At 60.7% G+C, this 115,343-nt stretch carries 105 protein-coding genes and 2 tRNA genes (2 of these 107 cut by a window edge); 64 read left to right on the top strand and 43 right to left on the bottom strand.

The window, feature by feature from the left end; translation table 11 throughout:
• Positions 1–802 carry the 3' portion of a nitrogen regulation protein NR(I) gene (gene ntrC / locus FPT15_RS08135; protein ID WP_003218003.1) on the top strand. 635 nt of this gene lie to the left of the window's left edge, so the window shows 802 of its 1,437 coding nt (coding positions 636–1,437); its start codon lies off the left edge, out of view; its stop codon occupies positions 800–802.
• 640 nt (positions 803–1,442) lie between these two features.
• On the opposite strand, the gene FPT15_RS08125 is transcribed toward ntrC, so the two are convergent.
• The gene (locus FPT15_RS08125; RefSeq protein WP_145159897.1) at positions 1,443–1,883 is read right to left on the bottom strand and encodes a hypothetical protein; all 441 of its coding nucleotides are present in this window, start codon (positions 1,881–1,883) and stop codon (positions 1,443–1,445) included.
• On the opposite strand from FPT15_RS08125, the gene FPT15_RS08120 reads away from it, so the two are divergent.
• Positions 1,882–2,337, top strand: a complete 456-nt coding sequence (locus FPT15_RS08120) for a tRNA (cytidine(34)-2'-O)-methyltransferase (RefSeq protein ID WP_003171120.1) — start codon at positions 1,882–1,884, stop codon at positions 2,335–2,337. The two genes, FPT15_RS08125 and FPT15_RS08120, sit on opposite strands and share 2 nt — an antisense overlap.
• Positions 2,338–2,491: 154 nt before the next feature.
• Here the strand turns inward: FPT15_RS08120 and secB are convergent, their stop codons facing one another.
• Genes secB through FPT15_RS08105 form a run of 3 tightly spaced genes read right to left on the bottom strand, consistent with a single transcriptional unit; the run spans position 2,492 to position 3,683 of the window.
• Positions 2,492–2,971, bottom strand: coding sequence for a protein-export chaperone SecB (gene secB, locus FPT15_RS08115; protein ID WP_106577478.1), 480 nt, complete (start codon positions 2,969–2,971; stop codon positions 2,492–2,494).
• Positions 2,972–3,013: 42 nt separating this feature from the next.
• Positions 3,014–3,268: a glutaredoxin 3 gene (gene grxC, locus FPT15_RS08110; protein ID WP_053253893.1), complete on the bottom strand. Its 255-nt coding sequence runs from the start codon at positions 3,266–3,268 to the stop codon at positions 3,014–3,016.
• A 1-nt stretch (position 3,269) separates the two neighbouring features.
• A complete protein-coding gene (locus tag FPT15_RS08105; RefSeq protein ID WP_145159895.1) occupies positions 3,270–3,683 on the bottom strand; it encodes a rhodanese-like domain-containing protein in 414 nt (137 codons plus the stop codon).
• Positions 3,684–3,834: 151 nt separating this feature from the next.
• On the opposite strand from FPT15_RS08105, the gene gpmI reads away from it, so the two are divergent.
• The 4 genes from gpmI (at position 3,835) to FPT15_RS08085 (ending at position 9,049) form a co-directional block, all read left to right on the top strand.
• Positions 3,835–5,361 carry a 2,3-bisphosphoglycerate-independent phosphoglycerate mutase gene (gene gpmI / locus FPT15_RS08100; protein ID WP_145159893.1) on the top strand — a complete coding sequence of 509 codons (1,527 nt, stop codon included), beginning with the start codon at positions 3,835–3,837 and terminating at the stop codon, positions 5,359–5,361.
• 258 nt (positions 5,362–5,619) lie between these two features.
• On the top strand, positions 5,620–6,915 hold the full coding sequence (locus tag FPT15_RS08095) for a murein hydrolase activator EnvC (protein ID WP_145159891.1): 1,296 nt from the start codon (positions 5,620–5,622) through the stop codon (positions 6,913–6,915).
• A gap of 30 nt (positions 6,916–6,945) precedes the next feature.
• Positions 6,946–8,274 (top strand): S41 family peptidase, encoded by a 1,329-nt coding sequence (locus FPT15_RS08090; protein WP_145159889.1) that lies wholly within the window; start codon positions 6,946–6,948, stop codon positions 8,272–8,274.
• A 1-nt stretch (position 8,275) separates the two neighbouring features.
• A complete protein-coding gene (locus FPT15_RS08085) occupies positions 8,276–9,049 on the top strand; it encodes a divergent polysaccharide deacetylase family protein (protein ID WP_145159887.1) in 774 nt (257 codons plus the stop codon).
• Between the two features lie 219 nt (positions 9,050–9,268).
• Here FPT15_RS08085 and FPT15_RS08075 read toward each other — a convergent pair whose 3' ends face one another.
• From FPT15_RS08075 to hisB, 6 genes are all read right to left on the bottom strand, one after another.
• On the bottom strand, positions 9,269–10,024 hold the full coding sequence (locus FPT15_RS08075) for an ABC transporter substrate-binding protein (protein ID WP_145159885.1): 756 nt from the start codon (positions 10,022–10,024) through the stop codon (positions 9,269–9,271).
• Between the two features lie 66 nt (positions 10,025–10,090).
• A complete protein-coding gene (gene hisF, locus FPT15_RS08070; RefSeq protein WP_003171107.1) occupies positions 10,091–10,861 on the bottom strand; it encodes an imidazole glycerol phosphate synthase subunit HisF in 771 nt (256 codons plus the stop codon).
• Between the two features lie 9 nt (positions 10,862–10,870).
• Positions 10,871–11,608, bottom strand: a complete 738-nt coding sequence (hisA, locus tag FPT15_RS08065) for a 1-(5-phosphoribosyl)-5-[(5-phosphoribosylamino)methylideneamino]imidazole-4-carboxamide isomerase (RefSeq protein WP_145159883.1) — start codon at positions 11,606–11,608, stop codon at positions 10,871–10,873.
• A 39-nt stretch (positions 11,609–11,647) separates the two neighbouring features.
• Entirely contained in the window at positions 11,648–11,905 is a 258-nt protein-coding gene (locus FPT15_RS08060; protein ID WP_145159881.1) for a DUF2164 domain-containing protein, read from the bottom strand.
• Complete coding sequence (hisH, locus tag FPT15_RS08055) at positions 11,906–12,544, bottom strand: imidazole glycerol phosphate synthase subunit HisH (RefSeq protein WP_145159878.1); 639 nt, start codon at positions 12,542–12,544, stop codon at positions 11,906–11,908.
• On the bottom strand, positions 12,544–13,137 hold the full coding sequence (gene hisB / locus FPT15_RS08050; RefSeq protein WP_003218037.1) for an imidazoleglycerol-phosphate dehydratase HisB: 594 nt from the start codon (positions 13,135–13,137) through the stop codon (positions 12,544–12,546). The genes hisH and hisB overlap by 1 nt, the downstream gene beginning before the upstream one ends.
• 220 nt (positions 13,138–13,357) lie before the next feature.
• Here hisB and FPT15_RS08045 point away from each other — a divergent pair, with 220 nt between their 5' ends.
• Complete coding sequence (locus FPT15_RS08045; RefSeq protein ID WP_145159876.1) at positions 13,358–14,614, top strand: MASE1 domain-containing protein; 1,257 nt, start codon at positions 13,358–13,360, stop codon at positions 14,612–14,614.
• 38 nt (positions 14,615–14,652) lie between these two features.
• On the top strand, positions 14,653–15,990 hold the full coding sequence (locus tag FPT15_RS08040) for an HdeD family acid-resistance protein (protein ID WP_145159874.1): 1,338 nt from the start codon (positions 14,653–14,655) through the stop codon (positions 15,988–15,990).
• Positions 15,991–16,050: 60 nt separating this feature from the next.
• Here the strand turns inward: FPT15_RS08040 and FPT15_RS08035 are convergent, their stop codons facing one another.
• Positions 16,051–17,712, bottom strand: coding sequence for an OFA family MFS transporter (locus tag FPT15_RS08035; protein WP_145159872.1), 1,662 nt, complete (start codon positions 17,710–17,712; stop codon positions 16,051–16,053).
• Between the two features lie 326 nt (positions 17,713–18,038).
• Here FPT15_RS08035 and FPT15_RS08030 point away from each other — a divergent pair, with 326 nt between their 5' ends.
• The 4 genes from FPT15_RS08030 (at position 18,039) to FPT15_RS08015 (ending at position 21,767) form a co-directional block, all read left to right on the top strand.
• A complete protein-coding gene (locus tag FPT15_RS08030; RefSeq protein ID WP_145159870.1) occupies positions 18,039–20,255 on the top strand; it encodes an AsmA family protein in 2,217 nt (738 codons plus the stop codon).
• A complete protein-coding gene (gene mutY / locus FPT15_RS08025) occupies positions 20,252–21,319 on the top strand; it encodes an A/G-specific adenine glycosylase (protein ID WP_106577464.1) in 1,068 nt (355 codons plus the stop codon). Before FPT15_RS08030 ends, mutY begins: the two co-directional genes overlap by 4 nt.
• On the top strand, positions 21,316–21,588 hold the full coding sequence (locus FPT15_RS08020) for an oxidative damage protection protein (protein ID WP_106577463.1): 273 nt from the start codon (positions 21,316–21,318) through the stop codon (positions 21,586–21,588). The genes mutY and FPT15_RS08020 overlap by 4 nt, the downstream gene beginning before the upstream one ends.
• Positions 21,589–21,691: 103 nt before the next feature.
• Positions 21,692–21,767 (top strand) — tRNA-Phe (locus FPT15_RS08015).
• Between the two features lie 146 nt (positions 21,768–21,913).
• Here the strand turns inward: FPT15_RS08015 and FPT15_RS08010 are convergent.
• Positions 21,914–23,521, bottom strand: a complete 1,608-nt coding sequence (locus FPT15_RS08010; protein ID WP_145159868.1) for a glycosyltransferase family 39 protein — start codon at positions 23,519–23,521, stop codon at positions 21,914–21,916.
• 88 nt (positions 23,522–23,609) lie between these two features.
• Positions 23,610–24,575: an arsenic resistance protein gene (locus FPT15_RS08005; protein WP_145159866.1), complete on the bottom strand. Its 966-nt coding sequence runs from the start codon at positions 24,573–24,575 to the stop codon at positions 23,610–23,612.
• Positions 24,576–24,745: 170 nt separating this feature from the next.
• On the opposite strand from FPT15_RS08005, the gene FPT15_RS08000 reads away from it, so the two are divergent.
• Together FPT15_RS08000 and FPT15_RS07995 are read left to right on the top strand one after the other, a co-directional pair.
• Positions 24,746–25,654 carry an alpha/beta fold hydrolase gene (locus FPT15_RS08000; protein WP_145159864.1) on the top strand — a complete coding sequence of 303 codons (909 nt, stop codon included), beginning with the start codon at positions 24,746–24,748 and terminating at the stop codon, positions 25,652–25,654.
• A gap of 72 nt (positions 25,655–25,726) precedes the next feature.
• The gene (locus FPT15_RS07995) at positions 25,727–26,140 is read left to right on the top strand and encodes a hypothetical protein (RefSeq protein ID WP_145159861.1); all 414 of its coding nucleotides are present in this window, start codon (positions 25,727–25,729) and stop codon (positions 26,138–26,140) included.
• Positions 26,141–26,280: 140 nt separating this feature from the next.
• Here the strand turns inward: FPT15_RS07995 and gabP are convergent, their stop codons facing one another.
• Positions 26,281–27,672 (bottom strand): GABA permease, encoded by a 1,392-nt coding sequence (gene gabP, locus FPT15_RS07990; protein ID WP_145159859.1) that lies wholly within the window; start codon positions 27,670–27,672, stop codon positions 26,281–26,283.
• Positions 27,673–28,226: 554 nt separating this feature from the next.
• Between gabP and FPT15_RS07985 the strand changes: the two genes are divergently transcribed.
• From FPT15_RS07985 to FPT15_RS07965, 5 genes are all read left to right on the top strand, one after another.
• Complete coding sequence (locus tag FPT15_RS07985) at positions 28,227–29,000, top strand: ABC transporter ATP-binding protein (RefSeq protein WP_106577457.1); 774 nt, start codon at positions 28,227–28,229, stop codon at positions 28,998–29,000.
• Between the two features lie 13 nt (positions 29,001–29,013).
• Positions 29,014–29,766, top strand: coding sequence for an ABC transporter substrate-binding protein (locus FPT15_RS07980; RefSeq protein ID WP_003187758.1), 753 nt, complete (start codon positions 29,014–29,016; stop codon positions 29,764–29,766).
• 73 nt (positions 29,767–29,839) lie between these two features.
• Entirely contained in the window at positions 29,840–30,532 is a 693-nt protein-coding gene (locus tag FPT15_RS07975) for an ABC transporter permease (RefSeq protein WP_119738133.1), read from the top strand.
• Positions 30,532–31,221, top strand: a complete 690-nt coding sequence (locus tag FPT15_RS07970; RefSeq protein ID WP_145159857.1) for an ABC transporter permease — start codon at positions 30,532–30,534, stop codon at positions 31,219–31,221. The genes FPT15_RS07975 and FPT15_RS07970 overlap by 1 nt, the downstream gene beginning before the upstream one ends.
• Positions 31,202–32,389 (top strand): methyltransferase, encoded by a 1,188-nt coding sequence (locus FPT15_RS07965; RefSeq protein WP_145159855.1) that lies wholly within the window; start codon positions 31,202–31,204, stop codon positions 32,387–32,389. The genes FPT15_RS07970 and FPT15_RS07965 overlap by 20 nt, the downstream gene beginning before the upstream one ends.
• A 239-nt stretch (positions 32,390–32,628) precedes the next feature.
• Here FPT15_RS07965 and bcsQ (FPT15_RS07960) read toward each other — a convergent pair whose 3' ends face one another.
• Positions 32,629–33,534 (bottom strand): cellulose biosynthesis protein BcsQ, encoded by a 906-nt coding sequence (bcsQ, locus tag FPT15_RS07960; protein ID WP_145159853.1) that lies wholly within the window; start codon positions 33,532–33,534, stop codon positions 32,629–32,631.
• 185 nt (positions 33,535–33,719) lie between these two features.
• The gene (bcsQ, locus tag FPT15_RS07955) at positions 33,720–34,586 is read right to left on the bottom strand and encodes a cellulose biosynthesis protein BcsQ (RefSeq protein ID WP_372241448.1); all 867 of its coding nucleotides are present in this window, start codon (positions 34,584–34,586) and stop codon (positions 33,720–33,722) included.
• Positions 34,587–35,002: 416 nt separating this feature from the next.
• Here bcsQ (FPT15_RS07955) and FPT15_RS07950 point away from each other — a divergent pair, with 416 nt between their 5' ends.
• From FPT15_RS07950 to FPT15_RS07940, 3 genes are all read left to right on the top strand, one after another.
• Complete coding sequence (locus FPT15_RS07950) at positions 35,003–35,203, top strand: hypothetical protein (protein WP_372241447.1); 201 nt, start codon at positions 35,003–35,005, stop codon at positions 35,201–35,203.
• Between the two features lie 159 nt (positions 35,204–35,362).
• A tRNA-Thr gene (locus tag FPT15_RS07945) sits at positions 35,363–35,438 on the top strand.
• Positions 35,439–35,631: 193 nt separating this feature from the next.
• The gene (locus FPT15_RS07940) at positions 35,632–36,195 is read left to right on the top strand and encodes an acyltransferase (protein WP_145159849.1); all 564 of its coding nucleotides are present in this window, start codon (positions 35,632–35,634) and stop codon (positions 36,193–36,195) included.
• A gap of 222 nt (positions 36,196–36,417) precedes the next feature.
• Here FPT15_RS07940 and FPT15_RS29990 read toward each other — a convergent pair whose 3' ends face one another.
• Complete coding sequence (locus FPT15_RS29990) at positions 36,418–36,540, bottom strand: hypothetical protein (RefSeq protein WP_256676394.1); 123 nt, start codon at positions 36,538–36,540, stop codon at positions 36,418–36,420.
• 202 nt (positions 36,541–36,742) lie between these two features.
• Here FPT15_RS29990 and FPT15_RS07935 point away from each other — a divergent pair, with 202 nt between their 5' ends.
• On the top strand, positions 36,743–38,872 hold the full coding sequence (locus FPT15_RS07935; RefSeq protein WP_145159847.1) for a M48 family metallopeptidase: 2,130 nt from the start codon (positions 36,743–36,745) through the stop codon (positions 38,870–38,872).
• A 73-nt stretch (positions 38,873–38,945) separates the two neighbouring features.
• Here FPT15_RS07935 and FPT15_RS07930 read toward each other — a convergent pair whose 3' ends face one another.
• Positions 38,946–40,262, bottom strand: a complete 1,317-nt coding sequence (locus FPT15_RS07930; RefSeq protein WP_106577437.1) for an OprD family porin — start codon at positions 40,260–40,262, stop codon at positions 38,946–38,948.
• Positions 40,263–40,672: 410 nt separating this feature from the next.
• On the opposite strand from FPT15_RS07930, the gene FPT15_RS07925 reads away from it, so the two are divergent.
• Positions 40,673–42,760: a TonB-dependent siderophore receptor gene (locus FPT15_RS07925; protein WP_145159845.1), complete on the top strand. Its 2,088-nt coding sequence runs from the start codon at positions 40,673–40,675 to the stop codon at positions 42,758–42,760.
• An 83-nt stretch (positions 42,761–42,843) separates the two neighbouring features.
• Here FPT15_RS07925 and FPT15_RS07920 read toward each other — a convergent pair whose 3' ends face one another.
• From FPT15_RS07920 to FPT15_RS07910, 3 genes are all read right to left on the bottom strand, one after another.
• Positions 42,844–43,056, bottom strand: a complete 213-nt coding sequence (locus FPT15_RS07920; RefSeq protein WP_145159843.1) for a hypothetical protein — start codon at positions 43,054–43,056, stop codon at positions 42,844–42,846.
• 234 nt (positions 43,057–43,290) lie between these two features.
• Positions 43,291–44,397 carry an agmatine deiminase gene (gene aguA / locus FPT15_RS07915; RefSeq protein WP_145159841.1) on the bottom strand — a complete coding sequence of 369 codons (1,107 nt, stop codon included), beginning with the start codon at positions 44,395–44,397 and terminating at the stop codon, positions 43,291–43,293.
• Positions 44,398–44,517: 120 nt separating this feature from the next.
• Complete coding sequence (locus FPT15_RS07910) at positions 44,518–47,421, bottom strand: aminotransferase (protein WP_145159839.1); 2,904 nt, start codon at positions 47,419–47,421, stop codon at positions 44,518–44,520.
• Positions 47,422–47,572: 151 nt separating this feature from the next.
• Between FPT15_RS07910 and rfbB the strand changes: the two genes are divergently transcribed.
• The 4 genes from rfbB (at position 47,573) to FPT15_RS07890 (ending at position 52,389) form a co-directional block, all read left to right on the top strand.
• Positions 47,573–48,655, top strand: coding sequence for a dTDP-glucose 4,6-dehydratase (gene rfbB, locus FPT15_RS07905; protein ID WP_145159837.1), 1,083 nt, complete (start codon positions 47,573–47,575; stop codon positions 48,653–48,655).
• A gap of 61 nt (positions 48,656–48,716) precedes the next feature.
• Complete coding sequence (locus tag FPT15_RS07900; protein ID WP_145159835.1) at positions 48,717–50,525, top strand: ATP-binding protein; 1,809 nt, start codon at positions 48,717–48,719, stop codon at positions 50,523–50,525.
• On the top strand, positions 50,522–51,907 hold the full coding sequence (locus FPT15_RS07895) for a sigma-54 dependent transcriptional regulator (protein ID WP_145159833.1): 1,386 nt from the start codon (positions 50,522–50,524) through the stop codon (positions 51,905–51,907). The genes FPT15_RS07900 and FPT15_RS07895 overlap by 4 nt, the downstream gene beginning before the upstream one ends.
• A gap of 26 nt (positions 51,908–51,933) precedes the next feature.
• The gene (locus tag FPT15_RS07890) at positions 51,934–52,389 is read left to right on the top strand and encodes a YiiD C-terminal domain-containing protein (protein ID WP_145159832.1); all 456 of its coding nucleotides are present in this window, start codon (positions 51,934–51,936) and stop codon (positions 52,387–52,389) included.
• A gap of 348 nt (positions 52,390–52,737) precedes the next feature.
• Here FPT15_RS07890 and cysQ read toward each other — a convergent pair whose 3' ends face one another.
• Together cysQ and nudE are read right to left on the bottom strand one after the other, a co-directional pair.
• Positions 52,738–53,574, bottom strand: coding sequence for a 3'(2'),5'-bisphosphate nucleotidase CysQ (cysQ, locus tag FPT15_RS07885; protein ID WP_145159830.1), 837 nt, complete (start codon positions 53,572–53,574; stop codon positions 52,738–52,740).
• Positions 53,571–54,137 (bottom strand): ADP compounds hydrolase NudE, encoded by a 567-nt coding sequence (gene nudE, locus FPT15_RS07880; protein ID WP_106577427.1) that lies wholly within the window; start codon positions 54,135–54,137, stop codon positions 53,571–53,573. The genes cysQ and nudE overlap by 4 nt, the downstream gene beginning before the upstream one ends.
• An 87-nt stretch (positions 54,138–54,224) precedes the next feature.
• On the opposite strand from nudE, the gene yrfG reads away from it, so the two are divergent.
• Positions 54,225–54,887, top strand: a complete 663-nt coding sequence (gene yrfG, locus FPT15_RS07875) for a GMP/IMP nucleotidase (RefSeq protein ID WP_145159828.1) — start codon at positions 54,225–54,227, stop codon at positions 54,885–54,887.
• Between the two features lie 139 nt (positions 54,888–55,026).
• Here yrfG and lysM read toward each other — a convergent pair whose 3' ends face one another.
• Positions 55,027–55,467 (bottom strand): peptidoglycan-binding protein LysM, encoded by a 441-nt coding sequence (gene lysM, locus FPT15_RS07870; RefSeq protein ID WP_145159826.1) that lies wholly within the window; start codon positions 55,465–55,467, stop codon positions 55,027–55,029.
• 131 nt (positions 55,468–55,598) lie between these two features.
• Here lysM and FPT15_RS07865 point away from each other — a divergent pair, with 131 nt between their 5' ends.
• The 4 genes from FPT15_RS07865 (at position 55,599) to FPT15_RS07850 (ending at position 60,620) form a co-directional block, all read left to right on the top strand.
• Positions 55,599–56,486: a LysR family transcriptional regulator gene (locus tag FPT15_RS07865; RefSeq protein WP_145159824.1), complete on the top strand. Its 888-nt coding sequence runs from the start codon at positions 55,599–55,601 to the stop codon at positions 56,484–56,486.
• A 97-nt stretch (positions 56,487–56,583) separates the two neighbouring features.
• Positions 56,584–57,423: a formate dehydrogenase accessory sulfurtransferase FdhD gene (gene fdhD, locus FPT15_RS07860; RefSeq protein WP_119738173.1), complete on the top strand. Its 840-nt coding sequence runs from the start codon at positions 56,584–56,586 to the stop codon at positions 57,421–57,423.
• A complete protein-coding gene (locus FPT15_RS07855; RefSeq protein ID WP_145159822.1) occupies positions 57,420–59,768 on the top strand; it encodes an FdhF/YdeP family oxidoreductase in 2,349 nt (782 codons plus the stop codon). The genes fdhD and FPT15_RS07855 overlap by 4 nt, the downstream gene beginning before the upstream one ends.
• A 372-nt stretch (positions 59,769–60,140) precedes the next feature.
• Positions 60,141–60,620, top strand: a complete 480-nt coding sequence (locus tag FPT15_RS07850; protein WP_145159820.1) for a glycine zipper domain-containing protein — start codon at positions 60,141–60,143, stop codon at positions 60,618–60,620.
• 148 nt (positions 60,621–60,768) lie between these two features.
• Here the strand turns inward: FPT15_RS07850 and FPT15_RS07845 are convergent, their stop codons facing one another.
• Both FPT15_RS07845 and FPT15_RS07840 read right to left on the bottom strand, forming a co-directional pair.
• On the bottom strand, positions 60,769–61,200 hold the full coding sequence (locus tag FPT15_RS07845; protein ID WP_145159818.1) for a thioesterase family protein: 432 nt from the start codon (positions 61,198–61,200) through the stop codon (positions 60,769–60,771).
• A gap of 21 nt (positions 61,201–61,221) precedes the next feature.
• Positions 61,222–63,159, bottom strand: coding sequence for an ATP-dependent DNA helicase RecQ (locus FPT15_RS07840; RefSeq protein ID WP_145159816.1), 1,938 nt, complete (start codon positions 63,157–63,159; stop codon positions 61,222–61,224).
• Positions 63,160–63,419: 260 nt separating this feature from the next.
• On the opposite strand from FPT15_RS07840, the gene FPT15_RS07835 reads away from it, so the two are divergent.
• The 6 genes from FPT15_RS07835 (at position 63,420) to FPT15_RS07810 (ending at position 67,205) form a co-directional block, all read left to right on the top strand.
• Positions 63,420–63,590: a YhfG family protein gene (locus FPT15_RS07835; RefSeq protein ID WP_096236773.1), complete on the top strand. Its 171-nt coding sequence runs from the start codon at positions 63,420–63,422 to the stop codon at positions 63,588–63,590.
• Positions 63,590–64,183 (top strand): putative adenosine monophosphate-protein transferase Fic, encoded by a 594-nt coding sequence (locus tag FPT15_RS07830; RefSeq protein ID WP_145159814.1) that lies wholly within the window; start codon positions 63,590–63,592, stop codon positions 64,181–64,183. The genes FPT15_RS07835 and FPT15_RS07830 overlap by 1 nt, the downstream gene beginning before the upstream one ends.
• Positions 64,184–64,464: 281 nt before the next feature.
• Positions 64,465–64,788, top strand: a complete 324-nt coding sequence (locus tag FPT15_RS07825) for a hypothetical protein (RefSeq protein ID WP_145159812.1) — start codon at positions 64,465–64,467, stop codon at positions 64,786–64,788.
• A gap of 288 nt (positions 64,789–65,076) precedes the next feature.
• On the top strand, positions 65,077–65,547 hold the full coding sequence (locus FPT15_RS07820; protein WP_145159810.1) for a hypothetical protein: 471 nt from the start codon (positions 65,077–65,079) through the stop codon (positions 65,545–65,547).
• Positions 65,548–65,824: 277 nt separating this feature from the next.
• Entirely contained in the window at positions 65,825–66,181 is a 357-nt protein-coding gene (locus FPT15_RS07815; protein ID WP_145159808.1) for a DUF1493 family protein, read from the top strand.
• 160 nt (positions 66,182–66,341) lie between these two features.
• Positions 66,342–67,205 carry a DMT family transporter gene (locus tag FPT15_RS07810; protein ID WP_256676393.1) on the top strand — a complete coding sequence of 288 codons (864 nt, stop codon included), beginning with the start codon at positions 66,342–66,344 and terminating at the stop codon, positions 67,203–67,205.
• 54 nt (positions 67,206–67,259) lie between these two features.
• Here the strand turns inward: FPT15_RS07810 and FPT15_RS07805 are convergent, their stop codons facing one another.
• Together FPT15_RS07805 and hslO are read right to left on the bottom strand one after the other, a co-directional pair.
• Entirely contained in the window at positions 67,260–68,801 is a 1,542-nt protein-coding gene (locus FPT15_RS07805; RefSeq protein WP_145159806.1) for a phosphoenolpyruvate carboxykinase, read from the bottom strand.
• 179 nt (positions 68,802–68,980) lie between these two features.
• Positions 68,981–69,883: an Hsp33 family molecular chaperone HslO gene (gene hslO, locus FPT15_RS07800; protein ID WP_145159804.1), complete on the bottom strand. Its 903-nt coding sequence runs from the start codon at positions 69,881–69,883 to the stop codon at positions 68,981–68,983.
• A gap of 125 nt (positions 69,884–70,008) precedes the next feature.
• Between hslO and FPT15_RS07795 the strand changes: the two genes are divergently transcribed.
• Positions 70,009–70,812 carry a phosphatase PAP2 family protein gene (locus FPT15_RS07795; protein WP_119738193.1) on the top strand — a complete coding sequence of 268 codons (804 nt, stop codon included), beginning with the start codon at positions 70,009–70,011 and terminating at the stop codon, positions 70,810–70,812.
• 134 nt (positions 70,813–70,946) lie between these two features.
• On the opposite strand, the gene FPT15_RS07790 is transcribed toward FPT15_RS07795, so the two are convergent.
• Complete coding sequence (locus tag FPT15_RS07790; protein ID WP_053255749.1) at positions 70,947–71,354, bottom strand: RNA-binding S4 domain-containing protein; 408 nt, start codon at positions 71,352–71,354, stop codon at positions 70,947–70,949.
• Positions 71,355–71,470: 116 nt separating this feature from the next.
• Here FPT15_RS07790 and FPT15_RS07785 point away from each other — a divergent pair, with 116 nt between their 5' ends.
• The 3 genes from FPT15_RS07785 to rimK are packed head-to-tail and all read left to right on the top strand — an operon-like array spanning position 71,471 to position 73,648.
• Positions 71,471–72,250 carry an EAL domain-containing protein gene (locus FPT15_RS07785; protein WP_145159802.1) on the top strand — a complete coding sequence of 260 codons (780 nt, stop codon included), beginning with the start codon at positions 71,471–71,473 and terminating at the stop codon, positions 72,248–72,250.
• A gap of 31 nt (positions 72,251–72,281) precedes the next feature.
• Entirely contained in the window at positions 72,282–72,746 is a 465-nt protein-coding gene (locus tag FPT15_RS07780; RefSeq protein WP_370004704.1) for an ATP-dependent zinc protease, read from the top strand.
• Positions 72,743–73,648 (top strand): 30S ribosomal protein S6--L-glutamate ligase, encoded by a 906-nt coding sequence (gene rimK / locus FPT15_RS07775; RefSeq protein ID WP_025855543.1) that lies wholly within the window; start codon positions 72,743–72,745, stop codon positions 73,646–73,648. Before FPT15_RS07780 ends, rimK begins: the two co-directional genes overlap by 4 nt.
• Positions 73,649–73,791: 143 nt before the next feature.
• Here the strand turns inward: rimK and FPT15_RS07770 are convergent, their stop codons facing one another.
• A complete protein-coding gene (locus tag FPT15_RS07770; RefSeq protein ID WP_145159800.1) occupies positions 73,792–75,105 on the bottom strand; it encodes an ATP-binding protein in 1,314 nt (437 codons plus the stop codon).
• A gap of 116 nt (positions 75,106–75,221) precedes the next feature.
• Positions 75,222–75,962: a two-component system response regulator OmpR gene (gene ompR / locus FPT15_RS07765; protein WP_053255745.1), complete on the bottom strand. Its 741-nt coding sequence runs from the start codon at positions 75,960–75,962 to the stop codon at positions 75,222–75,224.
• Between the two features lie 356 nt (positions 75,963–76,318).
• Here ompR and FPT15_RS07760 point away from each other — a divergent pair, with 356 nt between their 5' ends.
• The 7 genes from FPT15_RS07760 to tauD all read left to right on the top strand — a co-directional run bounded on the left by FPT15_RS07760 (position 76,319) and on the right by tauD (position 84,528).
• Positions 76,319–78,643, top strand: coding sequence for a Tex family protein (locus tag FPT15_RS07760; protein WP_119738198.1), 2,325 nt, complete (start codon positions 76,319–76,321; stop codon positions 78,641–78,643).
• Entirely contained in the window at positions 78,643–79,026 is a 384-nt protein-coding gene (locus tag FPT15_RS07755) for a PaaI family thioesterase (RefSeq protein WP_145159798.1), read from the top strand. The genes FPT15_RS07760 and FPT15_RS07755 overlap by 1 nt, the downstream gene beginning before the upstream one ends.
• Positions 79,027–79,240: 214 nt before the next feature.
• A complete protein-coding gene (gshA, locus tag FPT15_RS07750; RefSeq protein WP_145159796.1) occupies positions 79,241–80,824 on the top strand; it encodes a glutamate--cysteine ligase in 1,584 nt (527 codons plus the stop codon).
• 247 nt (positions 80,825–81,071) lie between these two features.
• Positions 81,072–82,049, top strand: coding sequence for a taurine ABC transporter substrate-binding protein (gene tauA / locus FPT15_RS07745; protein ID WP_145159794.1), 978 nt, complete (start codon positions 81,072–81,074; stop codon positions 82,047–82,049).
• A gap of 18 nt (positions 82,050–82,067) precedes the next feature.
• Positions 82,068–82,847, top strand: a complete 780-nt coding sequence (tauB, locus tag FPT15_RS07740; RefSeq protein WP_145159792.1) for a taurine ABC transporter ATP-binding subunit — start codon at positions 82,068–82,070, stop codon at positions 82,845–82,847.
• A complete protein-coding gene (gene tauC, locus FPT15_RS07735; protein ID WP_145159790.1) occupies positions 82,844–83,680 on the top strand; it encodes a taurine ABC transporter permease TauC in 837 nt (278 codons plus the stop codon). Before tauB ends, tauC begins: the two co-directional genes overlap by 4 nt.
• Before the next feature lie 11 nt (positions 83,681–83,691).
• Complete coding sequence (gene tauD / locus FPT15_RS07730; protein ID WP_145159788.1) at positions 83,692–84,528, top strand: taurine dioxygenase; 837 nt, start codon at positions 83,692–83,694, stop codon at positions 84,526–84,528.
• 404 nt (positions 84,529–84,932) lie between these two features.
• Here the strand turns inward: tauD and mgrA are convergent, their stop codons facing one another.
• From mgrA to epsC, 4 genes are all read right to left on the bottom strand, one after another.
• Positions 84,933–85,970 (bottom strand): L-glyceraldehyde 3-phosphate reductase, encoded by a 1,038-nt coding sequence (gene mgrA, locus FPT15_RS07725; RefSeq protein ID WP_145159786.1) that lies wholly within the window; start codon positions 85,968–85,970, stop codon positions 84,933–84,935.
• 108 nt (positions 85,971–86,078) lie between these two features.
• Complete coding sequence (locus FPT15_RS07720) at positions 86,079–87,428, bottom strand: OprD family outer membrane porin (RefSeq protein ID WP_145159784.1); 1,350 nt, start codon at positions 87,426–87,428, stop codon at positions 86,079–86,081.
• Positions 87,429–87,596: 168 nt separating this feature from the next.
• A complete protein-coding gene (gene betT, locus FPT15_RS07715) occupies positions 87,597–89,558 on the bottom strand; it encodes a choline transporter BetT (RefSeq protein ID WP_178119672.1) in 1,962 nt (653 codons plus the stop codon).
• Positions 89,559–89,974: 416 nt separating this feature from the next.
• A complete protein-coding gene (epsC, locus tag FPT15_RS07710) occupies positions 89,975–90,901 on the bottom strand; it encodes a serine O-acetyltransferase EpsC (protein ID WP_145159780.1) in 927 nt (308 codons plus the stop codon).
• Between the two features lie 166 nt (positions 90,902–91,067).
• Here epsC and FPT15_RS07705 point away from each other — a divergent pair, with 166 nt between their 5' ends.
• The 12 genes from FPT15_RS07705 to FPT15_RS07650 all read left to right on the top strand — a co-directional run bounded on the left by FPT15_RS07705 (position 91,068) and on the right by FPT15_RS07650 (position 103,088).
• On the top strand, positions 91,068–92,063 hold the full coding sequence (locus tag FPT15_RS07705; RefSeq protein WP_145159778.1) for a D-cysteine desulfhydrase: 996 nt from the start codon (positions 91,068–91,070) through the stop codon (positions 92,061–92,063).
• A 279-nt stretch (positions 92,064–92,342) separates the two neighbouring features.
• A complete protein-coding gene (gene tcyJ, locus FPT15_RS07700; RefSeq protein WP_145159776.1) occupies positions 92,343–93,137 on the top strand; it encodes a cystine ABC transporter substrate-binding protein in 795 nt (264 codons plus the stop codon).
• A complete protein-coding gene (gene tcyL / locus FPT15_RS07695) occupies positions 93,137–93,802 on the top strand; it encodes a cystine ABC transporter permease (RefSeq protein WP_106577395.1) in 666 nt (221 codons plus the stop codon). Before tcyJ ends, tcyL begins: the two co-directional genes overlap by 1 nt.
• Before the next feature lie 3 nt (positions 93,803–93,805).
• On the top strand, positions 93,806–94,552 hold the full coding sequence (gene tcyN, locus FPT15_RS07690; RefSeq protein ID WP_145159774.1) for an L-cystine ABC transporter ATP-binding protein TcyN: 747 nt from the start codon (positions 93,806–93,808) through the stop codon (positions 94,550–94,552).
• A gap of 381 nt (positions 94,553–94,933) precedes the next feature.
• Positions 94,934–95,719 carry a hypothetical protein gene (locus FPT15_RS07685; protein WP_145159772.1) on the top strand — a complete coding sequence of 262 codons (786 nt, stop codon included), beginning with the start codon at positions 94,934–94,936 and terminating at the stop codon, positions 95,717–95,719.
• A gap of 187 nt (positions 95,720–95,906) precedes the next feature.
• Positions 95,907–97,148 carry an SfnB family sulfur acquisition oxidoreductase gene (locus FPT15_RS07680; protein WP_145159769.1) on the top strand — a complete coding sequence of 414 codons (1,242 nt, stop codon included), beginning with the start codon at positions 95,907–95,909 and terminating at the stop codon, positions 97,146–97,148.
• Positions 97,149–97,172: 24 nt separating this feature from the next.
• Positions 97,173–98,366 carry an SfnB family sulfur acquisition oxidoreductase gene (locus FPT15_RS07675; RefSeq protein ID WP_145159768.1) on the top strand — a complete coding sequence of 398 codons (1,194 nt, stop codon included), beginning with the start codon at positions 97,173–97,175 and terminating at the stop codon, positions 98,364–98,366.
• Entirely contained in the window at positions 98,366–99,718 is a 1,353-nt protein-coding gene (locus tag FPT15_RS07670; RefSeq protein ID WP_145159766.1) for an LLM class flavin-dependent oxidoreductase, read from the top strand. Before FPT15_RS07675 ends, FPT15_RS07670 begins: the two co-directional genes overlap by 1 nt.
• 142 nt (positions 99,719–99,860) lie before the next feature.
• The gene (locus tag FPT15_RS07665; protein ID WP_145159764.1) at positions 99,861–100,676 is read left to right on the top strand and encodes a MetQ/NlpA family ABC transporter substrate-binding protein; all 816 of its coding nucleotides are present in this window, start codon (positions 99,861–99,863) and stop codon (positions 100,674–100,676) included.
• Positions 100,673–101,788: a methionine ABC transporter ATP-binding protein gene (locus FPT15_RS07660; RefSeq protein ID WP_145159762.1), complete on the top strand. Its 1,116-nt coding sequence runs from the start codon at positions 100,673–100,675 to the stop codon at positions 101,786–101,788. The genes FPT15_RS07665 and FPT15_RS07660 overlap by 4 nt, the downstream gene beginning before the upstream one ends.
• On the top strand, positions 101,778–102,422 hold the full coding sequence (locus FPT15_RS07655) for a methionine ABC transporter permease (RefSeq protein WP_145159760.1): 645 nt from the start codon (positions 101,778–101,780) through the stop codon (positions 102,420–102,422). Before FPT15_RS07660 ends, FPT15_RS07655 begins: the two co-directional genes overlap by 11 nt.
• A 39-nt stretch (positions 102,423–102,461) precedes the next feature.
• Positions 102,462–103,088 (top strand): bifunctional 2-polyprenyl-6-hydroxyphenol methylase/3-demethylubiquinol 3-O-methyltransferase UbiG, encoded by a 627-nt coding sequence (locus tag FPT15_RS07650; protein ID WP_145159758.1) that lies wholly within the window; start codon positions 102,462–102,464, stop codon positions 103,086–103,088.
• A gap of 108 nt (positions 103,089–103,196) precedes the next feature.
• Here FPT15_RS07650 and FPT15_RS07645 read toward each other — a convergent pair whose 3' ends face one another.
• The 4 genes from FPT15_RS07645 to FPT15_RS07630 form a co-directional block, all read right to left on the bottom strand.
• A complete protein-coding gene (locus tag FPT15_RS07645; protein ID WP_145159756.1) occupies positions 103,197–105,392 on the bottom strand; it encodes a glycoside hydrolase in 2,196 nt (731 codons plus the stop codon).
• A 116-nt stretch (positions 105,393–105,508) separates the two neighbouring features.
• Entirely contained in the window at positions 105,509–108,562 is a 3,054-nt protein-coding gene (locus tag FPT15_RS07640; RefSeq protein WP_145159754.1) for an efflux RND transporter permease subunit, read from the bottom strand.
• Positions 108,559–109,629, bottom strand: a complete 1,071-nt coding sequence (locus tag FPT15_RS07635) for an efflux RND transporter periplasmic adaptor subunit (RefSeq protein WP_145159752.1) — start codon at positions 109,627–109,629, stop codon at positions 108,559–108,561. Before FPT15_RS07635 ends, FPT15_RS07640 begins: the two co-directional genes overlap by 4 nt.
• Positions 109,626–110,708 (bottom strand): efflux RND transporter periplasmic adaptor subunit, encoded by a 1,083-nt coding sequence (locus FPT15_RS07630; RefSeq protein ID WP_145159750.1) that lies wholly within the window; start codon positions 110,706–110,708, stop codon positions 109,626–109,628. The genes FPT15_RS07635 and FPT15_RS07630 overlap by 4 nt, the downstream gene beginning before the upstream one ends.
• 122 nt (positions 110,709–110,830) lie before the next feature.
• Here FPT15_RS07630 and FPT15_RS07625 point away from each other — a divergent pair, with 122 nt between their 5' ends.
• Positions 110,831–111,991, top strand: a complete 1,161-nt coding sequence (locus FPT15_RS07625; RefSeq protein ID WP_145159748.1) for an AAA family ATPase — start codon at positions 110,831–110,833, stop codon at positions 111,989–111,991.
• A 118-nt stretch (positions 111,992–112,109) separates the two neighbouring features.
• Here the strand turns inward: FPT15_RS07625 and FPT15_RS07620 are convergent, their stop codons facing one another.
• The 4 genes from FPT15_RS07620 to FPT15_RS07605 are packed head-to-tail and all read right to left on the bottom strand — an operon-like array spanning position 112,110 to position 115,039.
• Positions 112,110–112,964 carry a transporter substrate-binding domain-containing protein gene (locus tag FPT15_RS07620; RefSeq protein ID WP_145159746.1) on the bottom strand — a complete coding sequence of 285 codons (855 nt, stop codon included), beginning with the start codon at positions 112,962–112,964 and terminating at the stop codon, positions 112,110–112,112.
• Positions 112,961–113,737 carry an amino acid ABC transporter ATP-binding protein gene (locus FPT15_RS07615; protein WP_145159744.1) on the bottom strand — a complete coding sequence of 259 codons (777 nt, stop codon included), beginning with the start codon at positions 113,735–113,737 and terminating at the stop codon, positions 112,961–112,963. The genes FPT15_RS07620 and FPT15_RS07615 overlap by 4 nt, the downstream gene beginning before the upstream one ends.
• Entirely contained in the window at positions 113,734–114,393 is a 660-nt protein-coding gene (locus FPT15_RS07610; RefSeq protein ID WP_032884905.1) for an amino acid ABC transporter permease, read from the bottom strand. Before FPT15_RS07610 ends, FPT15_RS07615 begins: the two co-directional genes overlap by 4 nt.
• Complete coding sequence (locus tag FPT15_RS07605) at positions 114,374–115,039, bottom strand: amino acid ABC transporter permease (RefSeq protein WP_064450163.1); 666 nt, start codon at positions 115,037–115,039, stop codon at positions 114,374–114,376. Before FPT15_RS07605 ends, FPT15_RS07610 begins: the two co-directional genes overlap by 20 nt.
• Positions 115,040–115,249: 210 nt before the next feature.
• Here FPT15_RS07605 and FPT15_RS29985 point away from each other — a divergent pair, with 210 nt between their 5' ends.
• Positions 115,250–115,343 carry the 5' portion of a hypothetical protein gene (locus tag FPT15_RS29985; protein WP_256676391.1) on the top strand. Its footprint extends 35 nt past the window's final position, so the window shows 94 of its 129 coding nt (coding positions 1–94); it begins with the start codon at positions 115,250–115,252; the stop codon falls past the right edge of the window.

Below are 115,343 nucleotides of genomic sequence, written 5' to 3'. Positions count from 1 at the left end.
CCATGAAAAAGGCGCGTTTACCGGCGCGGCCAACCTGCGTCGCGGGCGCTTTGAACAGGCGGACGGCGGCACGTTGTTTCTGGATGAAATCGGCGACATGCCGGCCGACACCCAAACCCGCTTGCTGCGCGTATTGGCTGACGGTGAGTTCTATCGCGTGGGCGGGCACACGCCGGTCAAGGTCGATGTGCGCATCATTGCAGCGACCCACCAGAACCTCGAAACCCTGGTGCACGCGGGCAAATTCCGTGAGGACTTGTTCCACCGTCTGAACGTGATCCGTATCCACATCCCACGCATGTCGGATCGCCGCGAAGACATTCCGACCCTGGCTCGTCACTTCCTCAGCCGCGCCGCTCAAGAGCTGGCCGTCGAGCCGAAGTTGCTCAAAAGCGAGACCGAGGAGTACCTCAAGAATCTGCCGTGGCCGGGCAACGTGCGGCAGTTGGAGAACACCTGCCGCTGGATCACCGTCATGGCCTCCGGCCGTGAAGTGCATATCAGCGACCTGCCGCCGGAGCTGCTCAGCCTGCCGCAGGACTCGGCACCGGTGACCAACTGGGAACAGGCGCTGCGCCAGTGGGCCGATCAGGCCTTGGCACGCGGCCAGTCGAACCTGCTCGACAGCGCCGTACCGGCGTTCGAACGGATCATGATCGAAACCGCCTTGAAGCACACCGCCGGCCGCCGCCGCGACGCCGCCGTGCTGCTGGGCTGGGGCCGCAATACCTTGACGCGCAAGATCAAGGAGCTGGGGATGAAGGTCGATGGCGGCGATGATGATGAGGGTGATGAAGGCTGATCACAGCCTTCTCATCCACTGAATATCAAATGTGGGAGGGGGCTTGCCCCCGATTGCGGTGTATCAGCCACATACTCGCTGGCTGACACACTGCTATCGGGGGCAAGCCCCCTCCTACATTTTGATCGCCTGCTGGTTTGGATCGCCACAAGGTTGCGTGACCGTGCACCGCTTCAATGCACCATGAACCGGCATCGGGCACGGATTCAACGCCTGAAACCTCAGCGTCGCTGAAAAAATCTTGAACATCGAAAACGCCAAAGCCCCGTATTTCGGGGCTTTGCGCTTTCTGGCAATTTTTTTCGGCACACATTGCAAGTTCTGGCACGCGCCCTGCAATAACCCTTGTACTACCCAGTTTCGGGGACCTTGGTACAGGCAGGCCGAGAATCCCCTCTTTACACCCGGGGTGCTTGATGCGGATCGCGTCGCGCCCCACACCCGTTTCGGGAACCTCGGTACAGGCAGGCCGGGGATTCCCTCTTTAACACCGAAGCCTTTGGCTTCACCCCGTTTTGGGAGCCCTGGTACAGGCAGGCCGGGAACTCCCTTCTTTACACCCGGGGCTTATGTGGCACAGCGCCCGTAGCCCCAGCCCGTTTTGGGAACCTTGGTACAGGCAGGCCGGGGATTCCCTCTTTTATTCCTCGCGCAGATGGATCTGCAACCGCCAACGGCCATCGGCCTTCTCCCCTTTCCACTCCCCGCGCAACGGCCGAGCCGCCACCAGGTTCAGCAGCAAGCCGCCATCGGTCTTGCGGATGCGCCAGTTCACATCCTTGTCGTTGACCTTGAGTTGCCCGCTGGCGGCCTTGCCCTGCGCGTCGAACAGCAGCGCCACGGTGCCGTCGATATGTTCGCCGTGCAGCTTGGGTTCGCTGTTGAACCACACCACCAGGCCGTCCGTCGCGGTCTCGACCTGTTGCAGCTCGACCGGGTCCGGCGTTGTGAGGCGGCCGATCATCAGGCCGATCATCAAACCGACAATCGCCAATGAGCCCAAAACCCTGGGCAATAGCTTCGGTCTTGGGTCGTCTTCGGGGGTAGAATGCAGCGCATCTTTGCCTTCGGAGCCGTGCATGTTTCACGTCATCCTTTTTCAACCAGAAATTCCGCCGAATACCGGCAACGTTATCAGGCTGTGCGCCAACAGTGGCTGCCACCTGCATTTGATCGAGCCTCTGGGCTTCGACATGGACGACAAGCGCCTGCGCCGCGCCGGGCTGGACTACCACGAGTACGCCACGCTCAAGCGCCATGCGGACCTGGCCAGCTGCCTGGAAAGCCTGGGCCACCCGCGGCTGTTCGCGTTCACCACCAAGGGTTCGCGGCCATTTCATGACGCCAGCTTTGCAGAAGGCGACGCTTTCCTGTTCGGCCCGGAAAGCCGTGGCCTGCCGGCAGAGGTGCTCGACGCCCTGCCCGACGGCCATCGCCTGCGCTTGCCGATGCGTGAGGGCTGCCGCAGCTTGAACCTGTCCAACACCGTGGCCGTCGCCGTCTACGAAGGCTGGCGCCAGCTCGGTTTCAAGTAATACACATAGCAAATGTGGGAGGGAGCTTGTGTGGGAGCTGGGCTTGCCCGCGATGCAGGCACCTCGGTGTATCAGTGATACCCAGGTGACGCTATCGCAGGCAAGCCAGCTCCCACACAAGCCCCCTCCCACATTGGTTACTGCGTCGGGCCCATTACTGAACGGTCGACGAACCTTCTGTTTGCATGCGCTGCAGCTCTTGCGCGTACAGGGCATCGAAGTTCACCGGAGCCAGCATCAGCGCCGGGAACGAGCCACGGGTGACCAGGCTGTCCAGGGTCTCACGGGCATACGGGAACAAGATGTTCGGGCAGAACGCGCCCAGGGTGTGGCTCATCGAAGCCTCGTCCAGGCCCTGGATCAGGAAGATACCGGCCTGTTGCACTTCAGCGATGAAGGCCACTTCTTCGCCGTTCTTGACGGTGACCGACAGGGTCAGCACGACTTCATGGAAGTCGCCTTCGAGTGCCTTTTGACGGGTGTTCAGGTCCAGCGCAACGCTTGGGGTCCACTCCTGACGGAAGATGGCCGGGCTTTTCGGCGCTTCGAACGACAGGTCACGCACGTAGATCCGCTGCAGCGAGAATTGTGGGCCTTGGTCTTGCGCTGCTTCGGTGTTCTGTTGGTCAGTCATCGCAGATCCTTCTTGATCTTGGGGTCTTTTAGGGGTTAGGAGTCAGACGAGCAGCAGCGCATCAAGCTTACCGGCGCGCTCCAGGGCGAACAGGTCATCGCAACCACCGACATGCTTGTCGCCGATCCAGATCTGCGGCACGGACGTGCGTCCCGCTTTCTTGGTCATCTCGGCGCGCACCTGGGGCTTGCCATCGACCTTGATCTCTTCGAAGGCAACGCCCTTTTTCTCCAGCAAAGCCTTGGCTCGCATGCAGTAAGGGCAATAATCGCTGGAATAAACGACAACCTGGCTCATATCACTTCACCAGCGGCAGGTTATCGGCCTTCCAGCTGCCGATACCGCCGGACAGTTTGGCGGCGGTGAAACCGGTCTTGAGCATCTCGCGGGCGTGGGTGCCGGCGTGCTGGCCTTGGGCGTCGACCAGAATGATGGTCTTGCCTTTGTATTTTTCCAGCTCGGGCAAGCGTGCGATCAGCTTGTCCTGCGGAATGTTCAGGGCGCCGACGATATGGCCGGCGGCAAAATCCTTGGCCGGGCGAATATCCACAACAACGGCCTCATCCTTGTTGACCAGCGCGGTCAGCTCCGACGTGCTCAGGCTGCGGCCACCGCGGCTCATTTCATGAGCGATCAGCAGCGCCAGCAGGATGACGAAGGCACCCGCGAGCAGGTAGTGGGCAGTGGCAAATGCAATCAGGTGATCAACCATCAAGGAGGTTCCAGGGCGTTAAAATGGCGGTAAGTATACACAGCCGTCAGGGGGGGCCAACCCCCGTAAAGCGGTGACGTGGTCGGAACTTCGCTTTAAACTGCCACTCCCTTTTAGATTGCCTTCCTTTATTACCGCCGCGAGAGGATCTATGACTACCACGCCTAAACCTTTGGTCCTGATAATTCTCGATGGCTTCGGACACAGTGAAAGCCACCACGACAACGCCGTGTACTCGGCCAGGAAGCCGGTACTCGACCGCCTGAGCGCCACAGTACCCAACGGATTGATCTCCGGTTCCGGTATGGACGTAGGCCTGCCGGACGGCCAGATGGGCAACTCGGAAGTCGGCCACATGAACCTCGGCGCCGGACGAGTGGTATACCAAGACTTCACACGCGTGACCAAATCGATCCGTGACGGCGAGTTCTTCGAGAACCCGGCCATTTGCGCGGCGGTGGATAAAGCAGTTGCGGCCGGCAAGGCCGTGCACTTCATGGGCCTGCTGTCCGACGGCGGTGTACACAGCCACCAGGACCACCTGGTCGCCATGGCCGAGCTGGCCTTCAAGCGCGGCGCCGACAAAATTTACCTGCACGCTTTCCTCGACGGCCGCGACACCCCGCCAAAAAGCGCCCAGTCGTCCATTGAACTGCTCGACGCCACCTTCGCCGCCCTCGGCAAAGGCCGCATCGCCAGCCTGGTCGGCCGTTACTTTGCCATGGACCGCGATAACCGCTGGGACCGCGTGGCACAGGCCTACAACCTGATCGTCGACGGCCAGGCCGAATTCAACGCGGCCACCGCCCAGGAAGGCTTGCAAGCCGCCTATGCGCGTGGCGAGAGCGACGAATTCGTCAAAGCCACCACCATCGGCGAGCCAGTGAAAGTCGAAGACGGCGACGCCGTGGTGTTCATGAACTTCCGCGCCGACCGTGCCCGTGAGCTGAGCCATGTATTCGTCGATGCCGGCTTCAAGGACTTCGAGCGCGCACGCCAGCCAAAGGCCGAGTTTGTGATGCTCACCCAATACGCCGCCAACATCCCGGCCCCGTCGGCCTTCGCGCCAGGCAGCCTGGAAAACGTGCTGGGCGATTACCTGGCCAAGAACGGCAAGACCCAGCTGCGCATCGCCGAAACCGAAAAATACGCTCACGTCACCTTCTTCTTCTCCGGCGGGCGTGAAGAACCGTTCCCGGGCGAAGAACGCATCCTTATTCCGTCGCCAAAAGTCGCCACTTATGACCTGCAGCCGGAAATGAGCGCGCCGGAAGTGACCGACAAGATCGTCGATGCCATCGAGCACCAGCGTTACGACGTGATCGTGGTCAACTACGCCAACGGCGACATGGTTGGCCACAGCGGCAACCTGGAAGCGGCCGTAAAAGCCGTGGAATGCCTGGACCTGTGCGTCGGCCGCATCGTCGACGCCCTGGACAAAGTCGGCGGCGAAGCGCTGATCACCGCTGACCACGGCAACTGCGAGCAGATGTCGGATGAATCCACCGGCCAGGCCCACACCGCGCACACCACCGAGCCAGTGCCGTTCATCTATGTTGGCAAGCGCGACTTCAAAGTTCGGCACGGCGGCGTGCTGGCGGACGTGGCGCCGACCATGTTGATGCTGATGGGGCTGGAGAAGCCGAAAGAGATGACCGGCACGTCGATTCTGGTTTGATCCCCAGCATCACCGCAAAACAGTGTGGGAGGGGGCCTGCCCCCGATTACGGTGGGTCAGCTGACACAGAGGTGGCTGATACACCGCTATCGGGGGCAAGCCCCCTCCCACATTGGATCTCCTGTGTTTGGTAGATATCTTTTCGCCATACCAACGCCACTCGGCACCTATCTTGCCTTCCAGCCCGAATTGGGCGTTTTTTTTGCGGCGCTTGGCGGGCATACTAGGCCGTCCCTTTCCCTGGTGTCGCCCGCCTCTATGCTTCGCGCCTTGATTACCCTCGCTCTAGTCTGCCTGCTCCAACCGGCATTTGCCGATGAGCGCGCACAAACCCAACAACAGTTGGACGCTACGCGTCAGGACATTACCGAGTTGAAGAAACTGCTCGGCAAGCTCCAGGAAGAGAAATCCGGGGTGCAGAAAGACCTGCGCGGTACCGAAACCGAAATGGGCAAGCTCGAGAAGCAGGTCCAGGAGCTACAAAAAGAATTAAAGAAGAGCGAGTCGGAACTGGAGCGACTCGACGCTGAGAAAAAAAAACTCCAGAGCGCACGCGTTGAACAGCAACGCCTGATTGCGATCCAGGCCCGCGCCGCGTACCAGAGCGGCCGCCAGGAATACCTCAAGCTGCTGCTCAACCAGCAGAACCCGGAAAAATTCGCGCGCACCCTCACCTATTACGACTACCTGAGCAAGGCACGCCTGGCGCAGTTGAAGGGTTTTAACGAAACCCTGCGCCAGTTGGCCAACGTCGAGCAGGAAATCGCCGACCAGCAATCGCAACTGCTCGACCAGAAAACCGCCCTCGACACCCAGCGCGACCAGCTGGACAAGGTCCGCAAAGAGCGCCAGCTAGCCCTGGCCAAGCTCAACGACGATGTGAAGGCCCGCGACGCCAAACTGCAGGCCCGCGAGCAAGACCAGGCTGACCTGGGCAAAGTGCTCAAAACCATCGAGGAAACCCTGGCTCGCCAGGCACGTGAGGCCGAAGAAGCGCGGCAGAAAGCGCTGATCGCCCAGCAGGAAGCGGAAAAAAAGCGTCAGCGTGAAGCCGAACTGGCCGCCACCACCGACGCTCCGGCCCCACGCAAACCGGCGCGCGCAGCGCCTGGCCCGCTGGTTTCCAGCGCCGGCGAGTCGTTCGGCGGACCTTTTGCTTCAGCGCGTGGAAAACTTCCATGGCCTGTTGATGGTCGACTACTGGCACGCTTCGGTGAAACCCGAGGTGACGATACCCGCGCCAAATGGGACGGGGTCATGATCAGCGCCGCCGCCGGCAGCCAGGTTCATGCCGTTCACGGTGGGCGCGTGGTGTTTGCCGATTGGCTGCGCGGCGCCGGTTTGTTGGTGATTCTTGACCACGGTAATGGCTATTTGAGCCTTTACGGCCACAATCAGACTTTACTCAAGTCGGCAGGTGATGTTGTAAAAGCCGGTGAATCCATCTCCACTGTCGGTAACAGTGGTGGCCAGGACACTCCGGCGCTGTACTTCGCTATTCGTCAGCAGGGCCGCCCGAGCGACCCTGCACAATGGTGCCGTTCCCAAGGATAGGGCCGCATCTACATTAGGAGTTCGTTCGACATGCTGCATTTGTCCCGCCTCACTTCGCTGGCCCTGACGATCGCCCTGGTGATCGGCGCGCCTCTGGCTTTTGCCGACCAGGCCGCTGGGGCTGCACCCGCCGCCACGACCGCGACCACGGCTGCGACCACCAAGGCCCCGCTGCCGCTGGACGAGTTGCGCACCTTTGCCGAGGTCATGGACCGGATCAAGGCAGCCTATGTCGAACCCGTAGACGATAAAACCCTGCTGGAAAATGCCATTAAAGGCATGCTCAGCAACCTCGACCCGCACTCCGCTTACCTGGGCCCGGAAGATTTTGCCGAGTTGCAGGAAAGCACCAGCGGCGAGTTCGGCGGCCTGGGCATCGAAGTCGGCTCCGAAGACGGCCAGATCAAAGTGGTCTCGCCGATCGACGACACGCCGGCGTCCAAAGCTGGCATCCAGGCTGGCGACCTGATCGTGAAGATCAACGGTCAACCGACTCGCGGCCAGACCATGACCGAAGCTGTCGACAAGATGCGTGGCAAGCTCGGCCAGAAAATCACCCTGACCCTGGTGCGCGACGGCGGCAACCCGTTTGACGTGACCCTGGCCCGCGCGACCATCACGGTCAAGAGCGTGAAGAGCCAACTGCTGGAGTCCGGCTACGGCTACATCCGCATCACCCAGTTCCAGGTCAAGACCGGCGACGAAGTGGCCAAGGCCCTGGCCAAGCTGCGCAAAGACAACGGGAAGAAACTCAACGGCATCGTGCTCGACCTGCGTAACAACCCGGGCGGCGTGTTGCAGTCGGCGGTGGAAGTGGTCGATCACTTCATCACCAAGGGTCTGATCGTTTACACCAAAGGCCGCATCGCCAACTCCGAGTTGCGCTTCTCGGCCACCGGCAATGACTTGAGCGAAGGCGTGCCACTGGCAGTGCTGATCAACGGCGGCAGCGCCTCGGCGTCGGAAATCGTCGCCGGTGCCCTGCAGGACCAGAAACGCGGCGTGCTGATGGGCACCACCAGCTTCGGCAAAGGCTCGGTACAAACCGTGCTGCCGCTGAACAATGACCGCGCATTGAAGATCACCACGGCGCTGTACTACACGCCGAACGGCCGTTCGATTCAGGCGCAGGGCATCGTCCCGGACATCGAAGTGCGTAAAGCCAAGATCACCAACGAGATCGACAGCGAGTACTACAAGGAGGCCGACCTGCAAGGTCACCTGGGCAATGGCAACGGCGGTGCCGACCAGCCAACCGGCAGCGGCGCCAAAGCCAAGCCGATGCCGCAGGACGACGATTACCAACTGGCCCAGGCGCTGAGCCTGCTGAAAGGCCTGAGCATCACGCGCAGCCGTTGATATGCGTTTTGCCCTGATCATCGCCTTGTTGTGCAGCCTGGCAGGCGTCGCCCACGCGACGCCTGACGGCGAGCCACACAAAGCCTACCTGACCCTCATCATCGACGACCTGGGGCAAAACCTGCCTCGGGATCGTCGCGTGCTGGGCCTGCCCGGGCCGGTGACCACGGCGGTGATGCCGGACACGCCCCACGCCGCCGAATTCGCCCGCGAAGCGCACAAGGCCGGCAAGATTGTGATCCTGCACATGCCCATGGACCCGGCCACCGGCCCGTTCGCCTGGCACCCCGAGCTGCCGATCGAAGAACTCGGCAAACGCCTGGACGCCGCGTTCAAGGCCGTGCCCTACACCGCTGGCATCAACAACCATATGGGCAGCCGCATGACTGCCCAACGGGACGCCATGGCCTGGTTGATGGGCGAGCTGCAGCGGCGTAACAAGTTCTTTGTCGACAGCCGCACCAGCGCGCAGACCGTCGCCGCCGCCGAAGCGCAAAAGATTGGGTTGGCGCATGTCTCGCGGGATGTATTCCTCGATGACGAGCGCACCGAGGCGGCCATTACCACGCAACTGCAAACCGCGATCAAGCTGGCGCACAAGCAGGGCTCGGTGGTGATGATCGGCCACCCTTATCCGCAGACGCTGGCGGTGCTGGAGCGCGAGTTGCCCAAGCTCAAGGCTCAGGGCATCGACTGGATTGATATCAAGCTGATGATCAGCGTGCGCGGCAATCAGGCCATGGCCGGGCATGGCAAGAACGGTCAGTACCGATAGATCAGATGGCGACCTACCCCTGTGGGAGCGGGCTTGCTCGCGAAAGCGGTGGGTCAGTCAGCAGATTCAGTGACTGACACAAGGCTTTCGCGGGCAAGCCCGCTCCCACATTTTTGACCGTGGTTTTCCCGCTGATTGCAGTGCGCCGCATGGGTGCATTTGAAATGCAGTATTACCTGTGGGAGCTGGCTTGCCTGCTCACACAGTAATTCTTGCCCGTTAGAGGTAGCGCGCCATGATCTCGTCGACCACGCCGTCTTTGCGCAGCTGATCCAGCGCGGCCTGAAGCTTGGCGACCAGCTCGTCCGGTACGTCCTTGTTCAGCGCAAGGTAGAGTTGCGCGCTATTGAAGCGCAACACGGTCTTGAGCCCCGTCACGCCCACCTGACGCGCCAGGTAACGCCCGGCGGGATCACCGGTGGCCCACAGGTCGATCTGGCCATCCAGGAGCTTTTGCGCGTTGTCCTGGTCGCGTAATACCACCAGTGGGTTGAGGCCTTGCTTTTCCAGCGTATCGGCAATGGCGTCGCCTTTGTAGGCGCCGATCTTGTAGCGGCGCGCATGCTCCAGGTCATCCAGCTGGATCTTGCTGTCGGCCTTGGCCAGCAACACCCAATCGTCCGGGCCGATGGGGCCGACCCATTTGAACAGGGCTTCACGGTCCGGCAGGCGCGCCATCACGAATACGCCATAACCAGGTTTTTCAAGGGCGAGTTTGTAGATTCGCTCCCAAGGAAAACGCAGGGTCAGGTTGTAGGAAATGCCAGCACGCTTGAAGGTCTCGCGCACGATGTCCACGGCGATGCCTTCGATGTTCTCGTCTTTGGCGAAGTTCTTGCCGTTTTTTGCCATGTTGTACGGCGGGAAGTTTTCCGTCAGCAACACCAAAGAGGCGTCAGACGGTTCTTCGGCACGGGCCGAACCTGCCAAAAGCATGGAAGAACTGGCGAGGGCGAGCAGCAGGTGTTTGAACATGAAAGTTACCGGAATCCATGGCAAGCGCAGAGAGTGCCGCGCGCTCGCCATGGTGTCCAGCAGCGTTTAGCGAACGACGATACCGCGCGCCGCCATGTAGGCCTTGGCCTCCGGAACGGTGTATTCGCCAAAGTGGAAAATACTCGCCGCCAGCACCGCGCTGGCGTGGCCTTCGATCACGCCGTCGGCCAGGTGCTGCAGGTTGCCGACACCGCCGGAGGCAATGACCGGAATGCCCAGCGCATCGCTGATGGCGCGGGTCACGCCGAGGTCGAAGCCGTTTTTCATGCCGTCCTGGTCCATGCTGGTCAGCAGGATTTCACCGGCGCCCAGGCCTTCCATCTTCATCGCCCACTCCACCGCGTCCAGCCCGGTGGGTTTGCGACCGCCGTGGGTGAAGATCTCCCAACGCGGGGTTTCGCCAGGCCCTGAGACTTTCTTGGCGTCGATGGCGACCACGATGCACTGCGAACCGAAGTGCTGCGCGGCTTCGCCGACAAACTCCGGGTTGAACACGGCGGCGGTGTTGATCGAGACCTTGTCCGCGCCGGCATTGAGCAGGTTGCGGATGTCTTGCACGGTGCGAACGCCACCGCCGACGGTCAGTGGGATAAACACCTGGCTGGCCATGCGCTCTACGGTATGCAGCGTGGTGTCGCGGCCGTCGACGCTGGCGGTGATGTCGAGAAAGGTAATCTCGTCGGCACCTTGCTCATCGTAGCGACGGGCGATTTCCACCGGGTCGCCGGCGTCACGGATGTTCTCGAACTTGACGCCCTTGACCACGCGACCGTTGTCGACGTCCAGGCAAGGGATGATGCGTTTGGCCAGCGCCATGGTCAGTCCTCAGCCGTTGTAGGCATCGCAGTAAGCCTGGGCTTCGGCGACGTCCAGGGTACCTTCATAGATCGCGCGACCGGTGATGGCGCCGATGATGCCAGGCGCCTTGGCGTCCAGCAGCGACTTGATGTCGCCCAGGTTGTGGATACCACCGGAAGCGATCACTGGAATATTGGTGGCGGCAGCCAACGCGGCGGTGAACGGCACGTTGCAGCCCTGCATCATGCCGTCTTTGGCGATGTCGGTATAAACGATGGCGGACACGCCGTCGGCTTCGAACTGCTTGGCCAGGTCGATCACTTGCACGGTGCTGATTTCAGCCCAGCCGTCAGTGGCGACAAAACCGTCTTTGGCGTCCAGGCCGACAATCACCTTGCCCGGGAATGCGCGGCAGGCCTCGGCAACGAACGCCGGGTCTTTCACGGCCTTGGTGCCAATGATCACGTAGCTCACGCCAGCCTTGACGTAGTGCTCGATGGTTTCCAGGGAGCGAATGCCGCCGCCGATCTGGATCGGCAGGTTCGGGTAGCGCTTGGCGATGGCGGTCACCACCTCGCCGTTGACCGGCTGGCCTTCGAAGGCGCCGTTCAAGTCCACCAGATGCAGACGACGGCAGCCACCTTCTACCCATTTGGCAGCCATGCTCACCGGGTCATCGGAGAACACGGTGGAGTCTTCCATGCGGCCTTGGCGCAGGCGTACACAAGCGCCGTCCTTGAGATCGATAGCGGGGATAATCAGCATCTGGCAAACCTTATTCGATATTCAGCAATGCTTGGGAAATCAGGGTTTCTCAAGCGACCACAAGTCGCTTTCGATGCTTTCGAACCTTTCTTTAAGGAGCGTCTGCGCGTCGAAAATCGCCCTGTTGTAATAGTGCGGCGCCACTTCGGTGGTGAACAACTCAAGAATCTCGGCAACCTCGAACGAGCCCAACTTGAGCTCGAAGCGGTCCTCCATGAAGCGCTTGATCTTGAGGGTAGCCTCACTCTCCTGCTCGGGGGTGAGGTTCAAGATCGGCTGCTTCGGCTTCCTGGCCATTTACCAGCGACCATCCCAGGCGGCGAAGTTCTGCAGCAACTGCAGGCCATGGGTATGGCTCTTCTCCGGGTGGAATTGCACCGCAAAACGCGAACCTTCGGCCAGCGCTGCGGCGAAGTCGACGCCGTAGTGCCCGCCACCGACCACCTGACGCGGGTTACCGGCGGCGATGTAGTAGCTGTGCACAAAGTAGAAGCGCGCCATGTCCGGGATTTCGTGCCACAGCGGGTGGTCGACGGTGCGGCGCACCTCGTTCCAGCCCATGTGCGGGACTTTCAGGTGTTCACCGTCTTCGTGCAGGTCCTTGCCAAAGAACTTCACCTGGCCTGGAAACAGGCCGATGCAGTCAACGCCGTCGTTTTCCTCACTGCTGTCGAGCAAGGCTTGCATGCCCACGCAGATGCCGAGGAACGGACGGTCCTGGCTGACTTCGCGTACCAGGCTGTCAAAGCCCAGGCGACGTATCTCGGCCATGCAGTCGCGAATCGCGCCAACACCAGGAAATACCACCCGGTCAGCTTCGCGAATCACGTTGGCATCACTGGTGATCAGCACCTTGCCGGCACCTACGTGCTCGAGGGCCTTGGCCACCGAGTGCAGGTTACCCATGCCGTAATCGATAACCGCGACCGTCTGCATTACAGAACGCCCTTGGTCGAGGGCATTTGCCCGGCCATGCGGTCATCCAGCTCCACGGCCATGCGCAGCGCGCGGCCGAAAGCCTTGAACACGGTTTCGATCTGGTGGTGGGTGTTGGTGCCGCGCAGGTTGTCGATGTGCAGGCTGACGAGTGCGTGGTTGACGAAGCCCTGGAAGAATTCCTGGAACAGGTCAACGTCAAAGCCGCCCACGGTGGCGCGGGTATAGGGCACGTGCATCTGCAGGCCTGGGCGGCCGGAGAAGTCGATAACCACACGCGACAGCGCTTCATCCAGCGGAACATAGGCGTGGCCGTAGCGGCGGATGCCTTTTTTGTCGCCGATGGCTTTGGCAAATGCCTGGCCCAACGTGATACCGACGTCTTCCACCGTGTGGTGGTCGTCGATATGCAGGTCGCCCTTGCTGACGATATCCAGGTCGATCAGCCCGTGACGGGCGATCTGGTCCAGCATGTGCTCAAGAAAAGGTACACCGATATCAAATCGGGCCTTTCCGGTGCCATCCAGGTTGATCGAGGCTTTGATCTGGGTTTCCAGAGTGTCGCGCTCGACGGACGCCTTACGTTCGGCCATCACCAGCTCCGCAAAATCATTGGGCGAAAAAGGCAGCCATTATAGGGGCGCGGGCGCTAAACAGAAACATCGAAGGGGATAAGACTGATGGAGTGTCGGCGCTAGACATGTGCGTACAAGTGCATGCTCCAGGATGGTGCGCCCGGCATATTAGCCAAATGCCAGCGCCGGCTTCGCTGTAACATGAGCGCTACGTTTAAAACCTGATGAATACTGAACAGTGACGATACCCAGAGTCTTACGGCGCAGCGGCATTCTCCTCCTGTGGGCGTTGACCTATTACGTGACCGGCATGGCCTCCCTAGCCTTTGATGACCCCGTCTCGAAGATGGCGATTATCTGGTTCCCGGCGGGCGTCTCGGTGTCGGCCTTCCTGAGCTCGCGCCGTGCGCACTGGCCGATGCTGTTCCTTGTGTTGTTGATTGCGCGGGTGCTGCTCGGTGCGCACGGCTGGGAGGAGTCACCGGCCGCCATCGCGCTTTCGGCTGAGGCGCTGGCAGGTTCGATTGCCATTGCCTGGCTGGTACGGCGTTTCGCGCGCCGTGGCGACGACCTGCACGCCATCGTGCTGTGGTTGCTGGCGACCGTGGCCATTTGTGGCGTGCAGGCGCTGATCAGGAAGGGCTGGTTGATGCTGGCCGGGGAAACATCACCCCATACGCTGATGACCAACTGGATGTCTGGCGTTAATGGCGTATTCTTTGCGACCGTCGTGGTCATGAACGTGCTGAACAGCAACTTGCGCGAATTTCCCGTCAGCGCACGGGAGAAACTCGCCGGCGCCGGGTGGCTGCTGCTGCTCGCATTAAATACCTGGTACGTCTTCGGGGCCGCGCCGCACTGGCTCACCAGCATGCTGGACACCGATGCCGGCGCTGCGGTGTATTTCATCCTGGCCTGCCTGCCGATCGCCCTCGCCCTTGCCGTTTGCGTGACCTGGCGCAGCCCTGGAGGCTCAATCGCGCTGCTGGTGCTGGGCAGCATCGTGGTCAATTACACCGATCAGAAGACCGGGCCGTTTTATGTGCCGGGCCTGCTCGAAGGCGAGCCTTTGCTGCTTGCGCAAAGCTACTTGTCCATTACCGCCCTGCTGGTGGTGGTGATACGCCTGATGACGCAATCGGCCAGGCCCTACGACCCGCAAACCGGACGGCTGGGGGGCGACGGCGTGATGTACCAGTTGCATCCCGAAACAGGCGACATCCTCTGGGACGACAACCTCGATTCGCTGCTGGATATCGGCACCCGGCCCCTGGGCACCATTGAGCAGGTGCTGGCGCGCGTGCACCCCGATGACCGCGAAAAACTCAAACAGCACTGGTCGCCGGACACCCGTACCCACGCCTCATCGCTGGCCTTTCGCATCGACAAAGGCAACGGTGACTGGCTGACCCTTTACGACCAAAGCCCCGGCGCCATGCGCGATGCCAGGGGCCAAGTATTTGTCGGCAACTGGCAAAGCAGTCGCTATTCCTGAACGTTTGCCGATCAGCGTCTACCTGTACGAGTACTTTCATGATTCAGATTGCTTTACTGCTGTTCGGCGTTGAATTCGTCCGATCCAAATTCTGGTTTCTCGGCCTGATCGGTATCGTATGGGGCGTGATGGGCGTTGGCGTGATGATCGACGGCCTGGATGGCGAGTTGTACTTTCCGCTGCGCGCGTTCGGCTTGCTGTTGCTGCTGGAAAGCATTGTCACCCTGAGCGTGGCCGCCAGCGGCGTAGGTACTCAGCGCGCCGTGCTGTATTTCAAGGGCGGGATTTGCTTTTTTGTCGCGGTATTGATTCTTGCCGACAAGGTCTACAGCAACCTGCTGCTGGCGATCATTTTTGGCTTTACCTACTTTGTGATCGGCCTGCTGACCATCACCTCGGCCTGGGTCGTCAGGTTCCCGCGCTGGCGATCATCGTTGATCAGCGGCGGCGCCCAAGTGGTATTCGCCGGGTTGCTGGTCAGCCCGTACCCCATCGCCAACAGTGCCACCGTGTCTTTTTTTCTTGGCGCGCTGATGATCGTCAGCGGCCTGAACACGGTACGCATTGCGCGTCGCGTCAGGCGATTGCGCCATGGCACCTCGACGTTCGAGCTGCTTGCGCCCAGGGATCTGCTATCGGATTTCAAGAAGCTGCCGCCGCAGGAACCGCCGCCGCAGCCTGAGCCGGAGCCTGCCTGCACCGATCCACTGGTGGTGCATATCTGGACGCCGGAAGGCACCGCCAGCGCAACCACCATTCCCCGCCCGATCATCAATCGCTACATCGCGGCCGTGGACGCACAAGGCGTGATTTCAACCGGGCACGCTGCCCTTGAACTGTCGCCGTCGGTGTACCTGAGCCTGTATCCGGTTGCAGACATCGATCGCTCACCGTCAGAGTTTTTCCGCATTCTCAAGGCCACTCGCAACAATGACGTGCCCGGCACCTTCCAGCCGGACTACGCCACCGAAGTGGCCAACTGGTGCGATTCGGACCGCAAGATCATTTTTCACCGGTACAGCCGCAAGGCGTTGATTGAGTTTTCCAATAACTATCGCCAACAGGCCACTTACAACCTGACCTACCGCAACTGCTCGAGCAGCGTGGCATTTGCCTTGGAAGCCTCGATGGATGGGGTATTGGCGGAACGGTCGCGGCGCTGGCGCTCGGTGTTGCAGACCCTGCTCATGCCGGAACTGTGGATTGCCGCGCAAGTACGCAAGCGCGCCATGACCATGGCCTGGACACCCGGCCTGGTGATGGATTACGCCCGAGCCTTGCGGGTAATCGTGCATCCGGTGCCACGGCCATGGTTTCAACGCATCCCATGGCGCGGTCAATCAACCAGAGCCTTGCCTGACAAGAAGCAGGATTAGCCCGCTCTGGCTGCCCGAGGCCCGCTCACCTTGCATGAGCGGGCACTGCGCAACGGTTTATCAGTGGAACAATACCGCGGTCTTCTGCAGGGTCACCCACACACCCCACGCCAACGGAATGCCCACCACCAGCCACGCCACGATAGCCAATGGCACGCTGGCGGAAGAAGCCTTCCACTCCAGCGACGTAGAGGCAGTGGCGCCTTTGTCATGGCCCAGCGCCTGTTCGGCAGCCAGTTCCGCGTCGGTCATGAAGTACTTGTCGGCCACCGGGCGCACCAGCAGGTTGCAGATGAAGCCCAGCACCAGCAGGCCGGCGAGGATGTACAAGGTGATGTCATACGCCGCGGCACGTTCAACGCCGATGCTCAGCTGATACTCACGCAGGTAGTTGACCAGCACCGGGCCCAACACGCCCGCCGCCGCCCAAGCGGTCAACAGGCGACCGTGGATCGCGCCGACCATCTGGGTGCCGAACAGGTCGGCCAGGTACGCCGGAACGGTCGCAAAACCGCCGCCGTACATCGACAGGATGATGCAGAACGCCGCCACGAACAGCGCCACGTTGCCCAGGTGCCCCAGATTCGGGATCAGCGCATAGAGGGCAAAGCCCAGGGCGAAGAACACGAAGTAGGTATTTTTACGGCCCAGGTAGTCGGAGAACGACGCCCAGAAGAACCGCCCACCGATGTTGAACAGGCTCAACAAGCCGGTGAAGCCTGCGGCGATGGCCGCGATGGACGCCAATTGCCCGGCATCCAGCTGGCCGAACGGCACATCAACACCCAGCAACTTGCCACCGAACACTTCCTGCAGCAGCGGCGACGCCATGCCGAGAATGCCGATACCGGCAGACACGTTCAGGCACAGCACCAGCCACACCAGGCGGAATTGCGGGGTTTTCCACGCCACGTTCACGTGAACGTGACGGTGGGTGATCATCGCATTGCTGGCTTTTTTCGCCGGCGCGGTCCAGCCCTCAGGCTTCCAGCCGGTTGGCGGAACGCGGTACGACAGCGCGCCGCCAATCATGAACACGAAGTAGATCACGGCCATGACCACGAAGCTCTGCCACACGCCCACGCTTGTTGGCGAAGCAAAGTGGCCCATCAGCGCTGCGGCCAAGGGTGCACCGACCATTGCGCCGCCGCCAAAGCCCATGATCGCCATGCCGGTGGCCATGCCGCGTTTGTCCGGGAACCACTTGATCAGGGTCGACACGGGCGAGATATAGCCCAGGCCCAGGCCGATACCGCCGATCACGCCGGAGCCGATCCACATCAGCCAGATCTGGTGGGTATAGATGCCCAACGCCGAGATCAACAGACCGCCACACCAGCACAAGGCCGATACAACGCCGGCCTTACGTGGCCCGGCATGTTCCAGCCAGCCGCCCCAGATCGCTGCGGAGCAACCCAGGAAGATGAAGAACAGCGTGTAGATCCAGCCCAGCATGGAGATGGGCCAGTCGCACTGGGACGAGAAGACTTGCGTGATGAAGCTCATGTCCGGCGCGCAGGCGACCGGTGCCGTGATACCCAGCGCTTTGGACAGCGGCAGCCAAAACACCGAGAACCCGTAGGCCATGCCGATGCAGAGGTGGATGGCCAGGGCGGCCGGTGGAACCAGCCAGCGGTTGAACCCTGGCTTGGCGATAATGCGCTCCTTGGACAGGAACGCAGGCTGTGCGGCAGTACTACCAGCCGCAGTGCTTGTGCTCATTGGTGTTTCCCCCAGTTATTAGTATGTGTCCGTCAGGCGCTCTCTCCCTCGGCCTTGCACGCAGAGCGTTAGCCGTTGTTGTCGAGTAAAGCTCCTTTTAAGCGCGACGCTGTGTCGCAGACGACAGACGAACCCGCGCAGATTAGCACCAGTGGATGACAGAAAAACCAAACTGATATCACCTTTTTCACGCAACCTGCTCTGTTGGGCGGCAAAATCCGATTTTGCTGCGTCTAGATACAATGTAACGATGCATGAACTGACGCAGGCCGTCGGGCGTTATACTCTGCGGCTAAATTTTGAAATCGACATACAAGGACTCGCCCATGAAAGCGTTCGGCAAAATCCTGGGTCTGGTACTTCTCGGGCTGTTGCTGATCATTGTGGCCCTGGGCTTTGCCCTGACCCACCTCTTCGATCCCAACGATTACAAAGACGAGATCCGCCAGATTGCCCGCGACAAGGCCCACATCGAGCTGACGCTCAATGGCGACATCGGTTGGAGCCTGTTCCCCTGGCTGGGCCTGGAATTGCACGAAGCCAGCGTCGCGACCATGACCAACCCGACTCAGCCGTTTGCCGACCTGCAGATGCTCGGCCTGTCGGTGCGCGTGCTGCCGCTGCTGCGCCGTGAAGTGCAGATGAGCGATGTGCGTGTCGAAGGCCTGAACCTGCGCCTCAACCGCGACAAGCAAGGCCACGGCAACTGGGAGGACATCGGCAAGAACGTGACCGAGAAACCGGCCAATGCGCCGGTGCCTGCCCCCGCGGAAACGCCGGCCGAACCTGAACCGGAAAAGCCGCCAAAACCGATCCGCCTGGACATCGACAGCCTGACCGTCAACAACGCCCGCGTTGAATACAACGATGAGCAGACCGGCAAACAGTACAGCGCTGAAAGCATCCAGTTGAGCGCCGGTGCCGTGCACGAAGGCGCAAGCATTCCGCTCAAACTTACGGCATTCCTGGGCAGCAACCAGCCGCTGATGCGCGTCAAGACCGAGTTGAACGGCAACCTGCGCATCCAGCGTGCGCTCCAGCGCTACCAGTTCGAAGACATGAAGCTGAGCGGCGAAGCCACCGGCGAGCCACTGCAGGGCAAGACCGTAACGTTCTCCACCCAAGGCCAACTGCTGGTGGACTTGGCGGCCAATATTGCCGAATGGACCAACCTGAAACTCTCCGCCAACCAGCTGCGCGCCTTGGGCGAACTGAAGGTCAATGACCTGAACAAAACCCCACAGCTCAGCGGCGCCCTGTCCATTGCCCAGTTTGACCTGGCCAAGTTCCTCGACAGCGTCGGCCACCCGTTGCCACCGATGGCGGCGGGCAGCCTCAGCAAAGTTGAACTGGTCAGCCGCCTCAAAGGCACGCCTACCAGCGTGGCACTGGAAGACTTGAACCTGAAACTCGACAGCAGCACCTTCACCGGCCGCATCGCTGTAGAGGATTTCGCCAAGCAATCCCTGCGCCTGCAACTCAAAGGCGATACTTTCAACGCCGACAACTACCTGCCGGCCAAGTCCGAAACCGCCAAAGGTGCTGCGGCCGCACGCCAGGCCGAAGTGCAGAACAGCGAGGCCGGCGCCATGGCCGCCGGTGGCACCACACCGCTGCCGGACGCACCAACCAAAGGCGCGTGGAGCACCGACAAGCTGTTGCCACTCACGCGCCTGCGCACGCTGGACGTGGACGCCGACCTGGCCTTCGGCCAACTGACCCTGAGCAAGCTGCCGATCCAGAACGCTGCACTCAAAGCCTCCGGCATCGATGGCCAGCTCAAGCTTGATACCCTCAGCGGCGGCCTCTACAACGGCACCTTCCAGGCCAACGGCACACTCGATGTGCGCCAGGACATCCCGGTGCTGGCGCTGCAAACCCACATCAAGCAAGTGCCGGTTGAGCGCATCCTGCAAGCTCAGGGGCAAAACCCGCCGGTAAAAGGCCAGATCACCCTCGACAGCAACCTCAACGGCCGTGGCAACAGCCAGAAGGCGCTGATCGACAGCCTTAACGGCACCGCCAGCTTTGTGATCAATAACGGCGCGCTGCTCAACGCCAACATTGAACAGCAGCTGTGCACCGGCATCGCATTGCTCAACCGCAAGACATTGACCACCACGCCACAAGGCAAGGACACGCCGTTCCAGGAACTGCGCGGCAACCTGACCTTGCGCAACGGCGTGGCCAGCAACCCGGACATGAAAGTGCGTATCCCGGGCCTGACGGTCAACGGCAACGGTGACATCGACCTGCGCGTGCTGGGCATGGATTACCGCGTCGGCATCATCGTTGAAGGCGATACACGCGACGTGCCGGACCCGGCTTGCCAGGTCGGCTCCAACTTCCGGGGCATCGAAGTGCCGCTGCGCTGCCGCGGCCCGCTGGAACTGGGCGCCAAAGCCTGCCGACTGGACAAGGACGGCTTGACTCAGGTTGCGGTCAAAGCCGCCGGCAACAAACTCAGCGAGAAGCTCGAAGAGAAACTCGACAAGGTCAACCCGCAGTTGAAAGACGCCCTTAAAGGCCTGTTCAAACGATGAGAAACGAGCAGTTTTCACAGGCAGTGCTGGACTGGTACGACCGCCACGGTCGCCATGACCTGCCCTGGCAACAGGGCATTACGCCTTACCGGGTGTGGGTCTCGGAGATCATGCTGCAACAGACCCAGGTCAGCACTGTGCTCAATTACTTCGACCGGTTCATGGCTTCCCTGCCGACGGTCGAAGCCCTGGCCGCCGCGCCGGAAGACGAAGTGCTGCACCTGTGGACCGGCCTGGGTTACTACACCCGCGCACGCAACCTGCAGAAGACCGCCAAGATCGTCGTCGCCCAATACGGTGGCGAGTTTCCCAAGGACGTCGAAAAGCTCACTGAACTGCCCGGCATCGGCTTATCCACTGCGGGTGCGATCGCCAGCCTGAGCATGGGCCTGCGGGCGCCCATCCTCGACGGCAACGTTAAGCGCGTATTGGCGCGCTTTACCGCGCAAGAGGGCTACCCCGGCGAGCCCAAGGTTGCCAAGCAGCTCTGGGCCACCGCAGAGCGCTTTACGCCGCACGATCGCGTCAACGCCTACACCCAGGCGATGATGGACATGGGCGCCACGCTCTGCACCCGCAGCAAACCCAGTTGCCTGCTGTGCCCGCTGGAAAAGGGCTGCGAGGCGCACATGCTCGGTCTGGAGACGCGCTACCCAATCCCCAAGCCGCGCAAAACCATCCCGCAAAAGCGCACGCTGATGCCGATGTTGGCCAACGCAGAGGGCGCGATTCTGCTTTACCGCCGCCCATCCACGGGCCTGTGGGGCGGTTTGTGGAGCTTGCCGGAGCTCGACGACCTCCAGGACCTGGAACACTTGGCCAACCAGCACGCGCTCGCGCTGGGCACGCCGCATGAACTGCCGGGGCTGATCCACACCTTCAGCCACTTCCAGCTGGCCATCGAACCCTGGCTGGTCCAGGTGGAGGAATCCGCCCATCACGTGGCCGAGGCCGACTGGCTCTGGTATAACCTCGCCACCCCGCCGCGCCTGGGCCTTGCCGCCCCAGTGAAAAAACTGCTGAAGCGCGCGGCCGACGTATTGAACGCAGGAGTTCCGTCATGACCCGCACCATCATGTGCCGCAAATACCACGAAGAATTGCCTGCCCTGGAGCGCGCACCGTTCCCCGGCGCCAAAGGCCAGGACATCTTCGACAACGTCTCCGCCAAAGCCTGGGCTGACTGGCAAAAACACCAGACCCTGCTGATCAACGAAAAACGCCTGAACATGATGAACGCCGAAGACCGCAAATACCTGCAGGGCGAGATGGACAAGTTCTTTTCTGGCGAGGATTACGCCAAGGCCGACGGCTACGTGCCGCCTGCTCAATAATTGATCAAAAACCGGGGTCGGCACGTAAGCGACGGTAATAATTAAATATTTTTTGAAAACTTGCTTGACGACCCCCTGAAAAACCCGTTTAATGCGCCCCGTTGCCCAGATAGCTCAGTCGGTAGAGCAGGGGATTGAAAATCCCCGTGTCGGCGGTTCGATTCCGTCTCTGGGCACCACTAATTAGTTTCAGGTGGTGCAAACGTCATCTGAAACACACAAAAAACCCGCCAAGTGCGGGTTTTTTGTTGTCTGGAATTTATGCGTCCCACCCAGGGCGATCCACTATCGCCCCGAGCCCATGCAACGGCAGTAAGCCGCCCGCCTACTTCAGCAAAAACACCATCAGCGGATTATCGTTCAGCCGCCCTTCAAAGCTTGGCGCTTGCTGCTCCATCGACGTCCCTTTCAACAGCGCTGCCTCCTTGCGCGGCACAATCACCCAGGATGGCCGTGGCAACGTGGTTAATTGTTCAAGCTGATTATCAGCGACGAACAGCGGCTGCTCATCGTGATCCAGGTTCATCATGTAGCGCACCGCCCAGGTATCGCGCCCCAGATTGACGAACACCAAGGGGCCTGGATCGGACTCACGCAGCGCTTCAACCTGGCTGACAAACTTGCGCGTATCAAATTGCAGATCCTTGGCGGGGTCTATCACCACCACCAGCAGCAGCCACTGCGCCGCCAAGGCGATTGTGCTGAGCCACACCAACCGCAATGGGCGCCGCCAGGCAATCAACGCCGCCGCTTGCAGAACCAGCAGCGCGCCAATCAACAACGGCAACGAAACCTCAGGCCAATACCCGTGCTTCTGCCAGGCGTGCCGACACACAAACAGCACGACCACGCACAACGCCGGCAGCGCCGCGACAAGCCCTTCGTAGAAGCGGCGCACGCCGATCAGCCAATGTTGCGCCTGAAGCAGCCCATAGGCGGCGACAGCGGCGAACATCGACACCATCGGAAGAATGTAATAAGCGCGCTTGAAGTGCGGCACCGAAAGCCCAAGCAAAATCATCAAGCCACAGGCGCCAAGCCGCACCACCAGCTGAATATCCTCATTGACCCAGCGCTCAGACCAGCGATGACGCAGCGCAATCATCGTGGCCAGCGCCAGCGGCACCACCGGGAAGTAACGGTACAAACTGAGCTTGAAGTAGAAGTAGAACGGCTCGCCACTCTCATCGAGGCGCCCGCTGACCTGCATCCTGAACACATCATCGGCAAAGGCATCGCCGCCGCTGAACCGCGCCAGCTTCATCAACATCCACCAGCACGCCACCAGCAACACCAACCCCACAAAACCGTGAATCAGCACCTGCTTGACGCGCTGCCCCGGCCGGCCGAGCGCCCAGTACACGCACACCACGCCACACACCTCGATCAACCCAAGCGGCCCACGAATCGCGAACGCCAGAATGAATAACGGGAACACGGCAAGCTGCCGCACCCGCGACCCCATGCGCTCGCCGCTGTGCAGCAGGTAGAAACTGCCCACACACAGCAATGCGATCATCAGGTCCAGGCACACCGAGCGCGACTTATCGAGCAACTGAGTGGTGAGCAGTGTCAGCAATACCGTCAGCCACGCCCAAGGTCGGCTCAATGGCGCCAGCAAGCGATAGATCAGCGCGATCATGCCCGCCGAGGCAAGCGCGGTCGGCAGGACATTCGCGAGGTGATTGGGCGCCCCGAACAAGCGGGCAAACACGAAGCTGAAAAAGGTCGCGGTCCCCGGGTAGTCCGGGTAAGGCTGACCGTAGGTAGTCGGAAAAAGACTCGCGCCATGGCGAAACATTTCTTGCAGAAACAGTGCCCAACGCCCGTCAAACCCTTGGGGTTGCTCATCCCAGATGCCCAAGGTGAACAGCAGTAAAGCGATCAGAAACAGGCCCAGGGACTCCAGGCGAAAACGGCTGCGGTGATCCATCGAATGTCCTTTCAGGTAGGCTGCGCCGACTCCATGGTGCCGACTCAGCTCCTGAATAGCGCCTGAACAAACCCGAACATTTATGGATTTATCGACCAGCGCGCCACACCAGTGCCGGAATCAGCCGGATGTAGACTAGCTCGCCCATCAGCTCAACGAGGGTTTGCAGAATCACCGCCGTTGCAGCCAGCCCGCGCACGTCTTCCGGCAAAGCCAGCGCAAGCGGCAAGACCACCAGAGAATTGCGGGTCGAGGCACTGAACGTGACCGCCCGCGCGGTCACAGCAGGCAACGCAAACAACCGAGCAGCCAACGCGCCCATCAACGGCGCCAGCAACAAGAAGCCCACGTACACCGGCATCAGCGGCAACAGCAAACCGATATCGCGCACCACCGAGGTGATCTGCGAGCTGATGACCACAAACAGCACCAGCGCCATCGCGGGCACCGGCAGCCAGGCCCAGGCGTCGTTCCACATATTGATCACGCTGGAGCGCCGCGCCAGGAATGTCGTCAGCACCGCCAGCATCATCGGCAGCACAATCAACAGCACAAACGCCTCCACGAACGGCTCTACCGCCACCACGACAGCGGGTTGCGCGCCCAGCATGAAACCCAGGTACACCGGCAACAGCACCAGTTGCAGCAGCAACAGCACCGGCGTTGCCGCCAGCATCAGCCGCGAATCGCCTTTACCGATGTGGGTAAACACCACCACGTAGTCGATGCACGGCGTCAGCAGCACCAGCAATGCACCCACCAACAGCGCCGGGCGCTCCACCAGGCCACGGGTCAACGCCCACACCAGCAAGGGCACCAGGATGAAATTGGCCAATAGCAGCGCCGAGATAAAACGCTTGTTGCCCACACCCTGGCGCAGCTCCAGAAACGGGATTTGCAGGAACATCGCATACATCAGCACCGCGATGGCGGGCGTCACCAGCGTGCCAAGACCGTGGGCTGACAGCGGCGCAAGCACGCCGATTGCCGCCGCCAGCAGGACGGCCACGAAGTAGAGGAGGATCTGATTGTGTTCGAGGGTGTCGCGGGTCATGGACTGACTTTGGCTGATGAACAGATCGCAAGCCTAAGCACTCAGGGGGGCGAGGTCGAGCATCGCGATATTTGTTACGCCCCTGCCGCGCTAAATTTGTTAATTTCGGTTTCTTATAAAAGCGCGTGGCCCTACAGCCCACACCAAAAGCGCAAGGATCAAGCCGACCTATGAACCTGCCCACTCGACCAGCCCCGGAAGAATTCCGTGAGCCCGCCAACGACGGCTACCCCATCGGCGGCTTCACCTGGCGCCATATCAGAACCGACCCGACACGCCCGGTTGTCATCATCAACGCCGCCACCTCCGTACGCTGCCGCCACTACTCACGCTTCGCCGACTACCTGTTTGCCAATGGCTTGGACGTCATCACGTACGACTACCGAGGCATAGGCGAGTCCCGCAGTGGCTCGCTGCGCGGCTTCAAGGCGTCGTGGTCGGATTGGGGCGTGCTGGATTTCGAGGCGATGCTGCAGCGCGCGCAACGGGAGTTTCCAGGGCAGCCGATTGAGGTGGTCGGTCACAGCTTTGGAGGCTGTGCGGCGGGGCTTGGCGCTTCCGGCGCGGTGATCCGACGCATCGTCACAGTCGGCGCGCAGTTTGCGTACTGGCGCGACTATGAGGCCAGCGGGCGCTGGCGCATGTTTGCCAAGTGGCATGTGGTGATGCCGCTGGTGACCGCGCTGTATGGCTACTTCCCCGGCAAACGCCTGGGCTGGCTGGAAGACACACCGGCCGGCGTGGTGCACGACTGGGGCACGCCAACCCCCCGGTATGAGACGCGCCCCAGCGGGCGCGCGCTGAATGAGCTGCCGTTTGCCCGCGTGAAGGCGCAATTGCTGGCGATCAGCATCACCGACGATCCGTTTGGCACGGTGGCGGCAATTGAGCGGCTACTGGGCTATTTCGAACACAGCGAGCGCACGCATCTGCGCATAGCCCCTGAAGATATTGGCGAAAACGCCGTCGGGCATTTCGCCTTTTTCCGCAGTGAATATCAGGACCGGCTGTGGCCGATTGCACTGGCGTGGCTGCAACACGGTGAGTTGATGCAAGGCGCTCCCGGTCAGTGCGTTTAGAATCCCTTGGGATTTACCCCCAACCTGCGCTTCAATACCCACCCAGACCCAGTACCCAAGGACGTTGAGCCCATGGCCTCGCCGAACAAGCAGCAAAAACGTGCCCACCGGGCAAAGGCCAAGGCCAAGCAAAACCGTACCCAGCGCAGCGTTGCGACCAAGCCGGATGCGTTCGCCGGCGATGACAGCCGCATTGACCTTGAGTCGGTAGATTTGACCGAGTTGTTTATGGAGATGCGCTCCGCGGGCGAAACCAGCCAGCAGGCACTGTGTGCAGTATTCCTGGCGCACCCGTTGCTGGCGCTGGTGCTGGAGCAGGAAGGCGAAGAAGAGGCCACTGACTTCATTCTCGCGGCACTGATCGAGTACCGGCAGTGGGCGACGGACAGTGACGATGAGGCGGCAGCGCTGGCGTGGATCGAGTCGCCGCAGTTTCAGGCCGATTACGTGGCGGCCTCCCAAGCGCTCGCCAACTCAGCAGACTGACGCAAAACCAAATGTGGGAGCGGGCTTGCCCGCGAAAGCGGTGGATCAGTCGCCAGATGTGCTGGCCGATCTACCGTAATCGCGGGCAAGCCCGCTCCCACATTTGAATTGCGGTGCATTGCGCACCGCATTTCATTACATCAATTGAGTACGGCAGCGCCTACCTTCTGCGCCTTGCGACGGCTCGCCACAAACAACCCCGCCAGCACCACCAGCAAGCTCAAAATCCCGGTCGCAATAATCTCGACCCGGTGCGCTTCCTGGAACAGCATGATGGTCAGCGTGCCGACGATGAACACCATCACCGCATAGGTCAGGCCAGGGAACAGCCACATCTTGAACACAATCTTCTCGCCCGCAGCCGTGCGCTTCTGGCGCATGCGCAGTTGCGACACCGCGATCACCAGGTACACCAGCAAGGCGATGGCGCCGGAGCTTGCCAACAGGAACTCGAACACCGCCGCCGGGGCGACGTAGTTGGCGAACACTGCCAGGAATGCCGCGCCAGTGGACAACAGCACCGCGCAGTAAGGCGTGCCGCTTTTGTTGGTGCGCTTGGACATCGCCGGTGCATCACCGCGACGACCCAGGGAGAACAGCATGCGCGAGGCGGTGTACAACGCCGAATTCAGGCAGCTGGTCACGGCAACCAATACCACCAGGTCGACGATCAGCTTGGCGTTCGGAATGCCCATGCGTTCCAGCACAGTCTGGTAGGAACCTACGGCCGCCAGGGTCGGATCGTTCCATGGCACCAGCGACACAACAATGAAGATCGACAGCAGGTAGAACAAACCAATCCGCCAGATCACCGAGTTGGTGGCCTTGGTGATTTGCTGGCCAGGGTTCTTCGATTCGGCCGCAGCGATGGTAACAATCTCGGTGCCCATGAACGAGAACATGGTGGTCAGGATGGCCGCCAATACCGCGCCCATGCCATTAGGCATAAAGCCCTGGGTGTCGAACAGGTGTGACACGCCGCTGACCTGACTGGTCGGCAGGAAGCCGAAAATCGCCGCCAGGCCGAGGATCACAAAGCCCACAATCGCCACGACTTTGATCAGCGCAAACCAGAACTCGAATTCACCGTAGTTTTTCACGCTGAACAGGTTGGTTGCCGTGAGCAGCAACGTGATGATCAGGGTAAAGGCCCAGATCGCCACATCGGGGAACCATGCATTAAGGATGGTCGCAGCGGCGTTGGCTTCCAGCGGAATCACCAGCACCCAGAACCACCAGTACAACCAGCCAATGGTGAAACCGGCCCAATGGCCAATCGCGCGGTCGGCGTAGGTGGAGAACGAACCGGTATCCGGTGAGGCTACCGCCATCTCGGCGAGCATGCGCATCACCAATACCACCAACGTACCCGCAGCGGCGTAAGCCAGCAGTACGGCCGGGCCGGCGGCAGCAATCGCGTGGCCGGAGCCAACAAACAAACCGGCACCAATGACGCCGGCAATCGACAGCATGGTGACGTGACGCGGTTTGAGCCCCTGTTCGAGGTCATTGGAGCTTTGCGTACTACTCATTGACACACCTTTACGAGGAATTGCGAAAACGGTCCGCCCGGCCTGCGATCTTTCTCGTGAAAAGAAACCAACGGGGCGTTCTTTATTTTTTACGCAAGATTTGCGCCAAAATGTTACCGAGCCGCGATTGACGCGGGCTGTAGGACAATTCAGCGTGCGCTGCAAGTCATTGAGAACAATGGCATTCCGCTATAGCGTTACCGTGCGACCCACAATCCAGACGGTCATGCGCACCAAAAACACACACAAAAAGTGCGTGACGCCCCACAAAAGGGCTGATATGGACCGTTTGCCCGGTTAACCCTTCCAACACCCGGCCAAAGCTGGCACCATCGCGCCCTTTTTTACGCAAAGCCTGTGGATTTCTCGGGTTCAAACGTCTGTAGGTTGTTGATGGCGCGACACGCTGCTGCGCCGATGCGACACCCTGCCGCAGGCCACCCGTTAACCGTCCGCAGCGCTGTTGGCTGCCATCCGAACGCTATGCTAGCTTGGCGCCTCGCCAGGAAGGCGGCCCAACAGCAGGAATGCAATGAACACAATGAGGACCGCACATGGCCGAGGCCGCGCCCGCGCTTGAAATCCGCAACTTGCATAAACGCTATGGTGAGCTTGAGGTACTTAAAGGTATCTCGCTGACCGCCCGCGACGGCGACGTGATCTCGATCCTGGGTTCCTCCGGTTCCGGCAAGTCCACCTTCCTGCGATGCATCAACCTGCTGGAAAACCCGCACCAGGGACAGATCCTGGTCGCCGGCGAAGAACTCAAGCTCAAGGCCGCGAAAAACGGCGAGCTGATGGCCGCCGACGGCAAACAGATCAACCGCCTGCGCAGCGAAATCGGTTTTGTGTTTCAAAATTTTAATCTGTGGCCGCACATGAGCATCCTCGACAACATCATCGAGGCGCCCCGCCGTGTGCTCGGCCAAAGCAAAGCCGAAGCCACGGAAGTGGCCGAAGCCTTGCTGGCCAAGGTCGGCATCGCCGACAAGCGCCACGCCTACCCTGCGCAACTGTCCGGTGGTCAGCAGCAACGGGCGGCCATTGCGCGCACCCTGGCCATGCAGCCCAAGGTCATCCTGTTCGACGAGCCGACATCGGCGCTTGACCCGGAAATGGTCCAGGAAGTACTTAATGTGATCCGCGCGCTGGCCGAAGAAGGCCGCACCATGCTGTTGGTCACCCATGAAATGGGCTTTGCCCGTCAGGTGTCCAGTGAAGTGGTGTTCCTGCACCAGGGCCTGGTCGAAGAGCAAGGATCGCCACAGCAGGTGTTTGAAAACCCGCTTTCGGCGCGCTGCAAACAATTCATGTCCAGCAACCGCTAACGGAGCAACATGCATGCAGAACTATAAAAAATTCCTTCTGGCCGCGGCCGTTTCGATGGCGTTCAGCGCCACGGCCATGGCAGAAACCTTGAAGATGGGGATCGAAGCGGCCTACCCGCCCTTCAACAATAAAGACGCCAGTGGCAACGTCGTCGGCTTCGACAAAGACATCGGCGACGCCCTGTGCGCGAAGATGAAAGTCGAGAAGTGCGAAGTGTATGTGTCCGACTGGGACGGCATCATCCCGGCCCTGAACGCCAAGAAGTTCGACTTCCTGGTGTCCTCGCTGTCGATCACCGATGAGCGCAAGCAGGCCGTCGACTTCACCGACCCGTACTACTCCAACAAGCTGCAATTCATCGCGCCTAAAGCGACTGCGGACTTCAAGACCGACGCGGCCTACCTGAAGGGCAAGGTCATCGGTGCACAGCGCGCGACGCTGGCCGGTACTTACCTGGAAGACAAGCTGCCGGACACCGAGGCCAAGCTTTATGACACCCAGGAAAACGCCTACCTCGACCTGACGTCCGGCCGCCTGGACGGCATCCTCGCCGACAAATACGTGCAGTACGAATGGCTCAAGAGCAAAGACGGTTCGGCCTATGAATTCAAGGGCGACCCCGTTGTAGAAAGCGACAAGATCGGTATCGCCGTACGCAAGGGCGACCCGCTGCGCGAGCGCCTGAACAAAGCTTTGGCAGAGATCAAGGCAGACGGCACCTACAAAAAGATCAACGACAAGTACTTCCCGTTCAGCATCGAATGATCTGAACGGCCTGCCCGACGCGCTGCTTGAGGGCGTCGGCTTTTAGCAATGCCTGCCGCGATATGAAAACACCATGAATTTCGATCTCTACGGATTCGGCCCGGCGCTCGCCGCCGGCGCGCTGATGACCGTCAAACTGGCGCTCACGGCTTTATGCCTGGGGCTGGTGCTGGGCCTTGCCGGCGCCTTGGCCAAGACATCGCCCTACAAGCCGTTGCAATGGCTTGGCGGCGTTTACTCGACCATCGTTCGCGGCGTGCCGGAACTGCTGTGGGTGTTGCTGATTTATTTCGGCACGATCAACGCGATGCGCAGCCTGGGTGAAATGCTCGACATTCCCGACCTGTCGCTCAGCGCTTTCGCGGCCGGCGTGATCGCCTTGGGCCTGTGTTTCGGGGCCTACGCCACCGAGGTGTTACGTGGCGCGATCATCGCTATTCCCAAGGGCCATCGCGAAGCCGGTGTGGCATTGGGCCTGTCGAAGTTTCGCATCTTCACCCGCCTGATCATGCCGCAGATGTGGCGCATCGCCCTGCCGGGCCTGGGCAATTTGTTCCTGATCCTGATGAAAGACACCGCGCTGGTCACGGTTATTGGCCTGGAAGAAATCATGCGCCACGCCCAGATCGCGGTCACCGTCACCAAACAGCCGTTCACCTTCTATCTGGTCGCCGCGTTCATTTACCTGGGCCTGACGTCGCTGTCGATGGTCGCTATGCACGTGCTGGAAAAACGCGCCGCCCGCGGCTTCGTGAGGACGACGTAATGGAATGGGAAGTCATCTATAAGTGGCTGCCGAAGTTTATCCAGGGCGCCATTCTGACCCTGGAACTGGTTGGCATCGCCGTGATTCTCGGGCTGATCCTGGCGATCCCGCTGGGCATCGCTCGCTCGTCCAAGCGCTGGTATGTGCGTTCGCTGCCCTACGCGTATATCTTCTTCTTTCGCGGCACCCCGTTGCTGGTGCAGTTGTTCCTGGTCTATTACGGACTGGCCCAATTCGACGCCGTGCGCACAAGCTTCATGTGGACGTATCTGCGCGACCCTTTCTGGTGTGCCACGGCCACCATGACCCTGCACACGGCGGCTTATATCGCCGAGATCCTGCGCGGCGCCATCCAGGCTATCCCGCCGGGCGAAATCGAAGCAGCTCGCGCGCTGGGCATGTCCAAGCCGAAAACGCTGTTCTATATCATCCTGCCGCGTGCGGCCCGTATCGGCCTGCCGGCCTACAGCAACGAAGTCATTTTGATGCTCAAGGCAAGCTCCCTCGCGAGCACAGTGACCTTGCTGGAACTGACCGGTATGGCCAGGACCATCATTGCGCGCAACTACCTGACGGTTGAGATGTTCTTCACCGCCGGCGTGTTCTACCTGCTGATTTCCTACATCCTGGTACGCGGCTTCAAACTGCTCGAACGCTGGTTGCGCGTCGATGCTTGCCAGGGACGTTGAGGCGCGCTTCGCGGCGCTGGATGCGTTCCTGATCGAGCACCAAGGGCTGTGGCGACCACGGCCCTTCACGCATCTGCAATTACCCTGGGAACGCGAGTATCCCGAGCTTGGCCATTGGTTACGCCAGCGCACTTTGGCCGATGCCGAAAGCTGTCACAACTGGCCTCACGCCCTGCCGGCGCCCGCGCCTTTTCCACAGTTGGCCGAACAGGCGCTGCAGCTCAGTGCTGTGGACAGGTTACCGACACAGGCGCTAGGGCCGGCGCGTCATCGACTGAATGTCGACGTACCGGGTCGTAAGTGGCAACAGATCGAAGCCTTCGGCGCCGCACTCAATTTCACCCACACGCCCGGCCATTGGCTGGACTGGTGCGCCGGCAAAGGCCATCTTGGCCGCCGCCTGCTGCAACCCGGCCAGCAGTTGACATGCCTGGAATACGACCCGGCGCTGATTGCCTCCGGCCAGGCATTAAGCGATCACCACCGCTTGCCCGTCACTCATCGCCTGCAAGACGTAATGGCCCAGGTAGCACTCAGCCCCGAACACACACCCGTCGCCCTGCATGCCTGCGGCGACCTGCACGTGCGCCTGCTGCAACTGGCCAGCGCGGCCGGTTGCAAGCAACTGGCACTGGCGCCCTGCTGTTACAACCGCATCAACGCCGACAGCTATCAAGCCGTATCCGGCGCCGCACGCGCGTCGCAATTGCGGCTGTCGATTGATGACCTGGGCCTGCCGTTGAGCGAAACCGTGACTGCCGGCAACCGCGTACGCCTGCAACGGGATATCTCCATGGCCCGACGCCTGGGCTTCGATCAGTTACAGCGGCAATTGCGTGGCAGCGACGACTATTTGCCCACGCCTTCCTTGCCCGCCCGCTGGCTGGATCAACCTTTCGCAGACTATTGCCAAGCGCTGGCGAGCCTCAAGGGCTTATCCACAGGTGAACAGGATTGGCAGGCGCTGGAAGCGCAGGGCTGGCGCCGGCTGGCCGAGGTCAGAAACCTGGAGCTGGTCCGTGGGTTGTTTCGGCGCCCATTGGAAATGTGGCTGGTGCTGGACCGGGCACTTTTTCTGCTCGAACAGGGCTATAACGTTGAGATAGGCAGCTTCTGCGACGCCACGCTGACCCCGCGCAATTTGATGGTGGTGGCTGAGCGCGATTAAGGGGCAAATTTCCTACACGCGCCCTGTGGATAAGTCTGTTGATGAATTCTTTACGAGCGCTGTAACTATCAGCGCTACAGGCCAAAAGCCAAGCTGGTCATTTTTTGTTCACATTATAAAGTGCACGCAAAACAGGCAGTTGCAGCGTGTTGAGAACGGCTCCACAAAATGGCTGTTTCGTGACACCCGCGACCAACCGATTGTGCATAAGCATCTGGCGTATAGCGTATAAACCACGCTTAAGCCGTTCTTTTGGGCGCCTTCAGCAGCTGGCAAATTTCGTTGATATCGTCGCTGGCCAGGTGTTTCGCAACGTTATCCAACGGGTCGGCAGCAAACGCCAGCGCCTCGTTGATCGCCATGTCACGGTGAACCTCCAGCGGAGCCTTGCCGAGGTGCTGTTTGAAGGCCTCAACCATGTCCAGGCTGAAAGCATTGCTCTCATCCACCTGATTGACCACCACATGCACGGCAGGCGGGCGTTCACCGGCAAGGTGCGGCGTAAGCAATACATCCAAGTGATCGAGCGTGCCAAGGCACGCGGCATCCGCCTGCACAATCACCAACACCACGTCGGCAACGTTCAGCGCTTGATGAAAGTAGACGTTGTTGCCAGCTGGCGTATCGATGATCACCGTTTGCCGCTCGCTCAGGCCCAGCGATAGGAGGCGTTGAGCCAGCCAGGTCGGCTCGTGTTTGAGCCAGCGCTCGAGATTTTCCTGCTGCTGAACATCGATATCGCCAAAGGTAAGCACTTGGCAACCGGCGAAACCGAGCTGTTGCAATGGGCTCCACTGCCCATGCTCCAGGCTGGTGCGGCCGATACCGGGAAGCGCCGCACTGACGCCAAAGTGATGGTGCAAGGCGTTCTGCGGGTCCAGGTCCAGCGCCACTACTGATTCGCCATGACGCTGCAGGCCGCTGCTCAGGGCTGTGGCCAAGGTGCTTCGGCCGACACCCCCATTCATCGACACCAGCGCGACGATTTTCGGGCGCAGTGCTGCGAGATCAACGGCGTGAGCGTGTGCGTGGGGGGATGGGTCAGCAGGCACGCTGCCGAAAAAGTGCATGCGCGCATTGATGCCTTGGGCATCGTGGGTGACGTTTTTGCCGAACAACGTCAAAAGCTCTTCACTCAGGCTCATGGCCTACTCCTCACGACGCATCGTAAAGACGTGAAGTTCGGCAAGCAGGCACTTACCGCAGGTCTTATTATTGGCGTCTTAGTGACGCATTCTGTGACAGGCGTGGCGAAGTGTCATTATTTTGATGTTTTGACTGGCTGCTTTTTAGACAAACGGTAAATAGTCAAATAAATGGCCGTGCGCCTTTAGCGCATTCTCGCGCTCAACGCCCGACACAGCGCATTCACGTCCTGGCATCCGGCGCTGTCAAGCACGGGGTCAAGCGGGTCTCGCCCGTAAGCCTGCGCCTCGCTGAACGAGGGATCGCGTTGAACAGTGCCCAACACGGCATCACCCAGGCGCAATTTGAAAACGCCCGCCATGTCCTGGCTGAACGCGTGACCGCCGTCCACCTGATTGATCACGTAAAACCGTTGAGGCGGCGATTCACTTGCAAGGTAGGGCGCAAGTACTTCGTCCATCTTGGCCAATCGGCGAAACGAAGCCGCGTCCGGCTGAACCACCACCAGCACCGCATCCGCCACCGACATTGCCTGGCCGAGATACACCGTGTTGCCCGCGGGGACGTCGATGACCACCGTGTCCTGGCCATTGAGCCCGAGGCCGGCCAAACGCTTGCCGAGAAATTCGAGATCCTGCCCCAGCCAACGATTCAGGCTTTGTTGCTGCACGGCGTCGGTTTCACCAAAGCTGACCAGCCGGCACCCGGCAAACCCTCGTTTGGGCAAGGCGTGCCAGGTTTGATTGAGCAAGCTGGTCGCCCCCAGGCCAGGCAGATCAAACCCCGGGCACAAGTGATGACGCAGCGCGTTTTGCGGGTCCAGGTCCAGCGCCAGCGCTGGATGCCCCTGACGCTGCAAACCGCTGGCAAGCGCGGCGGCCAACGTGCTGCGCCCCACGCCGCCGGTAGCAGAAACAACCACCACCACCTTGGGCGCCAAGGCAGGCGAATACACCTCGCCATCCGGGCTTTCGACTACTTGGGGTGGGGGAACAGAGGCGGCCGTGCCTTGGTTCAATTGATCCAGCAAACGCTGTAAAGGCTCGGCCACCGAGGGCTCGCGCAAAGAGGGTTCAGCCAGCGCGGTGTAAAGTTTTGAAATGTGATCTGCACGCCCCACTGACTGCTCCTCCCGTTCTAATCGCTGATCAATTAAGGCGCGCATTGTGTGATATCACACTAATGGTGTCAGTATTTTGGTGTTTGTAACGAATTTCTTTCAGATGAGCGGCATGGCGCCATTTTTATGGCTTTAAGCCGGAACCAAAATATTATGTTTTAAATCAACATACTAAGAATTTGTTGTGCGTTTTTTGATCAACCTTTAACTCATGACAAACGCTCTCAAACCTCTTTTGTATCAGCGAGTACATAAACCTCAGGCCAACACATAACGAGACACAGCCAAGATACCTGCAAGGCATTCAATGACCTCCCTCCACCGTTGACGCCCCAGAGGACGACACCATGAACCCGAACAACTGGAAACACTGCATCGCCCTAGGCCTGCTTGCCTTGACCTTCGGCGCCCATGCCGACGCAAGCCAGAAGCCGGACATCCAGCGCGTACTGTCGACCACCGAAGACGCCCGCTCAGGCTGCGGTGTGGTGAATGCGCGAATGCCTACCTGGATTCGAAAGGCCGGACACAGGTGTTGGAGTACATGAAATTTACCGACACTTGCGGGGACGGAAATTGAGGCTGATTTGAGGGCCCGGAGACGACGAAAAAGCAGTGATCGCAAAAAAACCTTCGCCTCTGCAAAAATAGTCAGAATTCAGGGGTTTACAGATGCTTGCCAATCGCTATAATCGTCGCCCTAACACGCCGGTATAGCTCAGTTGGTAGAGCAACTGACTTGTAATCAGTAGGTCCCGGGTTCGACTCCTGGTGCCGGCACCATATAAGACGAAGCCCTCACAGCAATGTGAGGGCTTTGTTGTTTCTGGCGTAAGCATCAGCGCCCTCGCTACACACACAGCTGGCCACATCGACTGTGATGTCGTTCGTCTCTGCGCTCATTTGCGCCCTTGGCTGAGGCCTCATCCCCTATCAATAGCTTTTGGTCCGGCTGAAAATTGAGTTTGGCTGCTACGTGCTGCTCGCGTTGGCGCTACTGGTATTGCGCAGGGCAACCGTGCCGCTGATCATCGCACTTGCCTTTTGCATAACCACCTACCTATGCAGCACGTCAGCACACCCGATGGCGCCGAAGCTACTGGTGTACTCAACCGTTGGGATTGCATTCTTCGTAGGGTCTTCGCTGTATTTCTATCGAGCTGCATTCAGCAGCGCGAAAGCGAAACTATTGATCGGCATTCTGTCGGCAGCACTTATTCTGGTCTCCCTGAACACACCGTTGGTTATGGTGCTTGCAAGTATCGGGGTAAGTCTTCTGGTGCTGTCACTTGGGACGTTGTGCAAAGACCGAATCATTAAATCTCGATTCGATATTTCGTATGGGATGTATCTCTACGCCTTCCCCGTGCAGCAACTCATGATCAATACGACGGCACTGAGCTTCTACGCTTCAATGCTGGCAACTGCGGCAGTTGTGATCGTGCTGGCCACCTTGTCGTGGCTGTTTATCGAGAAGCCTGCACTGAACTATGTGCATCGAAAGTCCCGACACCAGGAAAGCGCTGCAACAATGGCGTAGAGCAGTTTCATGCCGTGATGAACCTCGCGGAGTGTTGCCTGGCGGTCTCGACACGGCTGACGCTCGGCTGCGAACTCAGCGACCGAGCCTGAGAACCCGATTTTGAGGCAGGCGCGAAAAGCGCCACGCAGTCGTTAAACCAACGAACGCGGTAGCTCTCACTCGATAGGGGAGTCTCACCAATAACTGCAACAAATCCGCCCGTATTAACCTCCCCAGGCGTCACCCCTTGGTGATGGTATAGCCGGTGAAGGTGTTGGAGTCGCCCTGCAATGCTGGGCAATAGGGTGTGAATGTGGTGGCCGGGGTGCTATCGCGGGTGATGCGCAGGCTGACAAAGGGCATGGCAGTGGCTCCAGTAGCCGTCCGTCGAGGTGATGGGCGGGCAAGTGGGGCTAATTTAGGCGTGCGCCTGATAGGGATAAAGGTGGGCTGGAGCACTTCATTAGTGATGCGGTGTAACAGATGCATGAGGTAATACCTTCATGTAACTCGCCTGACGCTTTTTTCGGTATAACCGACACCTCTGCGTTGTGACCGGACTTCCATGAACGCCCTGAAACTGATCTGCCTGCTCGTCATCTTTCCCCTGTTGCTCGCCGCCCTCGGTGGCTGGGAGCGCCAGCGTGCCGCCGAGGCGACCACGGACATCATCGTTTACAGCGCCAAGGTGAACGCTACCAAACAGCAGTTGCAGGCGCTGGCGGCGCGAAATCCAACGGCGCTGGTCGACCTGGGCAAAGAGAAAATCAGCGTGCAACTGGCGCTCTCACGCCTGGATAACGTTGAAGCCGAGCTGCCAACTGCTCATCGCGTAAACCTCGCCCTGCGCGAACTGGCACCGTGGGTGATCGGCCTGGGGTTGCTCGCGGCGTGCATCGGCCTGGCCGCGCTGGCCGGCACCCAGTGGGCAGGGCAACGCGCGCAGCAGTCGCGGGAGAAATTGCTGCAGGTGTTCTCCCTGGGCAGCCGGCTGTTGCCCTACGGGCTGGTGAGCCATGTGGTGGCAATGGCCGCGACGTTGGCGTTGGTGCTGATTTATGAAGGCCTGGCGATGTGGCATGTGGGGCGCCTGGGCAGCGGCGAAGTCAAGTTGATGGCAACACTGGGTGTGTTGGCCGCCTTCAGTGTGTATTCAATCTGGTCGCTGCTTAAACAACTGCGCAACATGCTGGGGATGTTCAAGCCCGAACCGTTGCAGATGTTCGGGCAGGTCGTTACACCGCAGCAGGCACCCGGGTTATGGCGCCACGTACGCGAACTGGCCGGCCAACTGGGTGCATTGGCGCCGGATCATATTGTGGTGAGCCTGGCCCAGGGCTTTTACGTGACCTCCAGCGAAGCCAATGTAATGCCCGCCGAAACGCGATTGAGCGGGCGCACCCTGCATGTGCCGTTGCTGCACCTGGGCCTGCTGAACCGCGAAGAAATCGGCGCGGTGATCGGCCACGAGCTGGCGCACTTTGTGGGTGAGGACACCGAGTACAGCCTGCATTTTCTGCCGATCTACGACGGCGTCGACCGCAGCCTGCGGGCACTGCTGGAAACCATGCAGGCCAGCGACCTGATCCAGGGTTGGCTCATGCGCCCTTCGTTCATGTTCGGCCTGTTTTTCATGCAGCGGTTCGATCACGCAGTGAATCACTGGAGCCGAGAACGCGAGTTACTGGCGGACGCTGCCGGCGCGCGATTGGTGGGCAATGCGGCGGCGGCCTCGGCGTTGTTGCGAATCTCGGTACTGCATGCCCACATCGAGCAGGCTTTGCTGACGCTCTGTGACACGGCCACAGAGGATGACTTGCCCGGCGCGGTGCTGACCGCATTGCGCGACACACCCTTGCAGCTGCCGCCCGAAGCGCTGGACATTCACCAACCGCACCCGACCGACTCTCACCCCTCAAATGGCGAACGCCTGCAAGCCTTACAAGTGCACGTGGAAGACGCCGTGCACCGCGCCACGCGTGCGGTGGATGTAGACGCTGCGAATGCGCAGATCGATGCGTGTTTCAGCGCTCCGCTTAGCGTGCGAGTACAACTTTCCCGCGATCTGAATGCGCTGGCAGAGGCCGAAAACACTGAGCAAACCGAGCTGTTGGAAAGCATGGTCACGTCCACTACAGGCGAATGCTCGCTGCATGAAGGCGGCCGGTGGCGCGGCACGCTGATGGCGGTGTTGGCAGTGCCGTTTGTGTTGCTGGGGTTGGCCATCATGAGTCGGCCCTGGCTTTCCCCGGAAAAATTGAAAGGCACCCCGCTGTCGGCCGTGGGCGCCGGCGCGGCGATCGGCAGCATCTCGCTGATCTTTTTATGGATGGGCATCCGCCGCTTCAAGCGCGCACCGCAAACCGCGCTGCGTCTGACGCCGGAGCATTTTGTGTTCGCCAACCTGACGCACCCCTTGCCCATCGAACACATCGCCGATGTCAGCCTGCAATTTGCCCAAGGCGTGTGGGTCACGGTAGAACTGACGCCCGAAGCGCCATTACCCGAGCGACGTAAAACCGCGTTCGGCGTACCTGGAGCGCGGGTCAACAAGAAGAAACGCCAAGTGCTGCTGCAGATGGCGCAACTGTGCATCGATAACCAGAAAATCGAGCCCTACGAAGGGTTGGCAATGATGCTCAACTACCTGAATGCCTCCCTCGCCCGCAAAATTTTGCACAACCGCCCAGATTGAAGTGCAGGCATAAAAAAACCCCGAACCAGTCGGGGTTTTTTATCGCCTGAAATCAGGCGCGACGCCAAATCAATTAGAAAACGTTGATCGGGTAGTCGGCGAACAGACGGATTTCGTTACCGCCTACGTTGTAGTTGCTGGCGTTGCTGGAGACGCGCAACCAGGACGCACGAGCGCGCAGGCTCAGGTCTTTGGCTGGGCCGCTTTGAACGACGTATTTGAACTGGTTGAAGATTTCACGCTCGGTGCCACTGCCGCGGTTGGAACCGTCGTCAATGTTGGTGCCGCGCACGTAAGCAATGTTGTAGGTCAAGCCAGGCACGCCGAAGGCGCTGAAGTCCAGGCCGTAGCCTGCTTGCCAGGAGCGCTCGTCCTTACCGTTGAAGTCGGACCAGTAGGAGTTGGCCAGCAAGATGGTGTTGCCGCCATCGCCGATGCCGCCAGCGTTGCGGTAGCCGCCGTACAGATAACCGGTGTCGCCGGTGCTGCGCTGGTGAGCAACGGTGAAGCTGTGCGGGCCAACCGCCCAGGTCGCGCCCAGGCTCCAGATTTTGTTGTCGCGGGCGTCGGCGTCACCTTGGTTTTCCAGGGCGAAGCTCTTGTCCAGCTTGGTTTTGTAGCCGTTGAAGTCGAAGGTCAACGATTGCTTCTCTGGCAGGGCCAGTACGTAGTTGACGTTGACGTATTGCTTCTTCAGCACGTCTTGCATGTCGGAGGCGTACAGCGCGGCCGACAGGCTTTCGGTGAATTTGTAGCTACCACCGATGTAATCAATGCTTTTCAGGCGACCGCTGTCGGTGCCTTCGGCGCTCTTGCGCGCTTCCTTGGTGAAGTGACCAGCGTCCAGTTGCAGGCCGGCGATCTCTTTGGAAACGATCGAGGTACCCGTGTAGGTTTCCGACAACAGGCGGGAGTTGTCGTACTGCAGAACAGGGACTGCCGGGAACTGATCACCGTACTTCAGCACAGTGTTGGAAACCCGGAATTTGACGGCTGCGCCGCCCTTGGCCAAATCGTCGGCCGGTGCGCCGTTGCGAGTGGTGCCATCCGCGCGCGTGGTGGCTGCGCCTTCTTTAAAGAAGTCGATACCGCCCGCACCAGCGCGGCCTCGGCCACCATCCAGGCGAATGGCGTATTGGCCGATCACGTCCACACCCACACCGACGGTGCCTTGGGTGAAGCCGGATTCGAACTTACCGATGAAGCCCTGGCCCCATTCGGCTTTGTCTTGCTTGCCGTTTTTGTAGTCACGGCTGATGTAGGCGTTACGTGCTGCGATGTTCAGGTGGCTGTCGTCAACAAAACCCTTGGATTGCTCCTGGTCGTTTGCCATTGCCTGAGTAGCGCTCAAAATCCCCAGAGCGATCAGACCCATCCGTTGCTTCAACATTTCTTATATTCCTTATTACTGGTTGAGTACGCGCTGTGACACCAGGCTCCGTGTCGCTTTTCTGGTGTCGACTTTTTCCGGAAAAAACAAAGCCCGCGGACGACTGAACTGCCGCGGGCCTTTTTTTATTGGATAAGTCATGGCGGTTAGCCACAGGCGTTGGGCGCAATCCTATGCGCGCGTTGAACTATGTGTCAATTTCGTGAATCGTCTGTATTTAGGCGAAATAATTCTAAGCAACGGCCTACAGCGCCTGCATGAAAGACAGAAAATCACTCAGAACCGCAAAAAAAACACATCGAGTAACACTTTCCAGAGCCTACATTTTTGGGAATGCATAACGCGCGCAAATGCAAAGCATTAACATTAACGTGCACATTCCTTCCCGAACTTTTTGGATAGATTCCTTCATGCCTGTCTCTCGCCTGACGCCCATCACCCTTGGGCTTTCTGCTCTGCTGTCTGCTGGTTTTGCCTGCGCCGCAACGATTTTGCCGGAAACCTCGATCAGCACCGAAGTTGACGAAGACGACCCACGCGTCAAAGAGACCCACACCGCCACCCGCACTGCCACGTCTGTGCGTTATGTGCCGCAGGCCATCGATTCGGTAAAAACCGAAACCCTGCGCGCCTACGGCACCAACGATCTGGGCCAGGCGTTAAGCGGCATTCCCAACGTGAGCAGCGGCGCCGACACGCGCTTTGACAGCCTGCGCATTCGTGGTTTCGACGCAAGCAACGACTTCTACCTGGACGGCATTCGCGACGACAGCCAGTACGTGCGCGACCTGCATAACATCGAACGCATTGAGGTGCTCAAAGGCCCGGCAGCCGTGCTGTACGGGCGCGGCGGTCAGGGCGGGATCGTCAACCGCGTGAGCAAATTGCCCACCGCGGGTCACACCTCCAGCATCGAAGCCCAGGGCGGCAGCGATGATTTGCGCAGCCTGTATGCCGACCTCAGCACCGACCCCACAGACGACATCAGCCTGCGCCTGAACATGGGCAACCAGGACAACAACAGTTTCCGCGACGGCGTCAGTGGCAATCGCCAACTGTTTGCGCCGTCGATGAGCTGGCAACTGACGCCGGACCTCAATTGGCTGGTGCAATACGAATACAGCCGCTACAACCGCACGCCGGACCGCGGTATTCCCGGGGTCAACGGGCGCCCGGCAGACGTGAGCCGTAGCGCCACCTATTTTGATAGCCGCGATTACATCGACGACAAGTCTCAGTCCCTGCGCTCCAGGCTCGCCTATGAACTCAACGCCAACTGGCAACTGCGCCACACCTTGGGCGTGTTCAAGCTCGACAGCGATTTCGACAACACCTACCAGACCGGCTACGACCCGAAAACCAACAGGGTCACGCGCCAGCGCTGGCAGCAGGATTTGACCACCCGCAACGTTTTCAACAACCTCGAGCTGGAAGGCGCTTTCGACACCTTCGGCCTGGAGCACCGCCTGCTCACCGGCCTGGAGCTGGGCAGCCAGCGCCGCGACCCGAAGCTGTATACCGCCACCGCCGTCAACCGTGGCGGCCAAGCCGTGCCGAGCCTGGATCTCAACCAGCCCAACCGCCACCTGAGCCACAACGGGCCGATGAGTCTTTCAAGTTACAACCACACGGAAGTAGAAAGTCGCGCTGTGTACGTGCAGGACCAACTGCGCCTCAACGATCAATGGCAACTGCTGGCAGGCCTGCGGTATGACCATTTCGAAGTGGACACCACCAGCAAGGTGCTCAACACCCGCCAAGCTGTCGATAGCCGCAGCGCCAGCCCGCGCGTCGGCCTGGTATGGACGCCGCTGGAACATCACTCGTTTTATGCCTCGTGGAGCAAAACCTTCTCCCCTGCGGGCGGTGGCCTGATCGGTATCACGCCCAATGCCGCTGGCAGCGTCAACGACCTGAGCCCCGAACTGACCAAACAGAAGGAAATCGGCGTGAAGAGCGATTGGCTCGACGACCGCCTGAGCACCACCCTCGCCGTGTACGAGCTTGAGCTTTATAACCGCCGCACCAGCGACCCGCTCGACCGTACCATCACCCTGCTCACCGGCATGCAACGCTCGCGCGGCGTGGAACTGACAGCCGCCGGCAAGCTCGTCGGCAATTGGTATGTGCGTGGTGGCATCGGCCTGCAGGATGCCAAAGTCGAGAAGGACAACAATGGCTTTGAAGGCAAGCGCATCAGCGATGTGGCCAAGCGCAATGCCAGCCTGTTTATCACCTGGAAACCCGAGATGGGCTGGTATGCCGAAACCGGTCTGACCCTGGTGGGTGACCGTTACGCCGACAACCTCAACACCGTGGCGCTGCCAGGTTATGGGCGGTGGGACGCATTGGCCGGGTTCCGCCAGAAGCAATGGGACCTACGCGCGGCGCTGAACAATATTGCCGACAAACACTATTACGCTTCGGCCACCAGTGCGGCGCAGATCCAGCCGGGCGAGCCACGTAGCCTGGTTGTAACGGGCACCTACAGTTTCTAAAACCTGACACCCTCATGTACGAGCGGGCTTGGCCGCGATGCCATCGCAGGCAAGCCCGCTGCCATCGCTGATCTCAGTGCCCTTCAGTTTTTCAACAATTCACACAACGCGCGCACTTCATCCTCACTGAACAGCCCCGCCGGATAACGTTCACTCATCACACGGCGCAAGTCAGCGTGCCTGACCCGCCGCGAGCTGTTTGCCTTCAACCAGAGCGCCAACGCATGGATCGCATCACCGTTGACCCGCGTGGGGTGGAACGGACGCGTGTAGATCAGGTTGATATCGGCATTCATTTCAGCGCTCTCTCCTACTGCGTGAGCGGCTAACTTACTCAAGGTTTGTGACAGAACTGCGCAGTCATCGCCTCGAGTCACTGTGACCACACCGATACAAGAGCTATGCCAATGTCCCGTATTTATAGGCATTCGGATACAAAAAAGCCCGCGGCCGTGCAGGGCCGCGGGCTTGCTATCAGCGCTATGAAGGGGTAGCGCCGCGCTGTTGCTAAGACGCTGTTACAACTGCACTCAGTTTTTGTGCGGCGCCGGCTGTTGTTGGGTCAGGCAATGGATATTGCCGCCACCCAGTAACAGTTCGCGCCCCGGCACCATCACCACTTCGTGCTGCGGGAACAGGTTCTGCAGAATCTGCTTGGCCTGACTGTCCAACGGGTCGTCGAAGCTTGGCGCGATGATGCCGCCGTTGACGATCAGGAAGTTCACGTAGGAACCGGCCAACCGCACGCTCGGGTTACGTTCCTGGCTACCGTCCACCGGGTCGACGCCCGCGCACTCTTCTTCGGTGGCATACAGCGGCCCCGGGATCGGCATTTTATGCACTATGAATGCGCGCCCTTGGGCGTCAGTGCTGCTTTGCAGCACATCCATGGCAGCGTGGCAGCGCGCGTAGTTCGGGTCTTGCGGGTCGTCGGTCCACGCCAGCAGCACTTCGCCTGGGCGCACATAGCAGCAGAAGTTATCCACATGGCCATCGGTTTCGTCATTGAACAGGCCGTCCGGCAACCAGATGATCTTGTCCACAGCCAGATTGGCGCTAAGCACGGCTTCGATGGCCGCGCGATCCAGGTGCGGGTTGCGATTGCGGTTCAACAGGCATTCTTCGGTGGTGATCAACGTGCCTTCGCCGTCCACATGGATCGAGCCACCTTCCAGCACGAAGCCTTCGGTGCGGTAGCGCGGCGCACGTTCGATCTCGAGAATCTTGCCGCCCACCTGCGAGTCACGGTTCCACGGCGCATAGAGGCCACCGTCGAAACCGCCCCAAGCATTGAAATCCCAGTTCACGCCGCGCACTTCGCCGCTGTTGTTGATCACGAAGGTCGGGCCGGTGTCGCGCACCCAAGCGTCATCGCTGGACATTTCCACTACGCGAATATTCGGCACGTCCAACCGTGCGCGCGCGTTTTCGTATTGCCCGGCCGACACACCCACCGTCACCGGCTCAAAGCGCGCGATGGCCTTGGCCACCGCCACGTGCGCAGCCTGCGCGGGCTTACCACCCAGGCGCCAGTTGTCCGGGCGCTCAGGCCAGATCATCCAGGTTTGAGTCTGTGGAGCCCATTCGGCGGGCATGTAGAAGCCATCGGCGCGAGGTGTGCTGTGCAGGGTGGTCATGGCGTTCAGGGCTCCGAATGGGGTGAAGATCGACTTTATAGCGGATAAAAATCGGCTTTAAAAGGGAAAACAGACAATAAACAGAAAGAAATACGGTAGATAACCGATAACAATCGACTATTACAATTGTTCATCCAGCACCTTCGACAGCATGTCGACGAAGAAGTCCACGCTGCGTTTGGACGTGACCATCGGCGGCTTGATCTTGAGGATATTGAGGTAGTCACCCGTAGGCTGCATGAAAATCCCCAGCTCCCGTAACCGGTCACACAGCAACGCCGTTTCTTCGGTGGCCGGTTCCAGGGTAAGGCGGTCGCGCACCAACTCCAGCCCCAGATAGAAGCCGGAGCCATGAACAGCGCCGACCAGCGGGTGACGATCAATCAACTGCTCCAAGCGCGCCTTGAAATGCCCGCCCACCACCTGGGCGTTTTCCCACAGCTTTTCTTCCTGCATCACGTCCAGCACGGCCATGCCGATCTGACAGCTGACTGGGCTGCCCCCCGACGACGAGAAGAAATACCCTTCGGCCTCCAGCGCCTCGGCAATTTCGCGCCGGGTGATCACCGCGCCCAACGGTTGGCCGTTCCCCATGCCCTTGGCCATGGTGATGATGTCCGGCACCACGCCCTGCTCTTCAAAGCCCCAGAAAAAATGGCCCATGCGCCCATAACCCACCTGCACCTCATCGGCGATGCACACGCCGCCCTGGGCGCGCACCCGCGCGTACACCTGCTGCAAATAACCCGGCGGCAGGGAAATGCCCCCCGCATTGCCGTAGACCGGCTCGCATATGAACCCTGCCAACTGGCGTTTACTCGCGGCGATTTTCGCCAGGTTGTGTTCCACGCTTCGCACGTAATCCGGCGTACTGTCCTGCCCACGAAACTCGCCGCGATAGGTGTTCGGCGCGGTCACCGGGTGCACCCAGTCCGGGCGGCTGCTCAACGCCTGCGGGTTGTCGGCAATCGAGGTCGACACCGCATCCGCCGCCACCGACCAGCCGTGGTACGCCTCCAGCACGCTGAGCATGTCGCGCCCGCCGCTGTAGGCCCAGGCCAGGCGAATCGCCAGGTCATTGGCCTCGGTGCCGCTGTTGACCAGAAACACTCGGTCCATGCCCTCTGGCGCCAATGCCAGCAAACGCTCGGAAAACTCGGCAATCGCCGCATAGTGAAAGCGCGAATTGGTGTTGAGCAGCGACCATTGCCGCGCCGCCACCGCCGCCATGCGCGGGTGGCCATGGCCCAGCACGGCGACGTTGTTGAGCATGTCCAGGTACGAACGGCCCTGCATGTCGATCAGGTGGTTGCGCCAGCCGCGCTCGATGCGCGGCGGGTCGACGTAATAGTGCTTCTGCGAGCGAGCGAAACTGGCGTCCCGACGCGCCAGCAGAGCGTCGGGGTCCAGTTCAGGCTCGGCATCACAGGCCAGCCCCAGCAACGTGGCCGGCGACGGGCAGAGGGCTTGCCACGCCGGCGCCCTGGACGGCGTGCAGAACAACGGCGGCTCGAGCTCGGCACGGCATAACTGTACGGTGAGCGGGGCGTGCACCTCACCGAGCAGTTGCCCCTTCACCAGCACCGAGCCCGCTTTCAACGCGGTTTTCACGCCGCCGACACGCAGGCTCAGTTGAGCGTCATGCAAGCACAGCAGACCGTCGTCGCCTGGGCGCAACGTACCGCCAAAGGGCGCTTCCAATACGGTGCCGTGAGGCAGATGCAATTCCACGTGAAGCGGGAAAGTCTGCGGCTCGACGGCACTGTCGGCGCGCGTTCGCGACAACCGGTATTGCCCATACCGGCTGGCCGCCAGCCCATGCACGGTCGCCGCTTCATCCAGCAACCGGCGGTCTATGCCGGGCAACTCCCAATTGCCGGCCTCAAAATGCGGGCTGAGTACACCCAGGTCGATCAGCGCAAACTCACGTCCCACAAGGCCCGGCAGCAACGGTGCGAAGTCTTGGGCGGCCATCGGCGGCAACGCTTCTGCGACACAGCTCAGGATCGCCGCCTCCATCAGCGCATACGGCACCGAGGTCGCCACATGAAAAATTTCCCACTCGTGCTCGGCATTTTTCAGCAGGTAAGTGTTGTCAGGATCAAGGCGTTGCTGCTGTTCGCTGCTGAGCACCAGCACCGCCGCGCGCGCCACAATCAGCGGCCATAACGCCTGTAATTCCTCGCGCTGCAATGGCGTCACCGCGTGGCAGGCCTGGATCGCCGGCAGGATGGCAAACGGGTCTCCATCGGCATGGTGCAACAGCGCCGCGCAGGTCACCGACAGGTCGGCAATGCGCCAGGTGTGCACCAGGTCGCCGAAATCAATTACGCCCTGGACCTGCCAATGCCGCTGGGCGTCGCGCTGCCAGACGACGTTGTCATCGGTGATGTCCAGGTGTACGGCTTGCCACGGCAGGTGATCGGCCAAAGGCTGAAGACGCGTGTGTACGTGGTTGGCCGCGCGCTCGATGGCGTCGCGGTGCGGCAGGTTATCCAGGTTGGCCAGCAGGTGCGTGATCAGTGCATGGGCGTGGCGCGGGTCCCATTGCAACGTGCGGTCCAGGCCCGGGTGCTCGAAATGCTCCAGTGCGCGGCTGACCTGTCCACACAACTCACCAAAGCCTGCGATCACGTCACGGCCCAGGTGCGGCAGATTCGTCAGGGGCTGGCCGTCGATATAGTCCAGCAGCCGCAGGTGCACGGTTTGCCCGCCCACGGTGACGGTCAGCAGGTCTTCCCCGGTCAGTGCGCGGTTCACCTTGGGCACGCGCACGTGCGCTTGCAGGTCATTGAGGGCGGCGTGCTGGGCCTGCAGTTCAACGGCGGCGTAGTCGCCCCGGCAGATCTTCAGAACAAAGCGGCCACGCTCGCTGTCAACTCGGTAATTGAGGTCTTGTTGGCTGCCCAGCGACTGCAACGCGCCCGTCAAACCGTAATGTTGCTCGAGCAATTGCGCGGCTTGATCGGCGCTTATTTGTGGGCAAGGCAAACTGGCACGATGGATCAATGTGGCGAGCAACATTGTGGCGACCTCTGCTTTTTCAGGCGCCTATATCGCCATTGTTCGGGGCTGTTAATCAACCCCTCACGCATACCGGGCTTGCGCCGTCCCGATTCACAACTCAAGCTATGCCAACTTCGCCAAGTCTTCGTCTAAGGAAAAGGCCCTCGACATGCGTATTCTCATCACCGGCGGTGCCGGTTTTATCGGTTCCGCCCTGGTTCGTCACCTGATTCAAAACACCGAGCACGAAGTGCTCAACCTGGACAAACTCACCTACGCTGGCAACCTGGAATCGCTGACCAGCATTGCGTCCAATAGCCGCTATGAGTTCGTGCAGGCCGATATCATCGACCAGGCCGCGGTCAGCGCCGTGATTGCGCGCTTTGAGCCTCAGGCAATCATGCACCTGGCGGCCGAGTCGCACGTAGACCGCTCCATTGATGGCCCGTCGGATTTTATCCAGACCAACATCGTCGGAACTTACAGCCTGCTGGAAGCCACTCGCGCTTACTGGCAAACGCTGGAAGAGCCGGCCAAGAGCGCGTTTCGCTTTCACCACATCTCCACCGATGAGGTTTATGGCGACCTGCACGGCGTGGACGACCTGTTCACTGAAACCACGCCTTACGCGCCCAGCTCGCCGTACTCGGCCAGCAAGGCAGCGTCCGACCACCTGGTCCGCGCGTGGCAGCGCACTTACGGCCTGCCGGTGCTGCTGACCAACTGCTCGAACAACTACGGGCCGTTCCACTTCCCCGAAAAGCTGATCCCGCTGGTCATCCTCAACGCCCTCGCCGGCAAGCCACTGCCGGTCTACGGTGATGGCTTGCAAGTGCGCGACTGGCTGTTCGTCGAAGATCACGCTCGCGCGCTGTTCAAAGTGGTTACCGAAGGTGTGGTCGGCGAGACCTACAACATCGGCGGCCACAACGAGCAGAAGAATATCGACGTGGTACGCGGCATTTGTGGCCTGCTCGAAGAACTGGCACCCAATCGCCCGGCGGGCGTGGAAAAATTCACCGACCTGATCACTTTCGTCAAGGATCGCCCGGGCCACGATCAGCGCTACGCGATCGATGCCAGCAAGATCGAGCACGAACTGGGTTGGGTGCCCGAAGAAACCTTCGAAACCGGCCTGCGCAAAACGGTGCAGTGGTACCTCGACAACCTCGACTGGTGCCGCCGCGTCCAGGACGGCAGCTATCAAGGTGAGCGCCTGGGTAACACCGAGCCAAAAGACCTGATCGCATAACAACAGCATCACGCACCACAGCTAGGCATAATGCGCCTGTCCCCACAGGCGCATGATTCCCATGACTCCACCCCTTCCGCGAAGACCCCGCTGGCGCAGCCTCGCCCTGTTGGCGTTGTGCCTGGCACCGCTGCTGTGGCCGCTGGAACACCTGGCCGAGCGTTATTACGGCAGCGAACTGGCCAGTCAAAACCGCCAGACCCTCGACCTCTACGTCGCCAACCTGCTCGGCACCCTGCACCGCTATGAAGTGCTGCCCCAGATTCTGGGTGACTTGCCGGCCCTGCGCACCGCGCTGGATGCGCCCGATGTCAGCACCAACCTGGTCAACGCCAACCTGTTGCTCAAGAACGTCGCCGCCCAGGCCGGGGTGGAAGTGATGTACCTGATGGACACCACCGGCAAAACGCTCGCCGCCTCCAACTGGGACAAGCAGGACAGCTTTGTCGGGCGCAATTTCTCGTTTCGCCCCTATTTCAGCGAAGCCATGGCCGGGCGCCTGGGCCGGTTTTTCGGCCTGGGCACCACGTCGGCCAAACGTGGCTACTTCTTCGCTGCCGCCGTGCGCGATGGCGAGAAGATCATCGGCGTGCTGGTGGTCAAGGTCGACCTGGACCATACCGAAAGCCTGTGGGGCAAAACCCCGGAACAACTGCTGGTGACTGACCACAACGGCGTGGTGATCCTTACCTCGCGCCCGCAATGGCGATTCCGTGCGACACGGCCGCTGACTGCCGAAGAGCGCCAAGCCATCATCGCGATCCAGCCCTACCCAACGCGCGACCCACAGCCGCTGGCCTTGAGTACGACGGCGTGGCTGCGCCAATCCTCGGCCATTGCCGAAACCGGCTGGACGGTGGAAATTCTGGCGCCGCGCTCGCTGATCAATCGCCCGGTGCGCACGGTGGTAGCGGTCGGCGGCGCCACGTTGCTGGTACTGATGCTGCTGCTGGGCTTGATGATGCAGCGCCGTCGCCATTATCTGGAACGCATCGCGTTTGAAGCCAAGGCGCGCCGCGAACTGGAAGCCCGCGTGATCGAGCGCACCAGCGACCTTGAAGGCCTCAACCGGCGTCTGAAGCAGGAAGTGCTTGAGCGCGAACACGCCCAGCAGGAGCTGGTTCGCGCCCAGGACGACCTGGTGCAAGCCGGCAAACTGTCAGCGTTGGGGACCATGTCCGCGAGCATCAGCCACGAACTCAATCAGCCGCTCGCGGCGATTCGCAGCTATGCAGAAAACGCCGAGATCCTGCTCGACCACGAGCGCACCAATGACGCTCGCGGCAATCTCAAACTGATCAGCGAACTGACCGGGCGCATGGCCTCGATCATCGCGCATCTGCGCGCGTTCGCCCGCCGCGACCGCCACGCACCGGAAAGCGTGGCCCTGCAACCGGCGCTGGACGATGCATTGGCGTTGCTGGCCAAGCGGCGACGCTCGATGGAAGTCGAGCTCATCCGTGATTTGCCAGAAGCAACCCTGTGGGTACAAGCCGGCGAAACCCGTCTGCGCCAGGTACTTGGCAACTTGCTGGCTAACGCCCTCGACGCCCTCACCGAAAAAGGCCCGCCGCGCAAACTCTGGTTGAGTGCCCAAACCACCGAACAGGGCGTCAACCTGTACATTCGCGACAACGGTCCAGGTTTTTGCATGGAAGCCCTGGGCCGCGCCAGCGAGCCGTTCTATACCACCAAGACGCGTACTCAGGGCCTTGGGTTGGGGCTGGCAATTTGTGACACGTTGATGCGTGCCTTTGGTGGCGAATTGCTGTTTGCCAACCACAAGGAAGGCGGCGCGCTGTTAACCTTGAAATTGCGTGCCGGCTCGCCGGGCGTCAGTCTGCAACCGTCCGAGGACCGCAGTGTATGAGTATCGATAACCAGATTCAGGTGGTGTTGATCGACGACGATCCACACCTGCGTCAGGCCCTGTGCCAGACCCTGGACCTGGCCGGGCTGAACGTCCTGACCCTGGGCGAAGCCACCGGCCTCACTGCGCGCCTGTCGCGGGACTGGCCGGGCGTGGTGGTCAGCGACATCCGCATGCCCGGCATGGACGGCCTGGAGCTGCTCGCCGAACTGCACGGCCAAGACCCGGAACTGCCAGTACTGTTGATCACCGGCCACGGCGACGTGCCGCTGGCGGTGCAAGCCATGCGGGCCGGCGCCTATGACTTTCTTGAAAAACCCTTCGCCAGCGATGCCCTGCTCGACAGCGTGCGCCGCGCCATGGCCCTGCGCCGCCTGGTGCTGGACAACCGCAGCCTGCGCCTGGCCCTCAGTGACCGTCAGCAATTGAGCACGCGCCTGGTCGGGCATTCGCCACAAATGCTGCGCCTGCGCGAGCAGATCGGCGCCCTGGCCGCGACCCGCGCCGACGTGCTGATCCTCGGCGAAACCGGCGCCGGCAAAGAGGTGGTGGCGCGCGCGCTGCACGACCTGTCCAGCCGACGCAGCGGACCATTTGTGGCGATCAACGCCGGCGCCCTGGCGGAATCGGTGGTCGAGAGCGAGCTGTTCGGCCATGAGCCGGGGGCATTTACCGGCGCGCAGAAACGCCGTATCGGCAAATTCGAATTCGCCAACGGCGGCACGCTGTTTCTCGATGAAATCGAAAGCATGAGCCTGGACGTGCAGGTCAAGCTGTTGCGCCTGCTGCAGGAGCGCGTGGTGGAACGCCTGGGGGGCAATCAACTGATCCCGCTGGATATCCGCATCATCGCTGCCACCAAGGAAGACCTGCGCCAGGCTGCCGATCAGGGCCGCTTTCGCGCCGACTTGTATTACCGCCTCAATGTCGCACCGCTGCGCATTCCACCGTTGCGCGAGCGCGGCGAGGATGCCTTGATGCTGTTTCAACACTTTGCCGACGAGGCCAGCAGCCGTCACGGCCTGCCGCTTAACGAACTGCAACCGGGCCAGCGCGCGCTGCTGCTGCGCCATAGCTGGCCCGGCAATGTGCGCGAACTGCAGAATGCGGCAGAACGCTTTGCCCTGGGGCTTGAGCTGGCACTGGACGCCACGGCGGACAACCCTGCCGCTGGCATCCTGACCTCCACGCCGGGCGGTCTGAGCGAACAAGTCGAGCAGTTCGAAAAAAGCCTGATCGCCGCTGAACTGACCCGCCCTCACAGTTCGGTGCGCAGCCTCGCCGAAGCCTTGGGCATACCGCGCAAAACCCTGCACGACAAACTGCGCAAGCACGGCCTGAACTTCGCCGACAGCGCCAGCCACAGCGCCGACGACGAATGACCCCGCCCACTCACCAAGAGGCCGCCATGAGCCGCGACAGCCGTTACCTGGAATCCATCCTGCACCACGACATCCCGCTTACCCGAGAAATGGGCCTCAAGGTGCTCGACTGGCAACACGGCCAATTGCAGCTGCACCTGCCCTTGCAAGCCAATATCAACCACAAGAGCACCATGTTTGGCGGCAGCCTGTATTGCGGCGCCGTGCTGGCGGGCTGGGGCTGGCTGCACCTGCAACTGCGTGAAGAAGGCGTGGAAGACGGGCATATCGTGATTCAGGAAGGGCAGATCAGCTACCCGCTGCCCGTCACACGGGATGCGACGGTGGTGTGCCGGCCGCCGGAGGAGAAGGTGTGGAAGCGTTTTGTGGCGACGTATAACCGTTATGGCCGGGCGCGGCTGACGCTGGAGACGTGGATTGTGAATGAGGGGAGTGAGGAGCGCGCGGTGGCGTTTACTGGCCAGTACGTCTTGCACCGTTAACCGCCACACCCCAAAAAATATAAGAGCTGGATTACCACGGTATCTACACAATCTCGAATGGCGACACCACCCTCCGTGGCGAGCGGGCTTGCCCCGCGTTGGGCTGCGAAGCAGCGCTAAAACCTGAAACTGCGGTCTATCAGCAGAGCGCGGTGTTCTTATTGGGGCCGCTTCGCAGCCCAACGCGGGGCAAGCCCGCTCGCCACGAAAGGTCGCCTGCTAACTATTTTGCGGTTATCGGAAGTTTTAAGTAGATACGCTGCGATAGCGGTCTGACAGTCACAGCGTTGGTGGCTGATCTATTGAAATCGCAGGCAAGCCAATTCCCACATTGAATCTACGCCAGGCTCAAGATCTCGCCAGGGTCAGCAAGCGCTCGCGCCATGCGGCCTTGGCCGGCAGCGCCAAAAAGAACGGGTTCAACAACGATTCACGCGCCGGATAGCTGAACGGCTCACCACTCAACTCCAACACCTCGCCGCCCGCGCCTTCCAACACGCCCTGGGCCGCTGCGGTGTCCCACTGCGACGTCGGCGCCAAACGTGGGTAGCAATCGGCACTGCCTTCGGCCAACAGGCAGAATTTCAGCGAGCTGCCGATATTCGCCAGCTTCAACGCTCCCAAGCCTTCGCTCAAGCCGTGCAGCAGGCGCTCCTGCTCAGGGCTGCTGTGGCGACGGCTGGCAACTACGGTGAAGGCTTCACCCGCTGCCGGCGTCTGGCGTACCTGAATCTGCTTGGGTGCTTCGTTCACATCAGAACGCCACGCCCCCAGCCCCGCGCCACCGAAGTAGCAACGGCCACTGGTCGGCATCGATACCACGCCAAACACCACGCGGCCTTGTTCGATCAAGGCGATATTGACGGTGAACTCTTCGCTGCCAGAGATAAATTCCTTGGTGCCATCCAGCGGGTCAACCAGCCACCAGCGCTGCCAGCCCGCACGCACACTCTGGTCGATATCCGCGTCTTCTTCGGACAGCACCGGAATGCTCGGGTCGAGCGCGGTAAGGCCGGCGAGAATCAGATGGTGAGCGGCCAGGTCCGCTGCCGTCACCGGCGAGTCATCCGACTTGGAGGTGACCGCCACGTCGGCGCGCCAATACGGCAGGATCACTTCACCGGCCTGACGGGCCAGCTCAATCACAGGGGCAATAAACGGGTGGCCTAAAAACAGTTCGCTCATGCGATAAACGCTCCACGCTGGGTCAACAGGTCTCGTACCAGATACAGTGCCGCCAGGGCGCGCCCCTCGCTGAACTGCTCATTTTGCGCAAGCTGCGACAGCTCGCGCAGGTTAACCCGATCAACCCGCATCGGCTCAGGCTCATCGCCTTCCAAGCGCTCTTCGTACAGATCGGTGGCCAACACCACCTGGATTTTCTGGCTCATGTAGCCGGGCGACAACGACAGCTCGGTGATGTGTTCCAACTGACGCGCGCCATAACCGGCCTCTTCCTTGAGTTCACGGTTGGCCGCCGCCAGTACGTCTTCGCCGGGCTCGATCAGCCCCTTGGGCAACGACACCTCATATTCATCGGTGCCGCCGCAGTACTCTTCCACCAGCAACGCATGATCGTCGTCAATCATCGCCACGATCATCACCGCGCCGTAGCCGGCACCGCGGCCTACCAGGCGCTCGTAGGTCCGTTCAACGCCATTGGAAAAGCGCAATTGCACTTCCTCCACGCGGAACAAACGGCTACTGGCGACTATTTCGCGGGCGAGGACGGTGGGTTTCTGGCGCATAAGCGGCTCCTTGGCGTGATCGGGTTACTATACCGTGGCTTTTCCGATTGTCTGTGTCGGATATCTTTACTTACATGAGAACACCCCATGCCCTCTTTGCCCTGGCACGCCATCGACACCGTCCTGCTGGACATGGACGGCACCTTGCTCGACCTGCATTTCGACAACCATTTCTGGATGGAGCACCTGCCCCAGCGCTACGCCGAGCTGCACGGCGTGAGCCGGGCCATGGCCGATATGGAATTGCAGCCACTGTTCGAGCGTAACGCGGGACAGTTGCAATGGTATTGCCTGGATTTCTGGAGCACGGAGCTGAATATTCCGGTGCGCGAACTCAAGTTGGAAACGGCCCATCTGATTGCCCTGCGCCCGGACGCGGATACCTTTCTGGCGGCGATCAAACAGGCCGGCAAGCGCGTGATTCTGATCACCAACGCGCATCGTGATTCGCTGTCTTTGAAGTTGGAACGCATTGAACTGGCGCCGTATTTCGAGCGGTTGATCAGCTCCCATGACTATGGTTTTCCCAAGGAAGACCCACAATTCTGGGCAGCCCTGCACGCCGACATCCACTTCGACCCGGCCCGCAGCCTGTTTATCGATGACACCTTGCCGATCCTGCGTAGCGCGCGCGATTTTGGCGTGGGGCATCTGCTGGCAGTGAAAGAACCGGACAGCAAGAAGGGGCCAAAGGACACGGCAGAGTTTGTGGCGGTGGGGGATTACCGGGATCTGATCGCCGGGCTCTAATCAAAAGTGGGAACGGGCTTGTGTGAGAGCCGGGCTTGTCCGCGATATCGGCACCTCGGTTTATCAATGACACCGAGGTGATGCTATCGCAGGCAAGCCAGCTCCCACACAAACCCGCTCCCACCGTTGGGCCTGCGTATTACTCAGGAATGCGCAGTGTCTGCCCTGGGTAAATTTTGTTCACATCTTTGAGCAATGGCTTGTTGGCCTCAAAGATCTTGTTGTATTGGTTGGCGTTGCCGTACACCGCCAGGGAAATCGCGCTCAGCGTATCGCCATTTTTCACGACGACGAAACGGGCAGCTGTCACAGCCGGGCCGGTCACGGTGATCTGGTCTTCTACACTGCCAACACCTGCGATGTTGCCTGCAGCCAAGATGATTTTTTCTTTCTCTTCCTGAGTGGCAACTTCACCCTTCACGGTGACCTTGTCGCCATCAACGGTTGCGGTGATATTCGGGTTTCCGAGCCCGACATCGCTGATGTGTTTCTTCAACTCATCACTTGCGTTGGCGTTACCCGGCGTCAACAGGTCAATAAGCTTCTCGCCTGCTTCCTTAACAAAGCTAAAAATACTCATGGTGCGCTCTCCTTGGGTTTTTAAGTTCCAGATGCCCAAGACTAGACCAGTCCTGCTGTCTTGGGTTCCAGGCCGACCAAAGACCCAAACGCGCTAGAATCCCCCGCCATTGGAATAAGCCCGGAGCGAAGATGGACATCAAACAGTTGAAATTCCTCATCGCCCTCGACGAGACGCGCCACTTCGGCCAGGCGGCCGCGCGCTGCCATATCACCCAGCCGACCCTGTCGATGCGCTTGCGTAACCTGGAAGAAGAGCTGGACTTGCCGCTGGTCAATCGCGGCCAGCGCTTTGAAGGCTTTACCGCGCCGGGCGAACGCGTGCTGGCGTGGGCGCGTACGGTGCTGGCGGCCTATGACGGCTTGCAGGCCGAAGCGGCGGCCTGTCGCGGCAATCTGGTCGGCACCTTGCGCCTGGGTGTGGTGCCGTTGTCGAGCTTCGATCCCTTGGCCTTGATGCAGCAATTGCACAAAGAACATCCGAGCCTGCGCTTTGAACTGTCGGCATTGAGCTCCGAGCAAATCCTCGAACAGCTGGCGAGCAACCGTCTGGACCTCGGCGTGTCCTACCTGGAGCGCCTGGATAACGAGCGCTTCGACTCGCTGGCCTTGGGCGAAACCCGCATGGGCTTGCTCTACGACCAACGTTTTTTCAGCTTCGGCGACAAGCCGTTGAGCTGGGAAGCGCTGATCGAACTGCCGCTGGGCATGCTCACCAGCGGCATGCATTTCCGTCAGTCCATCGACCACAACTTCCACAGCCGCGGGCTCCACCCGCAACCGCTGCTGCAAACCGATGCCGTGCATCAATTGTTACAAGCCGTGCACGGCGGCCTGTGTTGCGCGGTGATGCCACTGGACGGCGGCCTGGATGCACTGACTGAGCACCTGCGCCTGCAACCCATTGAAGACGCTCACACATTGGCTCGCCTGGGGCTGATCATGCGTCGCAGCGCACCGCGTTCGGCGTTGGCGGAAGCCTGTTTCGCGCTGTTTCAAAAATCGCAGCAAGAGCCTTGATCGACGCCATCTATCGATAGATCAGTACTGGCGATTAGACGCGACCCTTTGTCGCGCCTAGTCTAAACACTGATCAATCCGCCGGTGGTACTGCCACATGAACGCCAAGCGCCCAGTCTGCGCGGCCCCCGCCCTCGAAACGCCCGCGCCCGCCTCCAGCCAGAGCTACCAGTTTTGCAACCTTGAACACACAGAAGTCGCCAGCACAGCCTTGGCGGAAGAAGTGGCGTTGGCGATTGCCTATAACGACATCAGTCAGGCGGTCATGTTGGTGACGCCAACGGACTTGGAAGATTTTATCGTCGGCTTCAGCATCGGCAGCGGCATTATCGCCGACGTTAGCGACATATATGACTTGAAACTCAGCGGTTCGGGCTCCGCCCAGTACGCTCAGGTGCAAATTTCCAGCCGTGCCTTCTGGAACCTCAAGCAGCAGCGCCGCCAATTGGCAGGCACCAGTGGCTGCGGTTTGTGCGGTGTCGAGGCGGTGGAGCAAGCCCTGCCAGACCTTCAAGTGCTGCCCGGCGCGCCTTTGCCACCCGCCGAATGGCTCGACGGCCTGCGCCAGCGCATCAGCGCGTTCCAGCCGTTGGGCCAGTACAGCGGCGCAGTACATGCGGCGGTATTTATGAATAATCAGGGCGAATTGCTGATGGGCCGCGAAGACATCGGCCGGCATAACGCCCTGGATAAGCTGATCGGCGCCCTGATCCGCCAAAAGATTCCGACCGACGGCGGCCTGGCGATTGTCACCAGTCGCTGCAGCCTCGAATTAATTCAGAAAGTTCTGCGCGCAGGCATCCAGACCTTGGTCAGCCTGTCGTCGCCCACCGGCCTCGCCTTGCAATGGGCCCGCCGACACAACCTCAATCTCATCCACCTGCCGCAGAAAAGTGCGCCGCGGGTCTACAGCCCTGCGATGGAGAACCAGTCATGAGCCAGCACCACCAAGCCGACCAAACCCCGACTCCGCGCTACAAGCCCTACAAAGGTCCGGCTGGCGGCTGGGGCGCGCTGATCAGCGTGGCGCAGGCCTGGTTGACCAGCGACAACGCGCTGAAAAACCTGCGCATGATGCTCAAGACCAACCAGAACGGCGGTTTCGACTGCCCGGGCTGCGCCTGGGGCGACTCGCCGGAAAGCGGCATGGTCAAGTTCTGCGAAAACGGCGCCAAGGCGGTCAACTGGGAAGCCACCAAACGCCGCGTGGATGCCGCATTTTTTGCCAAGCACAGCGTCACCGCACTGCTGGAGCAAAGCGACTATTGGCTGGAATACCAAGGCCGCCTGACCGAGCCGATGCGCTATGACGCCGAAACTGACCGCTACACGCCGATCAGCTGGGAAGCGGCGTTCGACCTGGTCGGCAAGCACCTCAACGCACTGCCAAGCCCGGACATGGCCGAGTTCTACACCTCGGGCCGCGCCAGCAACGAAGCGGCGTACCTGTATCAGCTGTTCGTACGCGCTTACGGCACCAACAACTTCCCGGACTGCTCGAACATGTGCCACGAGGCCAGCGGCGTGGCCCTGGCGCAAAGCGTGGGGGTTGGCAAAGGCACGGTGACCTTTGACGACTTCGAGCACGCCGATGCGATTTTCGTATGGGGCCAGAACCCCGGCACCAACCACCCGCGCATGCTCGAACCGTTGCGTGAGGCAGTTAAACGCGGCGCTCAGGTGGTGTGCATCAACCCGCTGAAAGAGCGCGGCCTGGAACGCTTCCAGCACCCGCAACACCCGCTGGAAATGCTCACCAACGGCGACAAGCCGACCAACACCGCCTATTTCCGCCCGGCACTGGGCGGCGACATGGCCATCCTGCGCGGCATGGCCAAGTTCCTGCTGCTGTGGGAACGCCAGGCCCAGGCCGAAGGCAAAGAAGCCGTGTTCGATCACGACTTCCTCAACGAGCACACCACCAACGTGCTGGAGTACCTGGGCCAGATCGATGACACCTCGTGGGATGAGATCGTCGAGCAGTCCGGCCTGACCCTGGTTGAGATCGAGCAAGCGGCGCGCATGTACGCCAAAGGCAAGAACGTGATCATGTGCTGGGCGATGGGCATCACCCAGCATCGCCACTCAGTGCCGACCATCCAGGAAATCGCCAACCTGATGCTGCTGCGCGGCAACATTGGTCGCCCAGGCGCCGGCCTGTGCCCGGTGCGCGGCCACAGCAACGTGCAGGGCGACCGCACCATGGGCATCAACGAACGCCCACCGGTGGCCTTTCTCGATTCCCTGGAACGGCGCTTCCAGTTCCAGGTGCCGCGCCACAATGGGCATAACGTCGTGGAAGCCATCCACGCGATGCTCGAAGGCCGCTCCAAAGTGTTTATCGGCCTGGGCGGTAACTTCGCCCAAGCCACGCCCGATAGCCCGCGCACCTTTGAAGCGCTGCGCAACTGCGACCTGACCGTGCAGATCAGCACCAAGCTCAACCGCAGCCATTTGATGCACGGTAAAGACGCGCTGATCCTGCCGTGCCTGGGCCGTACCGACATCGATATCCAGGCCGACGGCCCGCAAGCGGTCACGGTGGAAGACTCGTTCAGCATGGTTCACGGCTCCAACGGCCAACTGCAGCCACTGTCGAAGCTGATGAAATCCGAGCCTGCGATTCTTGCCGGCATTGCTGCCGCAACCCTGGGCAGCAAACCGGTGGACTGGAACTGGCTGGTCGCCGACTACGGGCGCATCCGCGACCTGATCGCCGACACCATCCCAGGCTTCAAGGACTTCAACGAGCGCATCAAACACCCAGGCGGTTTCTACCTGGGCAACTCCGCCGGCGCACGCCGCTGGAATACGCCCTCGGGCCGCGCCAATTTCCGCCCCAACGTGCTGCCCAAAGACTTGATCCACGAACGCACCCACGCCACGGGCCGGGTGCCGGACCTGATCATGCAGTCGATGCGCTCTCACGATCAGTACAACACCACCATTTACGGCCTGGACGACCGCTACCGTGGCGTGAAAGGTCAGCGTGACGTGTTGTTCGTGAATGAAGCCGACATCATCCGCCTGGGCTTCAAGCCCGGGCAGAAAGCCGACATCGTTTCGCTGTGGGAAGATGGCCGTGAACGCCGAGTGAAGGGCTTTACGTTGCTGGCGTTTGATATTCCCGCAGGGCAGGCAGCCGCTTACTACCCGGAAGTGAACCCGCTGGTGCCGCTGGAGAGCACCGGCGATGGCAGCCATACGCCGACGTCAAAGTTTGTGGCGATCCGTCTGGAAGCAGCGAGTGCGACCGGCTTGATCATGGCGCGTTCGGCCTGACCGAGACCCGTTGTAGCGAGCGGGCTTGCCCCGCGTTGGGCTGCGTAGCAGCCCCTGATCCAGGCACTGCGTTCTGACTGAACGAATGCGGTGACATTATCAGAGGCCGCTTCGCAGCCCAACGCGGGGCAAGCCCGCTCACCACAACAAGCCGCTCGCCATGGCTACTAAAAACCCAAGGCACAAAAAAGGCCGCTTTTGCATAAAAGCGGCCGTTCCGAAGTAGTTAAAGACTCGCAAAAACAACTTAAGTTCCCCATACAAAACAGCAACTTAGAGAATTGTATACAACCTGTACCACTGGTCGGTTTTCGATTGTCAGCATCCCGATACAACCTCAGGATCGCGCCGTCATCCTCTTGAGGTCTCTCTATGAAGTTTTCCTCGATTCTCTTGTTGTCCCTTGGCCTGGTCAGTGGCGCAGCCATGGCCGGTGGCACCACCGAAGCCGGTGTGGGCGGCGCATTGGGCGGGGTTCTAGGTTCGGTTGTTGGCCAGCAGGTCGGCGGTAACACCGGTTCGGCCATCGGCGCAGCGCTGGGCGGCGCGGGCGGCAGTGCAGTCGGCGCTGACAAGCGCAGCCGTGGTGAAGCAGCCATTGGCGGCGCACTCGGCGCGGCAGGCGGCAACGTGGTGGGCCGCAGCATGGGTGGCAACACCGGCAGCTTGATCGGCGCAGCCGCAGGCGGCGGTGCAGGTGGCGCGCTGGGCAACTACATGGGCAACAAGAGCGATGACGACGACCGTCGCTATCGCGGGCGGGATAACCGTCGTTATGACCGTGATGACCATCGTGGCCGTGGCCATGCGTACGGGCATCGCAAGAACAAGCATCACTACCGTCACCGTTAAGCCAACGGTCCAAGGCACACAGAAACTCCTGTGAGAGCCGGGCTTGCCCGCGATAGCGTTGGGTCAGGAAGCACAACTAAACCTGAACCACCGCTATCGCAGGCAAGCCAGCTCCCACATTTGAGCTTCATTGGTCACAATGGCTGCGTCACACCACCAGTCGCTGCAACGCCTCGCGCAACCGCCCCGGAATCGTCACCGGCTGGTTCGACGCGCGGTCCACAAAGACGTGCACAAAGCGCCCCGCCGCACAGGCATCCTCTTCGCCTGACTTGAACACCGCCAACTCATACTGCACCGAGCTGTTACCCAACTTGCCCACGCGCAGGCCAATCTCTATGCGATCGGGAAACGCGATCGACGCAAAGTAATCGCACGCCGAACTCACCACAAACCCCACCACTTCACCGTCGTGAATATCCAACCCACCCTCTTCAATCAGGTAAGTATTCACCGCCGTGTCGAAGAAGCTGTAGTAGGTGACATTGTTCACGTGACCATACACATCGTTATCGTGCCAACGCGTGATGATCGGTTGGAAGTGACGGTAGTCAGCGCGTTGCGGCATCGAATCAGACATGTGCAGCTCTCATGAGTGGATTTACAGGTCGTTCAGATGGGCTTGGGCCCATTCACGCACCTCGGCGTAGGGATACGCCTCCAGCGCAGCGAAGCCCGGAATACCCCGCGCCTTCAACTTGGTAAACAGCGGCACGCTGATACCACCGAGGAATCGCGTCAGCCGCTCCGCGCCCGGCAGTTGCCCGGTGTGCTCATGATGCCTGTGGATAAAATCACCGCACAGCGCCATGAAGTTTTTATCCACAAGCGCCGGCAAACTCGGCGGCGGCGGTAAATGCGCCACGTGGCCATGGCATACCGAGCAATGCCCGCAGCGCAGCGGCGCATTTTCATCGCCAAAGTAGTGGGCCAAACGCTGGCCCAGGCATTCTTCGGTGGCAAACAGATCGAGCATGGCATGGATCCGCGCCACCTCCTTCACCTCGTGCTGCTTGAAGCCTGTGTATAACTCCTCGCTCAACGCCTGCGGGTCGAATTCGGTGTGCAGCAAGCTGTAAACCTCCGTCATCTGCTTGCTTTCCAGCTCGATCAGACCCTGCTCCTGGAAGTAATCCAGCGCTTTCACCACCCGGCTGCGCTCGGCATTGTGCTGTTGGTACAGCGCGTCGAAATCCACGGTCGCCCAGGTTCTGGCGCGACTGCATACCTGAATGATCGCCGCGACAAACTGCTGTCGCTCGCCGGAGAAACGCGCCAGCAAGGCCTCGGGTTCGATCAGGTACTTGAAGCGGTACTCGGCGTAAAACGCATAACGCGGCGCAATCACGCCCTTGAGCTCCAACTGCACCAGCAGCGTTTTCAGTGGCAGCTCGCGGATGTTGCTGTGGTCCGACAGCGACCTCAACAAAAACTCCCACTGCCCCTCGCCGCGCGCCGCCTGCAACTCCTCCAGCACACGGAGAATGCCCGCCTGTTCCGGCGTGTCGCCGTACACAAAGTTTTCCAGCACATTGAGGCTGTCGCGGTTGGCCAGCACCAGGCAATCGGACGGCTGCCCGTCACGCCCTGCGCGGCCGATTTCCTGGCTGTAGTTCTCAATGGATTTAGGCAGGTCGAAGTGCACCACATTGCGGATGTCACTTTTATCGATGCCCATGCCGAATGCGATGGTGGCGACGATGCAATTGGAGCGCCCACCCATGAAACGCTGCTGGATACCCTCGCGTTTGTCGTGGGGCAAACCGGCGTGATAAGCCTCGGCCTGAATGCCGTTGCGGTTCAAATGTTCGGCGATCTGCTCAGCGGTTTTCTGCAAGGTGACGTAGACGATACTTGGCTGATTGGCTCGCTCGCTCATCCATTCGACCAGGCGCCGTCGTTTGTCATACCCGCTCACCGGCTCTACCAGCAGGTTGAGATTGGGCCGGTAGAAGCCTGTGGTGATGACATCGTCCGGCGCAATGGCGAACTTCGCCTGCATGTCGGCAATCACCTTGGGCGTGGCTGTAGCCGTCAGCAATAGCGCTTGTGGGATATTGAACTGACGCTGGTAGTCCGGCAGCTTCAAATAGTCCGGACGGAAGTTGTGGCCCCACTCGGAAATACAGTGCGCCTCGTCCACCACCAGCAACGAAATCTGCACGCTTTGCAGAAAGTTACGGAAGCGCTCGTTCTTCAGGCGCTCCACGGAAATCATCAGAATTTTCAGCTCGCCCGAACGCGCCCGGGCCATCACATCATTGGCGTCCTCGCGGCTCTGCGCCGAATCAATACTGCCGGCGCAAATGCCATGGCGTTGCAGGAAACCCAGCTGGTCCTGCATCAACGCCAACAACGGCGACACCACCAGCGTCAGGTGCGGCAACAGCACCGCCGACAGCTGATAACACAACGACTTGCCCGAGCCGGTGGGGAAAATAGCAGCGGCCGAACGACCGGCCAGTACGGCGCTGACCGCCTCTTCCTGGCCCGAACGAAACTGTGGATAACCAAAGACCTGTTGGAGGGTGTTGTGCATAAGCTGTCACTCCATTGACCGCTGAAACGAGCCCAAAACATAGACCAGCGCGCTCAGCGAATCGAGAAAGGTCACAAGGAAAAAAGAGACAGGATGATACACAGCCTGGAGGATGGCCTTGGGCCGAAGTGCGAGGTTTTACCCAACAGCTCGCTCCTCGTGCTGCGCGTAGGGACGATCCAGTTTGATGTGGTTTTATCCCGCCTACCCTTTGACGCATTGCGCTACAATCAACCCTTGCGACCCAGGAGTACGCTGCAATGAGCGAACCGACGTTTGAGCAAAAACAGGATCATTACCACAAGATCCGTCGTTCCAATTACTTGGCAAGCCTGCGCCTGGAAGGGTTCGACACCCAACCGGCCGATGTCGACAAACCCCTGCCGACCCGCGAAGCCGTCCTCGCCAAGTACCGCAAAACTCCGCACTGATGCTCGACAAATACGGGGTGGGCCAGGATCCGTACTGCTACCCCGATAGCGGTGTCCTGCGCAACCGCCTCGATTTGCGCGATGAAATACTCCTGCATCAAGCCGAGCGCGAACTATCCGAAATTGCTGTAGGCAGCCTCCCACTCTATCCTCCGCCTTACGGCCTCGAACGACTGCAACACATCCACCGCACCCTGTTCGGCGATATCTACGACTGGGCCGGGGAGCTGCGCAGCGTCAACATCCAGAAAGGCGATACCCTGTTCTGCACGCCGGAACGCATTCCGCCGGAAGCGGCGAAAATCATTCGGCATATGGAACAAGGCAATTGGTATGTAGGCGCGACCCAGGCTGAACTGGTGCCGCTGATTGCCGAGGCTTATGGCGACCTCAACGTCATCCACCCCTTTCGTGAAGGCAATGGCCGCGCGCAGCGGATTTTGTTCGAACAGATCATTGTGAATGCCGGTTTTTCAGTGAATTGGTGGCTGGTGAAACAAGCGGCGTGGATACCGGCGAACATTGATGCGGTGGCGTGTGATTATCGGGGGCTTGAGGCGATTTTTGAGCGGTGTATCAGCGTACCTCGCTAAACAGCCTCTTGCCTGTATTGCACCATCCCACCCCACCCACCTATAGTTCGCCCCTCGCTGCACAATCAGCGATCGGGTTTGGTCACCCGATACAGAGTTCACATACGCACCTTCAGATGTCGTAGGCACTCCTGTGCCCACACGCTTCATGGCGGCTGTGTTTGGGACGCCTTCGGGCGTGCCGGGTGAATCTCTGCCGGTTGACCAACCTGGACACAGTCCGCCACCCATCGCTTGGTCACGATGATGGCGGTCCTCTAACTACACAGAGATTCAAATAAATGAACGCTATAAATCCGTCCGAAAATCGCTATCGCCTTCTGCGCACCAATTTCACCAACACCCACCCTCTCGTCATCGACACTGAAGCCACCGCCGAAGACATCCAGTCCGCCGCACACCAGCGCATCCGCGCTGCCACCGACTTACTGGAAACCTTCACCTGCCTTACCTACGAACACGCCGACCTCAAAGACATCTCCCACATCATCAATGCTCTTTACCTGCTGGTGCAGGATGGCTGTGATCTGCTGGAAGCATCGCAACACGTGCAACTGCAACCGACGGTCGATGAGCAACCACACCCAAGCCAGCCACTGAGCTAAACCCTGTAGGAGCTGGCTTGTCGAATCGTGGCACCGCGGCGATAGCGGTAAATCAGGCTATATTTCAGCGCCTGCCCCCCCCATAGCGGCCAAGCCCAGCTCCCACATTTGATAGATGTAGCTGAAAAAAACACTGTCAAACCGTAAATGCCGGAAACCTCTGTGAGAAACAGGCAAACACCGCGTAGCCCTATTCCCAAACTACTTAAAACACCTGCTAACCCCTCTACATAACGCCCCTTCCCATGACCGAAACTAGCGCCTTCTCAACTGTCCAGGCGAAAACCCGTGAACATCGAAAGGACTCAACACATCGGCCACTATGGCGTCACCTTCATAGTGATTCGCTTCACTGTTGTGCCTGAAAGTCGGCATGCCTTGGCTAACCTGTGCCTGCTTGAAGCAAAAACAGCTGCGCGACAAGTGCGCGATCAGATACGCAGCTTGTATGAGAAAATGTTGGCCCGAGATTTACCCTGCGAGATAGCAGTCGCGATTTCCCAGCCGCTGAGACGGAGCCAGGCCGGCCGGTTAAACGATCAAAACGTGTTCATCAAACAAATAATTTCCGGTGCGATTAAAGCCCCGGGGATAGCTATATCAACGGTAACGGCTGGCTTAGTTGGCGATACGATTTCCGGCAAGCTTCGCAGGTATCACGCAGGTGACATCATCATCGGATTGGACGCAAATGTGAGAGGAGGAATCGGGCCTCAGCGGTCAACACTCTCAATGCATGTCTACTCAGACGAGTCTTGATCACATGGACCTTTACCTTCAATCCGCGATTTTTCTCCTTATCTATATGGTGGTGCATTACCAGATCACCGACCCCACGCTTAGAAAGCGCTTCGCCATCACCTGTCTCACCACAGGTCTCACTTTGACGTTCCTGCTACCCTACATAGCGGTGATCCTCAGAATGCCATTCATACCGGTCTTCATATTCTTGTTAGGGTTGCTACTCTTCATCACCCGAAACAAATTCCGCCGACAACGCAACCATCCCCCTCACCCACTTCTGCGTGCTCCCACCATGAACCTGGCCCCCAACTTCCCCGAAGACCCCGTCATGCAGCAGCTCCTGCAATTGCTGCACGAAGAAATCGGCCTGCCGAAGCACAAGACCCTTCGCCTTGAAACCTCGCTCAACTTCGACCTTGGCTGCGACCGCGCCGAGGCCAAGCAATTCATGGAAGCGCTGGAGCAGGATTTTGCAGTCGATCTGGGCGACTACGATGCCTACCGTTACTTCCAACCGCCGGTGTTCGATGTGTTCCTCAAACGCCGCGCCAAAGGCCGAGGCGATAAAGTGCCGCTGACCATTGGCATGCTCTACCTGGCCATCAAGACCCATAGCTGGGACACCCAGACCCTGGAAAACCTCAGTTGATCTGAACAACACTGAGGCTCACATGTGGGAGCGGGCTTGCTCGCGAAGGCGGTGTGTCAGGTAGAGTATCGCTCACTGATCTACCGCATTCGCGGGCAAGCCCGCTCCCACATTGGCGATGCGCTAACCTGGCGAATTGCCTACATACCAAGGACCGTACATGGACGTATTAATGGGCCTGCTGGCCGCCCTGCTCTGGGGTGGCACGGACTTTCTTGTGGGTCTCAATGCCCGGGCTGTCGGCGTTAAACGCGCGGTGTACTTCGGCCAAGCCCTCGGTTTCCTGATCATGACCTTGCTGCTGGTCATCTTCCCGGCCTACCTGTTCAAATCCCTGAATGCCCCGTTGAGCGTCTGGCTCCTGGGCATCGCGGCCGCGCTGCTCACCGTCTCGGGCGCCCTCGCGCTGTCCAAGGCTTTCGCCTTGGGCAAAGCGGCCATCGTCGCGCCGCTGGTGACCTCGTATGGCGTGGTCACGACGCTGCTGTCCTGGGCCAGCGGCGAACACATCAGCCTGGTCCAACTGGGCTGCATCGGCGTGTGCGTGGTCGGCGTGAGCCTGTCCAGCATCCACAAGGACAACGGCGTCCCGCACAACCACCCACGCCTGTCCATTGCCTACGCCATGCTCGCCGCCTTGCTGTACGGCAGCAGCTTCTGGCTGCAAGGTCGCTACACGCTGCCGGCACTGGGACCGATCACCATGTTGTGGCTGGGTTACCTGGTGGGTCTGTGCGTGCTGGTGGTGATGGTGCTGAAGATCAAAGATGGCCTGAAGATTCCACCGCTGAAAAACTGCGCGACATTGACCGGTGCGAGCTTGATGAACCTCGGGGGTTTCTCGGCGTTTTCGTGGGGGGCGATGGCGGGGTCGGTTTCAGTGGTGACGGTGATCAGTACATTGTCGGGTGGGATTGCGGCGGTGCTGGGATTTGTGTTTTTCAAGGAACGGTTGTCGGCGGTGCAAGTGTTGGGCGTTGCATTCGTGCTGGCCGGCGCAGTGGTTTTGCACATCGCCGACTAACCTTTCGCGCATAAAAAAGCCGCCCACTAGGGGCGGCTTTTAACAGCTTGAACCTTACAACTTAGGCCCGGCCGCCTTGATCGCGTCGCTCACTTCAAACTTCTTGAAGTTCTCGATGAACAGACCCGCCAGCGCTTTCGCCGCTTCGTCGTAGGCAGCCTTGTCAGCCCAGGTGTTACGTGGGTTCAACAGGCCAGTCTCAACGCCCGGTACGGCCAATGGCACGTCGAGGTTGATGGTGTCCAGGTGTTCGGTCTCAGCGCCGATCAACGCGCCGCTCTGGATCGCTGCGATCACGCCGCGAGTGGTCGGGATGTTGAAGCGTTTACCGACGCCGTAGCCGCCGCCGGTCCAGCCGGTGTTGACCAGGTAGACCTTGGAGCCGAAGCCGCGCACGCGCTTGATCAGCAGCTCTGCGTACTCGCCGGCCGGGCGCGGGAAGAACGGCGCGCCGAAGCAGGTGGAGAAGGTCGACTTGATGCCGCTGCCCGAACCCATTTCGGTCGAGCCCACCAGCGCGGTGTAGCCGGACAGGAAGTGGTAGGCCGCTTGTTCTTCGCTGAGGATCGACACGGGCGGCAGTACGCCGGTCAGGTCGCAGGTCAGGAAGATTACCGCGTTTGGCTCACCGCCAAGGTTCTTCTCGGAACGCTTGGCAACGTGCTCCAGCGGGTAAGCGGCACGGCTGTTCTGGGTCAGGCTGACGTTGGTGTAGTCGGCGTGCTTGGCATCGTCGATCACCACGTTTTCGAGCACGGTGCCGTGCTTGATGGCTTTCCAGATAACCGGCTCGTTCTTCTCGGAGAGGTCGATGCACTTGGCATAGCAACCGCCTTCGATGTTGAACACCACGCCTTCGCCCCAGCCATGTTCGTCGTCACCGATCAGGTAACGGCTTTCGTCGGCGGACAGGGTGGTTTTACCGGTGCCCGACAGACCGAAGAACAGGGTCACGTCGCCTTCTTCGCCGATGTTGGCGGCGCAGTGCATAGGCAGCACGTCAGCAGCCGGCAGCAGGAAGTTCTGCACCGAGAACATGGCTTTTTTCATTTCACCGGCGTAACGCATGCCGGCGATCAGGACTTTTTTCTGTGCGAAGTTGAGGATCACGCAACCGTCGGAGTTAGTGCCGTCACGCTCTGGCACACACTCGAAATTGGCCACGTTAAGCACTTGCCACTCATCACGGCCGGCCGGGTTGTACTGGGCCGGGTTGATGAACAGGCAACGACCGAACAGGTTCTGCCAGGCAGTCTGGGTGGTCATTTTCACGGGCAGGTAGTGGTCTTCTGCAGCCCCTACGTGAACGTGGGAAACGAAATGCTCTTGCGCGTTGTTGAACGCCTCGACGCGAGCCCACAGCGCATCGAACTTGTCGGCTGGGAACTTGCGGTTGATCGGGCCCCAGGCAATGGCGTCCTGGGTGGTGGGCTCTTCAACGATGAAGCGGTCGACCGGAGAACGGCCGGTACGGTGACCGGTTTCTACGACCAGCGCGCCGGTATCGGCAAGCACGCCTTCACCGCGCTGCAGGGCTTCTTTGACCAGATCGTCAACACTCAGATCGGTGTATACGGCGTTATTGGCTTGCGTCATGAGGTTCCCCGTCGGCCTATGGCCGAGTGCTCCAAACGTTTTGTAGTAGAAAGTTGCGCACTACTACCGCGAAAAAAGTGGGCCGGATTATGCCAGAAAAGCCCAAAAAGAGTAGGGCCCTCCCGTCAGAACTGCGCTAATCCGGCATTTGTCAGGTGATTTACCTGTGCTTAAACGTTTTAGTGGCGGGTGTCGGAAGGGGTGTCGATGCCTGCGCCGGCGAATAATTGGGCTACATCGGCGGCATCGAACAGGTAACGCTGATTGCAGAACTGGCAGTCGATCTCGATATTGCCACCGTGTTCCACCACCAGATTCTGCGCATCTTCCAGGCCCAGGCTGACCAAGGCATTCGCCGAACGCTCGCGCGAGCAGCTGCAACGGAAGCGCAGGCCCTGTTGGTCGAACAGGCGCACGGCCTCTTCGTGGTACAGGCGATGCAGAATGGTTTCGTTGTCCAGGCCCAGCAGCTCTTCAGCGGTCAGAGTGCCAGCCAGGGCGGTCAGCTTGCGCCAGCTGTCGGTGCGCTCATCGTCGTCCTTGATGCGGTCGGCCGGCAGTTGTTGCAGCAGCAGGCCACGGGCGCGCTTGCCGTCGGCATTCAGCCAGAACTTGGTGCCGACCTGCTGAGACATCACGAAATAGTTGGTGAAGCAGTCCGACAGGGTTTCGCCGTCGAGATCGACGATGCCCTGGTAGCGCTGGCCTTCCGTCGGGTCGACGGTGATTGCCAGTACGCCATTGGCCATCAGGTCGGACAGCGTGGCGTCCGGTGCGATCAGGTCGGCGTCGTAACGGGCCAGGCCGCGAATTTCGCGCTCGCTGGAGCACTCGATCATCAGCATCGGCACCGGGCCTTCGGAACGCGCCTGCAAAATCAGCAAACCGTCGAACTTCATGGTGCCCACCAGCAGCGATGCCGCCGCCATCAGCTCACCGAGCAACTGCGCAACCGGCTCCGGATAGGGATGCTTGGCGAGGACTTCGGCATAGCTGCGCTCCAGCGAGACCAGTTCGCCGCGGGCGTCGTTCTCGTCGAAGATGAAGCGTTGGGTGAAGTCGGTATCCGGTAGATCAGTCATAGGTCTGGGTATCTGAATTGATGACAAAATGATTACAAGGTTTATAAAATTAAACGCTTTAGCACCATCTTGGTGCGGCTTTCTCCTGGAAACGGAGAGCTAAATAGAGCGAAGAGGAACAGTTTATGAACAATCCGGGTTTGTTCCAAGCCAAGTGGAACCTCCGGCGATGGGCACTGTGCAATCTACTCGCTATCGGACTGCTGTGTTTTTGGCTGTGGCCCACGGGCCAGATGCTGTGTGTGATTTTCGACGAATGGCTGTTTCACCTGCTCAATGACCCGCTGGCGAGTCATTCGACCTGGCTGCATGTGTGGGCCGTGGCCAGTCTGCGACCATTTGACGCGGTGGTCGGCGTGATTTTGCTGACGTTGCTGATTCGCGGAGATTGGGTGTTCAAGGCGATTGAAGTGCGCCAGGCATTTTTCGGCTTTTTCGGGATTCTGCTGCTGTTGCTGTTCATCCGCATGCTGTTTTCCAAACTCGCGGCGCAGATGGGCTGGCAGCACAGCAGCCCGTCGATGGTGATCAGCGGGGCGATTCATATGAGTGACTACTTCCCTGGTCTGGAAAAAACCTGGGAGTTGAAGGACCGTTCGAGCCAGAGCTTCCCCGGCGATCACGCGTCGGTATTGCTGATCTGGGGCATGTTCATGACGGTGTTTGCCAAACGCATCGGCCAGGTGCTGGTGATTTGGGGCTTGGCCCTGTTGTTCATGATGCCGCGGCTGGTAGCCGGCGCGCACTGGGGGCAAGACGACTATATCGGCGGGGTATTGCTGGCCCTGTTGGCGCTGGGATGGGGGTATTACACGCCGTTTGCGGCGAAGGTGTCGAATGGGTTGCTGCGACTGACGGCGCCAATCTTCGGTTTGCTCGGTAAGCTGCCGGTGATCGGGCGATTGAGCGTCATACGCACTGCCGCCTGACGAAGTAGATGCATGTGAGAGCTGGCTTGCCTGCGATAGCGGTGGGTCAGTGACGGAAAGGCTGGCTGGCCTGACGCTATCGCAGGCAAGCCAGCTCCCACATTTGATCTCCATTGACCTGGAGATGTGCGCTATCAATCATCATTACCACTGCCGCGAAACTTGAACAAATCGCGACGCTGCTTCTTGCTCGGCTTGCCATCGGTCGTCATACCGGTAGCCCCGGCCTTGCGCATGGCGGCCGCGTTTTCGCGTTTGGCGATACTGGCCTCGGTTTCGGTGTACAACGCCTGCGCTTCGGGCGCGCCGCGGCGCACAACGGACAAGGCTTGCACCACGACGGTCTTCTCATCAAACCCAGCCCGAATCTGCAGCTCATCACCGACGCGCGGCTCCTTGCCCGGCTTGCAGCGTTCACCGCGATGGTGCACTTTGCCACTTTCGATAGCGGCTTTGGCCAGGGCACGGGTTTTAAAGAAGCGCGCTGCCCACAGCCACTTGTCCAAACGGACTTTTTCTTCCTCTTCCTGCTTTTGAGCCACTTGAATTCCTCGCTCTGAAAAATGTCGCAACTTTACCGTTGAAGCCCTTCGACGCATAAACCCCAACGCTCACCTAAGATACGCCAGGCACCACCCTGTTTTTGCGAGGATACGCCGTGACCGACTTCCCCATTTCACTCACCTCGCCAAACCAGCGTTGCGTGGGTTGCCAGCAAAGCGAACCCCTGGGTTTCGATTTCGCGTTCGCCTATCAGCCTATCGTAGATCTTCGAGACCATTCGATCTTCGCCCACGAAGCGTTGGTGCGAGGCCCGCAAGGCGAAGGCGCGCTGTCGGTGCTGGGCCAGGTCAACGCAAGCAACCGTTACCGCTTTGACCAGCGGTGTCGTACCCAAGCGATTGCCGGGGCCGCTGCCTTGGGTATGCAAACCCATCTTTCGATCAATTTCATGCCCAATGCCGTGTACCGGCCCGAGCTGTGTATTCGCAGCACCCTGGAGGCGGCCCGCGCGCACAACTTTCCGCTGAACCAGCTGATTTTTGAAACGCTGGAAAGCGAGCACGTAGATAACTATCGCCATTTGACCAATATTCTGCGTGAATACCGCGAATTCGGCTTCAAGACCGCCATCGACGATTTCGGTGCGGGCTATTCGGGGCTGAACCTGCTGGCCGATTTCCAACCTGACCTGATCAAACTCGACATGGCGCTGATTCGCGATGTCGACAAGGATCGTGTCCGTCAGGTAATCGTCCAGGGGATTGTCACAATCTGTGAGCAGTTGGGCGTTACTGTCATTGCCGAAGGCATCGAAAGTGCCGGCGAGCGCGACTTCCTGTCCGACTGCGGAATATTTCTGATGCAGGGTTACTGGTTCGCCAAGCCTGCATTCAAAGCCCTGGCCAAGGTTTCACCACAGGCCTGGGCGAACTGATCGGTTACCCATATTGAAGACATTTGACCATTTGACCGTTGTGGGTCTGCGTGAGTGGGTGGCACTTCCCGACTTGGGAGTGGCTGGCCTGCGCGCAAAGATCGACACCGGTGCCAGTACCTCGAGCCTGCACGCCACCGATATCGAGCCATTTGAGCGCGACGGTGAGAAGTGGGTGCGCTTTACCGCGCACCTGGGCAGCGTGGTGCAACTGCGTCACCGCCGCTGCGAGGCGCCGGTGGTGACGATGAAAACCATCAAGAGCTCCAACGGCCATGCGCAGGTGCGCTATGTGATCAGCACCACCCTCGCGCTGGGTGATCGGGTGTGGCGAGTGGAGTTCACTCTCGCCTGTCGCAAGGCCATGCGTTACCGCCTGTTGCTGGGCTCCAAGGCGCTGATTGACGGCCACTTGGTGGTCAGTCCAGGCGTCAAGTACGTTCAAGACAAGCCGGTGTTCCCGGTCTCTACTATTTCTGCCCCAGGTGCTGCATGAAGATTGCTGTGCTGTCGCGAAACCCGCGTCTGTATTCCACCCGCCGCCTGGTTGAGGCCGGCACCGAACGTGGCCACGAAATGGTGGTGATCGACACGTTGCGTGCCTATATGAACATTGCCAGCCACAAGCCGCAGATCCATTACCGGGGCAAGCCGCTGGAAGGCTTTGATGCGGTGATCCCGCGCATCGGTGCCTCGGTGACGTTTTATGGCTGCGCGGTGTTGCGACAGTTTGAAATGATGGGCGTATTCCCCCTCAATGAATCGGTAGCCATTGCCCGCTCGCGCGACAAACTGCGCTCATTGCAATTGCTCTCGCGGCGCGGTATCGGCCTGCCGGTGACCGGCTTTGCCCACTCCCCCGATGACATTCCCGACCTGATCGACATGGTCAACGGCGCGCCGCTGGTGATCAAGGTGCTGGAAGGTACCCAAGGCATCGGCGTGGTGCTGTGCGAAACCGCGACCGCTGCCGAATCGGTGATCGAGGCATTTATGGGCCTCAAGCAGAACATCATGGTGCAGGAATACATCAAGGAAGCCGGCGGTGCGGACATCCGCTGCTTCGTGGTGGGTGACAAGGTAATTGCGGCAATGAAACGTCAGGCCAAGCCGGGGGAATTCCGCTCCAACCTGCACCGTGGCGGCAGCGCCAGCCTGATCAAGATCACACCGGAAGAACGCATGACCGCGCTGCGGGCGGCCAAAGTGATGGGGCTGGCGGTAGCGGGTGTGGATATCCTGCGCTCCAACCACGGGCCACTGGTGATGGAAGTGAACTCATCGCCGGGCTTGGAAGGCATTGAAACCACCACCGGCAAGGATGTGGCGGGCATCATCATTCAGCATCTGGAAAAGAATGGTGGGCCGAATATGACGCGCACCAAGGGCAAAGGCTGATACGCGGCAAGCGTTGCCACCCTGCAAAAACAATGTGGGAGCGGGCTTGCTCGCGAAGACGGAGTGTCAGTCGATGTATTTATTGACTGGTCCACCGCATTCGCGGGCAAGCCCGCTCCCACATTTTTGATCTTTGTTGTTTGTTAGACAGCGTCCCTGGGCAGCATCAGCCCCAACGGCAAGCGCACCCGTGCCTCCAGGCCACCGTCCGGCCGGTTGCGCAGTTCAACATTGCCGCCGTGCATTGAAGCAATCCGCCGCACAATCGCCAGCCCCAAGCCTGTGCCCTTGCCACCCCGGGCACGGTCACCACGGGTGAAAGGGTTGAAGATGCCTTCCAGTTCCGCCGGGTCGATCCCCGTACCGCGGTCCATCACACTCAACACCACATAAGGCGCAGTACTGTCGCCGGACACATATGCCGCCACTTCCACATCGGAACCGGCATGGTGCAAGGCGTTGCCGATGAGGTTGTTGAGCAGGCGTTTCATCGACACCCGCCGCAAGGCAAACGGCTGAATCGGCTCCAGGCGCATGCGCACCTGTTCGCCGTTCTGGTTGTAGGGCGCCACCACCTCGCGCACCAGGTCCGTCAGGTCGACTTCCTCGACCACTTCGTCGCGGCCATCACGGATAAACGCCAGGAACTGATCGAGAATCGCGTCCATGTCTTCGATGTCACGCACCATGTCATCCGTGAGGTCGTTATGGTTGCCCATCAACTCCAGGGACAATCGCAACCGTGTCAACGGTGTGCGCAGGTCGTGGGACACGCCCGCCAGCATCAACTCGCGTTCGCGCCCGGCCTGTTCCACGTCTTCCGCCATCTGATTGAAGGCGCCGTAGACTTCGGTCATCTCACTGGGCGTATCGCTGACCGGCAGGCGCACACTGCGCCCCTGCCCCAGTTGGCGCGCGGCAAAGACCAGGCGTTTGAGTGGCTGGTTGAGCTGGCGCACGAAAATCCAGGCGGACGCCGTTGAAAGCAGGCCGATCGCCAGGAACCAGCCCAGCACGTTCCAGATCTTCTGTCCCCGCAACGGATGCGGGTAAAGCGGCACTTTGATCCACGCGTCGCCCAGGCTCGGCGCCCTCACCCACAGCGCAGGCGAAACATGCATGCGCAATCGCACCTCGGTGTCGTCCCCCAGCTCAGCCTGCATCTGGCGCTGATAAATCTCGCTGTAGGGCCAATGCTGCTCGCCTTCAGGTACACCGGCGCCGTCGACTCTAATCAGCGTCGATGCCTTGGCCACCTTTTCACGGTTTTCGGGATCGACGGCCCAATAGGCACGAAGCGTCAGGGCGACGCCGTGGCTGTACTGCCGATCCACCAGCACGTCTTCGTTCATCAACAGATAAACCAGCGTCAGTGCCTTGGAAAACAGAACGACGATCAGCACCAGCCAAAGGGTGCGTGAAAAGAAACTTTGCGGGAACCACAACGGGGTTTTCATAGGAAACGGCTGGACACCTTGCAGAAACGAGCGGCGCTCGCAGAATTGCAGACGCCGGGCATCCCGTTGACTCTCATGGAGTCAAACGCCGGATGCCCGCGCCTGCAAATCATCGGTCACTTGGTTGCGGTGCCATCCGGCACGAACACATAACCCACACCCCACACCGTCTGGATATAGCGCGGCTTGGACGGGTCCGGCTCGATCATGCGGCGCAGACGGGAAATCTGCACGTCGATGGAGCGCTCCAAAGCATCCCACTCCCGGCCACGGGCCAGGTTCATCAGTTTGTCGCGCGTCAGCGGCTGGCGCGCGTTCATCACCAGGGCCTTTAGCACGGCGAACTCACCGGTGGTCAGCATGTGCACTTCTTCGCCACGCTTGAGCTCACGGGTGGCCAGCGACAGTTCATAGTCGCCAAAGGTGACGCTTTCGTCTTCGCTGCCTGGCGCGCCGGGTACCGGGGCTGCCTGACGGCGCAACACGGCTTTGACCCGGGCCATCAGCTCGTCCGGGTTGAACGGCTTGGCCAGGTAATCATCAGCGCCCAGCTCAAGGCCCTTGATGCGGCTCAGCTCATCGCCCTTGGCGGTAAGCATGATGATGGGAATCTGGTTGTTCGCACCGCGCAGGCGTTTGCAGGCGGTGAGGCCGTCTTCGCCGGGCAGCATCAGGTCGAGTACGACCAGATTGAACACTTCGCGCCCCAACAGGCGGTCCATCTGCTCGGTGTTCGGCACCGCGCGGGCACGGTAGCCCTTGGAGTTGAAAAAACGCTCCAGCAGGCTGCTCAGCCCCGGATCGTCATCAACGATGAGAATTTTTTCGCCTTCAGCAGTTTGTGCAGTGCTGCTCATTAGATGCTCCTCTTATCTCGGCGCGCATTATGGCGTAGCTGCCGTTATACGCACCGTGTGCATTGTTAGCAGATTTTTCCTCTACCGCCAGCGAACGCGCGCCCTGCAACCTTCGGCGCAATCCCCCCCAGCTGCAGAACGCTGGTTATAATGCGCCGCCTTTGCGCTGAGCAATGTCAGACTTTACTGCTTGCTGCCTCGCTATTTTTTACCGCGACGGGCAGCAATTTTCCGATTTCGAGGGTCAACAGGCTGCCTTTTGACCCAGGTAGCGGCGCCAGTCGGGCCGCTCAACCAGCCTTGCAACGCCTTGTTTTCCGGGCCTGCGAGCTGCTTTCAGAATTTCAGGTGGTTTTATGGACAGCATCAACAGCCGCATCGCCGAGGAACTCGGCGTACGCCCACAACAGGTCGAAGCGGCCGTCGCTCTACTGGATGAAGGCTCCACGGTGCCCTTCATCGCCCGTTACCGTAAAGAAGTGACCGGCAGCCTCGACGACATCCAGCTGCGGCACCTGGAAGAGCGCTTGCGCTACCTGCGAGAACTCGACGAACGGCGCATCAGCATCCTCGCCAGCATCGAGGAACAAGGCAAGCTGACCCCGCAACTGGAACGCGACATCAAACTCGCCGACACCAAGACCCGCCTCGAAGACCTTTACCTGCCGTACAAACAGAAGCGCCGCACCAAGGGCCAGATCGCCCTGGAAGCCGGCCTGGGTGACCTGGCTGACGGCCTGTTCAACGACCCGTCGCTGACCCCGGAAACCGAAGCCGCGCGCTTCATCAACGCCGAAAAAGGCGTCGCCGACGTCAAGGCGGCCCTCGAAGGCGCCAAATACATCCTCATGGAGCGTTTTGCCGAAGACGCCAACTTGCTGGAAAAACTGCGTAACTACCTGAAACAGGAAGCCACCCTCAGCGCCCGCGTCATCGCCGGCAAAGAGGAGGAAGGCGCCAAGTTCCGCGACTATTTCGAGCACGACGAACCGCTCAAGAGCATGCCGTCGCACCGCGCACTGGCCATTTTCCGCGGCCGCAACGAAGGTATTCTCAGCTCCGCGCTGAAGGTCGGCGACGAGCTGCCGGGCACCATGCACCCGTGCGAAGGCATGATCGGTCAACAATTCGGCATCCAGAATCAGAACCGTCCGGCGGACAAGTGGCTCGGTGAAGTCGTGCGCTGGACCTGGAAGGTCAAGCTTTACACCCACCTGGAAACCGACCTGCTCGGCGAGCTGCGCGACGGCGCCGAAACCGAAGCGATCAATGTTTTCGCCCACAACCTGCACGACCTGCTGCTGGCCGCGCCGGCCGGCCCGCGTGCGACCCTGGGCCTCGACCCGGGCCTGCGCACCGGCTGCAAAGTGGCCGTGGTCGACGCCACAGGCAAGCTGCTGGACCACGCCACCGTGTATCCGCACGTGCCGCACAACAAGTGGGACCAGACCCTCGCCATCCTGGCCGCGCTGTGCGCCAAGCACGCCGTGGACCTGATCGCCATCGGCAACGGCACCGCCAGCCGGGAAACCGACAAGCTGGCCGCCGAGCTGATCAAAAAATACCCAGCCATGAAAATGACCAAGGTAATGGTCTCCGAGGCCGGCGCGTCGGTGTACTCGGCGTCGGAACTGGCCTCCAAGGAATTCCCGGACCTCGACGTATCGATCCGTGGCGCCGTCTCCATTGCTCGCCGCCTGCAAGACCCGCTGGCCGAGCTGGTGAAGATCGACCCTAAATCCATCGGTGTCGGCCAGTACCAGCACGACGTGTCGCAGCTGAAACTGGCACGCGGTCTGGATGCGGTGGTGGAAGACTGCGTGAACAAGGTCGGCGTGGATGTGAACACTGCCTCGGTCGCGCTGCTGGCCCGTATTTCCGGCCTCAACTCCACGCTGGCGCAGAACATCGTCACCCACCGCGACGAAAACGGCGCGTTCAAAACCCGCGCTGCGCTGAAAAAAGTCGCACGCCTGGGCGAAAAAACCTTTGAACAGGCCGCCGGCTTCCTACGCGTAATGAACGGCGACAACCCGCTGGACGCTTCGGCGGTTCACCCGGAAGCCTACCCGCTGGTACAGCGCATTGCTGCCGAGACCGACCGCGACATCCGCTCGCTGATCGGCGACGCCGCGTTCCTCAAGCGCCTGGACCCAAAAAAGTACACCGACGAAACCTTCGGCGTGCCGACCATCACCGACATTCTGCAAGAGCTGGAAAAACCTGGCCGTGACCCGCGTCCCGAGTTCAAGACCGCCGAGTTCCAGGACGGCGTCGAAGACCTCAAGGACCTGCAACTGGGCATGATCCTCGAAGGCGTGGTCACCAACGTGACCAACTTCGGCGCGTTTGTGGACATCGGCGTGCATCAGGACGGTTTGGTGCATATCTCCGCGCTTTCGGAGAAGTTCATCAAAGACCCTCGCGAAGCGGTGAAAGCCGGTGATGTGGTCAAGGTCAAGGTCATGGAAGTCGACATTCCACGCAAACGCGTTGGCTTGTCGATGCGCATGAGCGACACCCCCGGCGAGAAAATCGACGGTGCCCGTGGCGCTCGCCCAGGCTCGGCGCCACGCCAGTCGCAGAACAACGCACCGCGCAAAGAAACCGCCACCGCAGCGCCTAGCAACAACGCGATGGCGTCGCTGTTCGCCAACGCCAAACAGTTGAAGAAACGCTGATGGAAATCCCGGCCGGTTTGACCCAGAGCGCGTTCAGCGAGCTGATCGGCTGTCGCCTGCAACGCCTGGACGAGGGCGTTGCCGAGGTGGCCCTGACCCTGGAGCCGCAGCTGCGCAACCGTGCAGGCAAGCTCCACGGCGGGGCGATTTTCAGCCTGGTGGACATCACCATGGGGCTGGCCTGTTCCAGCTCCCATGGCTTCGACCAGCAGAGCGCGACCATCGAGTGCAAAATCAACTATATCCGTGCCGTGTCCGACGGCGACGTGCTGTGCACCAGTCGTGTTATCCACGCAGGTCGACGCACGTTGGTGGTTGAAGCAGAGGTGTATCAGGACGACAAACTGGTCGCAAAAGCACAAGGCACATTCGCTGTCCTATAGCTCCCCGCCCTCGATTTGAGTTAATTTCGGCGCTGCGACAACAGCGTCGGAATTTTCTTGCTGCGCTATAGCCCAATTCATGGAGTGAAGTCGGCTTTTTCAAAGCGGGTCAAATCGACTCAAAACCAGGCGATAACGCCAGTTTTAACTTCACCCTTGTAGACCGTCCTGCCCACCCCCATATTGGGGCGACTGACGCGTGAAGGAATCCAACTTGAGCGAACTTCTCAACCGCCGCCTGGCCCTGCTCGGCAAGCGCGAACACCTCTCCCTGCTAGAGCAATGCTTGCACGGCATCGAGCGCGAATGCCTACGCGTCACGGGTGAGGGTCGCCTGGCACAAACGCCGCACCCCGAAGCCCTGGGCGCCGCGTTGACCAACGAATTGATCACCACCGACTACTCGGAATCGCTGCTGGAGTTTATTACCCCAGCTCTGCCCAACCCGGCCGATACCCTGAGCAGCCTGGACAAGATCCATCGCTTTGCCTACAGCAAACTCGGCAACGAGTACCTGTGGAGCCCGTCGATGCCGTGCCCGCTGCCGGCCGAGGAAGATATTCCGATTGCCTACTACGGCACCTCCAATATCGGCCAGCTCAAATACGTTTACCGCAAGGGCCTGGCCCTGCGTTACGGCAAGACCATGCAGTGCATCGCCGGCATTCACTACAACTTTTCCCTGCCGGAGCAGTTGTGGCCCTTGCTCAAGGAGACTGAAGGTTTCGTCGGCACCGACCGCGACTACCAGTCCACGGCCTACATTGCATTGATCCGTAACTTCCGTCGCTACAGCTGGCTGCTGATGTACCTGTTCGGTGCCTCGCCAGCCCTGGACGCCGGGTTCCTGCGCGGTCGCTCGCACCAGTTGGAAGTGCTGGACGCCGACACGCTGTACCTGCCGTACGCCACCAGCTTGCGCATGAGCGACCTGGGTTACCAGAGCAACGCCCAGGCCGGCCTCACGCCGTGCTACAACGATCTGGCCAGCTACACCGACAGCCTGCGCGAAGCGGTGGCAACGCCCTACGCGCCCTACGTCGAAGTCGGTACCCATAAGGACGGTGAGTGGGTTCAGCTCAACACCAACATCCTGCAGATCGAAAACGAGTACTACTCCAACATTCGCCCCAAGCGCGTGACCTACACCGGCGAGCGCCCCATCCAGGCGCTGGTGGCCCGTGGCATCCAGTACATCGAAGTGCGTTGCCTGGACATCAACCCGTTCCTGCCGATGGGTATCGACCTGCCGGAGTCGCGCTTCCTCGATGCGTTCCTGCTGTATTGCGCACTGAACGACAGCCCGCTGTTCGCCAACAACGAGTGCGGCAATGCCACCTCCAACTTCCTCAGCGTGGTCAAGGAAGGTCGCCGTCCGGGCCTGCAATTGCAGCGTCAGGGCCAGCCTGTGGATATGAAGGAATGGGCCACCGAGCTGCTGGAGCAGATTGCGCCGTTGGCGGCGTTGCTGGATCAGAGCCATGGCATTACCGAGCACAGCGAGGCGCTGGACGCTCAGCTGGCGAAGGTCAAGGATCCGTCCCTGACGCCGTCGGCCCTAGTGTTGGCGGCGATGGCCGAGCGCAAGGAAAGCTTTGCGCAATTCTCCCTGCACCAGAGCGAGGTGCACGCCGAGCATTTCCGTAAAGAGCCGCTGCCAGCCGACGAGCAGGCGCGTTTTGAAGAGCTGGCGCGCACGTCGCTGGCGCAACAGGCGGAACTGGAGCAGAACGAGGTCGGCGACTTTGATGTGTTCGTCGGGTCGTACCAGGCGAGCATCCTGGCGATCAGTAACTAACTGAAGCCGAACCCGGCTCAACATGTGCGGGGCTTGCCCCCGATAGCAGAGTGTCAGTCACCCATCAGTGATTGATCTACCGCCATCGGGGGCAAGCCCCCTCCCACATTTGCCCTCATCTGATTGAATACCTGAGTTCACTCTTCTTCTAATAAGCTAATTCGAAAACGTTATTTATTTTCGAGTTCTTAGATCATTTAGTCTCCTCACACGCCGACCCTCGGCCGCCTGATTGAGGAGCTTCCCCTTGAAACTGCTTACCCCTCTGCGCCTCTTGGCTGCATTGTCCCTGGCTGGTGCCAGCCTGTTTGCCCAGGCGGCAGATGTCACCATCGCTTATCAAACCACCGTGGACCCGGCGAAAGTCGCCCAGGCCGACGGCGCTTACGAAAAAGCCACTAACGCCAAGATCGACTGGCGCAAATTCGACAATGGCGCCGACATCATCGCCGCCATCGCCTCCGGCGACGTGCAGATCGGCTACCTGGGTTCCAGCCCGCTGACCGCTGCTGTTACCCGCAAAGTCCCGGTGGAAACCTTCCTCGTCGCCACCCAGATCGGCGGCGCCGAAGCCTTGGTGGCGCGCAATGGTTCGGGGATCAACAGCCCGCAGGACCTGATCGGCAAAAAGATCGCCGTGCCGTTCGTGTCCACCGGCCACTACAGCCTGTTGGCCGCGCTGAAGCACTGGAACATCGACCCTTCGAAAGTGACCATCCTCAACCTCGCGCCACCGGCCATCATCGCCGCCTGGAAGCGCGGTGACATCGACGCCACCTACGTGTGGGACCCCGCCCTGGGCGTGGCCAAGGAAAACGGCAAGGTGCTGATCACCTCCGGCGAACTGGCCAAGTTCGGCGCGCCGACTTTCGATGCGTGGATCGTGCGCAAAGACTTCGCCGAGAAACACCCGGAAATCGTCACCGCTTTCGCCAAAGTCACGCTGGACGCCTACGCCGCGTACCGCAAAGACCCACAAGCGTGGCTCGCCGACACAGGCAACGTCGACAAGCTGGTCAAGCTTTCCGGCGCCAAGGCCAGTGACATCCCACTGCTGCTGCAAGGCAACGTCTACCCGCTGGCCGCTGATCAGGTGACCCTGCTGGGCGCCCCGACCACGAAGGCTGTGACCGACACCGCCGCGTTTCTCAAGGAGCAAGGCAAAGTCGACGCCGTGCTGCCGGACTACGCCCCTTACGTCAGCGCCAAGTTCATCACTCACTGATTCAAGGAGTTCATTGCGATGGCCTTGCTACAACTGGAGCGCATCAGCGCACAGTACCCAGGCGCCACAGAACCGGTACTGTCTGATATTTCACTGGACCTTGGGCCCCAGCAATTGCTGGTGGCCCTCGGCCCGTCCGGCAGTGGCAAGACCTCGCTGTTGAACCTGATTGCCGGTTTCGTCGAACCCTCTGCCGGGCGCATCACCCTCGATGGCGTGCCGGTCAAAGGCCCCAGCGCCGAGCGCGGCGTGGTGTTCCAGGACGACGCTCTGTTGCCCTGGCAAGACGTGCTCGCCAACGTCGGCTTCGGCCTGGAGCTGGCTGGCGTGCCCAAGGCCCAGCGCGAAATCCGCGCCCGGGAAATGCTCGCGCTGGTCGACCTCGCCGGTTTCGACAGTCGCCGTATCTGGCAACTCTCCGGCGGCCAAAAGCAACGCGTGGGCCTGGCCCGCGCGCTGGCGGCCGACCCGCGTGTGCTGCTGATGGACGAACCCTTCGGCGCCCTCGATGCCTTCACCCGCGAACAGATGCAGGAATTGCTCCTGCAAGTCTGGCGGCGCACGGCCAAGCCGGTGTTCCTGATTACCCACGACATCGAAGAGGCGGTGTTCCTCGCCACCGATTTGGTCCTGTTGGCGCCCAACCCGGGCCAGATCGTCGAGCGTCTGCACCTGGACTTCGGCCAGCGCTACGCCGCCGGTGAATCGGCACGTGCGATCAAGTCCGACCCGCGCTTTATCGAAACCCGCGAGCACGTGCTGGGCAAAGTGTTCTCGCAACGGCAGGTGTCCGCATGAGCAGTTACGAACTCCCCGCCACCGCCGCCAAGCCGGTGGCTCACGCCGTTATTCCGGTGCGTCGCAGCCTGAGCACACGCTGGATCAGCGTGCTCACTTTGTTTGCCTTGTTGGCACTCTGGTGGGCGGTGACTGCCACCGGTTTGATCGAACCGCTGTTCCTGCCGCCACCGTCCGCCGTGCTGCAAAAAGGCTGGCTGCTGGCGACCACCGGCTACATGGATTCCACCTTGTGGCAGCACTTGGGCGCGAGCCTGCAGCGCATCGGCCTGGGTCTGGGTTTTGCGGTGCTGACCGCCGTGCCGGTCGGCATTGCCATCGGTGCCAACCGCATCGCGCGCGGCATTCTCGATCCGCTGATTGAATTTTACCGGCCGATTCCACCGCTGGCTTATCTGCCGCTGATCGTGATCTGGTGCGGCATCGGCGAGCTGTCCAAGGTGCTGCTGATTTACCTCGCGATCTTCGCGCCTATCGCCATCGCCACCGCGACCGGCGTGCGCACCGTCGACCCGGCCAAGCTGCGGGCCGCGCAGTCGTTGGGCGCCACCCGTGCCCAATTGATTCGCCACGTGATCCTGCCGAGCGCCCTGCCCGACATCCTCACCGGTGTGCGCATCGGCCTGGGCGTTGGCTGGTCGACCTTGGTTGCGGCCGAGTTAATTGCGGCCACCAGCGGCCTGGGTTTTATGGTGCAGTCGGCGGCGCAGTTCCTGGTCACCGATGTGGTGGTGCTGGGGATTCTGGTGATCGCCCTGATCGCCTTCGCCATGGAAATGGGCCTGCGTGCCCTGCAGCGTAAATGGGTGCCCTGGCATGGCCAGGCACATTGAGTGAGAAGAGCATGAGCAGCCTGACCGTTACGCCATTAAGCACCGCCCTGGGCGCCCAGATCAGTGGCGTCGATATCACCCAGCCGCTGAACCTGGAACAGCGCGACGCCATCGAGCAGGCGTTGCTCACCCACTCGGTGCTGTTCTTCCGTGGACAAGCCGTCACCCCGCAGCAACAGGCGCGGTTCGCGGCAAATTTTGGCGACCTGCACATTCACCCGATTTACCCCAACGTGCCGGAGCAGCCCGAAGTGCTGATCCTGGATACCGCCGTGACCGACGTGCGTGACAATGCCGTATGGCACACCGACGTGACCTTCCTGCCAACGCCGGCCCTCGGCGCGGTGCTCAGCGCCAAGCTGCTGCCGGCGTTTGGTGGCGACACGTTGTGGGCCAGTGGCATTGCGGCGTATGAGGCGTTGTCGGCGCCGCTCAAGCGCTTGCTCGATGGCCTGACCGCCACACACGACTTCACCAAATCCTTCCCGCTGGAGCGTTTTGGCAACACTGCCGAAGACCTGGCGCGCTGGGAAGAAACCCGCAAGAAAAACCCGCCGCTGTCGCACCCGGTAGTGCGCACGCACCCGGTGAGTGGGCGCAAGTCGCTGTTTGTCAGTGATGGGTTTACCACCAAGATCAATGAGCTGGAGCCGGCCGAAAGCGAAGCGATTCTCAAGCTGTTGTTTGCTCATGCGACACGGCCAGAATTCACCATCCGCTGGCGCTGGCAGGAGAATGACGTAGCGTTCTGGGACAACCGCGTGACCCAGCATTACGCGGTCGATGACTACCGGCCACAACGGCGGGTGATGCACCGCGCAACGATTCTGGGCGACGTTCCCTTTTAAGCCAGGCACCACATTCATCGACTGACCCACCGCCATCGCGGGCAAGCCCGGCTCCCACAGTGATCGAGTCGTGGCGAATAAATTTGCCGCGCTGAAGAGCAAAAATGTGGGAGGGGACTTGTCCCCGATAGCGCTGGGTCAGTCAACTGGTCACCTGGCTGACACCGTCATCGGGGGCAAGCCCCCTCCCACATTGACCCGGTGCTATCAGGTTATTCAGCGGTCGATGACTACCGGCCGCAGCGGCGAGTCGATTCTTGGGGTTTTGCCGCTATAGCCGCCACACTGCACATCAAATGTGGGAGGGGGCTTGCCCCCGATAGCGCTGGGTCAGTCAACTGGTCACCTGACTGACACCGCCATCGGGGGCAAGCCCCCTCCCACACTGACCCGGTGCTATCAGGTTATTCAGCGGTCGATGGTTTTTCCCACAGGTTGATCCCGCCTTCCTGGGCAAACCGATCGATTTCCGCCAGTTCCTCGGCACTGAAGCTCAAGTTCTGCAGCGCTCCGACGTTTTCAATGATCTGCTCCGGCCGGCTTGCGCCGATCAGCGCACTGGTCACCCGTGGGTCACGCAGCGTCCAGGCCAGCGCCAGTTGCGCCAGGCTCTGGCCGCGACGCTTGGCGATTTCATTCAGCGCGCGCACGTGGGCGATGTTGGCTTCGGACAAGTGCTTGGCCTGCAGCGAACCACCCCCAGGACGATTAACCCGCGCATCCGCCGGCACGCCGTTGAGGTACTTGTCGGTGAGCAAACCCTGGGCCAGCGGCGTGAACGCAATCACCCCGGCACCGAGTTCTTCGGTGGTGTCCAGCAGGTCTTTTTCCACCCAGCGATTGAGCAGGTTGTAGGCCGGTTGGTGGATCAGCAACGGCACTTTCCATTCCTGGAGCAGCGCAGCCATCTCGCGGGTTTTCACGCCGGAATAAGACGAGATACCGATGTACAGCGCCTTGCCTTGTTGCACGGCGGTGGCGAGGGCGCTGGCGGTTTCTTCCAGCGGCGTGTCGGCATCAAAACGGTGGGAGTAAAAAATATCCACGTAGTCGACGCCCAGGCGTTGCAGGCTCTGGTCCAGGCTCGCCAATACGTATTTGCGCGAACCGCCGCCCTGGCCATAAGGGCCGGGCCACATGTCCCAGCCGGCTTTGCTGGAGATGATCAGCTCATCGCGATAGTGCTTGAAGTCTTCGCGCAGCAAACGGCCGAAGTTGATCTCGGCGCTGCCGTAGGGCGGGCCGTAGTTGTTGGCCAGGTCGAAGTGGTTGATGCCCAGGTCGAACGCGGTGCGCAGCAACGCGCGCTGGGTGTCGATCGGGGTGCTGTCGCCAAAGTTGTGCCACAGCCCCAGGGACAGTGCAGGCAGCACCAATCCACTGCGGCCTACGCGGCGATAAGGGATAGATTCATAGCGGTTTTCGGCAGCAATGTACGTCATCGAATCCTCTCTGGGCTTAGGGCAAATAAGGCCTGAGAATAAGGTTATTCCCAGGCCTTTTAAGCCGCTGAATCGCTTAACTATGCCCGTCTCTTTTACAGCAATTTCCTACCAAAGTGGAACGACGTAGCTGACATAGAATCGGTTTTCATCTTGCACAGTGGCACCGGTAATGTCCGGGCTGGCGTGGGCATTTTTCCAGGTTACGCCCAGGCCCTTGAGGGTACCGGTGGGTACTTGGTAGGCCACCGCGATGTTGCGTTCCCATTCGCTGGTGTCGCCCTGCGCAGTGCGGATGTCATCGCCGTGGGCATAGGCGGCCGAGAATGTCAGGCCGGTGAGGCCCAGCTTGCCGAAGTCATATTTGTACTGCGCCAGCCAGGTACGCTCGCCGGCGTGCTGGAATTTGTTCAGCTGCATGTTGGTCAGCGCCGGCGTGTCCGCACCTGAACCTGGGCCCTGGCGTGCGTCACCACTGTTCAGGCCCGAATCCAGGTACGGGAAGTCGCTGTCGCCGCTGTTTTTCTGGATACCGAGACCCACGGTATGGCCGTCCAGGCTGTAGCTCTCCAGCAAGCTGGCGGTGGTCTGGTTGATGCGCCCTTTGCTGGTGCCGTCACCGTAGAGGCCGGCCCCGGCGAAGTCTTTGTCGCCATCGGCGTTGGCGCCCACACCCAGGCTGCGGAACACGCGCACGTCGGTGTCGAATGCACCCACGGCCACCGCGTCATGACGTTTGGCACCGAGGAAGAACTGCTGGTAGTAATCCTCAAGGTTGGAATACCACAGGCTGACGGTGGTGTTCTGAATGCCGGTGTAGTCCGCACCGCCGAACAGGAAGCGGTCGCTTTCTTTGGTGCCACCGGCAGTGATCATGCCTTGGTCGCCGGTTTCGTTGCGGATCTTGGTCTTGAAGATATCGCCGCCGGTGAAGGTGAAATCGCTAAGGTCCTTGGACACCAGCTGCACGCCAGTGTTGGTCTGCTGGTACAGGCGCCCGTCGGTGTTGGCCAACACCGGGTTGTTGCCGTACAGCGTGCCCACGCGCAGCTCATCCTTGGCAAAGCGCATCTTGAACGTGGGGCTCAGCACGCCAAACTGGTCGGCGGATTTGCCGTCGTCCAACGGGAACATGCTGCCGGGGTAGCGGCCCTGGTGATCCTTGTCATTGAGGTCACCACCGGAATCCAGTTTCAAGCCATAGAAGGCCTGCAGATCAAGGCCAAAACCAACCGGCCCATCGGTGTAGCCCGACTTGAAGTTGAACTCGAAACCCTGGCCCCAATCACGAATGCTGTGGGCCTTGGCGTTGCTGTTCACCACATCACGCCCTTGCTGGTTGAGGTAGCGGTTGAGCAAGGTCACATCGGCGTGGCTGTCGTCGATAAAATCGGCGTGGGCGGACAGCATAAAGCTCGCCATGGCGACACCCACCACGGGGCTTATTAACGTCTTCATTGTTACCGGTCTCCGTCACTGTTCTGAAATGAAAGCGTCAAACGCTTCACACAATTACGCAGTGGCCAGATGACAGTTGCGCGTCAAAGCGCGGCTTCAACGAATGAAATTAAATTTAAGAAAGCCCCGTAGAACGGGGCTTTGCGGGCTTTTTTTGGTGAGAGGGAACTAGCGCACCAAGTGCAGGAACTGCAGGTGCCGCTCGTACTGGTCGAGGATGTCGTTGATGATCTGCTCTTTGGTGTAGCCCACCAGATCGTAGTCCTGACTGCCCTCGCTCAAGTGCACTTCCGCCCGGTAGTAACGGCGGTTGTTGAGCTGCTTGGAGCCCATGCCGCCGCGCGCAAACGACGGCGTGAAATAGCCACGCATCTGCACTTGATACACGAACGGATGCTCTTCGCCGTGGCCGATTTCCAGGCTGACGCTGTCGTTGGACGGGTCGGGCTGGGTAACGACGCTGAGGCCTTTTTCGACAAACACCGCCGTCACTTCTTCGATCGCCGGGCGCACCGTGGTCTCAAGGAACCGGTACACCTCATCGCGCGACGGAAAATGCACCGCCTGGCTCAGGCGCTGGCGCCAACCGCCGGTGCCCTTGCGTGAGCCCGATACCGGCGCCAGCGAATGCAACTGGGCAATCTGCTTTTGCGATTCGAGGTGGAACGCCTTGTGCAGCCCCCACATCATCAGCAGCAGGATCAGCGAGAACGGCAACGAGGTCAGCACCACCGCCGACTTCAGCGAGTCGATGCTGCCGGCAAACAGCAAGGCACTGGTGACCAATGCAGTCATCGCGCCCCAGAACACACGCAGCCATTTAGGCCCGTCTTCATCGGCGTTACCGCCTTTGGACGACAAGGTCGACAGCACCACGGTGCCGGAGTCGGCCGAGGTGACGAAGAACACGAAGCTGATGAACACCGTGACCGCGATGACCGTCTTGCTCCACGGGTAGGTTTCCAGCAGCAAGTAAAGGCTCATCGACGGGTCATCGATGGCCGACTGGCCGAGGGCGGTCAAACCGTGGTTGAGCACTTGGTCGATGGCGCTGTTGCCGAAGATCGACATCCACGCCAGGGTAAAGCCCAGCGGGATCAGCAGCACGCCGAACACGAACTCACGGATGGTGCGCCCACGGGAAATACGCGCGATGAACAGGCCCACGAACGGCGACCATGCAATCCACCAGGCCCAGTAGAACACCGTCCAACCGCCCAGCCAGTCGCTGGGTTTGTCGTAGGCGTACACATCGAAACTCTTGGTCGGCAAGGCGCCGAGGTAGTCGCCGATGTTCTGGATCAGGGTGTTGAGCAAGTGCTGGGTGGGCCCGGCGAACAACACAAACAGCAGCAGCGCGCAGGCCAGCAGCATATTGATGTCGGACATCACCCGCACGCCCTTGTCGACACCGGAAACGGCGACGAGGATCGCGGCGCCCATCATCAGCGTAATCAGGCCGACCTGTATCCATTGGGTGTGGGCAATGCCGAACAGGTAATCCAGCCCGGAATTGAGGTGCAACACGCCAAAGCCCATGTCGGCGCCCAGGCCAAACACGGTGGCGATGATGCCGAAGCCATCCACTGCGTAGCCGATGGGGCCGTTGATGCGTTTGCCGATCAGCGGGTACAGCGCCGAGCGCAGCGCCAGCGGCAGGTTATGCCGGTAGGCGAAATACGCCAGGGCCATGCCAACAAACGCGAACACGCCCCAGCCATGCAGGCCCCAGTGCAGAAACAGGATCTGCATGGCCTGGCGCGCGGCATCGGCGTTCATCGGCGCGCCTTGAGGCGGCTGCACCAGGTGCGTCAGCGGCTCGGACACGCAGAAGAAGAACAGCGTGATGCTGATCCCGGCGGCGAACAGCATGCCGGCCCAGGACAGGTAGCTGAATTCGGGCTCGTCGTGGTCGGCACCGAGTTTTATCTTGCCGTAGCCCGATAGCGCGGTGACCACCACGAAGACCAGATACAGCGTCATCGCGAGCATGTAGTACCAGCCGACCGTGTTGGCCGCCCAGTTTTGCGCAGCCAGCAGCCAGGCACCGGCCTGTTGCGGGATAGCGATGACGGTGATGCCAAATAGCAGGATGAAACTGGCGGCAAAGTAGAAAACGGGCGCATTCATGCGCACCATGCCGCTGGATGGGGTAGACGATGCACTCATGAACGATGCACCCCCAGGGTGTGGGATGTGGCTGTAAATAACGGACTCAGCAAAGGTAAGCCTCCTGTTGTGAGCGGGCAGCGAACCACCGGTTTAACTTGAACGAACATTCAAGTTAAACATGAATAGGCGGTTTGGGACTAATCGCAGGGCTGAGTGGTAGGTCATTCCTACACTAGCTCAGGGATTGGTATGACGGGTGCGCGAGGTAAATCGTTCAGCGATTTCGGGGAGAAACCTTCTCGGATTTGCAATGCGATCCAATGTGGGAGCTGGCTTGCCTGCGATGGCGGTGGGTCAGCAACACGTCTGTCGCCTGATACACCGTTATCGCAGGCAAGCCAGCTCCCACCTTCGATCAGCGCGTGGCTCAAAAACTATTTCTGCGCCCCATCCTCATGCTGCAAATTCGCCTGCGTGATATTCGCCCCCGCCGGCACACTGCGGGTCAGCCACACGTTGCCGCCAATCGTCGAGCCCTTGCCGATGGTGATTCGCCCCAGAATCGTCGCCCCGGCGTAGATCACCACATCATCTTCAACAATCGGATGGCGTGGATGGCCCTTCTGCAACTGCCCGTCCTCATCTGCCGGGAAGCGCTTGGCGCCCAACGTCACTGCCTGATAAATGCGCACCCGCTCGCCGATGATCGCGGTTTCGCCAATCACCACACCCGTCCCATGATCGATAAAGAAACTCGGGCCGATCTGCGCGCCAGGGTGAATATCGATACCCGTGGCCGAGTGCGCGATCTCCGCGCTGATCCGCGCCAGCAGCGGCAGCCCGGCGCGGTACAGATGGTGCGCCAGGCGATGGTGAATCACCGCCAGAATCCCCGGATAGCACAACAGCACTTCATCCACACTGCGCGCGGCCGGGTCGCCGTGGTAGGCGGCCAGCACATCGGTGTCCAGCAGGCCGCGCAGCGAAGGCAGGGCCAGGGCAAAATCCTGGATCAGGCGGATCGCCAGGGCATCGACCTCGCCGTCATCCTTGCCGCCCTGGCGTGCGGCGTAACGCAGCTCCAGGCGCGCCTGGCCGAGCAGGGCATTCAAGGCGACGTCGAGGGTGTGGCCGACGTAAAAGTCTTCACTTTCTTCACGCAAGTCCACCGGCCCCAGGCGCATCGGGAACAACGCGCCGCACAGCGACTCAAGAATCTGCGCCACGGCCTCGCGCGACGGCAATTCGCGGCCGCCGTGCTCGCCACTCAAGCGGCCATTGCGCGTTCGCCACTGGTCCCGGGCGCTGCGCAGCTGGCTGACGATGGTCTGCAATTGCCAATGGCTGGAACGCTCACTCACGGTATTCACTCCTGACGAATTGCCCATCACTTTACGGTATGCACCCAGACGGCCCTTAAGAACCAATGGTGTGATGCTAAGAACTAACCGACATAAGCGATTGGCGGTTGCCGGTTGAAAAGTGCCTGCCTATAGTCGCCCCATCACTTAGCCACTGTGCGTCGCCATGATCAAACAACAGCTCGACCGTTTTAACCGCCTGGACCTGCTGGGCGGTGCCACTGCCCTGGAAAAACTCGAGCGGCTGTCGGCCTGGCTGGGCAGGGACATTTACGTCAAGCGCGATGACACCACGCCACTGGCCATGGGCGGCAACAAGCTGCGCAAACTCGAATACCTGGCAGCCGACGCCCTCGCTCAAGGCGCCGACACCCTGGTGACCGCCGGCGCGATCCAGTCCAACCATGTGCGCCAAACTGCTGCGCTGGCCGCCAAGTTGGGCCTGGGTTGCGTGGCACTGCTGGAGAACCCGACCGGCACCGAAGACCCGAACTACCTGGGCAACGGCAATCGCCTGTTGCTGGAGCTGTTTGACGCCAAAGTAGAACTGGTCGAGAACCTCGACAACGTTGACGACCAACTCAATGCCCTCGCCGATCGCCTGCGCAGCAACGGCAAGAAGCCCTATCTGGTGCCTATCGGCGGTTCGAATGCACTCGGGGCGCTGGGTTACGTGCGCGCCGGGCTGGAGCTAGCCGGGCAGATCGAAGCCAGCGGCATTGAGTTCGCCGCCGTGGTACTCGCCTCCGGCAGTGCGGGCACCCACAGTGGCCTCGCCCTGGCATTGAGCGAAGTGCTGCCGAATTTGCCGGTGGTGGGCATTACCGTGTCGCGCACCGAGCAAGCTCAGTTCCCGAAAGTGCAGGGCCTGGCCGAACGCACCGCCGAGTTGCTCGGCGTGGTCGTTCCCGACGCATTCAAAGTGATCCTGTGGGACGAATATTTCGGCCCGCGCTACGGCGAACCGAACGCCGGCACCCTGGCCGCGGTCAAGTTACTGGCAAGCCAGGAAGGCCTTCTGCTGGACCCGGTGTATACGGGCAAGGCCATGGCCGGCTTGCTCGATGGCATCGGTCGCCAGCGGTTTGAGGACGGGCCGATTATTTTCCTGCACACCGGCGGAGCGCCGGCGTTGTTTGCGTATGACTCCGTGTTTAACTGAATAAACACGGATCAAAATGTGGGAGCTGGCTTGCCTGCGATAGCGGTCAGGCAGCTACAAAAATGTTGGCTCATACACCGCTATCGCGGGCAAGCCCGCTCCCACATTGGATTGATTGCATATTCTAAAAATGCATAGCAAATTAGATTTATATTATTTTCAAGTCTTAGAAACTGGCTTTATAGTCGCGCCGAAGGCGAAGACGCGCTTCGCGCTTTAAGGCAGGATACGACTACTGCGTCACCTGCTTCGCTCAACATAAAAACACAGGGGCTGTTCATGACTATTTCTGTATTCCGTCGCACGTTGCTGGTTGGCACATTGGGCTTGGCACTCGGGGCTGGTCTGATGGGCCAAGCCATCGCTGGTGAGCAGCTGGACACCATCAAGAAGGCCGGCGAGATCAAGATCGGCCTGGAAGGCACCTACCCGCCGTTCAGCTTCGTCGATGAAAGCGGCAAGCTCAGCGGTTTCGAAGTCGAGCTGTCCGAAGCGCTGGCCAAAGAGCTGGGCGTCAAGGTCAAGCTGCAAGCCACACCGTGGGACGGCATCCTCGCGGCCCTGGAATCCAAGCGCCTGGACGCCGTGGTCAACCAAGTGACCATCTCCGAAGAGCGCAAGAAGAAGTACGACTTCTCCAAGCCTTACACCGTTTCCGGTATCCAGGCGCTGGTGCTGAAGAAAAACGTCGACGCCATCAAAACCGCCGATGACCTGGCTGGCAAGAAAGTCGGCGTAGGCCTGGGCACCAACTACGAACAATGGCTCAAGGACAACCAACCCAAAGCCATCATCAAGACCTATAACGATGACCCTACCAAGTTCCAGGACCTGCGGATCGGGCGCATCGACGCCATCCTGATCGACCGTCTGGCCGCGCTGGAATACGCCAAGAAAGCCCCGGACACTGCTGCCGCCGGTGATGCTTTCTCCCGTCAGGAAGCCGGCATAGCCCTGCGCAAAGGCGAGCCTGAACTGCTCGACGCCGTGAACAAGGCCCTCGACAAACTGCGTGCCGACGGCACCTTGAAGAAGCTGTCCGAGAAATACTTCAACGCTGACGTCACTCAATAATGGAAGCAGGTTTCCAACTCGCGCTGGACTCCGCGCCCTTTCTGCTCAAGGGCGCGTACTACACGGTGATTCTTAGCCTCGGCGGGATGTTTTTCGGCTTGCTGCTGGGCTTTGGCCTGGCCTTGATGCGTTTGTCGCGCTTCAAGTTGGTCAGTTGGATCGCCCGCGTCTACGTGTCGTTCTTTCGCGGCACGCCCTTGCTGGTGCAGCTGTTCCTGATCTACTACGGCTTACCGCAAGTGGGCATCGAGCTGGACCCGATCCCGGCCGCCATGATTGGCTTTTCGCTGAACATGGCGGCTTACGCCTGTGAAATCCTGCGCGCCGCCATCAGCTCCATCGAACGCGGCCAATGGGAAGCTGCAGCCAGTATCGGCATGACCCGCGCGCAGACCCTGCGCCGGGCCATCCTGCCGCAGGCCATGCGCACGGCCTTGCCGCCATTGGGCAACAGCTTTATTTCGCTGGTAAAAGACACGGCGCTGGCCGCTACCATCCAGGTGCCCGAGCTGTTCCGCCAGGCCCAATTGGTGTCTGCGCGCACCTTCGAAATCTTCACCATGTACCTCTCCGCTGCCCTGATCTACTGGATCCTGGCGAGCATCCTGGCGCATTTTCAGAACCGCCTGGAAGACCGGGTCAACCGGCATGACCTGGAGTCTTGAAGCATGATCGTGGTTGAAAAACTGACCAAACAATTCAAGGGTCAGGTGGTACTCAACGGGATCGACCTTGAGGTCAAGGAAGGCGAAGTTGTCGCCATCATTGGTCCCAGTGGTTCCGGCAAGACCACCTTCCTGCGCTGCCTGAATTTCCTCGAAGAACCCACCAGCGGTCGCATCAAGGTGGGTGACATCGAGATCGACAGCAGCAAGCCGCTCAACCAGCAGCAAAGCCTGGTGCGGCGCTTGCGCCAGCACGTGGGTTTTGTGTTCCAGAACTTCAACCTGTTCCCGCACCGCACCGCGCTGGAAAACGTCATCGAAGGCCCGATGGTGGTCAAGAAGATGCCTCGCGAAGCAGCCACCGAACTGGGCCGCACGCTGCTGGCCAGGGTCGGTCTGGCGGGCAAGGAAGGGTCTTACCCGCGGCGCTTGTCCGGTGGCCAGCAACAGCGCGTAGCAATCGCCCGTGCATTGGCCATGGAGCCGGAGGTGATTCTGTTTGACGAACCCACCTCGGCACTCGACCCGGAGCTGGTCGGTGAAGTACTGGCGACTATCCGCAGCCTGGCCGAAGAAAACCGCACCATGGTCATCGTCACCCACGAAATGAGCTTCGCCCGGGATGTGGCCAACCGGGTGATCTTCTTCGACAAGGGCGTGATCGTCGAACAGGGCGAGGCCAAGGCGCTGTTTGCCAACCCCAAGGAAGAACGCACCAAACAGTTCCTGAGCAAGTTTCTGGCCCACTGACACCCCGAAAAACCTAGGTGGGCGCTGGCTTGCCTGCGATGCAGGCACCTCGGTGTGTCAGTCACACCGCAGCGATGCTATCGCAGGCAAGCCAGCTCCTACCTAAGCGCGTTCCTACATAAAATCCTCGCGATAACGAATAAAACGCACCGCCGCACCCACCTTAAAATCCCCCGCCTCGTCAGCTCTTTCTGAATCTGCTCCAACCCGCCGTTTAGCCCTTTGCCGCCATTGACGCCCGCCGGCCAACCCTCTTATCTAGGGCCCAGAGGATTGGATCCTATCCCGGCTATTCACTGAATCGTTCCTTTCGGCACCCGGCGCACACTCGCGCCACGGGCGCCGGAACGATTGCTGCTGGCTGCATCAAGGAGATGACTTATGACGCGCACTGCACCCTCGGCCATGCTTACCGCCCCGACGTTGCCCCAGGCTAATCGATACGGTATCAACGCCCTCGCCGCCGCCCAACTGCAGGTGGATATCGCCCCCTACCCCGGCATGGAGGAAGGCGACCTGATCGAGCTGTTCTGGAATAACTGCTTTGCCGACTCCCGGCGCGTGAGCGCGCGCAGAATCGGCACCCCCACCCGCCTGCGCATCCCGCAAAGCTTTGTGCAGGATGGCTCGGCGCAGATTCACTACCAGGTCATGCAGATCGGCCACGGCCCGGCCCGTTCGGCGATCACGCACGTGCGGGTCAAGACCTGCCCACCCGGCGGCCAGCCGCCGCCCCTGTTCAGTGACGAAAACCAGAACCTTGCGCCCGTCAGCCTGCCCGACATGATCCGCCGCTACGGCATCAACGGTAGCCAGGTGCGACGCGGCATTCCGCTGAGCATCGAGCCGTACGCGCATATGGCCACCGGCGACGCCATCACCCTGCGTTGGGGCGACGTGCGTCTGGACCTGCCGACGATCCAGAGCAAAGACGTCGGTCTGACGGTGCAGGTGTGGGTGCCCTCTGCGGTGATTGTCGAAGCGGGCGACGACTGCCGGCTGGACGTGACGTACTGCATTCTGGATCGCGTCGGCAATAATTCGCGCTGGGCGCCCGCGCGCACGTTGAACATTGCCGCCTGCTCGTCGCAGGCGCCAGCCCGCCCGGCCGGGGCCACGTCGACCTACCAACCACGTCAGCCCGGTTCTCCCTGCGAACCTGGGTAACAGACCTTCTATGCATATTCCTAAAAGTTAGTTTATTTAAAAATTTAACACGCTTAGGGTATATGCACCGGACCACCGGACATCTCTGATTTTTCTGTTTTTATTTCATTGAATGCGAGGTCGGTATGGTCAGAATTACCCCGGTGCATAACGCCAGGGCATTACGTGCAGCCAAGGAGCGGCGCTGATGTCTAACTTGGCTCTAACACCCCCCCAGAGTGATCTGGACGTAGCCCCACTGCTGTTGCCGGCGGCTGTGCTGCGCGATGACGCGCAAGCGTTGAGCGCAGCCCACGAACTGGCTCAGGCCGCGCGCCTGCAAGCGGCCAAGCGCGACCAGCAGCGCAAGCTGCCCTGGGCGCAGCTTGAGCAGTTCACCCGCAGCGGGCTCGGCAGTATTTCCATTCCCCGTGAATACGGCGGCCCACAGGTATCGTTCGTGACCCTGGCCGAGGTGTTCGCGATCATCAGCGCGGCAGACCCGGCCCTCGGGCAGATCCCGCAGAACCACTTCGGCATCCTGCATCTGCTGCAGGGCGCCGCCACCGAACGCCAGAAAAAACAGCTGTTCCAGAGCGTCCTCGACGGCTGGCGCATCGGTAATGGCGGCCCGGAACGCGGCACCAAAAACACCCTGGAACTCAAAGCGCGGCTCACCGCCCAAGGCGATGGCTACGTGGTCAGCGGCCAGAAGTTCTACTCCACCGGCGCGCTGTTTGCCCATTGGGTGGCGGTGAAGGCGTTGAACGATGACGGCAAACAAGTCATGGCTTTTGTGCGCCGTGGCACGCAAGGGCTGCGCATCGTTGACGATTGGTCGGGCTTCGGCCAACGCACCACCGCCAGCGGCACCGTGCTGCTTGACCGGGTACCGGTGGACGCCGAGCTGGTGATAGAGAACTGGCGCATCGGCGAAAGCCCGAACGTCCAGGGCGCCGTCTCGCAATTGATCCAGGCGGCCATCGACGCCGGCATCGCCCGCGGCGCTCTGGATGACACCATCGCCTTCGTGCGTGAACGCTCGCGCCCATGGATCGACGCCAAGGTCGAACGCGCCAGCGATGACCTGTATGTGATCGCCGATATCGGCAAGCTGAACATCGAACTGCATGCCGCCGAGGCACTGCTGCGCAAGGCCGGCAAGGTACTGGACGAGGTCAGCGCTGCGCCGATCACCGCGCAATCCGCCGCGCGCGCGTCGATTGCCGTGGCCGAAGCGAAAGTGCTGACCACCGAAGTCTCGCTGCAGGTCAGCGAAAAGCTCTTCGAACTGGCCGGCAGTCGCGCCACCCTCGCCGAATTCAACCTCGACCGTCATTGGCGCAACGCCCGCGTGCACACCCTGCACGACCCGGTGCGCTGGAAGTATCACGCCATCGGCGCCTATCGCCTGAACGGCACGTTGCCGGCTCGTCATTCCTGGATCTGACCGACCAGACATCTGGAGAACATCATGACTTTCTCTACAAACGTCGCGGTTATCACCAGCGACGAACAAGCCCTTATTGTCGCCAGCGACCTGGCCGAAGACTTGGGTCACGACAGCGCCCAGCGCGACCGCGAACGCCGCCTGCCCCTGCCCGAGCTGGATGTGTTTTCGCGCTCCGGCCTGTGGGGCATCAGCGTGCCGAAGGAACACGGCGGCGCGGGTGTGTCCAACGTCACCCTGGCCAAGGTCATTGCGCTGATTGCCCAGGCGGACGCGTCGCTGGGCCAGATCCCGCAAAACCATTTTTATGCCCTGGAAGTGCTGCGCGTGAATGGCAGCCCGGCGCAGCAAAAACGCCTGTACGCCGAGGTGCTCGCGGGCCAACGTTTCGGCAACGCCCTGGCGGAGCTGGGTACCAAAACTGCCCATGACCGGGTGACCCAAATCACCCGCGACGGCGACGGTTTTCGTATCACCGGCCGCAAGTTCTACTCCACCGGCGCCATCTACGCGCAACGCATCCCTACCTCGGTGGTGGATGACCACGGCGTGCAGCAACTGGCATTTGTGCCCCGCGACAGCGAAGGCCTGACGGTCATCGACGACTGGAGCGGCTTCGGCCAGCGCACCACCGGCAGCGGCTCCGTGGTGTTCGACAACGTGTGGGTTGCCGCACAGGACGTGGTCCCGTTCCAGAGCGCTTTCGAGCGCCCGACCACAGTCGGCCCGCTGGCGCAGATCCTTCACGCTGCCATCGACACCGGCATCGCCCGCGCCGCCTTCGAGGATGCGCTGCATTTTGTGCGCACCAAGACCCGGCCGTGGATCGACTCCGGCAACGACAAGGCCACTGAAGACCCGCTCACCTTGAAAAGCTTCGGCCACCTGAGCATCCGCCTGCACGCCGCCGAGGCGTTACTGGAGCGCTCCGGTGAGTTCCTCGACCGCGCCCAGGCCGACAGCACTGCCGAAACCGTCGCAGCAGCGTCCATCGCCGTCGCCGAAGTGCGCGCCTTGAGCACTGAAATTTCCCTGGCCGCCGGCAGCACCTTGTTCGAACTGGCCGGCAGCCAGGCGACCCTGGCCGAACATGGCCTGGATCGCCACTGGCGCAACGCCCGCGTGCACACCCTGCACGACCCGGTGCGCTGGAAGTACCATGCGGTGGGCAATTACTACCTCAACGATGAAAACCCGCCACTGCGGGGGACCATCTGATGGCCAAGAAAAAAATCCTGCTCAATGCCTTCAACATGAACTGCATCGGGCACATCAACCATGGCCTGTGGACACACCCACGGGACACCTCAACGCAGTACAAGACCCTCCAATACTGGACCGACCTGGCGCAGACCCTGGAGCGCGGGCTGTTCGACGGTTTGTTCATCGCCGACATTGTCGGCGTGTACGACGTTTACCAGAACTCCATCGACGTGCCGCTCAAAGAGTCGATCCAGCTGCCGGTCAACGACCCGTTGCTGCTGGTTTCGGCCATGGCGGCCGTCACCCAAAACCTCGGCTTCGGCCTCACCGCCAACCTCACCTACGAGCCGCCGTATCTGTTCGCCCGACGCATGTCCACCCTCGACCACCTGAGCCGTGGCCGGGTCGGCTGGAACATCGTCACCGGCTACCTCGACAGCGCCGCCAAGGCCATGGGCCTGACCGAACAGGTCGAGCATGACCGGCGCTACGACCAGGCCGATGAATACCTGCAAGTGCTGTACAAACTCTGGGAAGGCAGCTGGGAAGACGACGCGGTCATCAACGATCCACAGCAACGGGTCTATGCGCAGCCCGGCAAGGTGCACAAGGTTGAGCACCACGGCGAGTTCTATCAGGTCGAGGGTTATCACCTTTGCGAGCCGTCGCCGCAACGCACGCCGGTGCTGTTCCAGGCCGGCAGCTCGGAGCGCGGCTTGCTGTTCGCCGGGCGTCATGCCGAGTGCGTATTCATCAGCGGGCAGAACAAGGCCGCCACCAAGGTCCAGGTGGACAAGGTGCGCGCCAGTGCGGCCCAGGCGGGGCGCAACCCGGAGGACATCAAGGTGTTCATGGGCCTCAACGTGATCGTGGGCGCCACCGAAGAACTGGCCTGGGCCAAGCACGCCGAGTACGTGAGCTATGCCAGCCCGGAAGCCGGTGTGGCGCACTTCTCGGCCTCTACGGCGATCGACTTTGCTCAATACGAAATCGATGAACCGATCCAGTACGTGAAAAGCAACGCGATTCAGTCGGCCACCAAGAACCTGCAAAACAACGATTGGACGCGGCGCAAATTGCTCGAGCAGCACGCCCTCGGCGGGCGCTACATCACCTTGGTCGGCTCGCCGGAACAGGTCGCTGACGAGCTGGAATCGTGGATCAGCGAAACCGGACTGGATGGCTTCAACCTGACGCGCATTGTCACGCCGGAAAGCTACGTGGACTTCATTGATCTGGTGGTGCCGGAGTTGCAGAAGCGTGGGTCGTACAAGACGGCTTATGAGGCCGGCACCTTGCGCGAAAAAGTCTTCCATGGCTCCGCGCGCTTACCCGAACAACACACCGGTTCCACCTACCGACACTGAACCAAAACTGTGGGAGCTGGCTTGCCTGCGATGGCGGTCTGTCAGGCACATTTTTTTTGCTGGCCCACCGCTATCGCAGGCAAGCCAGCTCCCACAGTTGACCGAATTGTTTGCACTCACACCTTATGACTGGAAATCGATTATGAAAAAGACCCTGCTCACCCACCCAGTCAAAGCACTGGCCCTGGCCCTTGGTTTATTCAGCTCAGCGGTATTCGCCGCCGATGCACCGCTGAAAGTCGGCACCACCGCCGCCTTCGCGATTCCCCTGGAAGCCGCCGTCGCCGAAGCCGACAAGCAAGGCCTGAAGGTCGAACTGGTGGAGTTCACCGACTGGATCGCGCCCAACGTCAGCCTCGCCGCCGGCGACATCGACGTGAACTACTTCCAGCACATCCCGTTCCTGGAAAACGCCAAGGCTGCCGCCGGGTTCGACCTGGTGCCGTATGCGCCGGGCATCATCAATAACGTTGGCCTGTATTCGAAGAAGTACAAAAGCTTCAACGACCTGCCTCAGGGCGCCAGCGTGGCGATCGCCAACGACCCGATCAACAGCGGTCGCGGCCTGCAACTGCTGGCCAAGGCCGGGCTGATCACGCTCAAGCCGGGCGTGGGTTACAAGGCCACCGAAGAAGACATCATCGCCAACCCGAAGAAGATCAAGATCCTGCAAGTGGAAGCCGTGCAGCTGGTGCGCGCCTATGACGACGCCGACCTGGTGCAGGGTTACCCGGCCTACATCCGTCTGTCCAAGACCTTCGATGCGGAGTCGGCGCTGCTGTTCGACGGCCTCGATCACCCGGAATACGTGATCCAGTTTGTGGTCCAGCCCAAAAGCAAGACCGACCCGCGCGTGATCAAGTTCGTCGACATCTACCAGCACTCGCCGGTGGTACGCGCCGCGCTGGATAAATCCCTCGGCAAGCTCTACCAAGTCGGCTGGGAAGATAAAAAATGACCGCCGCCAACGCCCAACTGCGCGACTTGGGCACCGCGCCCAGGGACGCCGAGCAGACAGAACTGCACCCGGATTTGAACCGCGCCCATGTGCGGTTTATCAACCTGGGCAAAACCTATGATGGCAGCGTGCATGCCTTGCAAGGCATTGACCTGGCGATCCAGCGCGGTGAGGTGTTCGGCATCATCGGCCGCAGCGGCGCCGGCAAATCCTCGCTGATCCGCACCATCAACCGCCTGGAGCAACCCAGCAGCGGGCGCGTGCTGATCGATCAGGTGGACATCGGCGAGTACGACGAAGACCGCCTGGTCGCGTTGCGTCGGCGCATCGGCATGATCTTCCAGCACTTCAACCTGATGTCGGCCAAAACGGTGTGGCAGAACGTCGAGCTGCCGCTGAAGGTCGCCGGCGTGCCCAAGCTGCAGCGCGAGCAAAAGGTGCGTGAGCTGCTGGAACTGGTGGGTTTGCAGGACAAGCACAAGGCTTATCCCGCGCAGCTGTCCGGCGGGCAGAAACAGCGTGTTGGCATCGCCCGTTCGCTGGTGCACGACCCACAGATTCTGCTGTGCGACGAAGCCACCTCGGCCCTCGACCCGGAAACCACGCAGTCGATCCTCGGCCTGCTGCGCGAAATCAACAAACGCCTGGGCCTGACCATCGTGTTGATCACCCACGAGATGGCGGTGATCCGTGAAATCTGCGACCGCGTGGTGGTGCTTGAGCACGGTCGAATCGTAGAGCAAGGCCCAGTGTGGCAAGTATTCGGCAACCCGCAGCATGAGGTCAGCAAAACCCTGCTGGCGCCGCTGCAACACGGGCTGCCGGAAGAACTGCAAAACCGCCTGCAACTCACCCAGACATCGGCCGACGCCGCGTTGGTGCTGCGTTTGCAGTTCACCGGCAGCGATACCGATGAGCCCGACCTGGCCGCGCTGTTCAGCGCCCTTGGCGGGCGCGTGCGCTTGCTGCAAGGCGGCGTGGAACGCATTCAGGGGCATGCCTTGGGGCAATTACTGCTGGCGGTGAATGGCTCGCCGCACAACGCACAAGCACTGCGCACCCTGGCCGGGCGTTGGGCGCAACAGGTGGAGGTGCTGGGCTATGTGGTTTGAGCGTTTATTGCAGGGCGCCATCGACACCCTATTGATGGTGGGCGTGTCGTCGTTGATCGCGCTGTTGGTGGGTATTCCGCTGGCGGTGTTTCTGGTCACCAGCGACAAGGGCGGCATCTACCAGGCACCGGCGCTGAACCGCGTGCTCGGCGCGTTCGTCAATCTGTTCCGCTCCATTCCGTTTCTGATCCTGATGGTGGCGCTGATCCCGTTTACCCGGCTGATTGTCGGCACCACCTATGGCGTGTGGGCGGCCGTTGTCCCGCTGACCATCGCCGCCACGCCGTTTTTCGCGCGGATCGCCGAGGTGAGCCTGCGCGAAGTGGACCACGGTTTGATCGAAGCCGCGCAGGCCATGGGCTGCCGCCGCTGGCACATCATCTGGCACGTGCTGTTGCCAGAGGCGCTGCCGGGGATTGTGGGCGGGTTCACGATCACGCTGGTGACCATGATCAACTCGTCAGCCATGGCGGGCGCCATCGGCGCAGGCGGCCTGGGTGACATTGCCTACCGCTACGGCTATCAGCGTTTCGATACGCAAATCATGCTCACCGTGATTGTGTTGCTGGTGATTCTCGTCGCGGTGATTCAGTTGGGCGGCGATCGCCTGGCTCGGGTGCTGAACAAGCGGTGAGGTATAGTCGGGCGATCTCAGCGCCCGGTACTCCCCGCCATGACCCTAAAGCCCGACGACCTCAACCAGATCACCTCCATCACCCTCGGCCACTACAACAAGGTGGCCGAGGACTTCCGTGAAGGCACCCGCGATCACGATGTCAGCCAGAACATCGACGCGCTGCTGCGCCATATCCAGGGTACAGCGCCGTTTACCGTGCTGGATTTCGGCTGCGGGCCGGGGCGTGATCTGCAGACATTTACGCGCATGGGTCATATCGCCGTGGGGCTCGATGGCTCCGAACGGTTTGCACAAATGGCCCGCGAGGACAGTGGCTGTGAAGTGCTGCAGCAGGACTTTCTCAAGCTGGACCTGCCGACCGAACGCTTCGACGGGGTGTTTGCCAACGCGGTGTTGTTCCATATTCCCAAGCAGGAGCTGCCACGGGTGCTCAAGCAGTTGCGTGGGGCGCTGAAGCCTGGCGGCGTGCTGTTCAGTTCCAACCCGCGCGGTGAAAACCTGGAAGGCTGGAACGGGCCTCGCTATGGGTCTTATCACGACCTTGAAACCTGGCAGGGTCTGCTGACGGCGGCCGGGTTTGTGGAGCTGGAGCATTATTACCGACCGGCCGGGTTGCCGAGGGAACAGCAGCCTTGGTTGGCGAGTGTGTGGCGCAAACTGTAGACCTTCGTCGTCTGGCCCGGCCCTATCGCAGGCAAGCCAGCTCCCACAATTGGAATGCATTTCAACTGTGGGAGCTGGCTTGCCTGCGATGAGGCCTTACCGGCACAGCTAATCCACCTGATACACCCCAGGTTTTTCACCCTCTACCAACGCCGTCACACTCTTTCCTGCATACCCTTCTTTGTCCCCAGCAGCAAAATTCGCCACCAACCGCGTGCCATCGGCAAACGTGGTCTGCTGCACCTGCCGATCGGCCGTCAACCAGCGAAACCCTGTCATCGCCTGAGTCGCCAGGCGTTGATGCAGCGGCCGGAAGAACCGGTCCTGATGCTGAATCACCGGCAGCCGTTCTTTAAGCGTCGCGGCACTCAAGTGATACAGCGGCGGCACGTTGTAGAGCAGCTGGGTCAACTCATTTTCAGCCCGCACATTGCTCAGCTTCAAACTGTCGAACAACCAATGATGCGTGGTGATCACCGAGCCGTGGAACACCGCCTGATACAACGGCAGGCGCATCGTCGGGTCGAAATACACGCTGCGAAACGGCTCGTTGAGCGGCACGGGCTTGAAGAAGACCGTCGGTTGCTCCGGCGGGTACCAGTTACCTACGTAGTAAGGCGATTGCTTGTCTTGGGTCATCTCGCGATCACCCCAGCCAATCACTGGCGTCTGCATACCGTGGGCAAACAGAATGCCTTGGGCTGTCACCGCATTGCCGTCTTCGGAGCCGGCGGGCAGTTTGAGCACCGTGTTGAGCCAGCGCGACGCGTCGATATTGCCTTCAGCGTTTTGCGCCTGGGTCATTGGCGCGCCGTCACGGTAACTGTCGAAAACCATACTGGTGGCGTAGGCATCCAGGAACCAGGCGTTAAAACCGGCTTTGGCTTGCACCGCTTTCACCCGCGCTTCCAGTAACGGCCGCACGCAGCGCGGGTCGGTGTAATGGCCCGATTGCTGGAAGCCGGTCTTGAGCTTGCCGTCCTTCAACACGATGGCGCAGTTGCGATAAGCCTTGGTGCCCAGGTGCGCGGTGGTCCAGTCCGGGTTTTCGGTGATGGACAGTGCGGTTTCATAGGAGTCGTAGGGCGCCATCAAGTAGCCCGCGTTGACCCCCGCCTGAATCGCTTCGGGGTGCCAGAGGCCGCCTTCCCAACCTTCGCCCAACGTCAGCAGCAGACGCTTGAGCCCCGCGTCTTGCAGCGACTTCAGGGTCTTGGCCGACAGGGTGCTGCCCCAAGTGGCAGGGCTGTCGGTCAAGGCGCCGGCAAATGCCGTGGCCAGTTCATGCCGGAGTGCGCCATACCCCTCGGCAAGTTGGCGCATGTCCGGCTCGTCGCTGGCCTGCCAGGTTTGCCGGGCCTTTTTGTTCATCGCCGCGTTGAGCCCACGCAGCAAGACCGTCTTTTGGTAGCGATCCAACGTGCCGGCCTGCGTCAGCACCTGCGTGGTCTCTTTGTCCAGCAAGCCCTTGAGTTCGTGGCCGCGCAGCACCTTCACCAGCAGCGGCCAGTCGCGCACATCCTGGGGCCCTAACAGGTCATTGCCCCACAGATAGACGTGGCTGGCACCCAGCAGCTTTTCAGCCTCGGGGGTCTGGCGCAGCTTGTCCGCCAGTGGCTCATAACGGCCCTGCTCCACCAGCCATTGGCGATAGCGCTTGGCTCCGGCCAGCGGGTCGGCATCGCCCAGGTGCAGGCGCAGCGTCATCGGCGCGGTGGGTTGCAGTGCGGTGAATTCATGGGATGCCAACAGCGCCAGACCGTTGCCATCGGCCTGCCATGCCAGGCGATTGTTATAGGGGTTGGTCAGCAACCAATTGAGCGTAAAGCGCCCGTGGTCCACGCCCCATAGCGGCAGGCTCAGATCCTGGGTGGTGTTGACCTCGCCCTGTTCCAGCAAAAACGCCTTCCAGAGGGTGTTACCCGCCGGCACGTAATGCCCTTCGGCCAAGGGCCAGATCAAGCCTTTGCCCATGGCCTCGGCGGGTTGGCGCAACAGCGCCAATGGGCCCGGCTCGCGTGCGTTGATGGTCAGTTCAAGGTCGCGCTGCTCAAGGCGCGCGGTCAGGTGGTAGGCGCCGCTATCCCACTGCCAAGTGGCTTGCCCGGCATCGGCCTGCACATCGGTGACCGCGTGCGCCGCCACACCGCTGGAGGCCTGCACTGCGGCCTCGCCCGCCGGGGTGACGCGCAGCGCCAGCGTGGCGGGGTCGAGTTCGACCCGCCAGAGGGCGTTTTCCAGCACGGTGCCAGCGAAGAGTCGGGGAGACAGCAACAGGCAAAAAATCAGCATTAAACGGCGCATGACACGGGCCTTCCAAAACGCAAACAGGCCCGGAGGGTAAAACACTTACTGCCAGACGAATGTAGGGAAAGTGTTTCCAGGAGCCTTCCCACATCCTTGCAGGAAGGCGCCGAGGGTCAGGCCTGTTCTTTTTTCGGCTCGCGAATATTGTACCAGGCCACATAAAGCGCTGGCAGGAACAACAGCGTCAGCAAGGTGGCGATGATGATCCCGCCAATCATCGCGTAGGCCATCGGCCCCCAGAACACTTCCCGCGCAATCGGGATCATGCCCAGGCTGGCTGCCGCAGCGGTCAGCAGGATGGGACGGCGCCGGTGCTCGGTGGCTTCCACCACGGCATCCCACGGCGTGTAGCCGTCGCGCTCGTAGGCATCGATCTGCGTCACCAGAATCACCGAATTGCGGATGATGATGCCGATCAGCGCCAGGATGCCGAGGATCGCCACAAAGCCCATGGGCGTGCCCGTGGGGATCAGCGCCAGCACCACGCCGATCAGCCCGAGCGGCGCGACACTGGCCACCAGGAACATCTTCTGCACGCTGTGCAGCTGGATCATCAGGAACGTGGCCATCAGGAACAGCATCAACGGCACTACTTTGGCGATAGGGCCTTGGGCCTTGCCGCTTTCTTCGACGGTGCCGCCGGTGGCGACTTTGTAGCCCACCGGCAGGCCGGCGCTGAACGTGTCGATTTCGGGCTTGAGTTGCTTGACCAAGTCGGTCGGTTGCATCTCATCACGCACCGAAGCCTTGACGGTGATGGTTGGCTTGCGGTCGCGACGCCACACCAGCGGCTGTTCCAGCTCATACCGCACGGTGGCGAAGGCCAGCAACGGAATCGAGGTGCCGTTGGGCGTGACAATCTGCAGGTTCTGCAAGGTTTCCGGGGTGCCGCGCTCGGCATCTTCGGCGCGACCGACCACGTTGATCAGGTAGATATCGTCGTGCACTTGGGTCACCGACGCACCGCTGACCACGCTGTTCATCAACTGCGCCACGTCTTCCGACGACAGCCCCAATTGCCGCGCCTTGTCCTGGGCGATGTCCACGCGCAGCACTTTTCCCGGCTCGTTCCAGTCGTAAATGATCTCGCCCAGGTGAGTGTTTTTATCCAGCAAGGTCGCCAGTTCTATGGCGTGCTTGCGCACCTGATCGGTGTCCTTGCCAGACACGCGATACTGGATCGGCCGCCCAACCGGCGGGCCCATTTCCAGTGGCTGCACATAGCTGCCGATGCCGACAAAGTCATCGCGCAGGCGTTTTTGCAGGCGCGCAATCAATGCGCCGCGCTCTTCCAGGCCTTTGCTGACGATCACCAACTGCGCGTAGTAGGGGTTTTCCAATTGCTGGTCGAGGGGCAGGTAGAAACGAATTGCGCCCTGGCCGATATAGGTGCTCCAGCGCGCGATATCCGGATCGTCCTTGATGATCGCCTCAAGGCGGTCGACCGCCTTGCGCGTTTCGTTGATCGAGGCGTTTTGCGGCAGGTTGAGGTCGACGAGAATTTCCGGGCGGTCCGATGACGGGAAAAACTGGTTCTGCACAAACTGCATGGAAAACACCGACGCCACAAACAAGCCCACGGTGATACCAATCGCCCACCAGCGGTTGCGCATGGCCCAGAGCATGCCGCCATTGAACGCGCGACCGATGCGCCCAGGCTCTTTGTTTTCGGGTTTAACGTTGGCGCTGAGGATATGCACGCCGATCACCGGCGCAAACAATACCGCCACCACCCACGACACCAGCATCGCCACGGCAATCACCGCAAACAGCGTGAAGGTGTACTCGCCCGCCGAGCTGGCGTTGAGGCCGATAGGCACAAAGCCGGCGACGGTCACCAGCGTGCCGGTGAGCATCGGGAATGCGGTCGAGGTATAGGCATAGGTCGCCGCCTGTTCCTTGGTTTCGCCTTTTTCCAGGCGCGTGATCATCATCTCCACGGTGATCATCGCGTCGTCCACCAACAGGCCGAGGGCGATGATCAACGCGCCCAGCGACACGCGCTGCATGGTGATGCCGCTGTATTCCATGAACACGAACACCAGCGCCAGCACCAACGGAATCGAGCACGCCACCACCAACCCGGCACGCATGCCAAGGCTGATAAAGCTCACCACCAGCACGATGATGACGGCTTCAAACAGCGCGCTGGTAAAGCCGCCGACGGCCTCTTCCACCACTTCTGCCTGGTCGGAGACTTTGTGCACGCCCACGCCCACCGGCAGGTCAGCCGTCAACTCATCCATGCGTGTGTGCAGGGCCTTGCCGAATGACTGGATATTGCCGCCCTTCTGCATGGCGATGGCCAAGCCAATCGCCGGCTGGCCATTGAAACGGAACATCGGCCGCGCCGGGTCGACATAGCCACGGCTGATGTCGGCAATGTCGGCCAAACGGTAGAAACGGTCATTGAGGCGCAGGTTGACGTTGGCCAGGTCCTTTTCGGAGGCAAATTGCCCCGAGGTGCGCACCGAAATCCGCTCCGGCCCGGCCTCGATTACCCCGGCCGGGGTCACCGCGTTCTGCGACTGCAGGCTTTGTACGACCTGGCGCTGGTCAATCCCCAACGCTGCCAGTTTGCGCGTGGAAAAATTCAGGTAGATCACTTCGTCCTGCTGGCCGATCATCTCGACCTTGCCCAGGCCCGGCACCGAGCGGATCTCGGCGCGCACTTGCTCTACGTAGTCACGCAGTTGGCGCATCGACAGGCCATCACCGGTAAACGCGTAGACCGAACCGAACACGTCACCGAACTCATCGTTGAACGACGGCCCCTGCAAGCCTTGGGGGAAGGTGCCGCGAATGTCATCGATCTTCTTGCGCACCTGGTACCAGATATCCGGAATCGCCTTGGCGCTGGTGGTGTCTTTGAGGAACACGAACACCGTGGACTCGCCCGGCCGCGTGTAGCTTTTCACGTAGTCGAGGGAGTCGAGTTCTTCGAGTTTTTTCTCGATGCGGTCAGTGACCTGCTTGAGGGTTTCTTCCTGGGTCGCGCCCGGCCAGCGGGTCTGGATCACCATGGTTTTGATGGTGAACGAGGGGTCTTCCTCGCGGCCAAGGTTCATGTAGGAGAACACGCCCATCAGCAGCGCGACGAACATCAGGTACCAGACGAAGGACTGATGCTTGAGGGCCCAGTCGGATAAGTTGAAGCTCCCTTTCATCGCGGGCTGTCCTCGTCGATTTTGACTTTTTGCCCGGGTTTCAGGCTGTTCACGCCAGCGGTGACGATGCGTTCGCCGGGTTTGACGCCGCCATTGAGCACGGCACCGTCGGCATCGCGGCTGACCACGGTGACGTCACGCGGCTGCACGGTCTGGCTGTGGGTGTCGAGCAGCCAGATGCGGGTCTTGCCGTCAACTTCCTGCAAGGCACTCACCGGCAGTTGGATACGGGGGGCGATGGCGGTGCTCAAGGTCACGCTGATAGCGGTGCCCAGGCGGAAGGCTGGCGGTGTTTCGGTCAGGGTCAATCGCGCACGACGGGTGCGCGTGGCGCTTTGGGCCTGAGGCTCGATTTCACGCACGATGGCAGTGGTGTTGACGCTCGGGTCGAGTTGGCCTGCAACCACAAACACCACATCCTTGGGCAGGCGTTCAGCCAGGCCGGCCGGCAGGTCGATTACCGCTTCCTTGATGTCCGGGCGCGCGAGGGTCACCACTTGCTGGCCGGCGCTGACGACCTGGCCAGCCTCGGCGTTCCAGGCGGTGACGATACCGGCGTGGTCGGTGCGCAGTTCGGCGTAGTTGAGCTGGTCCTTGGCCTGGTTGACCGAAGCCTTGGCCTGGTCGAGGGTGGCCTGGGTGGTTTTCAGGTCGGTCTGGGCCACGTCCAGTTGAGCCTGGGCGCCGACACCACGGTTGAACAATTCCTGCTGACGGCGGGCGTTGGCCTGGGCGTTGATGAACTGCGCCTGCACGCGGGCAAGATCGCCCTGGGCGGCGCGCAATTGGTTCTGCTGATCGGTGGGATCGAGCACGGCGAGCAAGGCGCCCTTCTCCACTTCGGCGCCCACGTCCACCGCGCGGCGGGCGATACGGCCGGGTACGCGAAAGCCCAGGTTACTTTCATAGCGGGCCTGGATGGTGCCGGCGAAGCGGCCGAGGTTTTCCTGGTCTTCCGCTTTAACTTCCATCGACAACACCGGGCGCACGGGCTCGGGCGGCGGTTCTTTCTTGGAGCAGGCGGCCAACAACAGGCTGGCGGCGAGCAGAGCCGTCAGGCGCTTCATGGCTGGGCTCCTTGCTGGGCGATCTCGACCAGCATGCCGGGGTGCAACAATTGTCCGCCGGCCACCACGACTTTTTCGCCGCCTTTGAGCCCGTCGCCAATAATCACTTTGCCGGTGAGGTAACGCGCCACGCTGACCTTGTGCAATTGCGCCTTGCCGTCACCGTCGATCAGCCACACGGCGGGTTCGTTGAGGTCTTTGGTCAAGGCCGACCACGGCAGCTCGATGCTGGCCTTGGCCGGGCCATTGGCGGTGGCGCTGACCACCGAGCCCAGTTGCATGCCCTTGGGCAGCGATTGCAGGGCGATTTTGACTTGCACGGTGCCGGTATTGGCCGCCACCGCCGGCGTGACCTCGCGAACCTTGCCCACGGCCTTGATGTTCGGGTTATCCAGCAGGCTGACCGTGATCGGTGCATCCGGCGGCGGCTCTACCAGCAGCGATTCATAGACATTGAACACCGCATCGCGATCGCCATCGGTGGCCAGGCTGAAAATCGGCACGGTGGCCTGCACGACCTGGCCGACTTCCGCCTGGCGCGCGGTAATCACACCGGGCGCATCGGCAATCAGCGAGGTATAACCAAGTTGTTCACGGGCGTTGGCGAGCTGGGCTTGCGCGGCGGCCAGGGCGCTTTGGCTGCTGCGCAGCGCGGCCTGGGCGGCGTCGTATTCGCTGCGGCTGGTGTAGCCCTTGGGCAGCAGTTTTTCCTGGCGAACGAAGGCGGCGGCGGTTTGCTTGACGCGTGCCTGCTCGGCCACAACCTGGGCCTGGGCGGAATCGACGTTGGTCTGCAGGTCCTTGGGATCGAGCTTGGCCAGCACTTGCTTGGCGGTCACGCGGTCACCCACGTCGACCATACGCTGGATGATTTTGCCACCCACGCGAAAGGACAAATCGGTTTGCACACGGGCCTGGATATCGCCAGTCAGGGTCACTGCCGCGGCGAAATCCGCCGGCTGCACCGTCTGCACAAAAACCCGCGAATGCTCCTTGGGCTCGGCCTTTTCCTGACCACAGCCGCTCAGCAGCGCCAAGAGGCCAAGGCTGAGTAAAACTATCGAAGTGCGACCGCCCATGCAGGCTCCTTTTGCGTGATGCCGACTTGCCAGTGTGTATGCGACTGTGAGCTTAGATCAGGGTTCCTTATCTGCATGGAGGATCCCATACTCCAATGGTTCCCACGTCGACTGAATACCCTATGTTGAAAACCCTGGCGGTGGCCAATTACCGCTCGATCAATAAATTGGTGGTGCCCCTGGACCGGCTGAACCTGGTCACCGGCCCCAATGGCAGCGGCAAGTCCAACCTGTACCGCGCCTTGCGCCTGCTGGCGGAAACCGCCCAGGGCGGCGTCATCAATGCGCTGGCCCGTGAAGGCGGGCTGGATTCAACCTTCTGGGCCGGGCCGGAAACCATCAGCCGGCGCATGCGTGAGGGCGAAGTCGCCGTACAAGCCACCACCCGCCAGAACGTGAAGCGTCTGCGCCTGGGATTTGCCGGGGAAGATTTCAGCTACGCCATCTCCATGGGGTTGCCGTCACCCGGTATCAGTTATTTCTCCCTGGACCCCGAAATAAAAAAAGAATGCATCTGGGCCGGCCACCTCTATCGCCCCGCCAGCCTGCTGGTGCAGCGCTCCGGGCCGATGGTTCGGGCACGTGAGGGGCGCAACTGGGATGTACTGGCCCAGCACACACCCGATTACCACAGCCTGTTCGATCAGGTCGGCAGCCTGCGCGGCTCGCCGGAGGTGCTGTTGCTGCGCGAAAGCATCCGTGGCTGGCGCTTTTATGATCACTTTCGCAGCGATGTGGACGCGCCCGTTCGCCAACCACAATTAGGCACGCGCACGCCGGTGTTGCATCACGACGGGCGCGATTTGGCCGCGGCGTTGCAGACCATCCGCGAAATCGGCGACCCCGAGGCCTTGCAGCGTGCGGTCAGCGATGCATTCCCCGGCGCACGCCTGAATATCCAGCCGTTGCAGGGCGGGCGCTTTGCGATTGAGTTTTATCAGGAAGGCTTGCTGCGGCCCTTGTCGGCGGCGGAGTTGTCGGACGGCACCTTGCGTTATCTATTGTTGATCGCGGCGCTGCTCACGCCACGGCCGCCGACCATGATGGTACTGAACGAGCCGGAAACCAGCCTGCACCCGGATTTGCTGCCGGCGTTGGCGCGTTTGATTATCCAGGCGTCCCAGCATTGCCAGGTGTGGGTGGTGTCGCATGCCAGCCGATTGATTGCGGCGTTGCAGCAGGATGAAGGGTGTAATTCGATTGTGTTGGAGAAGGTGATGGGCGAGACGCGGATTGTGGGGCAAGGGATGCTGGATGCGCCGGCGTGGCATTGGCCGGAGTAGGTGCAGTGACTTCACTGGCCTCTTCGCGGGCAAGCCCGCTCCCACATTTTGATTTGCGAACACACTCAAAGGTGGGAGCTGGCTTGCCTGCGATAGCGGTAGAACAGTCAGCGCGGGATCAACCCTGCCACTTACCGCCTTCAACAATCACACTCTCAGGCTTGGTGTCATCGCTCAGCTCTTTACGCACATATTGGTCGTACAGCTTGAGCAGGAACTTCTCCTCGCCCAACTTCGCCAACTCGGTATTCACCCAGTCGCGCAGTTCGATGTTGCCCTTCTTCACGGCCGGCGCAATCGGTGCTTCATCACCGAGTTTCTCTTCCAGCACGCGGTAGCCCGGGTTCTGCTTGGCCCAGCTGAACAGCACCAGGTTGTCTTGCGCGTACGCATCGCCACGCCCGGCCGACAGCGCCTGCAGCGACTCGGAGTTTTTCTCGAACTTGAGCAGTTTCCAGTCCGGGTGGTTTTTGGTCAGCCAGATATCGGCGGTGGTGCCGGTGGTGACGATGGTGGTGCGGGTGGCCAGGTCATCCAGGCTTTTCACCGAGCTGTTCTGCGGCACCAGGGCTTGCACCGCCACTTTCAGGTTGGGATTGGTGAAGTCCACCGCTTCCTTGCGCTCCGGCGTTACGGTCATGTTGGCAAGGATCAGGTCGACCTTGTCGCTCTGCAGAAACGGAATACGGCTGGCCGGTTCGACGGCGACAAACTCGACCTTGTTTTCGTCGCCCAGCAAATCCTTGGCAAATTGACGGCCGATATCCGTATCGAAGCCGACGTAACGACCGGCTTCGTTCACAAAACCGAACGGCGGTTTGTCGGTGAATACGCCGACGATCAGCTTGTCGCGCGCCTTGATCTTGTCGATGTAGCTGGCGGCCGCAGTCGCAGGTTTGGCAGGCTCTTCGGCCTTTTTATCGCAGCCGGCCAGTAAGGCGACGGCCAACAGTGGCAGCAGTAGTTTTTTCATATCAGCTCCAATTCCTTGGTTTTCTTGGGCAGTGTTGAAACAAAGGAGAACTTCTCCAGAAACTGCTGCGCGCGTGCGGTTTGCGGGTTCGTAAAGAATTCTTCGGGGGTGTTGTGTTCGAGGATGCGACCGGCCTCCATGAACACCACGCGATCAGCGACGGCGCGGGCGAAGGCCATTTCATGGGTGACGATCAACAAGGTCATGCCGTCGCGGGCCAGGCCCTGGATCACTTCCAGCACTTCCTTGACCATTTCCGGGTCGAGGGCGGCGGTGACTTCGTCAAACAGCATCACTTGCGGGTTCATGCACAGCGAACGGACGATGGCGATGCGTTGCTGCTGACCACCGGACAACTGGCGTGGGAAGGCGTCGCGCTTGTCGGCCAGGCCCACACGTTCGAGTAATTTTCCCGCTTGGGCACGGGCTTCGCGAGGCGCGCGTTTTTGCACTTTCAGCGGGCCGAGCAGGATGTTGTCGAGCACGCTCATGTGCGGGAACAGGTGGTAGCTCTGGAACACCATGCCCACGTCCTGGCGCACCTGGCGCCAATCGGTATTCTTGTCCAGCAGTTCTTTGCCGGCAAAACGCAGGCTGCCGCTGTGCGCCACTTCCAGGCCGTTGAGGCAGCGCAACAAAGTGCTTTTGCCGCAGCCGCTGGGGCCGAGGATCACCACCACTTCGCCGCTTTGCACACTCAGGTCGATGCCCTTGAGCACCTGCTGCTCGCCGAAGAATTTGTTGAAAGCCTGGAACTCGATCAATGCGCTCATGCTTGGGCCCAGCGCCGTTCCAGCACCTTGGAGGCGGCCGACAACGGGTAGCAGATAAAGAAGAAAAACAGGAACAGCACGCCGTAGATCAGTACTGACTCATAGGTGCGCTCGATGATTTGCTGGCCGACCTTGATCACGTCCACCACGCCGATCAGCACCGCCAGCGAGCTGGTCTTGATGATGCGCGTGTAGACGTTGATGGTTGGCGGCGTCATGCGCTTGAGGGCTTGGGGCAGCAACACGTAGCCGTACAGCTGCGGGTCGGACAGACCAATCGACAAGCCCGCTTCGCGCTGGCCACGCGGCAGCGAATGCAGCGCGCCGCGTACCACTTCGCCCACCTCGCTGGCGCCCCACAACGACAGCACCAGCACCGCGCACCAGAAACTCGGAATGCTCAGGCCGAAGAAAATCGGCAAACCGAAAAACAGCAGGTACAACCACACCAGCACCGGAATCGCCCGGAACAGCTCCAGGTACACCCGCAGCACCGCGTTGATCAGCGTGTTATTCAGCGTGCGCAGCACGCCATACAACACCCCGCCGACGGTGCTGAAGGCGATGCTCAGGAAAGAAATCGACAGCGTCTGCGCAGCGCCCTTGCCCAGTTGCGGCAACGACACCCACAACAACTCAAGACCCGAACTGGCCATGCTGGAGCCTCCTTTCCAGGCGGCTGAGCAGCAGCGACAGCGGCAAAAACAACAGCACGCAAATCAGCGTCAGCACGGCGAGCATTTCGTAGGTTTTGTAGTAGAGCGCGATGTAGCTCTTGGTGGTGTAGAGAATCTCCGGCACCGCCACGGCCGAGACCACCGTGGTCTCCTTGAGCAGGAAGATGAAATTGGCGAACAGCGCCGGCAGGCTGAGGATGCCGGCCTGAGGCAGGATCACATGGCGCAGCAGCTGCCAGTCGGACAGGCCGATGGACTTGCCCGACTCGATCTGCGCCAGCGGCACCGCTTCCACACCGGCGCGCAGCACTTCGGTGAGGTAGGCGCCGCCAAGGAAGGTCATGGTGATGATCGCCGCCCAGAACCCAGAGATATTGAACCCCAGCGCCGGCAAGGCGAAGTACACGAAGAACAGTTGGATCAGCAGCGGCGTGTTGCGCGCCAGCTCCACATACAGCGCCACCAGGCGCGACAGGTACGGCGTGCGAAACACCAGCAGCGCTGCGTTGATCAGTGCCACCAGCAACGAGGTGGCAATGGCGATCAGGCCCACTTGCAGCGTCACCCCCACGGCGTTGAGAAACGCCGGCAAGGTGCTGAGGATAAAAGCGAAATCGAAGGTCATCTTGAGTCCATGACGCCGCAAGGGTAATGCAGCGGGCGCAGTCCGATCCGGCGTGGGTAACGCCGGGTAGCGCCAACTTTAAAGGTATAAAAAGTAAAATTTAAATACCCAAATAGCATATTGATATCACCCAAAAAGATAACCGCCGGATTCGCGGGTTGTCCGGGTGACGGCTATGGTTGGGGGGTCTGAGATTCGAGGGATTGAACCATGAACGAAGTGAAGCCGATTGATCCGCAGGAGCTGGTGAAGTGGCTGATGGCGTTGCGCCGGGCGGTCCACGCACAAAATATGCAAGCCTGTG

Origin of the sequence: Pseudomonas sp. RGB, assembly GCF_007713445.1 — a bacterium.
Classification (GTDB): domain Bacteria; phylum Pseudomonadota; class Gammaproteobacteria; order Pseudomonadales; family Pseudomonadaceae; genus Aquipseudomonas.
The sequence above is the reverse complement of the archived record's forward strand: the minus strand, read 5'-3'. Positions and strand labels throughout refer to the sequence as shown.

Coding starts and splice junctions, on each gene's coding strand:
- hslO (WP_145159804.1), bottom strand. CDS start 69,883: ATGACTGATCTACCGGATACCGACTTCACCCAACGCTTCATCTTCGAC.
- hisA (WP_145159883.1), bottom strand. CDS start 11,608: ATGCTGATTATCCCCGCTATCGATCTCAAGGACGGCGCTTGTGTACGC.
- FPT15_RS08075 (WP_145159885.1), bottom strand. CDS start 10,024: ATGTTCAAACACCTGCTGCTCGCCCTCGCCAGTTCTTCCATGCTTTTG.
- cysQ (WP_145159830.1), bottom strand. CDS start 53,574: ATGAGCGAACTGTTTTTAGGCCACCCGTTTATTGCCCCTGTGATTGAG.
- mutY (WP_106577464.1), top strand. CDS start 20,252: ATGAGAAACGAGCAGTTTTCACAGGCAGTGCTGGACTGGTACGACCGC.
- FPT15_RS07605 (WP_064450163.1), bottom strand. CDS start 115,039: ATGACCTTCGATTTCGCTTTTATCCTCAGCACCTTGCCGGCGTTTCTC.
- FPT15_RS07995 (WP_145159861.1), top strand. CDS start 25,727: ATGGCCTCGCCGAACAAGCAGCAAAAACGTGCCCACCGGGCAAAGGCC.
- FPT15_RS08095 (WP_145159891.1), top strand. CDS start 5,620: ATGCTTCGCGCCTTGATTACCCTCGCTCTAGTCTGCCTGCTCCAACCG.
- FPT15_RS08060 (WP_145159881.1), bottom strand. CDS start 11,905: ATGGCCAGGAAGCCGAAGCAGCCGATCTTGAACCTCACCCCCGAGCAG.
- FPT15_RS08020 (WP_106577463.1), top strand. CDS start 21,316: ATGACCCGCACCATCATGTGCCGCAAATACCACGAAGAATTGCCTGCC.
- FPT15_RS08005 (WP_145159866.1), bottom strand. CDS start 24,575: ATGACCCGCGACACCCTCGAACACAATCAGATCCTCCTCTACTTCGTG.
- gabP (WP_145159859.1), bottom strand. CDS start 27,672: ATGAGTAGTACGCAAAGCTCCAATGACCTCGAACAGGGGCTCAAACCG.
- FPT15_RS07685 (WP_145159772.1), top strand. CDS start 94,934: ATGACGCGCACTGCACCCTCGGCCATGCTTACCGCCCCGACGTTGCCC.
- FPT15_RS07705 (WP_145159778.1), top strand. CDS start 91,068: ATGATCAAACAACAGCTCGACCGTTTTAACCGCCTGGACCTGCTGGGC.
- FPT15_RS07655 (WP_145159760.1), top strand. CDS start 101,778: ATGTGGTTTGAGCGTTTATTGCAGGGCGCCATCGACACCCTATTGATG.
- FPT15_RS07665 (WP_145159764.1), top strand. CDS start 99,861: ATGAAAAAGACCCTGCTCACCCACCCAGTCAAAGCACTGGCCCTGGCC.
- FPT15_RS07670 (WP_145159766.1), top strand. CDS start 98,366: ATGGCCAAGAAAAAAATCCTGCTCAATGCCTTCAACATGAACTGCATC.
- FPT15_RS07720 (WP_145159784.1), bottom strand. CDS start 87,428: ATGAAGACGTTAATAAGCCCCGTGGTGGGTGTCGCCATGGCGAGCTTT.
- FPT15_RS08010 (WP_145159868.1), bottom strand. CDS start 23,521: ATGGATCACCGCAGCCGTTTTCGCCTGGAGTCCCTGGGCCTGTTTCTG.
- FPT15_RS07895 (WP_145159833.1), top strand. CDS start 50,522: ATGAGTATCGATAACCAGATTCAGGTGGTGTTGATCGACGACGATCCA.
- FPT15_RS07615 (WP_145159744.1), bottom strand. CDS start 113,737: ATGAGCGCATTGATCGAGTTCCAGGCTTTCAACAAATTCTTCGGCGAG.
- FPT15_RS07635 (WP_145159752.1), bottom strand. CDS start 109,629: ATGAAGCGCCTGACGGCTCTGCTCGCCGCCAGCCTGTTGTTGGCCGCC.
- FPT15_RS07630 (WP_145159750.1), bottom strand. CDS start 110,708: ATGGGCGGTCGCACTTCGATAGTTTTACTCAGCCTTGGCCTCTTGGCG.
- bcsQ (WP_145159853.1), bottom strand. CDS start 33,534: ATGAGCCTGAGTGAAGAGCTTTTGACGTTGTTCGGCAAAAACGTCACC.
- FPT15_RS07965 (WP_145159855.1), top strand. CDS start 31,202: ATGCTTGCCAGGGACGTTGAGGCGCGCTTCGCGGCGCTGGATGCGTTC.
- yrfG (WP_145159828.1), top strand. CDS start 54,225: ATGCCCTCTTTGCCCTGGCACGCCATCGACACCGTCCTGCTGGACATG.
- FPT15_RS07845 (WP_145159818.1), bottom strand. CDS start 61,200: ATGTCTGATTCGATGCCGCAACGCGCTGACTACCGTCACTTCCAACCG.
- FPT15_RS07805 (WP_145159806.1), bottom strand. CDS start 68,801: ATGACGCAAGCCAATAACGCCGTATACACCGATCTGAGTGTTGACGAT.
- FPT15_RS07645 (WP_145159756.1), bottom strand. CDS start 105,392: ATGCGCCGTTTAATGCTGATTTTTTGCCTGTTGCTGTCTCCCCGACTC.
- FPT15_RS07970 (WP_145159857.1), top strand. CDS start 30,532: ATGGAATGGGAAGTCATCTATAAGTGGCTGCCGAAGTTTATCCAGGGC.
- FPT15_RS07795 (WP_119738193.1), top strand. CDS start 70,009: ATGAACAATCCGGGTTTGTTCCAAGCCAAGTGGAACCTCCGGCGATGG.
- FPT15_RS07930 (WP_106577437.1), bottom strand. CDS start 40,262: ATGTTGAAGCAACGGATGGGTCTGATCGCTCTGGGGATTTTGAGCGCT.
- FPT15_RS07985 (WP_106577457.1), top strand. CDS start 28,227: ATGGCCGAGGCCGCGCCCGCGCTTGAAATCCGCAACTTGCATAAACGC.
- hisH (WP_145159878.1), bottom strand. CDS start 12,544: ATGCAGACGGTCGCGGTTATCGATTACGGCATGGGTAACCTGCACTCG.
- FPT15_RS08035 (WP_145159872.1), bottom strand. CDS start 17,712: ATGAGCACAAGCACTGCGGCTGGTAGTACTGCCGCACAGCCTGCGTTC.
- FPT15_RS07610 (WP_032884905.1), bottom strand. CDS start 114,393: ATGGCCAGTTCGGGTCTTGAGTTGTTGTGGGTGTCGTTGCCGCAACTG.
- tcyN (WP_145159774.1), top strand. CDS start 93,806: ATGATCGTGGTTGAAAAACTGACCAAACAATTCAAGGGTCAGGTGGTA.
- nudE (WP_106577427.1), bottom strand. CDS start 54,137: ATGCGCCAGAAACCCACCGTCCTCGCCCGCGAAATAGTCGCCAGTAGC.
- lysM (WP_145159826.1), bottom strand. CDS start 55,467: ATGAGTATTTTTAGCTTTGTTAAGGAAGCAGGCGAGAAGCTTATTGAC.
- FPT15_RS07770 (WP_145159800.1), bottom strand. CDS start 75,105: ATGAAAACCCCGTTGTGGTTCCCGCAAAGTTTCTTTTCACGCACCCTT.
- betT (WP_178119672.1), bottom strand. CDS start 89,558: ATGAATGCGCCCGTTTTCTACTTTGCCGCCAGTTTCATCCTGCTATTT.
- hisF (WP_003171107.1), bottom strand. CDS start 10,861: ATGGCGCTGGCCAAACGCATCATCCCTTGCCTGGACGTCGACAACGGT.
- FPT15_RS08030 (WP_145159870.1), top strand. CDS start 18,039: ATGAAAGCGTTCGGCAAAATCCTGGGTCTGGTACTTCTCGGGCTGTTG.
- FPT15_RS07620 (WP_145159746.1), bottom strand. CDS start 112,964: ATGAAAAAACTACTGCTGCCACTGTTGGCCGTCGCCTTACTGGCCGGC.
- FPT15_RS07865 (WP_145159824.1), top strand. CDS start 55,599: ATGGACATCAAACAGTTGAAATTCCTCATCGCCCTCGACGAGACGCGC.
- FPT15_RS07920 (WP_145159843.1), bottom strand. CDS start 43,056: ATGAATGCCGATATCAACCTGATCTACACGCGTCCGTTCCACCCCACG.
- tauC (WP_145159790.1), top strand. CDS start 82,844: ATGAGCAGTTACGAACTCCCCGCCACCGCCGCCAAGCCGGTGGCTCAC.
- FPT15_RS08120 (WP_003171120.1), top strand. CDS start 1,882: ATGTTTCACGTCATCCTTTTTCAACCAGAAATTCCGCCGAATACCGGC.
- FPT15_RS07680 (WP_145159769.1), top strand. CDS start 95,907: ATGTCTAACTTGGCTCTAACACCCCCCCAGAGTGATCTGGACGTAGCC.
- hisB (WP_003218037.1), bottom strand. CDS start 13,137: ATGGCCGAACGTAAGGCGTCCGTCGAGCGCGACACTCTGGAAACCCAG.
- FPT15_RS07900 (WP_145159835.1), top strand. CDS start 48,717: ATGACTCCACCCCTTCCGCGAAGACCCCGCTGGCGCAGCCTCGCCCTG.
- FPT15_RS07625 (WP_145159748.1), top strand. CDS start 110,831: ATGTTGAAAACCCTGGCGGTGGCCAATTACCGCTCGATCAATAAATTG.
- FPT15_RS08125 (WP_145159897.1), bottom strand. CDS start 1,883: ATGCACGGCTCCGAAGGCAAAGATGCGCTGCATTCTACCCCCGAAGAC.
- FPT15_RS07755 (WP_145159798.1), top strand. CDS start 78,643: ATGGAAATCCCGGCCGGTTTGACCCAGAGCGCGTTCAGCGAGCTGATC.
- FPT15_RS07840 (WP_145159816.1), bottom strand. CDS start 63,159: ATGCACAACACCCTCCAACAGGTCTTTGGTTATCCACAGTTTCGTTCG.
- FPT15_RS07825 (WP_145159812.1), top strand. CDS start 64,465: ATGAACGCTATAAATCCGTCCGAAAATCGCTATCGCCTTCTGCGCACC.
- FPT15_RS08040 (WP_145159874.1), top strand. CDS start 14,653: ATGATTCAGATTGCTTTACTGCTGTTCGGCGTTGAATTCGTCCGATCC.
- rimK (WP_025855543.1), top strand. CDS start 72,743: ATGAAGATTGCTGTGCTGTCGCGAAACCCGCGTCTGTATTCCACCCGC.
- FPT15_RS08090 (WP_145159889.1), top strand. CDS start 6,946: ATGCTGCATTTGTCCCGCCTCACTTCGCTGGCCCTGACGATCGCCCTG.
- FPT15_RS07935 (WP_145159847.1), top strand. CDS start 36,743: ATGAACGCCCTGAAACTGATCTGCCTGCTCGTCATCTTTCCCCTGTTG.
- tauD (WP_145159788.1), top strand. CDS start 83,692: ATGAGCAGCCTGACCGTTACGCCATTAAGCACCGCCCTGGGCGCCCAG.
- FPT15_RS07810 (WP_256676393.1), top strand. CDS start 66,342: ATGGACGTATTAATGGGCCTGCTGGCCGCCCTGCTCTGGGGTGGCACG.
- FPT15_RS07975 (WP_119738133.1), top strand. CDS start 29,840: ATGAATTTCGATCTCTACGGATTCGGCCCGGCGCTCGCCGCCGGCGCG.
- FPT15_RS07675 (WP_145159768.1), top strand. CDS start 97,173: ATGACTTTCTCTACAAACGTCGCGGTTATCACCAGCGACGAACAAGCC.
- FPT15_RS07650 (WP_145159758.1), top strand. CDS start 102,462: ATGACCCTAAAGCCCGACGACCTCAACCAGATCACCTCCATCACCCTC.
- FPT15_RS07830 (WP_145159814.1), top strand. CDS start 63,590: ATGCTCGACAAATACGGGGTGGGCCAGGATCCGTACTGCTACCCCGAT.
- FPT15_RS08085 (WP_145159887.1), top strand. CDS start 8,276: ATGCGTTTTGCCCTGATCATCGCCTTGTTGTGCAGCCTGGCAGGCGTC.
- ompR (WP_053255745.1), bottom strand. CDS start 75,962: ATGAGCAGCACTGCACAAACTGCTGAAGGCGAAAAAATTCTCATCGTT.
- FPT15_RS07850 (WP_145159820.1), top strand. CDS start 60,141: ATGAAGTTTTCCTCGATTCTCTTGTTGTCCCTTGGCCTGGTCAGTGGC.
- FPT15_RS07640 (WP_145159754.1), bottom strand. CDS start 108,562: ATGAAAGGGAGCTTCAACTTATCCGACTGGGCCCTCAAGCATCAGTCC.
- FPT15_RS07815 (WP_145159808.1), top strand. CDS start 65,825: ATGAACCTGGCCCCCAACTTCCCCGAAGACCCCGTCATGCAGCAGCTC.
- FPT15_RS07890 (WP_145159832.1), top strand. CDS start 51,934: ATGAGCCGCGACAGCCGTTACCTGGAATCCATCCTGCACCACGACATC.
- FPT15_RS07980 (WP_003187758.1), top strand. CDS start 29,014: ATGCAGAACTATAAAAAATTCCTTCTGGCCGCGGCCGTTTCGATGGCG.
- FPT15_RS08105 (WP_145159895.1), bottom strand. CDS start 3,683: ATGGTTGATCACCTGATTGCATTTGCCACTGCCCACTACCTGCTCGCG.
- FPT15_RS07855 (WP_145159822.1), top strand. CDS start 57,420: ATGAGCCAGCACCACCAAGCCGACCAAACCCCGACTCCGCGCTACAAG.
- fdhD (WP_119738173.1), top strand. CDS start 56,584: ATGAACGCCAAGCGCCCAGTCTGCGCGGCCCCCGCCCTCGAAACGCCC.
- FPT15_RS07660 (WP_145159762.1), top strand. CDS start 100,673: ATGACCGCCGCCAACGCCCAACTGCGCGACTTGGGCACCGCGCCCAGG.
- gpmI (WP_145159893.1), top strand. CDS start 3,835: ATGACTACCACGCCTAAACCTTTGGTCCTGATAATTCTCGATGGCTTC.
- FPT15_RS07925 (WP_145159845.1), top strand. CDS start 40,673: ATGCCTGTCTCTCGCCTGACGCCCATCACCCTTGGGCTTTCTGCTCTG.
- FPT15_RS29990 (WP_256676394.1), bottom strand. CDS start 36,540: ATGCCCTTTGTCAGCCTGCGCATCACCCGCGATAGCACCCCGGCCACC.
- tauB (WP_145159792.1), top strand. CDS start 82,068: ATGGCCTTGCTACAACTGGAGCGCATCAGCGCACAGTACCCAGGCGCC.
- FPT15_RS07950 (WP_372241447.1), top strand. CDS start 35,003: ATGAACCCGAACAACTGGAAACACTGCATCGCCCTAGGCCTGCTTGCC.
- mgrA (WP_145159786.1), bottom strand. CDS start 85,970: ATGACGTACATTGCTGCCGAAAACCGCTATGAATCTATCCCTTATCGC.
- aguA (WP_145159841.1), bottom strand. CDS start 44,397: ATGACCACCCTGCACAGCACACCTCGCGCCGATGGCTTCTACATGCCC.
- tcyJ (WP_145159776.1), top strand. CDS start 92,343: ATGACTATTTCTGTATTCCGTCGCACGTTGCTGGTTGGCACATTGGGC.
- rfbB (WP_145159837.1), top strand. CDS start 47,573: ATGCGTATTCTCATCACCGGCGGTGCCGGTTTTATCGGTTCCGCCCTG.
- FPT15_RS08000 (WP_145159864.1), top strand. CDS start 24,746: ATGAACCTGCCCACTCGACCAGCCCCGGAAGAATTCCGTGAGCCCGCC.
- FPT15_RS07835 (WP_096236773.1), top strand. CDS start 63,420: ATGAGCGAACCGACGTTTGAGCAAAAACAGGATCATTACCACAAGATC.
- secB (WP_106577478.1), bottom strand. CDS start 2,971: ATGACTGACCAACAGAACACCGAAGCAGCGCAAGACCAAGGCCCACAA.
- tcyL (WP_106577395.1), top strand. CDS start 93,137: ATGGAAGCAGGTTTCCAACTCGCGCTGGACTCCGCGCCCTTTCTGCTC.
- FPT15_RS07760 (WP_119738198.1), top strand. CDS start 76,319: ATGGACAGCATCAACAGCCGCATCGCCGAGGAACTCGGCGTACGCCCA.
- grxC (WP_053253893.1), bottom strand. CDS start 3,268: ATGAGCCAGGTTGTCGTTTATTCCAGCGATTATTGCCCTTACTGCATG.
- FPT15_RS07910 (WP_145159839.1), bottom strand. CDS start 47,421: ATGTTGCTCGCCACATTGATCCATCGTGCCAGTTTGCCTTGCCCACAA.